This window comes from Streptomyces sp. SP18BB07, assembly GCF_036322545.1.
Classification (GTDB): Bacteria; Actinomycetota; Actinomycetes; order Streptomycetales; family Streptomycetaceae; genus Streptomyces; species Streptomyces deccanensis.
Genome location: NZ_JAQYWT010000295.1, coordinates 57,672 through 173,014 on the forward strand (window position 1 = coordinate 57,672; position 115,343 = coordinate 173,014).

Annotated in this window: 88 protein-coding genes, 2 pseudogenes and 1 riboswitch (2 of these 91 cut by a window edge); of the genes and pseudogenes, 64 read left to right on the forward strand and 26 right to left on the reverse strand. The window is 71.0% G+C overall.

All coding sequences use genetic code 11. The annotated features are described in order from the left end of the window. Positions 1 to 3,211, reverse strand: partial view of an actin cross-linking domain-containing toxin gene (locus PUR53_RS16655; RefSeq protein WP_329908725.1) — the beginning only. The gene continues 8,843 nt to the left of window position 1, outside the view; the window shows 3,211 of its 12,054 coding nt (coding positions 1–3,211); its start codon is at positions 3,209 to 3,211; the stop codon falls past the left edge of the window. 250 nt (positions 3,212 to 3,461) lie between these two features. Between PUR53_RS16655 and PUR53_RS16660 the strand changes: the two genes are divergently transcribed. The 7 genes from PUR53_RS16660 to PUR53_RS16690 all read left to right on the forward strand — a co-directional run bounded on the left by PUR53_RS16660 (position 3,462) and on the right by PUR53_RS16690 (position 15,488). Next, positions 3,462 to 5,705: a hypothetical protein gene (locus PUR53_RS16660; protein WP_329908726.1), complete on the forward strand. Its 2,244-nt coding sequence runs from the start codon at positions 3,462 to 3,464 to the stop codon at positions 5,703 to 5,705. 89 nt (positions 5,706 to 5,794) lie between these two features. Beyond that, a complete protein-coding gene (locus PUR53_RS16665) occupies positions 5,795 to 6,094 on the forward strand; it encodes a hypothetical protein (RefSeq protein ID WP_086748184.1) in 300 nt (99 codons plus the stop codon). A 402-nt stretch (positions 6,095 to 6,496) separates the two neighbouring features. Continuing rightward, a complete protein-coding gene (locus PUR53_RS16670; RefSeq protein ID WP_329900181.1) occupies positions 6,497 to 7,048 on the forward strand; it encodes a sigma-70 family RNA polymerase sigma factor in 552 nt (183 codons plus the stop codon). After that, entirely contained in the window at positions 7,045 to 8,328 is a 1,284-nt protein-coding gene (locus tag PUR53_RS16675) for a hypothetical protein (protein ID WP_329900182.1), read from the forward strand. The genes PUR53_RS16670 and PUR53_RS16675 overlap by 4 nt, the downstream gene beginning before the upstream one ends. A gap of 94 nt (positions 8,329 to 8,422) precedes the next feature. Beyond that, positions 8,423 to 13,063 carry an FtsK/SpoIIIE domain-containing protein gene (locus PUR53_RS16680; protein ID WP_329908728.1) on the forward strand — a complete coding sequence of 1,547 codons (4,641 nt, stop codon included), beginning with the start codon at positions 8,423 to 8,425 and terminating at the stop codon, positions 13,061 to 13,063. A gap of 53 nt (positions 13,064 to 13,116) precedes the next feature. Then, complete coding sequence (gene miaB, locus PUR53_RS16685; RefSeq protein ID WP_329900184.1) at positions 13,117 to 14,643, forward strand: tRNA (N6-isopentenyl adenosine(37)-C2)-methylthiotransferase MiaB; 1,527 nt, start codon at positions 13,117 to 13,119, stop codon at positions 14,641 to 14,643. A gap of 143 nt (positions 14,644 to 14,786) precedes the next feature. Further along, entirely contained in the window at positions 14,787 to 15,488 is a 702-nt protein-coding gene (locus tag PUR53_RS16690) for a class III extradiol dioxygenase subunit B-like domain-containing protein (protein WP_329908729.1), read from the forward strand. 65 nt (positions 15,489 to 15,553) lie between these two features. Here the strand turns inward: PUR53_RS16690 and PUR53_RS16695 are convergent, their stop codons facing one another. Together PUR53_RS16695 and PUR53_RS16700 are read right to left on the reverse strand one after the other, a co-directional pair. Next, positions 15,554 to 15,823: an antitoxin gene (locus PUR53_RS16695; RefSeq protein WP_329908730.1), complete on the reverse strand. Its 270-nt coding sequence runs from the start codon at positions 15,821 to 15,823 to the stop codon at positions 15,554 to 15,556. A gap of 23 nt (positions 15,824 to 15,846) precedes the next feature. Beyond that, on the reverse strand, positions 15,847 to 16,140 hold the full coding sequence (locus PUR53_RS16700; RefSeq protein WP_329908731.1) for a hypothetical protein: 294 nt from the start codon (positions 16,138 to 16,140) through the stop codon (positions 15,847 to 15,849). Positions 16,141 to 16,321: 181 nt separating this feature from the next. Here PUR53_RS16700 and miaA point away from each other — a divergent pair, with 181 nt between their 5' ends. From miaA to hflX, 6 genes are all read left to right on the forward strand, one after another. After that, positions 16,322 to 17,260, forward strand: a complete 939-nt coding sequence (miaA, locus tag PUR53_RS16705; protein ID WP_329900188.1) for a tRNA (adenosine(37)-N6)-dimethylallyltransferase MiaA — start codon at positions 16,322 to 16,324, stop codon at positions 17,258 to 17,260. Between the two features lie 108 nt (positions 17,261 to 17,368). Then, positions 17,369 to 17,893 carry a hypothetical protein gene (locus tag PUR53_RS16710; protein ID WP_329908733.1) on the forward strand — a complete coding sequence of 175 codons (525 nt, stop codon included), beginning with the start codon at positions 17,369 to 17,371 and terminating at the stop codon, positions 17,891 to 17,893. A gap of 132 nt (positions 17,894 to 18,025) precedes the next feature. Further along, entirely contained in the window at positions 18,026 to 18,895 is an 870-nt protein-coding gene (gene dapF, locus PUR53_RS16715; RefSeq protein WP_329908735.1) for a diaminopimelate epimerase, read from the forward strand. 297 nt (positions 18,896 to 19,192) lie between these two features. After that, complete coding sequence (locus tag PUR53_RS16720; protein ID WP_329908737.1) at positions 19,193 to 21,367, forward strand: RelA/SpoT family protein; 2,175 nt, start codon at positions 19,193 to 19,195, stop codon at positions 21,365 to 21,367. Between the two features lie 168 nt (positions 21,368 to 21,535). Then, the gene (locus PUR53_RS16725) at positions 21,536 to 23,017 is read left to right on the forward strand and encodes a M1 family metallopeptidase (protein WP_329908739.1); all 1,482 of its coding nucleotides are present in this window, start codon (positions 21,536 to 21,538) and stop codon (positions 23,015 to 23,017) included. A 202-nt stretch (positions 23,018 to 23,219) separates the two neighbouring features. Continuing rightward, on the forward strand, positions 23,220 to 24,719 hold the full coding sequence (gene hflX / locus PUR53_RS16730; protein ID WP_329900193.1) for a GTPase HflX: 1,500 nt from the start codon (positions 23,220 to 23,222) through the stop codon (positions 24,717 to 24,719). Positions 24,720 to 25,103: 384 nt separating this feature from the next. On the opposite strand, the gene PUR53_RS16735 is transcribed toward hflX, so the two are convergent. Then, positions 25,104 to 26,336, reverse strand: coding sequence for a trypsin-like serine peptidase (locus PUR53_RS16735; protein ID WP_329900194.1), 1,233 nt, complete (start codon positions 26,334 to 26,336; stop codon positions 25,104 to 25,106). Between the two features lie 535 nt (positions 26,337 to 26,871). Between PUR53_RS16735 and PUR53_RS16740 the strand changes: the two are divergent. Then, positions 26,872 to 27,294, forward strand: a pseudogene (locus PUR53_RS16740) (SAM-dependent methyltransferase); the annotation flags it as partial. A 120-nt stretch (positions 27,295 to 27,414) separates the two neighbouring features. Further along, positions 27,415 to 28,668 (forward strand): annotated as a pseudogene (locus PUR53_RS16745) (IS256 family transposase). 192 nt (positions 28,669 to 28,860) lie between these two features. Here the strand turns inward: PUR53_RS16745 and PUR53_RS16750 are convergent. After that, positions 28,861 to 29,754 (reverse strand): SDR family oxidoreductase, encoded by an 894-nt coding sequence (locus PUR53_RS16750; RefSeq protein WP_329908740.1) that lies wholly within the window; start codon positions 29,752 to 29,754, stop codon positions 28,861 to 28,863. A gap of 45 nt (positions 29,755 to 29,799) precedes the next feature. Between PUR53_RS16750 and PUR53_RS16755 the strand changes: the two genes are divergently transcribed. The 6 genes from PUR53_RS16755 (at position 29,800) to PUR53_RS16780 (ending at position 38,278) form a co-directional block, all read left to right on the forward strand. Then, positions 29,800 to 30,174 carry a MerR family transcriptional regulator gene (locus PUR53_RS16755; protein ID WP_329900196.1) on the forward strand — a complete coding sequence of 125 codons (375 nt, stop codon included), beginning with the start codon at positions 29,800 to 29,802 and terminating at the stop codon, positions 30,172 to 30,174. 192 nt (positions 30,175 to 30,366) lie between these two features. Next, positions 30,367 to 30,717, forward strand: a complete 351-nt coding sequence (locus tag PUR53_RS16760) for an SAM-dependent methyltransferase (protein WP_329908817.1) — start codon at positions 30,367 to 30,369, stop codon at positions 30,715 to 30,717. 278 nt (positions 30,718 to 30,995) lie between these two features. Further along, entirely contained in the window at positions 30,996 to 32,498 is a 1,503-nt protein-coding gene (locus PUR53_RS16765) for a diaminobutyrate--2-oxoglutarate transaminase family protein (RefSeq protein ID WP_443080312.1), read from the forward strand. Between the two features lie 484 nt (positions 32,499 to 32,982). Further along, positions 32,983 to 35,151: an IucA/IucC family protein gene (locus PUR53_RS16770; RefSeq protein ID WP_443080316.1), complete on the forward strand. Its 2,169-nt coding sequence runs from the start codon at positions 32,983 to 32,985 to the stop codon at positions 35,149 to 35,151. 107 nt (positions 35,152 to 35,258) lie between these two features. After that, positions 35,259 to 35,996, forward strand: coding sequence for a GNAT family N-acetyltransferase (locus tag PUR53_RS16775; protein WP_329908743.1), 738 nt, complete (start codon positions 35,259 to 35,261; stop codon positions 35,994 to 35,996). A gap of 272 nt (positions 35,997 to 36,268) precedes the next feature. Continuing rightward, positions 36,269 to 38,278: an ATP-dependent DNA helicase gene (locus tag PUR53_RS16780; protein ID WP_329908745.1), complete on the forward strand. Its 2,010-nt coding sequence runs from the start codon at positions 36,269 to 36,271 to the stop codon at positions 38,276 to 38,278. A gap of 189 nt (positions 38,279 to 38,467) precedes the next feature. Here the strand turns inward: PUR53_RS16780 and lexA are convergent, their stop codons facing one another. Beyond that, positions 38,468 to 39,244 carry a transcriptional repressor LexA gene (gene lexA / locus PUR53_RS16785; RefSeq protein WP_045561107.1) on the reverse strand — a complete coding sequence of 259 codons (777 nt, stop codon included), beginning with the start codon at positions 39,242 to 39,244 and terminating at the stop codon, positions 38,468 to 38,470. 538 nt (positions 39,245 to 39,782) lie between these two features. On the opposite strand from lexA, the gene nrdR reads away from it, so the two are divergent. Together nrdR and PUR53_RS16795 are read left to right on the forward strand one after the other, a co-directional pair. After that, positions 39,783 to 40,346, forward strand: coding sequence for a transcriptional regulator NrdR (nrdR, locus tag PUR53_RS16790; protein WP_329908746.1), 564 nt, complete (start codon positions 39,783 to 39,785; stop codon positions 40,344 to 40,346). Between the two features lie 159 nt (positions 40,347 to 40,505). Further along, positions 40,506 to 43,397, forward strand: a complete 2,892-nt coding sequence (locus PUR53_RS16795) for a vitamin B12-dependent ribonucleotide reductase (protein WP_329900201.1) — start codon at positions 40,506 to 40,508, stop codon at positions 43,395 to 43,397. Between the two features lie 90 nt (positions 43,398 to 43,487). On the opposite strand, the gene PUR53_RS16800 is transcribed toward PUR53_RS16795, so the two are convergent. Next, positions 43,488 to 44,021, reverse strand: a complete 534-nt coding sequence (locus tag PUR53_RS16800) for a TerD family protein (RefSeq protein ID WP_239757643.1) — start codon at positions 44,019 to 44,021, stop codon at positions 43,488 to 43,490. Positions 44,022 to 44,174: 153 nt separating this feature from the next. Here PUR53_RS16800 and PUR53_RS16805 point away from each other — a divergent pair, with 153 nt between their 5' ends. The 4 genes from PUR53_RS16805 to PUR53_RS16820 all read left to right on the forward strand — a co-directional run bounded on the left by PUR53_RS16805 (position 44,175) and on the right by PUR53_RS16820 (position 48,459). Then, positions 44,175 to 44,780 carry a YdbC family protein gene (locus PUR53_RS16805; protein ID WP_329900202.1) on the forward strand — a complete coding sequence of 202 codons (606 nt, stop codon included), beginning with the start codon at positions 44,175 to 44,177 and terminating at the stop codon, positions 44,778 to 44,780. Between the two features lie 124 nt (positions 44,781 to 44,904). Next, entirely contained in the window at positions 44,905 to 45,564 is a 660-nt protein-coding gene (locus PUR53_RS16810; RefSeq protein ID WP_329900203.1) for a histidine phosphatase family protein, read from the forward strand. Between the two features lie 12 nt (positions 45,565 to 45,576). Next, complete coding sequence (locus PUR53_RS16815) at positions 45,577 to 46,479, forward strand: ADP-ribosylglycohydrolase family protein (protein ID WP_329900204.1); 903 nt, start codon at positions 45,577 to 45,579, stop codon at positions 46,477 to 46,479. A gap of 261 nt (positions 46,480 to 46,740) precedes the next feature. Then, complete coding sequence (locus PUR53_RS16820) at positions 46,741 to 48,459, forward strand: DUF4153 domain-containing protein (RefSeq protein ID WP_443080314.1); 1,719 nt, start codon at positions 46,741 to 46,743, stop codon at positions 48,457 to 48,459. Positions 48,460 to 48,555: 96 nt separating this feature from the next. Here PUR53_RS16820 and PUR53_RS16825 read toward each other — a convergent pair whose 3' ends face one another. Beyond that, a complete protein-coding gene (locus PUR53_RS16825; RefSeq protein ID WP_329900205.1) occupies positions 48,556 to 50,106 on the reverse strand; it encodes an MFS transporter in 1,551 nt (516 codons plus the stop codon). A 170-nt stretch (positions 50,107 to 50,276) separates the two neighbouring features. Here PUR53_RS16825 and PUR53_RS16830 point away from each other — a divergent pair, with 170 nt between their 5' ends. From PUR53_RS16830 to PUR53_RS16840, 3 genes are all read left to right on the forward strand, one after another. Next, complete coding sequence (locus PUR53_RS16830) at positions 50,277 to 50,891, forward strand: TetR/AcrR family transcriptional regulator (RefSeq protein WP_329900206.1); 615 nt, start codon at positions 50,277 to 50,279, stop codon at positions 50,889 to 50,891. Between the two features lie 91 nt (positions 50,892 to 50,982). Further along, positions 50,983 to 51,684, forward strand: a complete 702-nt coding sequence (locus PUR53_RS16835; RefSeq protein ID WP_239757652.1) for a ribonuclease HII — start codon at positions 50,983 to 50,985, stop codon at positions 51,682 to 51,684. Between the two features lie 68 nt (positions 51,685 to 51,752). After that, a complete protein-coding gene (locus PUR53_RS16840; protein ID WP_329908747.1) occupies positions 51,753 to 52,358 on the forward strand; it encodes a hypothetical protein in 606 nt (201 codons plus the stop codon). A gap of 463 nt (positions 52,359 to 52,821) precedes the next feature. On the opposite strand, the gene PUR53_RS16845 is transcribed toward PUR53_RS16840, so the two are convergent. After that, a complete protein-coding gene (locus tag PUR53_RS16845; protein ID WP_329908748.1) occupies positions 52,822 to 53,448 on the reverse strand; it encodes a hypothetical protein in 627 nt (208 codons plus the stop codon). 257 nt (positions 53,449 to 53,705) lie between these two features. Further along, a complete protein-coding gene (locus tag PUR53_RS16850; protein ID WP_329900209.1) occupies positions 53,706 to 55,886 on the reverse strand; it encodes a RecQ family ATP-dependent DNA helicase in 2,181 nt (726 codons plus the stop codon). A 133-nt stretch (positions 55,887 to 56,019) separates the two neighbouring features. On the opposite strand from PUR53_RS16850, the gene PUR53_RS16855 reads away from it, so the two are divergent. The 7 genes from PUR53_RS16855 (at position 56,020) to PUR53_RS16885 (ending at position 67,268) form a co-directional block, all read left to right on the forward strand. Next, the gene (locus PUR53_RS16855) at positions 56,020 to 57,621 is read left to right on the forward strand and encodes a DUF4192 domain-containing protein (protein WP_329908749.1); all 1,602 of its coding nucleotides are present in this window, start codon (positions 56,020 to 56,022) and stop codon (positions 57,619 to 57,621) included. A gap of 452 nt (positions 57,622 to 58,073) precedes the next feature. Continuing rightward, the gene (locus PUR53_RS16860) at positions 58,074 to 60,122 is read left to right on the forward strand and encodes a glycogen debranching N-terminal domain-containing protein (RefSeq protein WP_329900375.1); all 2,049 of its coding nucleotides are present in this window, start codon (positions 58,074 to 58,076) and stop codon (positions 60,120 to 60,122) included. Positions 60,123 to 60,273: 151 nt separating this feature from the next. After that, positions 60,274 to 61,032, forward strand: coding sequence for an NUDIX hydrolase (locus PUR53_RS16865; RefSeq protein ID WP_329900211.1), 759 nt, complete (start codon positions 60,274 to 60,276; stop codon positions 61,030 to 61,032). Positions 61,033 to 61,136: 104 nt separating this feature from the next. Beyond that, on the forward strand, positions 61,137 to 63,095 hold the full coding sequence (locus tag PUR53_RS16870) for an ABC transporter ATP-binding protein (RefSeq protein WP_329908751.1): 1,959 nt from the start codon (positions 61,137 to 61,139) through the stop codon (positions 63,093 to 63,095). A 182-nt stretch (positions 63,096 to 63,277) separates the two neighbouring features. Next, the gene (locus PUR53_RS16875; protein ID WP_329900213.1) at positions 63,278 to 64,165 is read left to right on the forward strand and encodes a FadR/GntR family transcriptional regulator; all 888 of its coding nucleotides are present in this window, start codon (positions 63,278 to 63,280) and stop codon (positions 64,163 to 64,165) included. 598 nt (positions 64,166 to 64,763) lie between these two features. Further along, entirely contained in the window at positions 64,764 to 66,308 is a 1,545-nt protein-coding gene (locus PUR53_RS16880) for an RNA polymerase sigma factor (protein ID WP_275593188.1), read from the forward strand. A gap of 144 nt (positions 66,309 to 66,452) precedes the next feature. Then, on the forward strand, positions 66,453 to 67,268 hold the full coding sequence (locus tag PUR53_RS16885; RefSeq protein ID WP_329900214.1) for a S1 family peptidase: 816 nt from the start codon (positions 66,453 to 66,455) through the stop codon (positions 67,266 to 67,268). Between the two features lie 138 nt (positions 67,269 to 67,406). Here the strand turns inward: PUR53_RS16885 and PUR53_RS16890 are convergent, their stop codons facing one another. Continuing rightward, positions 67,407 to 67,637: a DUF7455 domain-containing protein gene (locus tag PUR53_RS16890; protein ID WP_013000244.1), complete on the reverse strand. Its 231-nt coding sequence runs from the start codon at positions 67,635 to 67,637 to the stop codon at positions 67,407 to 67,409. Between the two features lie 478 nt (positions 67,638 to 68,115). Between PUR53_RS16890 and PUR53_RS16895 the strand changes: the two genes are divergently transcribed. The 3 genes from PUR53_RS16895 to PUR53_RS16905 all read left to right on the forward strand — a co-directional run bounded on the left by PUR53_RS16895 (position 68,116) and on the right by PUR53_RS16905 (position 72,560). Continuing rightward, positions 68,116 to 70,236, forward strand: a complete 2,121-nt coding sequence (locus PUR53_RS16895) for a DNA gyrase/topoisomerase IV subunit B (RefSeq protein ID WP_329900215.1) — start codon at positions 68,116 to 68,118, stop codon at positions 70,234 to 70,236. A gap of 195 nt (positions 70,237 to 70,431) precedes the next feature. Further along, a complete protein-coding gene (locus PUR53_RS16900; RefSeq protein ID WP_329900216.1) occupies positions 70,432 to 70,971 on the forward strand; it encodes a DUF485 domain-containing protein in 540 nt (179 codons plus the stop codon). Next, positions 70,968 to 72,560: a solute symporter family protein gene (locus PUR53_RS16905; protein ID WP_329908753.1), complete on the forward strand. Its 1,593-nt coding sequence runs from the start codon at positions 70,968 to 70,970 to the stop codon at positions 72,558 to 72,560. Before PUR53_RS16900 ends, PUR53_RS16905 begins: the two co-directional genes overlap by 4 nt. Before the next feature lie 76 nt (positions 72,561 to 72,636). On the opposite strand, the gene PUR53_RS16910 is transcribed toward PUR53_RS16905, so the two are convergent. The 5 genes from PUR53_RS16910 to PUR53_RS16930 form a co-directional block, all read right to left on the reverse strand. Then, positions 72,637 to 73,317, reverse strand: coding sequence for a response regulator (locus PUR53_RS16910; RefSeq protein ID WP_239757671.1), 681 nt, complete (start codon positions 73,315 to 73,317; stop codon positions 72,637 to 72,639). Further along, positions 73,314 to 74,981 carry a sensor histidine kinase gene (locus tag PUR53_RS16915; protein ID WP_329900218.1) on the reverse strand — a complete coding sequence of 556 codons (1,668 nt, stop codon included), beginning with the start codon at positions 74,979 to 74,981 and terminating at the stop codon, positions 73,314 to 73,316. Before PUR53_RS16915 ends, PUR53_RS16910 begins: the two co-directional genes overlap by 4 nt. 102 nt (positions 74,982 to 75,083) lie before the next feature. Beyond that, positions 75,084 to 76,019, reverse strand: coding sequence for a sucrase ferredoxin (locus PUR53_RS16920; RefSeq protein ID WP_329908755.1), 936 nt, complete (start codon positions 76,017 to 76,019; stop codon positions 75,084 to 75,086). A gap of 147 nt (positions 76,020 to 76,166) precedes the next feature. Beyond that, positions 76,167 to 76,403, reverse strand: a complete 237-nt coding sequence (locus PUR53_RS16925) for a hypothetical protein (RefSeq protein WP_033525166.1) — start codon at positions 76,401 to 76,403, stop codon at positions 76,167 to 76,169. A gap of 152 nt (positions 76,404 to 76,555) precedes the next feature. Next, positions 76,556 to 77,104, reverse strand: a complete 549-nt coding sequence (locus PUR53_RS16930; protein ID WP_329900220.1) for a DUF6082 family protein — start codon at positions 77,102 to 77,104, stop codon at positions 76,556 to 76,558. A 295-nt stretch (positions 77,105 to 77,399) separates the two neighbouring features. Between PUR53_RS16930 and PUR53_RS16935 the strand changes: the two genes are divergently transcribed. Next, on the forward strand, positions 77,400 to 78,536 hold the full coding sequence (locus PUR53_RS16935) for a CobW family GTP-binding protein (protein WP_443080317.1): 1,137 nt from the start codon (positions 77,400 to 77,402) through the stop codon (positions 78,534 to 78,536). Between the two features lie 10 nt (positions 78,537 to 78,546). Here the strand turns inward: PUR53_RS16935 and PUR53_RS16940 are convergent, their stop codons facing one another. Continuing rightward, positions 78,547 to 81,003 carry a DNA gyrase/topoisomerase IV subunit A gene (locus PUR53_RS16940; RefSeq protein WP_329900222.1) on the reverse strand — a complete coding sequence of 819 codons (2,457 nt, stop codon included), beginning with the start codon at positions 81,001 to 81,003 and terminating at the stop codon, positions 78,547 to 78,549. A 381-nt stretch (positions 81,004 to 81,384) separates the two neighbouring features. Here PUR53_RS16940 and PUR53_RS16945 point away from each other — a divergent pair, with 381 nt between their 5' ends. From PUR53_RS16945 to PUR53_RS16960, 4 genes are all read left to right on the forward strand, one after another. Next, positions 81,385 to 82,773 (forward strand): M16 family metallopeptidase, encoded by a 1,389-nt coding sequence (locus PUR53_RS16945; RefSeq protein ID WP_329900223.1) that lies wholly within the window; start codon positions 81,385 to 81,387, stop codon positions 82,771 to 82,773. Further along, entirely contained in the window at positions 82,770 to 84,158 is a 1,389-nt protein-coding gene (locus PUR53_RS16950) for a M16 family metallopeptidase (protein WP_329900224.1), read from the forward strand. The genes PUR53_RS16945 and PUR53_RS16950 overlap by 4 nt, the downstream gene beginning before the upstream one ends. 204 nt (positions 84,159 to 84,362) lie before the next feature. Next, positions 84,363 to 84,534, forward strand: a riboswitch (cyclic di-AMP (ydaO/yuaA leader). 13 nt (positions 84,535 to 84,547) lie between these two features. Further along, positions 84,548 to 85,336 carry a M23 family metallopeptidase gene (locus PUR53_RS16955; protein ID WP_329900225.1) on the forward strand — a complete coding sequence of 263 codons (789 nt, stop codon included), beginning with the start codon at positions 84,548 to 84,550 and terminating at the stop codon, positions 85,334 to 85,336. A 201-nt stretch (positions 85,337 to 85,537) separates the two neighbouring features. Then, positions 85,538 to 86,242 (forward strand): GntR family transcriptional regulator, encoded by a 705-nt coding sequence (locus PUR53_RS16960; RefSeq protein WP_329908759.1) that lies wholly within the window; start codon positions 85,538 to 85,540, stop codon positions 86,240 to 86,242. Positions 86,243 to 86,412: 170 nt separating this feature from the next. Here the strand turns inward: PUR53_RS16960 and PUR53_RS16965 are convergent, their stop codons facing one another. Next, positions 86,413 to 86,694: an HPr family phosphocarrier protein gene (locus PUR53_RS16965; protein ID WP_037700813.1), complete on the reverse strand. Its 282-nt coding sequence runs from the start codon at positions 86,692 to 86,694 to the stop codon at positions 86,413 to 86,415. A 201-nt stretch (positions 86,695 to 86,895) separates the two neighbouring features. Between PUR53_RS16965 and PUR53_RS16970 the strand changes: the two genes are divergently transcribed. The 4 genes from PUR53_RS16970 (at position 86,896) to PUR53_RS16985 (ending at position 92,463) form a co-directional block, all read left to right on the forward strand. Beyond that, positions 86,896 to 89,826 (forward strand): bifunctional acetate--CoA ligase family protein/GNAT family N-acetyltransferase, encoded by a 2,931-nt coding sequence (locus PUR53_RS16970; protein WP_329900228.1) that lies wholly within the window; start codon positions 86,896 to 86,898, stop codon positions 89,824 to 89,826. Between the two features lie 141 nt (positions 89,827 to 89,967). Beyond that, positions 89,968 to 90,555, forward strand: coding sequence for a DUF5998 family protein (locus PUR53_RS16975; protein WP_329908760.1), 588 nt, complete (start codon positions 89,968 to 89,970; stop codon positions 90,553 to 90,555). Further along, positions 90,555 to 91,742 carry an alkaline phosphatase family protein gene (locus PUR53_RS16980; RefSeq protein WP_329908761.1) on the forward strand — a complete coding sequence of 396 codons (1,188 nt, stop codon included), beginning with the start codon at positions 90,555 to 90,557 and terminating at the stop codon, positions 91,740 to 91,742. Before PUR53_RS16975 ends, PUR53_RS16980 begins: the two co-directional genes overlap by 1 nt. A gap of 73 nt (positions 91,743 to 91,815) precedes the next feature. Beyond that, on the forward strand, positions 91,816 to 92,463 hold the full coding sequence (locus PUR53_RS16985) for a thymidine kinase (protein ID WP_045561074.1): 648 nt from the start codon (positions 91,816 to 91,818) through the stop codon (positions 92,461 to 92,463). 67 nt (positions 92,464 to 92,530) lie between these two features. Here the strand turns inward: PUR53_RS16985 and PUR53_RS16990 are convergent, their stop codons facing one another. Next, the gene (locus PUR53_RS16990) at positions 92,531 to 93,358 is read right to left on the reverse strand and encodes a VOC family protein (protein ID WP_329900230.1); all 828 of its coding nucleotides are present in this window, start codon (positions 93,356 to 93,358) and stop codon (positions 92,531 to 92,533) included. 320 nt (positions 93,359 to 93,678) lie between these two features. Here PUR53_RS16990 and PUR53_RS16995 point away from each other — a divergent pair, with 320 nt between their 5' ends. Beyond that, the gene (locus tag PUR53_RS16995; protein ID WP_329908762.1) at positions 93,679 to 94,506 is read left to right on the forward strand and encodes a sulfurtransferase; all 828 of its coding nucleotides are present in this window, start codon (positions 93,679 to 93,681) and stop codon (positions 94,504 to 94,506) included. A 149-nt stretch (positions 94,507 to 94,655) separates the two neighbouring features. Here PUR53_RS16995 and sepH read toward each other — a convergent pair whose 3' ends face one another. The 3 genes from sepH to PUR53_RS17010 form a co-directional block, all read right to left on the reverse strand. Continuing rightward, positions 94,656 to 95,690 (reverse strand): septation protein SepH, encoded by a 1,035-nt coding sequence (gene sepH / locus PUR53_RS17000; protein WP_239757685.1) that lies wholly within the window; start codon positions 95,688 to 95,690, stop codon positions 94,656 to 94,658. Positions 95,691 to 96,091: 401 nt separating this feature from the next. After that, on the reverse strand, positions 96,092 to 97,411 hold the full coding sequence (locus tag PUR53_RS17005; protein ID WP_329900232.1) for a D-arabinono-1,4-lactone oxidase: 1,320 nt from the start codon (positions 97,409 to 97,411) through the stop codon (positions 96,092 to 96,094). Next, the gene (locus tag PUR53_RS17010) at positions 97,371 to 98,612 is read right to left on the reverse strand and encodes an MFS transporter (RefSeq protein ID WP_329908763.1); all 1,242 of its coding nucleotides are present in this window, start codon (positions 98,610 to 98,612) and stop codon (positions 97,371 to 97,373) included. The genes PUR53_RS17005 and PUR53_RS17010 overlap by 41 nt, the downstream gene beginning before the upstream one ends. Before the next feature lie 149 nt (positions 98,613 to 98,761). Between PUR53_RS17010 and PUR53_RS17015 the strand changes: the two genes are divergently transcribed. Together PUR53_RS17015 and PUR53_RS17020 are read left to right on the forward strand one after the other, a co-directional pair. Further along, positions 98,762 to 99,892 carry a ferrochelatase gene (locus tag PUR53_RS17015; RefSeq protein ID WP_329908764.1) on the forward strand — a complete coding sequence of 377 codons (1,131 nt, stop codon included), beginning with the start codon at positions 98,762 to 98,764 and terminating at the stop codon, positions 99,890 to 99,892. 8 nt (positions 99,893 to 99,900) lie between these two features. Next, a complete protein-coding gene (locus tag PUR53_RS17020; protein WP_329908765.1) occupies positions 99,901 to 100,719 on the forward strand; it encodes an inositol monophosphatase family protein in 819 nt (272 codons plus the stop codon). Positions 100,720 to 100,950: 231 nt separating this feature from the next. Here PUR53_RS17020 and PUR53_RS17025 read toward each other — a convergent pair whose 3' ends face one another. Beyond that, positions 100,951 to 101,124, reverse strand: a complete 174-nt coding sequence (locus PUR53_RS17025) for a hypothetical protein (protein WP_192829560.1) — start codon at positions 101,122 to 101,124, stop codon at positions 100,951 to 100,953. Between the two features lie 414 nt (positions 101,125 to 101,538). Here PUR53_RS17025 and PUR53_RS17030 point away from each other — a divergent pair, with 414 nt between their 5' ends. From PUR53_RS17030 to PUR53_RS17045, 4 genes are all read left to right on the forward strand, one after another. Next, positions 101,539 to 102,192: a response regulator transcription factor gene (locus PUR53_RS17030; RefSeq protein ID WP_046917975.1), complete on the forward strand. Its 654-nt coding sequence runs from the start codon at positions 101,539 to 101,541 to the stop codon at positions 102,190 to 102,192. Between the two features lie 6 nt (positions 102,193 to 102,198). After that, the gene (locus PUR53_RS17035) at positions 102,199 to 103,455 is read left to right on the forward strand and encodes a sensor histidine kinase (protein ID WP_329900236.1); all 1,257 of its coding nucleotides are present in this window, start codon (positions 102,199 to 102,201) and stop codon (positions 103,453 to 103,455) included. A 403-nt stretch (positions 103,456 to 103,858) separates the two neighbouring features. Continuing rightward, the gene (locus PUR53_RS17040) at positions 103,859 to 104,155 is read left to right on the forward strand and encodes a DUF4193 domain-containing protein (RefSeq protein WP_005481602.1); all 297 of its coding nucleotides are present in this window, start codon (positions 103,859 to 103,861) and stop codon (positions 104,153 to 104,155) included. 13 nt (positions 104,156 to 104,168) lie between these two features. Beyond that, complete coding sequence (locus PUR53_RS17045; RefSeq protein ID WP_329908766.1) at positions 104,169 to 105,143, forward strand: hypothetical protein; 975 nt, start codon at positions 104,169 to 104,171, stop codon at positions 105,141 to 105,143. Positions 105,144 to 105,488: 345 nt separating this feature from the next. On the opposite strand, the gene PUR53_RS17050 is transcribed toward PUR53_RS17045, so the two are convergent. Next, positions 105,489 to 105,953 carry a DUF3093 domain-containing protein gene (locus PUR53_RS17050; RefSeq protein WP_329900238.1) on the reverse strand — a complete coding sequence of 155 codons (465 nt, stop codon included), beginning with the start codon at positions 105,951 to 105,953 and terminating at the stop codon, positions 105,489 to 105,491. A gap of 112 nt (positions 105,954 to 106,065) precedes the next feature. Between PUR53_RS17050 and PUR53_RS17055 the strand changes: the two genes are divergently transcribed. From PUR53_RS17055 to PUR53_RS17085, 7 genes are all read left to right on the forward strand, one after another. Next, entirely contained in the window at positions 106,066 to 106,650 is a 585-nt protein-coding gene (locus PUR53_RS17055) for a PaaI family thioesterase (protein ID WP_239757696.1), read from the forward strand. Next, positions 106,647 to 107,195: a dUTP diphosphatase gene (gene dut / locus PUR53_RS17060; RefSeq protein ID WP_329900239.1), complete on the forward strand. Its 549-nt coding sequence runs from the start codon at positions 106,647 to 106,649 to the stop codon at positions 107,193 to 107,195. The genes PUR53_RS17055 and dut overlap by 4 nt, the downstream gene beginning before the upstream one ends. 1 nt (position 107,196) lies before the next feature. Beyond that, on the forward strand, positions 107,197 to 107,973 hold the full coding sequence (locus PUR53_RS17065; protein WP_329900240.1) for a DUF3710 domain-containing protein: 777 nt from the start codon (positions 107,197 to 107,199) through the stop codon (positions 107,971 to 107,973). A 194-nt stretch (positions 107,974 to 108,167) separates the two neighbouring features. Beyond that, positions 108,168 to 110,807, forward strand: coding sequence for a sensor histidine kinase (locus PUR53_RS17070; protein WP_329908767.1), 2,640 nt, complete (start codon positions 108,168 to 108,170; stop codon positions 110,805 to 110,807). Positions 110,808 to 110,817: 10 nt separating this feature from the next. After that, entirely contained in the window at positions 110,818 to 111,501 is a 684-nt protein-coding gene (locus PUR53_RS17075) for a response regulator (RefSeq protein WP_329900242.1), read from the forward strand. 71 nt (positions 111,502 to 111,572) lie between these two features. Next, entirely contained in the window at positions 111,573 to 111,971 is a 399-nt protein-coding gene (locus PUR53_RS17080; protein WP_239757701.1) for an OB-fold nucleic acid binding domain-containing protein, read from the forward strand. Positions 111,972 to 111,974: 3 nt separating this feature from the next. After that, a complete protein-coding gene (locus tag PUR53_RS17085) occupies positions 111,975 to 112,733 on the forward strand; it encodes a DUF3159 domain-containing protein (protein WP_329900243.1) in 759 nt (252 codons plus the stop codon). A gap of 179 nt (positions 112,734 to 112,912) precedes the next feature. On the opposite strand, the gene PUR53_RS17090 is transcribed toward PUR53_RS17085, so the two are convergent. Further along, a complete protein-coding gene (locus PUR53_RS17090; protein WP_033525196.1) occupies positions 112,913 to 113,590 on the reverse strand; it encodes a potassium channel family protein in 678 nt (225 codons plus the stop codon). Continuing rightward, positions 113,590 to 114,261, reverse strand: coding sequence for a potassium channel family protein (locus PUR53_RS17095; protein WP_045561056.1), 672 nt, complete (start codon positions 114,259 to 114,261; stop codon positions 113,590 to 113,592). Before PUR53_RS17095 ends, PUR53_RS17090 begins: the two co-directional genes overlap by 1 nt. Positions 114,262 to 114,770: 509 nt before the next feature. On the opposite strand from PUR53_RS17095, the gene PUR53_RS17100 reads away from it, so the two are divergent. After that, a protein-coding gene (locus tag PUR53_RS17100) for an APC family permease (protein ID WP_329900244.1) crosses the window boundary here: on the forward strand, positions 114,771 to 115,343 show its start. Its footprint extends 1,479 nt past the window's final position; only the first 573 of its 2,052 coding nucleotides appear in the window; it begins with the start codon at positions 114,771 to 114,773; its stop codon lies beyond the right edge, outside the window.

The window sequence follows — 115,343 nt, forward strand, 5'->3', positions numbered from 1 at the left end:
GGAAGTCGAGCGCGCTGAGGCCCGGCGTGGCTCCGCCGGTGAGACCCGAGGTGCCCTCGCCGGGCACCCGCAGATCCGGCGCCAGCGCCGGCAGGGGGTCGCTGCCCCGGAAGTTGGGGTTGGGGATCCACTCCAGCAGGTTCTGCTGGGCGTCCATCCGGTACGCGCCCCGGATGAAGTCGGAGGCGATACCGCCGGGGAAGGCGATCTCGTTCTCCGACGCCCAGCCCGAGGCCCGCCAGGCGTCGGGGCCCATGGAGCGCTCGAAGGTCCGCCCGACGTCGATACCGCCGGACGCCTCGATCTCGAACTTGTAGATCCCGTCCCAGACGAGGTTCCGGTCGGTCGTGGTGCTGACGAACGCGGACGGTTGGCCGGTCCTGACCATGACGTCGAGGTTGGTCTCCAGCGGATCGCGGACGGTGAATCCCTCACGGAAGATCTGGTCGAGGGGCCGCCTGCCGCCGATGCGCCACAGCGTCTCGTCGGTCGCACGCCAGACCGGGGCCGGGGCGATGGCCTGGATGTCGACGGACCGGTCGGCGGCGAAGGCCAGCCGGTCCGGCCGTCCGTCGGCGCCGAACCGGGTGACGCCCTCGGGTCCGGTGACCGTGAAGGTCCCGTCGACCATCCGCACCTCGACGCCGGGGACGATCCCGGCGTCCGTCCTGAGCACCCACGTGACGTTCCGCCCGGGCTCCATGGTGATCCACCGACCGGTGGGCAGCCCGAGGTCGTCCAGCAGCCGCAGCTCACCCGTGGGCAGGACGGCGGCGAGGCCGTCGACCCGGGCCGTCATCACCACGACGTCCCGGCGGACCGTGTCCAGGTTCATCCCGAGTCGGTCGAACGTGATCCGCGCCTGGTTGAGGTCGAGTCGCGCCGCGCTCAGGTCCAGCTCGGCCCGCGCGCGGCTCAGTGGCGGCACGTCGGTCAGCCCGTCGAGTTCGCTGAGCCTGCGCCCAGCGGTGTCCAGCTGCAGTTGGGCGGACTGGGCGCGCAGCCAGGTCTGGAAGCGCTCCGTGGCGAGCCTGCCGGTGGCGCCGCCGGTGACGATGTCCCGCAGGGTCAGCGCGGTGAAGGGCTTGGTGGCCGGGGGCGCGGCGACGTCCGTGCGGACGGGGCCCAGGCCGAGCAGGTCGCGGGCGGTGCGGGAGCCGTCGCCGGTGTCGGGGAGCAGTCGGGTGAGGTCGTCGAGCCTGATGCCGAGGTCGTCGAGGCCCTCGGCGCCCTTCGTGGCGTTCCAGGTGGGGACGCGGGGGTCGGCCGGTCCGAGGGCCTCGATCGTCACCCCGTCCTTCAGACCCACCCGGACGTCGATCGGATCGGTCTTCCCGATGCGCAGGACCACCCCGTCGGGGGTGACCCGCACCAGGTCGATCTCGCCGTCCAGGACCTGCCGCACCTGGGACTCGGTCAGTCCGCCCAGCCTGCCGTCGAGGCTCAGGTCGGCCAGGTCGTCGAGGGGCCTGAGCAGACCGGTCGGGGTGCGCTCCACCCCGGTCAGGGCGTCGAGGTCCCGCAGTTCGTCGAGCGCGGTCGGCGGTGGCAGCAGATCGTCGCCGACGCGGCCGGTCATGGGGTCGAGGAGACGGAGACGCCCGTTCACGGGGGTGAGCAGGCCGAGGCGCTGCCCACCGGGGACCGTGCCGACGGGCAGGCCCACCGTGTCGAGGTTGTCGAGCGCGCCGAGCCGTACGCCCAGGTCGTCGAGGCGGCCCGGCATCCGGACGGGGCTCGGGCCCGGCAGCGAGCTGACCCCGGGGGTGCGGGGGGCGGTCACCGGGGTCACCGAGATGTCGGCCAGCTCGTCGAGGGTGTCGTCGAACTCGGGGGTGCCGGGAACGGCGAGTCTGTCGGAGCCGGTGCCGTCGAACGGGCGCAGGGTGCCGCCCCGGTCGAGGTTCCTGCCCGGCAGGTCCAGCAGGTCGCCGGTCAGGGAACCCGTCCTGGTGAGGAGGCCGGAGCCTTTCGGGGCGAAGTGCAGACCCCGGTTGATGAAACCCATCCGGGCCGCGCCCCGGTATCCGAAGCGTGCGATCTCGGAGTACCTCATCGGCAGCAGAGCCGTGGCCGTGAGCCGGCCGAGGCCCATGACCGTGAAGACGCCCAGCTTGGTCGCCATGTTGCCGGTGACGAACGCGGTCGACTGGTAGAAGTCGCGGCTCAGCGCGGACCAGCCCTGCCGGAACGTGCCGCGGGCGAAGCCGCCCATGAACCTGAGGGCCGACCCCAGCATCGCGGGCGTCTTCGACAGCACCCGGGGCAGCGCCATCAGCCCGCTGCCGGTCCGGCTCGCCAGCGTTCCGCCGAACCTGACCAGCCCCTGCCCCGCCAGCGACAGCAGGCGGCCGGGGGAGGACATCAGCGCCCTGCCGCCGCGGAACAGCAGCCGCCCGCTCGCGGAGAGGGCGCCGCCGAGGGCCTTCGCACCCGAGGAGCCCAGCCGGAACAGGCCGCCGAGGGTGGTCAGGCCCTTCGTCGACGGGAACAGGATGCCCAGGAACGCGAGTCCGAGGCTCAGGGCGTTGCCGTTGCCCGTGGCGTAGTCGACGAGGGCCTTGGCGAAGAGCACCGCGCCCAGGCCGAAGGCCACCAGACCCAGCGGGCCGCCGATGACGGCCGCGACGAGGGTGATGACCAGCGCGACGATCTCCAGCACCTTGAAGAACGTCGACACGAACCGCTTCCAGAAGCTCTTCTTCGGCTTCTTCACGGGCCGCGACACCAGCCGGGACGCCTCGTGCAGGGCGTCCTCCAGGATCTTCGCCTCGGCCTGGACGGCGTCCCGTTCCGCGTCGACCTCACCGCGGGCGCGCGTCATCTCCGGATCGTTGTCGGCCAGTGGCTGACCGCCGACCCGCTCCAGCGCGGCGACGGTGTCCGCGGCGTTCTCCGCCCGGTCCTGGGCGTCCCCGAGGGCACGGGCGTAGCGGGCGGTGGCGTCGGCGGCCATCTCGAACGAGCGGTTGATGTTCGCCATGTACGTCTTCAGCTCGTCCTTGACGTACGTCCGCAGCGCGTCCGCGGTGCGCCCCTCGAAGCCGCCGTCCTCGGCCTTCGTCAGCAGGGTGTCGAGGCCGCCGCTGACCCGCCCGGCCAGATCGCCGAGGTCGCGCAGCTCCTTGGTGACGGCCTCCAGGACACCCGGATTCCCGCTCACCGGATTGCCGGTGAAACCGACTCTGCTCCACTCGTCGGAGGTGGCCAACGAATCCTCCACGCGGTCCGGGACTTGGGGTACCGAAAGCAGACGTACGGGAGCGGCTTGAGAGTTCAAGAAAGTGGCGCACGCCACATTTCCGCCGGTCAGCGCGGTGCGTCCGAAAGTTTTTTGAACCATCCGGCCCCGGCTCCTCGTCTACAGGGCGGCTCGGCACCGAACTCCGGCGCGAGCCGCGGGACCGGCCCCCGCGCCCGATCGCCCGGCACACGACCGCTTCGAGGAAAGGACGGCGGACATGGTGCGCGTCTCCTACGACTACGACCTGATGACCGTCCTCGCGCGCCATCTGTGGCACCTCCGCGACGAGCTGGACGTCACCTCGCAGACGGACAAGACGTTCACCCCCGGGGACATCGGCCCCCGCAGGGAGACGGCCGAGGCCCTGGAGGACTTCTACGGGGCCTGGAAGAAGTCCTTCCAGGAGGGCTGGCAGGTCATGACCGACCTCGGCAACCTCCTCGACAGGGCGGGCAAGGCCTTCTACGACCAGGACGCCGCCCATGCCGCCGGCGCCGCCCAGCAGGTCACCTCCCAGGTCCGCGACGAGGCGACCCGGCAGAACGAGGTGCGCAAGCAGACGCTGGACGGCAAGCGGCGCGAGGCGTTGGCCCGACGTCTGGAGGCCGGCTACAAGACGCAACAGGCCCGCCTGAAGAAGGAACAGGACGCCCTCGTCGAGAAGCGGAGAAAACTCGACGAGCAGGTCGCGGCCCAGGAGAAGCGGCAGCAGGAGCTCAACAGGGAGCAGGAGGCACTCGCCGCGAAGCGGGAGCCCCTGCTGAAGCAGCAGGACGAACTCCAGGCCAGGCAGCAGCAGCTGTGGCAGGAGGAGAAGGAACTGCTCGCGCGGCGCGAGGAGAAGCTCCAGGCGAGGCGCGACGAACTGCAGAAGGACTACGAGGCCCTTCGTGCGGAGCAGGAACCCCTGATCAAGCGGCAGGAGGAGCTCCAGCGCAAGCAGCAGCAGCTCTGGGAGGACGAGAAGGCCCTCCGCGCCGAGCAGGACGCGGCGATGGAGAAGAAGGTCACCGCCCTCGAACAGGAGCAGAAGGCCTACGACGCCGAACAGGACGCCCTCCAGCAGAGGCAGGAAGCCCTCTGGAGCAAGCGGGAGGCCCTGCTGGCAAAGGACGGCGTCACCCAGGCCGATCTCGACGCCTGGCAGCGCGAGCAGGACGCCCTGGACAAGGAGCGGGACGCCCTGTGGGAGTCCGAGGGCAAGGGCCTGGAGGCGCGCTGGGACGCCCTGGAGCAGGAGCAGCGCGACCAGCAGAAGACGTTCGCCCCGCTGGACGAGCGGCAGAAGGAGATCGACGCCGAGCGCGACGCGCTGGCCGCCGACCAGAAGCCCCTCGCCGAGTGGCAGGACGCGCTGCAGGCCAAGCAGAAGGAGCTCTGGGCCCTGGAGAAGTCGACCCAGCAGGAGGTCGAGGACGCCATGAAGGGGAAGCGGGACGACCTCGACGCCGACCGCGCCGACCTCCAGTCACGACTCGACCCCCTGGACCAGGAGTCGAACGACCTCCAGAGGCGCCAGAAGGAGCTGTGGGACGACCAGGCGGACACCGAGGACGCGCAGACCGCGCTGACCGAGGAGGAGAAGCCCCTCCAGCAGCGGCAGCAGGACCTTCAGGACGGCTTCGGCGAGAAGCTCGACGAGATCCGCGACCGGGACTTCGACAAGGACGAGGACCTCGGCCAGCTCCGGGGCATGCGCGGCGAGCTGGACGATCTGCCGCCCGAGGCCTTCGTGCCCAAGGGCTACACGATGGAGGATGGGAACAGCACCACCACGGTGTCGTTCCAGCTCGACGAGAACGGTGAGATCAAGGTCGACAAGAACGGTGACCCCGTCGAGACGACCACCACCGTCACCAACAAGAACACGGGCCTGTCGTACTCGGAGACGTACCACCCGCTCTCCGGCGAGGGCGACTCCGTGACGACGATCCGCAGCTCCGACGGCACGGTCACCAAGGTCTACACGGATGTCGACGCCGACGGGTCCGCGACGCGTTATGTCACCGACGCGACCGGCCGCGACACCCAGCAGATCTGGAGCAAGTCGGCCGACGGCGACTGGGTGCTGCGGATGGACAAGGAGACCTACCTCGACTCCGAGGCCGGCAAGCAGGACGCCCAGCAGTTCCTGGACAGGCCTCCCGCCTACCTGACCGTGGAGAACCCGGTCGTCGACGCCGACGGCCGCCCGTCCGGGAACTCCTCCGCCCCGGGGGCGACGACCCAGGTGCAGGACGGTGTCACGCGGACCAACTACACGGAGCCGGACGGCTCCGTCCTGAAGGTCGTCACCAACGAGAACACGGGACAGCGCTTCGTGGCCGGAGAGAACAACGAGATCCAGGAGATCTGGCAGCGGCGCGAGGACGGGACCTGGTACCTGAGGGAATCCGTCACCCAGCACGAGCGCTACGGCGACGAACCTCCCCTGGGGACGCTCGGCGAGAACTGGCGCTGACCCCCCGTGGGCGCCGCGGCGCCCGCCCCGAAGCTCCCCGCGCGCTCTTCCCGCGCCGCCGGGTCCATCAACAGAGAACGAGGTGCACCATGCCGAAGAACGTCATCGACGACGAGGAAATCGAGAGCACTGCCAAGAAGCTCGACTCCGCCGTCAGCGACACGCTGGTCCCGCAGCTGTCCTCGCTGCAGGCCGACGTCGAGAACCTGCTCCAGGGCGGTCTCCTGCTGACGGCCACCAGCCCGAAGATGCAGACCTCCTACGCCAACTTCAACAAGTCGTTGACGGAGGCAGTGAACAACATCACGCAGTTCTCCAAGCAGTTCCGTGACATCTGCAACGCGGTGAACAACCTCGACTCGCAGATCGCGGGCGGCATCCCCAGCTGAGCCACCCCGAAGCGGGGTGCCGGCCCCTCAACTCCCCCTCCGGCGGCACCCTTTGGACAGGGGCGCGGGTCCTTCCCCCGGGACCGGCGCCCCTGTCTGTTTTGCACGCCTTGTTCGACGGCTCGAACCCCACGAGCGCTGGCTTCTCCGGATCATCTGCAAGGAAGGTTTCGTTCTCGTCAGTAACCTCAGGTTCTTCTCAGGAACTCTTGAAACATCCGCAAGCGCTCATAGACTCCCAGCGGAACCTCACCTTCCACCCATGAACCGTGAGGTCACCCGGGTATCCGTGCTCAGCCCCTTGCCCAGCCAACGCCGCCGCGGCGGCGCCCGACCGGACCGGCCCAGAGACCCACGCCGGCCCTGGGGGAATCCATGAGAACGCCCAGACCCAGTACCGCCATGTCCCAAAGCGCCCCGGACACCGGCGAGGCCACGCCCTCCTCCCACGACGGTTCCGTCCGCAAACTCTACGAAGAGCACCACGGCCCCCTGCTGCGCTATGTGTCGAGCCTCATCCGGGGGGACCGCCAGCGGGCCGAGGACTTCGTCCAGGAGACCCTGGTCCGCGCCTGGTTGAGCACCGCGAACCAGCCCCCGGGCTGGTCACCGTCCCGGGCCTGGCTGATGAGGGTGGCGCACAACCTGGTGATCGACTGGTCCCGCCGCGAGCGGGTGCACACCGACATCCAGCACGAACACACGCTGGACAGGCACCTCGAACCGGTGGACCCGATGAGCCAGGCCGTCCAGCGCCGCTTCATGGTCCACGCCCTCTCCCGGCTCTCGCACCCCCACCGCGAGGTCCTCTTCTACGTCTACGTCCTCGGCTGCACCGGCACCGACGCCGCGGACGCCCTGGGCATCCCCCCGGGCACCGTCAAGTCCCGCACCCACCACGCGATACGGGAACTGCGCCGCCGGCACCCCGAACACGCCCTGGCGGCGGCATGACCGGGCCCGTCGTGACCGGCGCCGACCCGGCCGCGCACAACATACTGATCGCGATCGGCAGGCCCGGCGACTCGGTGCTCACCGTCGTCATCGTCGCCGCGGTCGTGCTGATCCTGCTCGTCCTGCTGCTGCGCCACCTGATCCGCAAGCGGGGTGGCTGGCGCCGGTTCCGGCGGAGCGTCGGCCGGGAACTGACCCTCACCCGACGTGCCTTCGGCGAACCGCTGCGCGCCTACCGTCGCCACCGCCGAGGCGTCCGTGCCCTCGCCCGGCAGCTCTCCGACCCCCGGGGCGGACTCCTCGTACGACGGCTGTTCGACGTGGCGGCGACCGCCCTCGCCGACGTTCCCGGCGCCGTGGCGCACGCCGTGCGTCTCGAACCCGGCTGGGTCTGTGTGCAGATCGCAGCCCGCCGGCTGCCGGAACCGCCCGCGCCCTGGGAGGCCGCCGCCGAGCCCGGCCCGCAGGGCTGGGAGCTGCCGTTGGACGAGGCGGACGCGTTGCCGGCGGGCCGCACCCGCGCCGGTGCGGTCAGGCCGCTGCCGGTCGCCGTCGGCATGGCGGACGACGCCTGTGTCCACGTCGACCTGGCCGCAGGACCGCGGCTGATCACCGTCGAGGGCGACACCGCCGCCCGCGCCCTGCTGTTCCAGGCACTCGCCGCCCAGCTGGACCGGCCCGGCAGCGGGGCCTCGGTGGTTGTCGCGGACGGGGTCCATCCGCAGCACCGGGGGCGACGGCTCGACACGCTCCTGACAGAACTGGAGACGGCTCCCGCCCCGGGCGCCGCCGAGGACGCCGGAATTCAGGAGCCCGACGAGATCGGGGAGCCGGGGCGTGCCGCCACCACCGTGGTCGTCTGCGCCGCCCCCACCCCGGACCAGGCCCGAAGGCTCGGCGCCCTCGCCGCCTCCGGCGCCGTCGTCGGCCTGGTCGACGGCCGGGTCGCGGGCCACGCGTGGACCCTCCGGGTGGACGGCCGCGGCCGGGTGACCGCGCCGGAGCTGGACCTGGACGCCGACTCGGGCCCCCTGGGCCGCGCCGTCGTGGCCGCCGTACGCGCCGACCGGCGCCGCCTGCGCCGCGAGCCGCCGCCGGCCCGCCCGCGCCCGAGCCGCCCCGAGGAGCCCCGCCCCCACCTCCTGGACGAGATCACCCCCCTCCAGGAACGCCCGGCGGAACCCGCCCTCCCCACCACCACCGGCACCGACCTCCTCGCGGAACCGGCCACCGCCGGCGAACGCCCGACCGCGGCCTCCTCCACCACCAGGGACGACTGACCGACGGGTCCACTCCCGCACCACGGGTCCACTCCCGCACCACGGGTCCACTCCCGCACCACCCCCCGCCCCCGAACCACCCGCAAGGGGAGAAGTGAAACTCCTCATCACCACAGTCGACGGCGCCGACTCCCGCGGCAGCCAGGACGTTCTGCTCACCGCGTCCGGCAGCACCCCCGTCGAGGACGTCGCCGCGCACCTGGCCCGGCTGCGCGCCGGGGACGCGGACGAGACCGACGGCTCGCTGCCCGGGCCCGGCCCCGCCCCCGCCTGCTTCCTGGGCGACGAGCCCCTCGCGCCGGGCACCCCGCTGTCCGGCACACGGCTCATGGACGGCAGTGTCGTCGCCCTGGGCCGCCCCCAGGCCCCGGCCGTCACCGCGTACGGCCCCGAGCGCGACGCGATGCCGCAGCCGCACCGGCTCGACCACGCGCCCGTGGTCGAACTCCAGGTGGTGGGCGGCCCCGACGCCGGACGCGTGTACCCCCTCGGCCTCGGCACCCACGGCATCGGCCCCCTGGAGGACGCCGCCGTGCCCCTCGAAGGCCGCGGTCTGCCGAGCGAGGGCATCCGGGTGACCGTACGCCCGGACGGCTCGGCCGTCGTGGAGCTCCGCGAGGGCGGGCCCGCCCGGCTGTCCGTGCCGGAACCGCCGGAGCACCGGGGCCGGCCCAACACCCCGTTGCTGCCCCTCGCCGAACAGGACGAGGAGGACGAGGACCAGGACGGGAGCCCCGAGGAGGACGTTGAGGACGCGGCCCTCCCCGACGGCTGGCAGCCGTGGGCCGTCGGAGCGGAGCTGTCGGTCGGCGAGTATCTGCTGCGGCTGACCGAGCCGACCCCCAGGGACGCCGCCGTGGTGCCGTCCGAGGGCGGCGGCGGCCTCGACTACAACCGGCCGCCGCGCATCCTGCCCCACCTGGCACCCGAGCGCTTTCGGCTGCCCGGCCCGCCCGACCCCCCGGCCCGCAGACCGATCCCGCTGATGGTCTCGCTCGCCCCGATGGTCTTCGGCGTGGCCATGATGCTGTTCTGGAACTCGTACTTCTATCTGATCTTCATGTTCCTCTCGCCGGTGCTGATGGCGGCGAACTACGTCAGCGGACGGCGCCAGGCCCGCAAGGACTACGAGGAGCGGTCCCGCGTCTACCGGCAGCGCCGGGCCTCCCTGGAGGAGGACATCCGCGAGAAGGTCGCCACCGAGCGGCGCCTGCGCACCGAGAGCGCGCCCGACCCGGCGGTCGCCGGGCTCTGGGCGGTCGGCCCCGGCCGACGGCTCTGGGAGCGCCGGCGCGGCGACCCGGACCACCTCGCCCTGCGTATCGGCACCGCCCCGCAGCCGTCGCTGCTCGGCATCGACGACACGGCCCGCGAGGACAACCACACCGCCGTCCACTGGACGATCCCGGACGCTCCCGTCAGCGTCGGTCTGGTCGACAGCGGCGTGGTCGGACTGGCCGGAGCGCCCGGCCCCGTGCAGGCGCTGGCCCGCTGGATGACGGCCCAGGCCGCCATCCTGCACACCCCGCGCGACCTGCGGATCGTCGTCCTCACCGACAAGGGATCCGAGGACTCCTGGAACTGGGCCCGCTGGCTGCCCCACTCCCGCGACGGCCTGCCCGGCACCCGCGGCGGCGCCGTCACCCTCATCGGCAACGACCCCGAGACGGTCGCCAACCGAGTCGCCGAACTGGTCTCCACCCTGCGCACCCGCCAGCGGGCCGCCGAGTCCACCATGAGCAAGGCGCTGCTGAGCGAGCCGGACGTCCTGGTGGTGATGGACGGGGCCCGTCGGCTGCGTGACGTACCGGGCGTGGTCGCGATCCTCAAGGAGGGCCCCGGCGTCCGGATCTTCCCGCTCTGCCTGGACCAGGAGGAACGGCTCCTGCCGGAGGAGTGCACCGCCGTCGTCCGCCACGAGAACCACCGGCTGACCCTGCGCCGCACCGGGCTGCCCGACATCCCCGACATCCGCCCCGACCTGGTCGAGCCCGACTGGTGCGAGCGCGCCGCCCGGGGCATCGCCCCGATCCGGGACGTCACCCCGGACGCCTCCGAGGGTCTGCCCACCGAGGTGGGGCTCCTGGACCTCCTCGGACTGCCGCAGCCCAGCGCCGAACTGATCACCGCCCGCTGGTCGCAGCGCCCGGCCTCCACCGGCGTCCTGCTGGGCGCCGGCTACGACGGACCGGTCGCCTTCGACCTGGTCAAGGACGGGCCGCACGGACTCGTCGCCGGCACCACCGGCTCGGGCAAGTCCGAACTGCTGCAGACCTTCGTGGCCTCCCTCGCGGCGATGAACCGGCCCGACGAACTCACCTTCGTCCTCGTCGACTACAAGGGCGGCAGCGCCTTCAAGGACTGCGTCGACCTGCCCCACACCCTCGGCATGGTCACCGACCTCGACAGCCACCTCGTGCAGCGCGCGCTCACCTCGCTGTCCGCCGAACTGACCCGCCGCGAGCACCTCCTGGCCGAGGCCGGTGCCAAGGACCTGCCCGAGTACCAGGGCATGCGCCGCCGGACCCCCGAACTGGCGCCCGTGCCCCGACTGGTGATCGTCATCGACGAGTTCGCCACCCTCTACCGGGAGATCCCCGACTTCATCCCGGGCCTGGTCAGCATCGCCCAGCGCGGCCGCTCCCTCGGCATCCACCTGATCCTGGCCACCCAGCGCCCCGCCGGAGTCGTCAACTCCGACATCCGCGCCAACACCAACCTGCGCATCGCGCTGCGGGTCACCGACTCCTCGGAGAGCATGGACGTCATCGACACCAAGGACGCCGTCAGCATCTCCCCGGCGACCCCCGGCCGCGCCCTGGCCCGGCTCGGCCACGGCACCGTCGTCCCCTTCCAGACCGCGTACGCCGGCACTCCCCGGCCCGTCGCGAAGCCGTCCCCCGAGGCGCGGGCCCGCCAGGAGCGGCAGGCGGCCGAGGAGGCCCGGATCTGGGGCACCGCGCTCCACTGGCAGCGCCTCGGCCGAGCCGTCGCCCGGCCCGGAGCCCCCGACGGCCGACCGGACACGGACCCGGCGGACCTGATGGCCGAGGAGGCGCCCACCGACCTCAACGCCCTGGTGGAGGCCCTGTCCGAGGCCGCACGGCTCGCCGACTGCGTACCGCAGCCCAGCCCCTGGCTGCCCGCGCTCGGCCAGCACGTCCTGATCGACGACCTGCCCCAGCCGGACGCGTCCGGCGGCGCCCGGCTGGCCCCCGTCTCCTGGGCCCTGTCGGACATCCCCGAGGCCCAGGCGCAGCTGCCGGTCCGGCTGGACCTCGCCGAGTTCGGACACCTGTACGTCGTCGGTGTCCCGCGCTCCGGCCGCTCCCAGGTGCTGCGCACCATGGCCGGAGCACTGGCCCGCGCCCATTCCAGCGCCGACGTCCACCTCTACGGCATCGACTTCGCGGGCGGCGCGCTCACCGCGCTGGGCGTGCTCCCGAACACCGGAGCCGTGGTCCCGCGCGGTGACATCGAGCGCCTGGAGCGGCTGTTCGCCAGGCTCGACACGGATCTGGAGCGCCGCCAGGAACTGCTCACCCGCCACCACGCCGGCAACCTCACCGAACTGCGCGAACTGGTCGCCGCCGGGGACCGCCCGGCCCACATCATGCTGTTCATCGACGGCTGGGACGCCCTGATCGAGGCCGTCGCCGACCACAACGGCGGACGCCTGGTCGAACAGGTCAACCGCCTTCTGCGGGAAGGAGCCGCGGCGGGCATCCACCTCGTCGCCACCTCCGAACGCGCCCTGCTCTCCGGCCGGGCCACCGCCCTCAACGACAACAAACTGCTGCTGCGCCTGAACGACCGCACCGACTACCACGCCGTCGGCAAACGAGCCCGCGACATCCCCGACCTCGTCCTCCCCGGCCGCGGCTTCACCTCCGACGGCGGCACCGAGATCCAGGTCGCCCTGCTCGCCCCCGGCGCCACCGGCCAGGAGCAGGCCGAGGCACTGCGCCGGATCGGTGCCGAGGCCACCCGCCGCGACGCCGGACTCCCGGCCGACCGCCGCCCCACCCGCATCGGCACCCTGCCGGTGAAGGTCACGTTCACCGACGCCTACGAGAAGGTGGGGGAGGAGTTCCGGCGGCCGATGTGGGGTCTGCTGGGCCTCGGCGGCGACGACGTCTCCCCGGTCGGCGTCGACTTCGCGGAGACCTCGCCCACCTTCTCGGTCGTCGGCCCGCCCGGCTCCGGCCGCAGCACCACCCTCGCCGCCCTCGCCGTCTCCCTGCTGGCCTCCGGCACCCGCCTGGTGGTCCTCGCCCCGCGCGAGTCGCCGCTGCGCACCCTGGGGAGCCACCCCGGCGTACGGCTGATCACCGCGACCGAGCCCACGGTCGAGGAGTTCACCGAGGCCCTGGAGACCGGCGACGGACCCCGGGTGGTCGTGGTGGACGACGCCGACCTGTTCGTCCTGCCGGACATCGACCAGAACCTGCGCTCCCTGGCCCAGTCCGGCCGGGACCACGGCATCGGCATCGTCATCGCGGCCACCGCCGAGACCATGACGGGCGCGATGGGCTGGCTCAGCGCCCTGAAACGGCACCGCAAGGGCGTGCTCCTCGGCCCGCAGAGCATCCTGGAGGGCGACAACATCGGTGCCCGCCTCGCCCACGCCCACCTGCGCGGCCGCAAGCCCGGCCGGGGCCTCACCGTCGACCCGCGCACCGGCGAACTGATCAACGTGCAGATCCCGGAGACCGTGCTCGACACGGACCACTGAGACCGCAGCGCCTGGGGACGAGGGCTCCCCGGGCGCTGCCTTAGGCTTACGGAGTGACCAACAGCAGCGACCGGAGTCAGGCAGTGGGCGTCAAGACATACGAAGTGCGTACTTATGGATGTCAGATGAACGTCCATGACTCCGAACGTCTGTCCGGTCTCCTGGAGGACGCCGGATACGTCCGCGCGCCCGCGGACGCCGGCGAGGGCAACGCCGACGTCGTCGTCTTCAACACCTGCGCCGTACGGGAGAACGCCGACAACCGCCTCTACGGCAACCTGGGCCGCCTCGCCCCGATGAAGACCGCCCGCCCCGGCATGCAGATCGCCGTCGGCGGCTGTCTGGCGCAGAAGGACCGGGACACCATTGTCAAGAAGGCGCCCTGGGTCGACGTCGTCTTCGGCACGCACAACATCGGCAAGCTGCCCGTCCTGCTGGAGCGCGCCCGCGTCCAGGACGAGGCCCAGGTCGAGATCGCCGAGTCCCTGGAGGCTTTCCCCTCCACGCTGCCGACCCGCCGCGAGAGCGCCTACGCCGCCTGGGTCTCGATCTCCGTCGGCTGCAACAACACCTGCACGTTCTGCATCGTCCCGGCCCTGCGCGGCAAGGAGAAGGACCGCCGGACCGGCGACATCCTCGCCGAGATCGAGGCCCTGGTCGGCGAGGGCGTCTCCGAGATCACCCTGCTCGGCCAGAACGTCAACGCCTACGGCTCCGACATCGGCGACCGCGAGGCGTTCAGCAAGCTGCTGCGGGCCTGTGGGCAGATCGAGGGCCTGGAACGCGTTCGCTTCACCTCGCCCCACCCCCGCGACTTCACCGACGACGTGATCGCCGCCATGGCCGAGACGCCGAACGTGATGCCGCAGCTGCACATGCCGCTCCAGTCCGGCTCGGACACGGTCCTGAAGGCCATGCGCCGCTCGTACCGCCAGGAGCGCTACCTCGGGATCATCGAGAAGGTCCGCGCGTCCATCCCGCACGCGGCCATCACCACCGACATCATCGTGGGGTTCCCCGGCGAGACCGAGGAGGACTTCGAGCAGACCATGCACGTGGTCCGCGAGGCCCGCTTCACCCAGGCGTTCACCTTCCAGTACTCCAAGCGGCCCGGCACACCCGCCGCGACCATGGAGGACCAGATCCCCAAGGCGGTCGTGCAGAAGCGCTACGAGCGCCTGGTCGCCCTGCAGGAGGAGATCTCCTGGGAGGAGAACAAGAAGCAGGTCGGCCGCACCCTGGAGCTGATGGTCGCCGAGGGCGAGGGCCGCAAGGACGGCGCCACGCACCGGCTCTCCGGCCGCGCCCCCGACAACCGCCTCGTCCACTTCACCAAGCCGGACCAGGAGGTCCGCCCCGGCGACGTGGTGACCGTCGAGATCACCTACGCCGCGCCGCACCACCTGCTGGCGGAGGGCGCGGTCCTGGACGTACGGCGGACGCGGGCGGGCGACGCCTGGGAGAAGCGGAATGCCGCGCCCGCGGAGAAGGCGGCCGGGGTGATGCTGGGGCTGCCGAAGATCGGGGCTCCGGAGCCGATGCCGGCGGCCACCACGGGTGGGTGCGGGGTTCTTCAGTAGGGGTACTTCGGCGGGGTCTTCGGTGGCGGGTTCCGCTCCGTCTTGGCGGTTGTTCGCGGGCTGCCGGTGCGTGGGGGTTGTTCGCGCAGTTCCCCGCGCCCCTGAAGGGGCCGCCCCTGGGCTGGGAAGTTACCCTGCGCCTCATGCTTGTCGCCGCCGCCGTCTGTCCCTGTCCGCCGCTGCTCGTGCCCGAGGTCGCCGCCGGGGCCGCGCCCGAGCTGGATCCGGCGCGGGACGCGTGCGCGGACGCGCTCGGGGTGCTCGCCGCCGCGCGGCCGGACCGGCTGCTGGTCGTCGGCCCCGCGGCGGAGGACGCGTCGTATCCGGAAGGCTCGAGGGGCTCGTTCCGGGGCTTCGGCGTGGACCTCGACGTCCGCCTGGGACACAGGGACGGCACGGGGGCCCGGCTGCCCGCCTCCCTCGCCGTCGCCGCCTGGCTGCTCGACCGCACGGGCTGGGCCGACGCCCCGATGGAAGGGCTCGGGGTGGCGGAACCGATCACCGTCGAGCGGTGTATTCACATCGGGAGGGAAGTCGCCGGGTCGGCCGGGCGGGTGGCTCTGCTGGTGATGGGCGACGCCAGCGCGTGCCGCACGCTGAAGGCCCCGGGGTACCTGGACGACCGCGCGGCCGGTTTCGACGCGCGGGTCGCGCGGGCGCTCGCCGACGCCGACACCGAGGCTCTGCGGGCGCTGGACACCGGGCTCGCCCGCGAGCTGCAGGCCTCCGGTCGCGCCCCCTGGCAGGTCCTCGCGGGCGCCGCGGAGGGCGCGGGCCTGGACGGCAGCCTGCTCTACGACGACGCGCCGTACGGCGTGGGCTACCTGGTGGCCGCCTGGTCGTAGACCTGGAACGGTGCGGCGGACGGCCGGGAGCGAGAGGCTCCGCGGCCGTCCGGCGATGCGCGTGTTCAGGAAGCCGGAGGCGGAGGCGTGGCGCCGCCGCCCGGAGGCGGCGGTGTGGGACCGCCGTCGTGGTGGGCGAGTCGGTCCATGGCGTGCTTCGCCCTGCCCGTGCCCGACTGGATCCTGTCGCTGTACTTGCCCTTGGTCTTCCTGTCGACCGTCTGCGCGGCCTTGTCGAGACCGTGCTGGATCTTGTCCTCGTGCTTCTGCGCGAGGTGCGAGACCTTGTCCTTGGCCGGGGAGAGTTTGGATTTCACATTATCCAGCAGGCCCATGATTCACCTTCCCGCGAGGGTGGTCACTTGCGGGCGTTCTCACTGGACTCGTTGTCCGCCGCCTGATCGGCCGTCTGCTGCTTCGGGATCTCCACGTCGTCCGCCGCGTCGACGGTCTCCGCCGCCGGCTCGGCCGCGTCGCCCTCCGCCTCGGCCTCGGCCTCGGACGTGCTCCCGGCCTCCGGCTGGGCGGACTCGGTGGCTCCCTTCGCCTCGTCCGGCTTCTCCGCCTCCGTCTCGGCGCCCGGCTCGGGCGCCGTCACGGCGGCCTCGTCCGCGTCCTTCGCCTTACGGCGGAACAGTGAGAAAACGCCCATATCAACCTCAATGCTAATCATGCGGGTTAATTCCCGCCCTCTCCCGGAGCGTCCGATTGCGTCATCCGGGTCGCCGGTACTCGAGACCGGCGCTGCGAACACGCAACACGCAACGACCCCGGCTCCCCCGCGTCACGCAGCTCGTTCGAGAACAGGCCCTGACATTTGCGAGACTGGGCCGGTGAGTAACGCAGTTCCCCCTCCACGGGTCATCGCCGTCGTCGGACCGACCGCGGCCGGAAAGTCCGATCTGGGTGTCTTTCTGGCGCAGCGCCTGGGAGGCGAGGTCGTCAACGCCGACTCCATGCAGCTCTACCGGGGGATGGACATCGGCACCGCCAAGCTGACCCCCGAGGAGCGCGACGGAGTCCCGCACCACCTCCTGGACATCTGGGACGTCACCGCCGCCGCCAGCGTCGCCGAGTACCAGCGGCTCGCCCGCGCCCGCATCGACGCCCTGCTCGCCGACGGCCGCTGGCCGATCCTGGTGGGCGGCTCCGGGCTGTACGTCCGGGGAGCCGTCGACAACCTGGAGTTTCCCGGGACCGACCCCGAGATCCGCGCCCGTCTGGAGGAGGAGCTGACCCTGCGCGGCTCCGGCGCGCTGCATGCCCGGCTCGCCGCCGCCGACCCCGAGGCCGCCCACGCGATCCTGCCCAGCAACGGCCGCCGCATCGTCCGCGCCCTCGAAGTGATCGAGATCACCGGAAAGCCGTTCACGGCGAACCTGCCGGGCCATGACGCGGTCTACGACACCGTCCAGATCGGCGTCGACGTGGCACGGCCCGAACTCGACGAGCGCATCGCCCGCCGCGTCGACCGCATGTGGGACGCCGGACTGGTCGAAGAAGTGCGCGCACTCGAGGCGCAGGGGTTGCGCGAGGGGCGTACGGCGTCGCGTGCGCTCGGCTACCAGCAGGTCCTCGCGGCGCTCGCCGGGCAGTGCACCATGGACGAGGCGCGGGCCGAGACCGTGCGTGCCACCAAGCGCTTCGCGCGCCGTCAGGATTCATGGTTCAGGCGGGACCCACGGGTGCATTGGCTCAAGGGGGGGCTCGCCGACCTGACGGAACTCCCGCAGCTCGCACTGGCGTTGATCGAACGACCGGTCACAGCCTGATCACGTCATGGCATCGGGTCGCCCCGGCGGTCATCCGGGCTCGCGGGGGCGTGCCATCATCGAGCTTCGATCGACCAAGTGGAGTCCGAGTTGGGAGGGCGCGTGGCGATGGAGGCCGGCCCTCGCGACACCGCACAAAGCACGGAGCAGGGCACCGCGGAGGACGTGGACCAGCTGGTTACCGAGGGGTACGCACTGGATTCCGAAGGTGATCCGCTGAGCCCGGACGGACCGGAGGACCAGACCCCCGACGGCGTCAGCGACGACGGACCGGAACCGGACGAGATGTCCGGGCCGGAGGTCGAGGTCGAGCTGCGCCCCCAGCGCAGGCTGCGGCTCTGGCAGCTCGCCCCGATCGTGGGCCTCGGCGCGGTCGGCTCCCTGATGTTCGCCTTCCCGCTCGCCTTCGAGTTCGGGGACGGCGGCGCCGTGGTCGCCATGCTCGGCCTGCTGATCTGCGCCACCGCGGCCGGCTGGGGCATGATGGCCGCCCGCCGCGTCGGTTACACGTGGCCCGGCCTGCCCGCCCGCGGCTCCGGCCGCCGCCCGGACTGGCGCATCGTCCTCGCCTACGCCCTCATCGTGGCGGCGGTGGCCTTCCTGGCCGTCTGGCGAGTGGCACGGCTCCGTTAGAGCGCCCCGCACGAAGCGCCCCGTAAGGGGCGCGGGGAACTGCGCGACCAGCCCCAAAACACCCGCAGCTGACCCTCAAACCGCAAGCCCTCCCACGGCTCACCCAGCGGAGCGCTCCCGTACGATCGAGGAATGAGCACGCGGATCGCCTTCCTCAAGGGGCACGGGACCGAGAACGACTTCGTGATCGTCCCGGACCCCGAGAACGCCATCGACCTCCCCCCGGCCGCCGTCGCCGCCCTGTGCGACCGCCGCGCGGGCATCGGCGGTGACGGAGTGCTCCACGTCGTCCGGTCCGCCGCGCACCCCGAGGCGAAGGCGCTGGCCGCCGAGGCGGAGTGGTTCATGGACTACCGCAACGGCGACGGCTCGATCGCGGAGATGTGCGGAAACGGCGTCCGGGTCTTCGCGCGCTACCTCCTGCACGCCGGACACGTCACCGCGGGCGACCTGACCGTCGCCACGCGCGGAGGCGTGAAGAAGGTCCACATCGACAAGGACGGTGACGTCACCGTCGGCATGGGCGCCGCCCGGCTCCCCGAGGGTGACGTGACGGTGAGCGTCGGCGAGCACAGCTGGCCCGCGCGCAACGTGAACATGGGCAACCCGCACGCGGTGGCGTTCGTCGACGACCTCACGCACGCCGGTGATCTCCTCTCCGCGCCCCCCTTCAGCCCCGCCTCCGCCTACCCGCAGGGCGTCAACGTCGAGTTCGTGGTCGACCGGGGCCCCCGCCACGTGGCGATGCGCGTCCACGAGCGCGGCTCCGGCGAGACCCGCTCCTGCGGCACCGGCGCGTGCGCCGTCGCCGTGGCCACCGCCCGGCGCGACGGCGCCGACCCGGCGGTCACGGGCACCCCGGCGACCTACACCGTCGACGTGCCCGGCGGCACGCTGGTCATCACCGAACGACCCGACGGCGAGATCGAGATGACCGGCCCCGCGGTGATCGTCGCCGAGGGCGAGATCGACGCCAAGTGGCTGGAAAACGCGGTGCGTTGAGATGTGATAGGGCTTCAGATCGAGGAGTCCGTGGCGCGGACGTCGTAGAGATCCAAGCCCATCATGCGTTCAGGGGTGTGAATCCATGGCGCCCGCAAGTGGGGTGGCCGGAAACCGTAAACCTCGGAACCTTCGCTCGAATGGGTGATCCGTTTCACGCTCGGCGAGAGGCGGTCGGGCGGGCGTGATGGGCTCGGTAGCATCAAGCACCGGCACGGACGGGGGAACGACACGATCCCATGAGCCGCCGCACGCCCTGGGGCACCCGTCCGCCGGTCCACGCAGCCGGAGGTGCCCATGAGCGCGGAGGCCACGAACCCCGCCGTATCGCCCGCCCCTGCGCCGCAACCAGCGCACCGCAGGAAGGGCCGACCTCGTATCGACCTGCGCCGTCTGGGCCGCGCCGCACTCCTGGGCCCGACGACCCGCGACCGGTTGCCCGACGCGATCAGCCATGTCGCCGAGGCGCACCGCGCCCACCATCCCGACGCCGACCTGGAGCCGTTGCGCCGGGCGTACGTCCTCGCCGAGTCCTCGCACCGTGGTCAGATGCGCAAGAGCGGTGAGCCGTACATCACCCACCCGCTCGCCGTCACGCTGATCCTCGCCGAACTCGGCGCGGAGACCACGACCCTGACGGCCTCTCTGCTCCACGACACCGTCGAGGACACCGATGTGACCCTCGATCAGGTACGCGAGGAGTTCGGCGAGGAGGTGTGCTTCATCGTCGACGGCGTCACCAAGCTGGAGAAGGTCGACTACGGAGCCGCCGCCGAACCCGAGACCTTCCGCAAGATGCTCGTCGCCACCGGCAACGACGTCCGCGTGATGTCCATCAAACTCGCCGACCGGCTGCACAACATGCGCACCCTCGGCGTCATGCGTCCCGAGAAGCAGGAACGCATCGCCAAGGTCACCCGGGACGTCCTGATCCCGCTCGCCGAACGACTCGGCGTACAGGCGCTCAAGACGGAGCTGGAAGACCTCGTCTTCGCGATCCTGCACCCCGAGGAGTACGCCCACACCCGCGACCTCATCGCGGACAACGCCGCACAGGACGGCGACCCGCTCGCCGAGATCGCCGACGAGGTGCGCGGCGTCCTGCGCGAGGCGGGCATCCAGGCCGAAGTCCTCATCCGGCCACGCCACTTCGTCTCCCTGCACCGCGTCTCCCGGAAACGCGGACGGCTGCGCGGCACCGACTTCGGCCGGATCCTGGTCCTCGTCGGCGAGGACGCCGACTGCTACGCCGTCCTCGGCGAGCTGCACACCTGCCTCACGCCGGTGGTCTCGGAGTTCAAGGACTTCATCGCCGTACCGAAGTTCAACCTGTACCAGTCGCTGCACACCGCCGTCGCGCGCGGCGACGGCCAGGTCGCCGAAGTCCTCATCCGCACCCACCGGATGCACAAGGCCGCCGAGGCCGGCGTGGTCGCGCTCGGCAATCCGTACGCCACACCCGCGGAGGAACAGACCGACGGACGGCGGACCGACGCCGAGGGCGAGCGCATCGACCCCACCCGCCCCGGCTGGCTCTCCCGGCTCCTCGACTGGCAGGAGGCCGCCCCGGACGCCGACATGTTCTGGTCGACCCTGCGCGAGGACCTCGCCCAGGACCGGGAGATCACCGTGTTCCGGCCCGACGGGGGCACGCTGGGGCTCCCCGAGGGCGCCAGTTGCGTGGACGCGGCGTACGCGCAGTACGGCGAGGACGCCCACGCCTGTATCGGCGCCCGCGTCAACGGCCGACTGGCGACGCTCAGCACGGTCCTCAAGGACGGCGACACCGTCCAGCTCCTGATGGGCCAGGACCCGGCCTCCGAGCCCTCCAGAGAGTGGCTGGAGCACGCCCACACGCCCGCCGCGCGCATCGCCATCCAGCGCTGGCTCGCCACCCACCCCTCGCCCGCCGCCGATGCGCAGGACGAGCGCGACGGCGGTCCCAAGGACGAGACGCCCACCCTCCGCCCCGCCCTCGACGAGCCCGCCGCCGCCTCCGACACCGTGGGTGCCGTCGGCGCCGTGGTCGTCGTCGACAGACCCGAGGCGACCGTCCGGCTCGCCGGCTGCTGCACGCCCGTACCGCCCGACGAGGTCACCGGTTTCGCCGTGCGCGGGGGAGTGGTGACCGTGCACCGCGTCGAGTGCGCCGCCGTGACACGGATGAAGGGCCTCGGGCGCCCGGAGATCGACGTGCGCTGGGGCGACACCACCGAGTTCCGGGTCACCCTCGTCGCCGAGTCCTTCCAGCGCCCCCACCTGCTGGCCGACCTCACCGAGGCCATCGCCCTCGAAGGCGTCGACATCGTCACCGCCACCGTCGAACCCCCGACCCAGCAGCGCGTCCGCCACACCTACACCCTGCAACTCCCGGACGCCGCCCACCTCCCGGCCCTGATGCGCGCCATGCGGAACGTACCGGGCGTGTACGACGTGGGCCGGGCCCAGCACCAGACGGTGGCCGCCCACTGAGCGATCTGGGCGGGCGGGGGCGGCTCGAAGGACGGGCGGGTCGAAGGATGGGCGGTCTGCGCGGGCGGCTCGGCTGACGGGCGGCTCGGCGGACCGTGAGCCGCTCGTTCGAGTGGGCCCGCTGCGCGTCGGCGGCACCGGGCGGGGGCGCGCTGGTAGCGGTGGTCCATGCCGCTCACCCCACGCTCCAGGAGCCGCCGCGTCCAGGCCGCGCTGCTCGCCTCCGCCGTCTCCGTCTGCCTGATCGCCGCGAGCGCCCCGTCCCCCGCCGTCCCACTGGGCGTCGGCGACCGGCTCTTCCCGCACCTCGGCAACCCGGGGTACGACGTGCGGTCGTACGACCTCGACTTCACCTACCCCGGCAGCAACCGCGAGCCGCTCACCGCCGTGACCACCATCGACGCCCGGACGACCGCCCCACTGGAGCGGATCAACCTCGACTTCGCCCACGGCGAGGTCGACTCCGTCGAGGTCGACGGGGCGCCCGCCGCCTTCACCGGCGTGGGGGAGGACCTGGTGATCACACCCCGGGCGCCGCTTACCGAGGGAAGCGGGACGCGTATCACCGTGCGCCACACCAGTGACCCGGTCTACACGGGCGAGGTGGAGGGCGGCTGGGTACGGACCGCCGACGGGCTCGCGATGGCCAACCAGGCGGACGCGGCGCACGTCGTGTTCCCCTGCAACGACCACCCCTCCGACAAGGCCATGTTCACCGTCCGCGTCACCGTCCCCGACGGCTACACAGCCGTCTCCAACGGCCTGGCCACCGGCACCGACCGCGCCGCCGGCACCACCACCTGGACGTACCGCACCCAGCACCCCATGGCCACCGAACTGGCCCAGATCTCCATCGGCCGCTCCGCCGTCGTGCACCGGACCGGACCGCACCGCCTGCCCGTACGCGACGTGGTCCCCGCCAAGGACCGCGCGAAGCTCGAACCGTGGCTCGCGAAGACCCCCGCTCAGATCGAGTGGATGGAGAAGAAGGTCGGCCGCTACCCGTTCGAGACGTACGGCGTGCTGATCGCCGAGGCGCAGACCGGGTTCGAGCTGGAGACACAGACGCTCTCGCTCTTCGAGAGGGCGCTGTTCGTCCGGCCCGAGTACCCCAAGTGGTACGTCGAGTCGATCATGGTCCATGAGTTGGCCCACCAGTGGTTCGGCAACAGCGTCAGCCCCCGCACCTGGTCCGACCTGTGGCTGAACGAGGGACACGCCACCTGGTACGAGGCCCTGTACGCCGAGGAGACCGCCGGCCGGTCGATGGCCGCGCGCATGAAGGCCGCATACGGAGCCTCCGACCGCTGGCGCGCCGCCGGAGGACCGCCGGCGGCGCCCAAGAAGCCCAAGAACGGCCAGAAGATCGGCATCTTCCGGGCGAACGTCTACGACGGCGCCGCCCTCTTCCTCTACGCCCTGCGCCAGGAGATCGGCGCCTCCGCCTTCGCCCTGCTGCAGCGGGCCTGGGTCACCGTCCACCGGGACGGTGTCGCGTCCACCGCCGACTTCCGGGACCTCGCCTCCCGGATCGCCGGACGCGACCTGGGCGACTTCTTCCACGCCTGGCTGTACGAGCTGAGGACGCCACCGATGCCGGGGCACCCGGACTGGAAGTCGGCGCCGGTGGAGGCCGCGGCCCGGCGATGACCGGGACCCCGCACGGGTGTGACCCCCGCGCGGACGGGAAATAACCCGGGTGACGAGACGGGGCGTGCCGTGCGACCATCTTCGGGTCGACGACGGCAGGCCCCGGGAATCCCCGGGAAGCCCCGGACGTTGTCACCGGTGACGGATCGGGATCCGTGAAGATCCGTCGACCTTCGGTATCCCCAATCGACGTAAGGACCCAATGACCTCCTCTTCTTCCCCTTCCCAGGCCGCACAGAGCGCCTTCGCGCAGAACACCCCCGAAGGTCTTCGGGCCGATGCCCTGATGGAAGAGGACGTCGCCTGGAGCTTCGAGATCGACGGAGAGCGGGACGGCGACCAGTTCGACCGCTCCGACCGCGCGGCCCTGCGCCGTGTCGCGGGCCTCTCCACCGAGCTCGAGGACGTCACCGAGGTCGAGTACCGACAGCTCCGCCTGGAGCGTGTCGTGCTCGTCGGTGTCTGGACCACGGGAACCTCGCGGGACGCGGAGAACTCGCTGGCCGAGCTGGCCGCCCTCGCGGAGACCGCGGGCGCGCTCGTGCTCGACGGCGTGATCCAGCGCCGCGACAAGCCGGACGCGGCCACCTACATCGGCTCCGGCAAGGCCAACGAGCTGCGGGACATCGTCCTCGACTCGGGCGCGGACACCGTCATCTGCGACGGTGAGCTGAGCCCGGGGCAGCTCATCCACCTCGAAGACGTCGTCAAGGTCAAGGTCATCGACCGTACGGCCCTGATCCTCGACATCTTCGCCCAGCACGCCAAGTCCCGAGAGGGCAAGGCGCAGGTCGCGCTCGCGCAGATGCAGTACATGCTGCCGAGGCTGCGAGGCTGGGGTCAGTCGCTGTCCCGCCAGATGGGCGGCGGCAAGGGCGGCGGCCTCGCCACCCGTGGTCCCGGTGAGACCAAGATCGAGACGGACCGGCGGCGGATCCGCGAGAAGATGGCGAAGATGCGCCGGGAGATCGCGGAGATGAAGACCGGCCGCGAGATCAAGCGCCAGGAGCGCCGCAGGAACAAGGTGCCCTCGGTCGCCATCGCCGGTTACACCAACGCCGGCAAGTCCTCCCTGCTCAACCGGCTCACCGGCGCGGGCGTCCTGGTCGAGAACGCGCTGTTCGCGACCCTCGACCCGACCGTGCGCCGGGCCGAGACCCCGAGCGGGCGGCTGTACACGCTGGCGGACACCGTCGGCTTCGTACGCCATCTGCCGCACCACCTGGTCGAGGCGTTCCGCTCCACGATGGAGGAGGTCGGCGACTCCGACCTGATCCTGCACGTGGTCGACGGTTCGCACCCCGACCCGGAGGAGCAGCTGGCCGCCGTGCGCGAGGTCATCCGTGACGTGGGCGCCACCAACGTCCCCGAGATCGTGGTGATCAACAAGGCGGACGCGGCCGACCCGCTGACGCTGCAGCGGCTGCTGCGGATCGAGAAGCGCTCCATCGCGGTCTCGGCCCGCTCCGGCCAGGGCATCGAGGAACTGCTCGCACTGATCGACGACGAACTGCCGCGCCCCTCGGTGGAGATCGAGGCGCTCGTGCCGTACACCCACGGCAAGCTCGTCGCCCGCGCCCACACCGAGGGCGAGGTGATCTCCGAGGAGCACACCCCGGAGGGCACCCTGCTCAAGGCCCGGGTCCACGAGGAACTGGCGGCCGACCTGACGCCGTACGTTCCGACGGCCACGACGGCCTGAATCGTCCGGCCGGGCCCGACGGTCCGGCCGCGTCGACCGCCCAGGTGTACCCGAAGGCCCGCCCTCTCCGCCGAGGGGCGGGCCTTCGGCATGCTCTCGCCCGATGCACAGGTGGTCGCGATCAGCGCCAGAGCCGCGACGAGTCCGGTGACGGTCAGCAGGTGGTACCGCCGATGTGGGAAACGCATGGTTCTCGACCCCCGTCGGAACAATCCGTGTGTTTCTCGCCCACTATGCGGGGGCGCTGGGGGACGGACGGAGGGCGCGCGACCGGAATCTCCGCGCGCCACCCCACCACCTCCGCCCCTCCCGGGGCGGCACCACCTGATCAGCCGGGCGTCGGTCGGCCGGGCGTCGGCCGGCGTGCTGCCGGCCGGCCCGATGTCACTGCGACGCGAACTTGTCGCTCACCGCCTGGTACACGCCCTCGGCCTCCTTGCCCAACCGTGGCCCGGCCAGCCAACCGGCGCTCACCGGCCCGATGGAGGTGTTGGACACCAACGCGGGCTCACCGTCCGAGCCGGTGGCCACCCAGCCGCCGCCGGACGAGCCGCCGGTCATCGAGCAGCCGATGCGGTACATCGTCGGGTCGGACTCGACGAGCGAGAGCCGCCCGGGCTTGTCCGTGCACTGGTACATCGTCTCGCCGTCGTACGGAGTCCCGGCGGGGTAGCCCGTCGCGGTGATGCTCTCCACCTGCGGCACGGAAGGCGCGTCGAAGTCCACAGGCAACGCCGAACCGACCGTCTCCTCCAGCGACTTGCCCCCGCTGCCCTCCTCCGGCGTCACATGGATCACCGCGAAGTCGTACGGCGCCCCGTCACCGCCCGTCTGACCGCCCTGCTCGATCCACTGGTCCGAGGTCTGCGCCCAGTCACCCCACCAGACGCCGTACGGAGCGACCTCCTCCTTCGTGGCCGTCTTCAATTCCGACGTCGGCCTGGCGCTGTCGTTGTACGAGGGCACGAAGGCGATGTTCCGGTACCAGCCGCCCGACTTCCCGGCGTGCACACAGTGACCGGCCGTCCACACGAGGTTGGACTTGCCCGGGTTGGCCGGGTCCTGCACCACCGTCGCCGAGCAGACCATCGTGCCCTCGGGCGCGTCGAAGAACACCTTGCCCGCCTCCGGCACGTTCGCGTGGTACTGCGCCGCCACCGCCTTCGCGTCGATGGACTGGGGCGTCGGGTCGGTCACACCCTGGTCACCGGTCAGGTCTCCCTCGTCGACCTCCTTCTCCGGCTCCTCGGCGTCCCGCATCCGGTCCGGGTCCCACAGGTCCTTGATGATCGGGTTGACGTAGTCCTCGGCCTCGCGCAGCCAGTCGTCCTTGTCCCAGTTCTTCCAGGCCCCGCCCCGCCACTTGTCGAGGTCGATCCCGTGTTCCTTGAGCTTGTCCTTGATGTCGTCCGGGATCCGGATCTTGCCGTCGCCCGCGCTGCCGCTGTCCTGCGCGGACGCCGACGCCTCGGCGTTCGCCGTCGTGTCACCCGAGCCGCACGCCGTGGCGGTCAACGACAGAGCCGTGGCGAGGCCGACCGCGGCCAGAACGGGGGAGGTCCTGCGGCGCGTACTCCTCCCACGACGAGCGGCGAAGAGCGGTCGTATGGGTCGCATGGTCTGAACTCCCCCTGGGGCGTAAGAGAAATCTGTGGTGCCGAAACGGACAGCGTGCGACACCTCCGCACGCCGGCCGCCTCCTTGTACGTAGCCGACACGGCATTCGCGCGGCTCCGCACATCTGTTTCTGCATACGTAGTGCCTACGTAGTCGTCGTCCGCGCGGCTTGGTGCCATCCACCCAGCCGCTTCCTTCGGAACGGCACCACACACTATGCGGTCGTTGTGGGGGACATCCGATGGAACGGCAACGGTTTCGCTACGAGCCGACCGGCAGGGCAATCGCCCCCTTCCACCCCCATTTGACGTGCCGTCGTGTCGTCGTACCCGGTCCTGCCCGACGCCGCCGGCGACATCAGTTGCTGTTCGGGGGTCGTTTCCGGCAACGGCAGCACACGGGCGAGGAACGGCAGGCGCAGATCACTCCCCACGTCCCCGAGACGTTCAAATGCCCTTTCCAGTGCGGTAGTTGAGCGATTGAGCCTAAGTTGGGGATGAAAGTCACCGCTCACGTTTCGAAGGAGCCGCACCGCATGTCCGACCACTTCCCCCGGGACGATGGTGTCGCGCGCGCCAACCAGATCCGGACGAACGTCTCTCATTCCGCGCGGATCTGGAACTACTGGCTGGGAGGCAAGGACCACTACGAGGTCGACGAGGAGGTCGGCGACCAGATCCTCGGCTTCGTGCCCGAACTTCCCCGCTCCGCCGTGGCCGACCGCCGCTTCCTGGCCCGCACCGTCCGCTATGTGGCCGAGGAGGCGGGCATCCGACAGTTCCTGGACATCGGAACCGGCCTGCCCACCGCGGACAACACCCACGAGGTCGCCCAACGTGTAGACCCCTCCTGCAGGATCGTCTACGTCGACAACGACCCCATCGTTCTCGCGCACGCACACGCCCTGCTCAACAGCACACCCGAAGGCGCCACCGACTACATAGACGCGGAGAGCCATGCTCAGGACTTGTGGATCGGCTCTCCTGGGAGGGCGCACGAGGGGCGTACCTTCCCGAGTGAGTGATCAGCAAGTCACCGAGTAGGCCCGCGTTGCAGCGCGGGTCGGGAAGGCACGCCCGTGCTCAGAGTAGTCACCGACGACGGCACCACCGAGACCGGCTCCTTGATGGACGACATCGTCCGCGAGGGCGCGAGGCGGATGCTCGCCGCCGCCCTGGAGGCCGAAGTCAACCAGTACATATCCGAGTTGGCCGAGCAATGCGACGAGGAAGGTCGCCGTCTGGTGGTTCGCAACGGCCACCACCGCGAACGGACTGTGACCACGGCTGCCGGCCCGATCCCGGTGCGAGCGCCCCGGGTGAACGACAAGCGCGTCGATGCCGCCACGGGCGAGCGCAAGCGGATCTCGTCGAAGATCCTGGCGCCCTGGTGCCGGAAGTCCCCGAAGATCAGCGAGGTGCTGCCCCTGCTGTACCTGCACGGACTGTCGTCGGGGGACTTCGTGCCGGCGATGGAGCAGTTCCTCGGCTCGGCGGCTGGTCTCTCGCCGGCGACGGTGACCCGGCTGACCAGGCAGTGGACCGACGACCACGCCGCATTCCAGGCCCGCGACTTGTCCGAATCCGACTACGTGTACGTGTGGGCCGACGGCGTGCACCCCAAGGTCCGCCTCGGCCAGGCGCACTCCTGCGTCCTGGTCCTCATGGGCGTGCGTCTGGACGGCACCAAGGAGCTGATTGCGCTCGCCGAGGGCCTGCGGGAGTCGACCGAGTCGTGGGCGGATCTGCTGCGCGACTGCCGCCGGCGCGGCATGCGCGATCCCGAACTCGTCGTCGGCGACGGCGCGATGGGCCTGTGGCGGGCCCTGGCCGAGGTGTTTCCGCAGGCCAAGCAGCAAAGGTGCTAGGTTCACAAAGCCCGCAATGTGGTCAACTCGCTGCCGAAGTCCGCACACCCTGGAGCGAAGAAGGCGCTGCAGGAGATCTACAACGCTGAAGACCGCGACCACGCGATGAAGGCGGTCAAGGACTTCGAGTGCGCGTACGGCGCGAAGTGGCCCAAGGCCGTGAAGAAGGTCACCGATGACGTCGATGAACTTCTCGCCTTCTACGCCTTCCCGGCCGAGCATTGGGTGCATCTCCGGACCACGAATCCGATCGAGTCGACCTTCAGCACCGTCAAGCTCCGCACCAAGGTCACCCGCGGCGCCGGCAGCGCGGCCGCGGCCCTGGCCATGGTCTTCAAACTCGCCGAGTCCGCTCAGGTTCGCTGGCGCGCGATCACCGCACCCCAGCTCGTCGCTCTCGTCCGCACGGGAGCCCGCTTCGAAAACGGTCGCCTCGTCGAGCGAGCGGAGGTCACCGCAGCCTGAACACCCTTCTGATCCACAACTTGGCTATGACTCTCGCCGATTTTCCGGGTTGACGCTGATGGCCACCAGGGCGCGGTCCAGGGCGTGGACTTCCGTCTCGGTGGTGAGTTCGTCGAACTGCTTGGCCGCGTTGGCTGTCAAGGCGAACTGGTCCCGACGGGGCCATGTTTGCCGACACCGAGGGCGAGAAGGTCAATCTGGAGCGCGCTCGAACTCAACCGCGTGGTCGCTGGCCCATCTCGCGAAGGTGCCGGCCGGTCGGCCGGCCAGGCGCTCCACATGATCGGTGGTGCGGTGCGACGGCGGTCGGCGCTCCGAGGCAGCGATCAGCGCCTCTACCAGTTGCGGGGGACGACCGTCTGCGAGCATGCGCGAGCGCGCGAGCTCGGCAGGCAGTGCTTCGAAGCGCAGACGGCGCCCGAGTGCGGCACTGAGGCTGGCGACCTGGTCGGCACGGCTGAGCACCTCAGGTCCTGTCAGCAGGTACGGGCCGTGATCCGGATGGCCATGGTGCGCGAGCAATGCACCTGCGGCCGCGTCGGCGACATCGCGCTCGTCGACGACCGCGGTGCGCGCCATGTCCGGGCCTGCCACCACGTCGCCCGCCCGCAGCTGTGCCGCCCAGCCACGGGCGTTCGAAGCCAAGGTGTCGCTGCGCAGCACCACGGGTCGCAGACCGGCCTCGTGGAGCAGGGCTTCCATGTCCGCGTGCACCTGAACGATCGGATCACTCTGGCGAGCGGCTGCGTCGTCGATGGCCGTCGAGGACAGATAGACGACACGGGGCGCCGCTGCGCTGAGTTCCGTAACCAGGTCATGCGCCGGGGCGGAAGCGAGCAGTGGCCACAGGAGAAAGACGGCGTCGATACCCACCAGCGCCGCACGGACGGCGGTGGGGTCTGTCAGGTCGCCGACCACCGACTCGGCCCCGGGGTGCGGGCCGGTCCGGCGGCGCACGAGGCATCGCACGCGCGCGCCGTGTGCATGGAGGCGGTCGACGACCTCACGGCCGAGGTTGCCGGTTGCGCCGGTGACCAGGATCGATGGGCGGTGGCGGGTGCCCGCGGAGCGAGGGATATCAGGCATGATCGAGACGTTAAGGGTTCAGGTCGACATGAAGGCAAGGCGCGTGTGGTGAAGGCGATCGGAGAAGCCGCTGCAGAACTCGGAATCGAAGCTCACGTGCTGCGGCACTGGGAGCAGGTGGGGGCACTCACCGTCCGTCGCGACGGCAACGGCTACCGCATCTATGACGACAACGCTCTGGAGCAGGCGCGAACCGTGCTGAAATTGCGGCACGTCGGGCTCTCGTTGCCGGAAGTCATTGCCGCCATGGCGCCGAAGAAGTCGGCGGCCCAGACGGTTGTAAGGGAAAAGATCGCTGCCCTCGAACGTGAGGTCACCCAAAGGCTGCAGGCCATCACCTTCCTGCAGCACACCGTCGAATGCCGGCACCGTTATGTCGACGACTGCCCGGACTGCGCACACTTCACCCGCGAAGACTGATCCGCCCCCGAGCCCTCATCTCGTCGCGCTCGTCCACGCCGGCGCCCGCTTCGAACGCGGCAAGCTCATCGGACGCCCCCACGACCAACCGACCGCTGTAGCCGCCTAAAGATCTTTACCCACAGGTCTTGACGATAGCTCACGCGGAACGTCCACGACCCCGACACGATCCTGAGGGGCGCCGCGGTCACCCTGGACTTCGATCAGCCGATCGCGATCACCATGATGGGCGTCCTGAACTTCGTCATGGACACCGACGAAGCGGAGGCCATCGTGCGGCGGCTGGTGAATGCCGTACCGCCCGGCAGTCACCTCGTCATCTCCCATCCCACCACCGAGGTCGACGGCGAAGCGATGACGCAGGCGGTCAACTACTGGAACGAACAGGGCTCTGCGCCGATGACCCTGCGCAGCCATGCCGACCTCGTACGCCTCTTCGGCGACGTCGAAGTCCTGTCCCCGGGCATAGCTCCTGCTCCCGCTGGCGCCCGGGAGCCGACGACGAGGACATTGACGTCACTCACTTCGGCGGTGTCGGGCTGAAACGGTGACGCACTGAGCGTGCCCACTTCGCTGACCCACTGCACCAACCCGCTGCACGACAACCCGCTGCCGCGGCAGGGCCGTGGGTGCACGGCCTGTGGCTGGGTCGGTGGGACGGCAGTGGATCGAACCGGACCGACAGCGCTCTCGCACGGCAAGGATTTTTTTCTTACCCGCTTCCCCGTACCGGTCGCGTCGTTGGTACGTGCGGGGGACCCGCCGGTGTTCGGTGCCCCCTGCCGACTTGCCTCTGATGAGCCGTGGGAGGAAGTGCAGTAGTGGCGGTGACCGAGTCTGCGGTGGCGTCGGTCGGGCGTGAGCCCGAGCGAGCGCGTTCGGGATCGGAGAGCGAACGGGCCCGACCACGACGGGAGCACGACGGGGCGGGTGCGGTGAGGTCGGGGCACGGGGCGCTCCTGCGGCCGCAGGCCGCCCGCGACACGGCGGCACGCACCTACGCCCGCTCCCTGCCTGTCGTGCCCGTACGCGCACGCGGGCTGACCATCGAGGACGCCGACGGCCGCCGCTACCTCGACTGTCTTTCCGGCGCGGGCACCCTCGCCCTCGGCCACAACCACCCGGTCGTCCTCGAAGCGATCCGCAAGGCGCTCGACTCGGGCGCTCCCCTGCACGTCCTCGACCTCACCACCCCGGCCAAGGACGCCTTCACCACCGAACTGCTCCGCACCCTGCCGCCAGAGCTCGCCGCCCGCGCCCGTGTCCGGTTCTGCGGCCCCTCCAGCGCGGACGCGGTCGAGGCCGCCTGCAAACTGGTCCGGGCCGCGACCGGACACTCCGGCATGCTCGCCTTCACCGGCGCCCACACCGGCCCGACCATCGGAACCCGCGAAACGCCCACAGGCGCCCGCGATCTTCAGGTGGCCCACCTGCCCTACCCGCAGGACTACCGCTGCCCGTTCGGTATCGGCGGCGAACGTGGCGCCGAACTCGCCGCCCGCTGGGCCGAGTCCGCCCTCGACGACACCGAGCCCGGAGCGCCGCTGCCCGCCGGCATGATCCTCGAACCCGTCCAGGGCGAGGGCGGTGTCCTCCCCGCCCCCGACGGCTGGCTGCGCCGTATGCGGGCCATCACCGCCGCACGCTCGATCCCACTGATCGCCGACGAGGTCCGCACGGGCGTCGGCCGCACCGGACGCTTCTGGGCGGTCGAGCACAGCGGCGTCGTCCCCGATGTCATGGTCCTGTCCCAGGCCATCGGCGGCAGCCTGCCCCTGGCCGTCGTGGTCCACCGCGACGACCTCGACGTGTGGCGGCCCGGCACCCACGCGGGCCCCTTCCGCGGCAACCGGCTCGCCATGGCCGCGGGCGCCGCCACCCTCGCCCACGTCCGCGAAAACGGCCTCGCCGAACGTGCCGACACCTTGGGCGCCCGCATCCTCGCCCAGCTCCGCCCCCTCACCGAGCGCTTCGCCTGCGTCGGTGACGTACGAGGGCGAGGGCTGATGATCGGCATCGAAATGGTCACCCCGGACGCGCCTCCTGGATCCGACGGCATCGGCCCCCCTCCACCCGCACCCTCCCTCGCCACGGCGGTGCAGCGCGAGTGCCTCCGCCGAGGTCTGATCGTCGACCTCGGTGGCCGCAACGGCGGCGTCGTACGCCTCCTCCCACCCCTCACGATCACCGATGAACAGACGAACGCCGTGCTCGACCGTCTGACGGACGCGATTGCCTCGGTGGCGGCCACCGCACGGGCGCGATTCCCGGCGCACCCGGGCCGCGTGCGAGCCGGAGGCTCCGCACACACGCCGGGCGGATGAACACCACCCCCACCCCAGCAGCCGCCCGCCAAGCCACGCCCGCACCAGCCATCCACCCACGGCACCGCCCCACCGCCCGGACCGCCCTCCCGACACCGCACTCCACAGCCCCGCCCCCTTTCCACACAAGCCCCACCCCCGCTCGCCCGCAACAACCCGCGCTTTCCCCCTCACACGAGCAACCCCAGGAACCGCCGTGAACCCGCCGCCCGCCCCCGGGGCCCGCACCCACCACCACACCCGGGAAGCCCACGCCCTCCCCACCCCGGGCCAGCTGAGTGCCGAACGACCGCCTGGCCAGGCGAGTGCCGAACCACTGCCTAGCCGACCTGAACCATTGCTGGGCAAGCTCGAGCCGGGGCAACTGCGGTCCCGCCAAGCCGAGTCGGGGCAGCAGTCGTCGGGCCAGGTCGAGCCGCCGGGGCAGGCTGAGTCCAGTCAGGTCGAGCGGGGGTCCTGCCGGCTGGGGTCGGGGTTCAGCCTGGTGGCGCCCTGGCAGCACCAAGCGGGCCCTGGACCCGGCACGCCCGCGCAGGCCCCGCCCCCCACCCAGCCAGTCCCTCGCCAATCCGCACCCCCTCAGCTTCCGACTGAGCCAAGCCATGAGCGCGGTCGGCCGGCCCCTCGCCGAGCCACCGACGGCATCCGGGCGCCCGAACCCCCGCCCCACCTCGACGCCGACCTTCTTCACCACCCCGACCCGCACACCGCTGCCCAGGCCGCAGCGGTCGAGAACCTCTTGCGCTGCTGGGTACGCGAACACGACCTCACCCCTCCCCAAGACCACGGTGGCCTCCTCCACATCCCTCTCCCTGCCACCGGCACGACCCTCATCGCCCCGGTGCGCTACTGGTCCCCGACCGGCTGGCACCGATTCGGGCTCCCCCGTCTCGCCGGGGCCCCCGACACCGCACCCCCTCTCGACGCGATCACGGTTGCGGCGCTACTAGCCCGCGAAGCGACCGCACGACACACACCGGGCACAGCCACCAAGCCCCGACCCACGGCCGCGCCCACCCCACACACCCATCCCACCCGGCGCGAGCAGCTCACCCAGCGCGCGCACAACGCCCGCGGCGAGCGGCCTGACCAACCCCCCTGTCTCGGCCACGACAGCCCCCTCGTCCAGCGTGACCAACTGGACCTGGTCGGCAGGGTTGCCGACTCCGCCCGCCGTGTCGCCGTGTTCATCAGCGAGCGCCGAGCTCAACCCGCCGACGGCCCCGACCGTTTCCTGGCCGCAGAGCAGGCGCTTCTCCTCGGCCACCCTCTGCACCCCACCCCGAAGAGCAGGGAAGGGCTCTCCGAGGCCGAAGATCAGCTGTACTCACCCGAGTTGCGTGGCTCCTTCCCCCTGCACTGGCTGGCGATCGCGCCCTCCGTCCTGTCGACCGACTCGGCGTGGACCGAGCGCGGCCGTCTCGTCCCGGCCGACCGGCTGACCGCGCGGCTGGCCGGCCCGGCACTGCCACTGCCCGACGGCTTCACCGCTCTGCCCCTCCACCCCTGGCAGCTCCGCGAGGTCCGCCACCGCCCGGCCGTCGCCGCTCTGCTCGACGCCGGTCTGGTGCGCGACCTGGGTCCGCACGGTGCCCCATGGCACGCCACCTCCTCCGTCCGCACCGTTCACCGCACCGGTGCCCCCGCGATGCTGAAACTCTCCCTGGGCCTGCGCATCACCAACTCCCGTCGTGAGAACCTCCGCAAGGAACTCCACCGCGGTGTCGAGGTGCACCGCCTGCTGCGCACCGGCCTGGCCGAGCGGTGGCAGGCGGCCCACCCCGGATTCGACATCGTCCGCGACCCGGCCTGGCTGGCGGTCACCGCACCGGACGGCGACCCCCTGGCGGGCCTGGACGTGGTCATCCGGCACAACCCGTTCGGCCCGGGGGACGACGCGTCCTGCGTCGCCGGCCTCGTGTCACCCGTGCCGTACCCCCATGGCGAACACTGCCCCGACGACCGCCATCTCAACGACCGCCATCCCAATGACGGTCATTCCGACGACCGTCGTCCCGACGAGCGCCTGCTCATGCGGTCGCGGCTCGAAGAGGTCGTCACCCGTCTCGCCGGGCGCACCGGGCGTCCCCGGGGCGCCGTGGCCGTCGAGTGGTTCCTGCGCTATCTCGAGCACGTCGTGCGGCCCGTGCTGTGGCTCGACGGTGAGGCCGGGATCGCCCTCGAAGCACATCAGCAGAACACGCTCGTCCTCCTGGGCCCCGACGGCTGGCCCATCGGCGGTCGGTACCGCGACAACCAGGGCTACTACTTCCGCGAATCCCGCCGTGCGGAGCTCCGATCCCGGCTGCCCGGCATCGGGGAGCGCAGCGACACGTTCGTCTCCGACGAGGTCGCCGACGAGCGGTTTGCCTACTACCTCGGCATCAACAATGTGCTCGGCCTGATCGGCGCGTTCGGCTCCCAGCATCTCGCCCACGAGCGAGTTCTTCTCGCCGCCTTCCGCCGCTTCCTCACGGATGTGGCGACCGGTCCCGCCCGGCTGAACACCACCCTGCCGGCCCGACTGCTCGACTCACCGCTCCTGCGCTGCAAGGCCAACCTCCTGACCCGTCTCCACGGCCTCGACGAACTCGTCGGCCCGGTCGACACCCAGTCCGTCTACGTCACCATCGCCAACCCCCTCCACGCATGACCGACTGCTCCACCTCCTATAGCTGTCCAACCCACTCGTCCGCGTACGCCGCCTCCCTTCAGCCCTGAGGAACATGACCCACCCGATCTCCTGAGAGGAGCGTCGCCGTGTCTCCCACCGACGCGAGCACCGACGCCGGCACTGCCTCGGCCCCCAGCAACGAGGACACACTCGAACTGCGCCTGACCGACGACTTCCTCGCGCTCCTGTCCGAGGACCCCGACCCCTACGGTGGCAGTACCGAGGCGGGGCAGCGGGGACTCCGGGCCAGTGGCGAGCTGCTCGACCACCTCGCGGACTGGGGGCCGGTCGTCACCCCGGCAGGCACCCTGCAGCTCGTCCCGGTGCGCCTCCAACGGGACCTCCCGCTGATCTCCCGCTGGATGAACGACTCGGCCGTGGACTCCTACTGGAAGCTCGGCGGAGCCGAGGACGTGACCGCGAACCACCTACGGACCCAGCTCGGCGGAGACGGCCGCAGCATTCCTTGCCTCGGACTACTGAACGGCTCCCCAGTGAGCTATTGGGAGATCTACCGGGCAGACCTCGACCCTCTCGCCCGCCACTACCCGGCCCGCCCGCACGACACCGGGATCCATCTGCTCATCGGCCCCGTGGCCGATCGGGGGCGTGGTCTCGGCTCCACCCTGCTCCGTGCCGTCGCCGATCTCGTCCTCGACAGACGACCTTCCTGTGCCCGCGTCGTCGCGGAACCCGACCTTCGCAACTTCCCCTCCGTCTCCGCTTTCCTCAGCGCCGGCTTCCGGTACTCCGCAGAGGTCGACCTGCCCGACAAGCGGGCCGCCCTCATGTGCAGAGATCGGCTGCTGCGCGATCTGATGTAGATCCGATGTGGATCTGCTGTGACGCCGTCATATCTGGTACACCGCCCGATCCGATCCGGTTCCCGGTCGAGCCGACGCAATTTCCGGGCCCTGCGACCATCCCGTCCCGTCACGTCATGCCCCGTGGCCATGCGTCCCGTGTCCACCCCGCCCCGTCGAAGAGAACACGTCTTGATCCCGCCCCACAGGCCCCACGCGACCCCGCCTCCCAGACCCCACACGTCCGCCGCGATCACCCGTTTGTCAGTGGTGACCCGTAGGGTGGTCGCGCTATGACGAAGCCCTCACTCCACGAACTCCTGCATGCCGCCGTCACCGCTGTCGGCGGCACGGAGCGCCCCGGCCAGGTGACCATGGCCGAAGCCGTCGCGGAGGCGATCGACGACGGCTCCCATCTGCTGGTCCAGGCAGGCACCGGCACCGGAAAGTCACTCGGTTACCTGGTGCCCGCGCTCGCCCAGGGAGAGCGTGTCGTCGTCGCCACGGCGACCCTCGCCCTCCAGCGGCAGCTCGTGGAGCGGGACCTGCCGAGAACGGTCGACGCGCTGCACCCCCTGCTGCGCCGCCGCCCGGAGTTCGCGATGCTCAAGGGCCGGTCGAACTACATGTGCCTGCACCGGCTGAACGAGGGCGTGCCGCAGGACGAGGAGGAGGGCCTCTTCGACCAGTTCGAGGCGGCCGCGCCCAGCAGCAAGCTGGGCCAGGACCTACTGCGGCTGCGGGACTGGTCGCAGGAGACCGAGACCGGCGACCGGGACGACCTCACCCCAGGTGTGTCCGACCGTGCCTGGGCGCAGATCTCCGTGTCCTCCAGGGAATGCCTGGGCGCCACGAAGTGCGCGTACGGCGCCGAGTGCTTCGCCGAGATGGCCAGGGAGCGGGCCAAGCTCGCCGAGGTCGTCGTCACCAACCACGCACTGCTCGCGATCGACGCCATCGAAGGCGCTCCGGTGCTCCCGCAGCACGAGGTCCTGATCGTGGACGAGGCGCACGAACTCGTCTCCCGGGTGACCGGTGTGGCGACCGGCGAGCTCACCCCGGGCCAGGTCAACCGCGCGGTGAAGCGGGCGGCGAAGCTCGTGAACGAGAAGGTGGCGGACCAGCTGCAGACCGCCGCCGAGGGCTTCGAGCGGGTCATGGAGCTGGCTCTGCCGGGCCGGCTGGAGGAGATCCCCGAGGACCTGGCGTACGTCCTGATGGCGCTGCGCGACGCCGCTCGCGCCGTGATCTCGGCGATCGGCAGCACCCGTGACAAGTCCGTCCAGGACGAGGACGCCGTCCGCAAGCAGGCCCTGGCGGCTGTGGAGAGCGTGCACGACGTGGCGGAGCGAATCAGCAACGGCTCCGAGTGGGACGTCGTCTGGTACGAACGCCATGACCGATTCGGTGCGTCCCTGCGCGTAGCACCCATGTCCGTCTCGGGTCTTCTCCGGGAGAAGCTCTTCGCGGACCGCTCCGTCACCCTGACCTCGGCCACGCTCAAGCTGGGCGGCGACTTCAACGGCGTAGGGGCGTCACTGGGACTGGCCCCCGAGGGCACCCAGGGCGACGACCTGCCGCAGTGGAAGGGCGTGGATGTCGGATCGCCGTTCGACTACCCGCGGCAGGGCATCCTCTATGTCGCCAAACATCTGTCACGTCCCGCGCGGGACGGCGACCGCGCGGACATGCTGGACGAGCTCACGGAGCTGATCCAGGCGGCCGGCGGTCGGACGCTCGGGCTGTTCTCGTCGATGCGGGCCGCCCAGCTGGCGGCGGAGGAGCTGCGGGTCCGCATCCCCGAGAACCCGATCCTGCTGCAGGGCGAGGAGACGCTCGGAGAGCTGATCAAGGGCTTCGCGGCCGACCCGAAGACCTGTCTCTTCGGCACCCTCTCGCTCTGGCAGGGCGTGGACGTGCCAGGTCCCAGCTGTCAGCTGGTCGTGATGGACAAGATCCCGTTTCCCCGGCCCGACGACCCGCTGATGAGCGCGCGCCAGAAGGCCGTCGAGGAGGCGGGCGGCAATGGCTTTATGGCCGTCGCCGCCACGCACGCTGCCCTGCTGATGGCACAGGGCGCCGGCCGTCTCGTCCGGGCGCAAGGGGATCGCGGTGTGGTCGCCGTACTGGACCAGCGACTCGCGACCGCGCGGTACGGCAGCTATCTGAAGGCCTCACTGCCCGACTTCTGGTACACGACGGACCGTAACCAGGTCCGTAGGTCCCTTGCTGCGATCGACAGTGCCGCCACCGCGAGGGAAGAGGCGGAGAAGCAGGAACAGGTGGCCGAAGCGGAGGCATGACGAACGGCAGGTGGCCTGTCCCCAGGAACCACGGGGACAGGCCACCTGCCGTGATGCGCACGGGCTCGGCTTCGGACCGCGAGGCTTCGGCGGACCCTGGGCAGCCCAGGGCCCCGGAACCGGCGCAGTGGATTCCGGGGCCCGGATCAGGGGCGGGGACGGGCACGGGCAACCGTCCGCCGCTGGGTGTCAGACGCGGCGCAGGACGGCCACCACCTTGCCGAGGATGGTCGCGTCGTCACCCGGGATGGGCTCGTAGGCGGCGTTGTGCGGGAGCAGCCAGACATGGCCGTCCTCGCGCTTGAAGCGCTTGACCGTGGCCTCGCCGTCCAGCATGGCGGCCACGATGTCGCCGTTCTCGGCGACGGGCTGACGGCGGACCGTCACCCAGTCTCCGTCACAGATGGCGGCCTCGATCATGGAGTCGCCGACGACTTTCAGGACGAAGAGTTCGCCGTCGCCCACCAGCTGGCGGGGGAGCGGGAACACGTCCTCGACGGACTCCTCGGCGAGGATCGGGCCACCGGCGGCGATCCGGCCGACGAGCGGCACGTAGGACGCGGCCGGCTTGCCCGCCGTGTCCGTCGGCTGGGCCGAGGCCTGGTCGGAGCCGCGGACCTCGTATGCACGCGGACGGTGCGGGTCGCGGCGCAGGAAGCCCTTGCGCTCCAGTGCCATCAGCTGGTGCGCCACGGAGGATGTGCTGGACAGGCCGACCGCCTGGCCGATCTCCCGCATCGACGGCGGGTATCCGCGCCGCTGCACCGAGTCCCTGATCACCTCGATGACCCGGCGTTGCCGGTCGGTGAGCCCGGAGCTGTCCGCCCTGATGCCTGGAGGTCGGCCGGGCAGGGCGCGCTTGGGCCCTTCATGGTTCGTGGCTTCGTTCATCGCATGCACCGGCTCGAGTCGGCTCTGGGAGCGGTCCTGGGCAGTGATGGTGGCACTGTCAGCGGTGGTGGTCACGTCGGCCCCTCTCGATGGTCTCCCGTGCAGCACAACGGTAGTTGCTTTCGAAAGGTTGCGCCAAACACACGTTCGAGTGAAAAACCGTGGATTGTCTGACGTGACCATGCGTCGGGGTGTAGGGCGGCAACTTCGGCGGACAAAAGCATTGATTCCTGTACTCTTCACCGCCGAGGCGAAGGGCCTTGTGGGCCGCTGTCGTCGCGTGGCCCAGTCTGCCATCCGGTACTCCGTCGATCGGGTACCGACCCCGTTCTCGTGGCGCCCCCGCCGCGTCCGCGTCCGCTCCGCGACGGTTCGGACGCGCTCCGCGACCGACTCTCCGTCTGGCACATGCCGATACGTGCGCGACACGCGCGCCGTGGGGGGATTTACGTGCCAAGCCCTACATCTAGTGCTTGGATTGCCGCAACGGCCCAGAAGTTGTGGTCCCCCGGGTCCTCGGGCTCAAGGTCATCCCCTATGCTTGGGGCTGCTTCCGCGGGGCCCAAGTGGCTCGTGGGGCTTATTGAGTCGTGCTGTGAGGAGGGTTGGAGTTATGCACTGTCCCTTCTGCAGGCACCCCGACAGCCGCGTCGTCGACAGTCGTACGACGGACGACGGCACGTCGATCCGCAGGCGCCGCCAGTGTCCCGACTGCTCCCGTCGTTTCACGACGGTGGAGACGTGCTCGCTGATGGTGGTCAAGAGGTCCGGCGTGACCGAGCCCTTCAGTCGTACCAAGGTCATCAATGGCGTCCGCAAGGCATGCCAGGGCAGGCCTGTCACCGAGGACGCGCTCGCCCAGCTCGGCCAACGGGTCGAGGAGGCGGTGCGCGCGACCGGAAGCGCCGAGCTGACCACCCACGACGTGGGGCTGGCCATACTCGGCCCGTTGCAGGAACTCGACCTCGTCGCCTACCTGCGGTTCGCGAGCGTCTACCGGGCGTTCGACTCGCTGGAGGACTTCGAGGCCGCGATCGCGGAACTCAGGGAAGAGCAGGGGAAGCGCCCCGACGCGAACGACGAGGACGTCGAGAGCACGGTCGAGGGGCGCGTGGAGGGCGACCGCGGGTCCGGAGGGGCCGCGCAGGTCCCGGTGCCCGCCAACGCCGCCAACTGACGGCGGGCCGCACCGCCGGACCAGTGGGTCCGGGCGACGGGCGGCGATCCAGACCTGTCGCGAACGGCTGTGTCAGCCGGGTCGCGACACAAGACAGAACACCGTGTCACGGGAACATCGTGGCACTTCAGGGCGTTTTCGCCCGTACAGGGAGGCGGCATGACAGAGACGGCGAGCGGTCCGGCACGGAGTTCCCGCGCCAAGGGCACCAAGGCGAGCAAGGGCCTGCGTATCGAGCGCATCCACACCACCCCGGGCGTGCACCCGTACGACGAGGTGGTCTGGGAGCGGCGTGACGTCGTCATGACCAACTGGCGCGACGGCTCGGTCAACTTCGAGCAGCGCGGCGTCGAGTTCCCCGACTTCTGGTCGGTGAACGCGGTCAACATCGTCACCAGCAAGTACTTCCGCGGTGCCGTGGGCACCCCGCAGCGCGAGACCGGCCTCAAGCAGCTGATCGACCGCATCGTGAAGACGTACACGAAGGCCGGTGAGGACAACAAGTACTTCGCCTCGCCCGCCGACGCCGAGATCTTCGAGCACGAACTGGCGTACGCCCTCCTGCACCAGATCTTCAGCTTCAACAGCCCCGTGTGGTTCAACGTGGGCACCCCGCAGCCCCAGCAGGTCTCGGCCTGTTTCATCCTGGCCGTCGACGACTCCATGGAGTCGATCCTCGACTGGTACAAGGAAGAGGGCATGATCTTCAAGGGCGGCTCGGGCGCCGGCCTGAACCTGTCCCGCATCCGTTCCTCCAAGGAGCTGCTCTCCTCCGGCGGCAACGCCTCCGGTCCCGTCTCCTTCATGCGGGGCGCCGACGCCTCCGCAGGAACGATCAAGTCGGGCGGCGCCACCCGCCGTGCCGCCAAGATGGTCGTCCTGGACGTGGACCACCCGGACGTCGAGGACTTCATCGCCACCAAGGTGAAGGAGGAGGAGAAGATCCGCGCCCTGCGCGACGCGGGCTTCGACATGGACCTGGGCGGCGACGACATCACGTCCGTCCAGTACCAGAACGCCAACAACTCGGTCCGCGTGAACGACGAGTTCATGACGGCCGTGGAGAACGGCACCGAGTTCGGCCTGCGCGCCCGGATGACCGGCGAGGTCATCGAGAAGGTCGACGCCAAGGCGCTGTTCCGCAAGCTCGCCGAGGCCGCGTGGGCTTGCGCCGACCCGGGCATCCAGTACGACGGTGTGATCAACAACTGGCACACCTGCCCCGAGTCCGGCCGTATCACCGCGTCCAACCCGTGCAGCGAGTACATGCACCTGGACAACACGTCCTGCAACCTCGCCTCGCTGAACCTGATGAAGTTCCTCAAGGACGACGGCCTCGGCCACCAGTCCTTCGAGGTCGAGCGCTTCGCCAAGGTCGTCGAGCTGGTCATCACCGCGATGGACATCTCCATCTGCTTCGCCGACTTCCCGACCCAGAAGATCGGTGAGAACACCCGCGCCTTCCGCCAGCTCGGCATCGGCTACGCCAACCTCGGCGCCCTGCTGATGGCGACCGGTCACGCGTACGACTCCGACGGCGGCCGCGCCCTCGCCGGTGCCATCACCTCGCTGATGACCGGTACGGCGTACAAGCGCTCCGCCGAACTGGCCGCGGTCGTCGGCCCGTACGACGGCTACGCCCGCAACGCGGACGCCCACAACCGCGTGATGAAGCAGCACTCCGACGCCAACGGCACGGCCGTCCGCATGGACGACCTGGACACCCCGGTGTGGGCGGCCGCCACCGAGGCCTGGCAGGACGTTCTCCGCCTCGGCGAGAAGAACGGCTTCCGCAACTCGCAGGCGTCCGTGCTCGCGCCGACCGGCACGATCGGCCTGGCCATGTCCTGCGACACCACCGGTGTCGAGCCCGACCTGGCGCTGGTCAAGTTCAAGAAGCTGGTCGGCGGCGGCTCGATGCAGATCGTCAACGGCACGGTCCCGCAGGCCCTGCGCCGCCTGGGCTACCAGGAGGAGCAGATCGAGGCGATCGTCGCCCACATCGCCGACCACGGCAATGTGATCGACGCCCCGGGCCTCAAGCAGGAGCACTACGAGGTCTTCGACTGCGCCATGGGCGAGCGCGCCATCTCCCCGATGGGCCACGTCCGCATGATGGCCGCGATCCAGCCGTGGATCTCCGGTGCCATCTCCAAGACGGTCAACATGCCGGAGACGGCGACCGTCGAGGAGGTCGAGGAGATCTACTTCGAGGCCTGGAAGCTGGGCGTCAAGGCGCTCGCGATCTACCGCGACAACTGCAAGGTCGGCCAGCCGCTCTCCGCCAAGACCAAGGAGAAGGAGAAGACGGAGATCACCGAGAAGGCCGAGGAGACGATCCGGGCCACGGTCGAGAAGGTCGTCGAGTACCGCCCGGTCCGCAAGCGCCTCCCGAAGGGCCGTCCCGGCATCACCACCTCCTTCACCGTCGGCGGCGCCGAGGGTTACATGATCGCCAACTCCTACCCGGACGACGGTCTCGGCGAGGTCTTCCTGAAGATGTCCAAGCAGGGCTCGACCCTCGCGGGCATGATGGACGCCTTCTCGATCGCCGTCTCGGTGGGTCTGCAGTACGGCGTGCCGCTGGAGACGTACGTCTCGAAGTTCACGAACATGCGCTTCGAGCCGGCCGGTATGACGGACGACCCGGACGTGCGGATGGCGGCGTCGATCGTCGACTACATCTTCCGTCGCCTGGCGCTCGACTTCCTGCCCTTCGAGACCCGCTCCGCGCTCGGCATCCACTCCGCCGAGGAGCGTCAGCGTCACCTGGAGACCGGGTCGTACGAGCCGATCGAGGAGGAGGTCGACGTCGAGGGGCTCGCCCAGTCGGCGCCGCGCCAGTCCCTGAAGGCGGTCTCCGCTCCCAAGGCCGACGAGGAGGGCGCCAAGCCCGCTCCGAAGCAGGCCCACACCAGCGCCGAGCTGGTGGAGATGCAGTTGGGCATCCAGGCGGACGCCCCGCTGTGCTTCTCCTGCGGGACGAAGATGCAGCGGGCCGGCTCCTGCTACATCTGCGAGGGCTGCGGCTCGACGAGCGGCTGCAGCTGATCTGAGCGCCCCCGGGCGCGAACCGGCGTGACAGGGCGGTGGAGCCGAAGCAAGGCTCCACCGCCCTCGGTCTGTTGTTCGGGGGGTGCGTCAGGCCCGGGGTGGGCCGCCCATGACACGGGCGAAGGTCGCCGGGTCCTCGTCGAAGCCGGTGATGCCGGGGTGGAACGTCCATTCGCCGGTGGTGTCGCGGACGAACTCGGCGACGGTCGCGGCCGTCGACCCGAGGACACCGCCGAAGTCGTCCTCCGCCAGGACGGTGTAGTCCTCACGGATGCGCAGGGCGGGCTTGGTGACGTTGACGAAGGTCCTCGTGCCCGATCCCTGCTGTATGGCGACACCGATCACGACCCGGCCGTACCGGCTGTCGAGACGGTTCAGCTCGACGGTCATGACCTCGTCCCAGCCGAAGCCCTGCCCGGTCTTGCTGTCGCGGTTGAGGGTGATGGTGCCGTCGGGCGAGCGGCTGTCGAAGTGAACGACATAGGCGGGGGCGCCGCTCGGATCGGCCGCCGAGTAGGTCGCCGCGACGATGTCGAGATCCGTCGGCGGCTGTCCGGCCGGGCTCGGGTCCCACTTCAGCGACACCTCGACCTTGCGGATGCCCTTGTTGAGGCCGTTCAACAGAACTCCCTCCCCGTTCTTCTGTGCGTGCGGGCCGAACTGCCTGGCGGTCCAGGCCAGTTGTCCATCCTCGCATGCGCGCCGGGGCGCTCGCCCGGGTGCAACCGGCCGGAGAGTGACCGCCGCCACGTTCCGTGGCCTTACCATGGCGCGGTGCTGGTCAAGTGGATTCGCTGCACCGTGGTGGACCGCCGCGGTTTCGAGCGGGGGCAGCGAAAGTGGGCGGGGCTACTGGGGGAGCCGGGATTCCGTGGACAGGGTGGGGGTTGGAGCCGGGGGCGGGCCGGTGTGGCGCACATCTTCTCGTTCTGGGAGAGCCGTGCCTTCTACGACTCCTTCATGGCGCGCTCCCATGACCGGCTCGCCGCGTCGCAGTCGGGCACCTTCAAGGACATGCAGGTCAAGCTTTTCGATCACCGGTTCGACGTGAAGACCGGTTTCGAGCCGCGCTTCACGGACGCCGATCTGGTGCGGGTCGCGCACTGCCGTGTCCATGAGGAGCGGGCCGAGCACTTCGCGCTGATGCAGGAGAAGGTCTGGAACCCCGCGATGGCGGGCTCTCCGGGCATGGTGCGGGGCCTCTTCGGCGAGGCGCCCGCTCACGAGTTCATGATCCTTTCCATGTGGCAGTCGGCCGCGGAGCACGGCAAGTACCGCGTCGAACGCATCGAACGCCTGGCCCTGAGAGCCCAGATCGAGGCCGATGTCGCGGCAATGACCGGCGACATCGTGGAGCTGGAACCGAGCTGGACGGTGTGAGGGCCCGACTCGGGTGAGTTTGCGTCCCGAACCTCAGGGGCGGGTGTGCGGGACTTGTGTGACCTACGCCGTATGGCAGCCGGACGAGTGCTCGATCCGCCCTCGTGCCCTTTAGGGTCTTGGCATGGCACGACCACGGCGCATCATCCTTGTCCGACACGGCGAGTCAACGGGCAATGTTGATGACACCGTGTACGAGCGCGAGCCCGACCACGCCCTAGCCCTCACCGATCTCGGCTGGGAGCAGGCTGAGGAGACCGGCAAACGCATCCGCGAGGTCCTCGGCCGCGAGCGCGTCAGCGTCTATGTCTCCCCCTATCGCCGGACGCACGAGACGTTCCAGGCGTTTCACCTGAACCCCGAGCTGGTGCGCGTGCGCGAGGAGCCACGGCTGCGCGAGCAGGACTGGGGCAACTGGCAGGACCCGGACGACGTACGCCTGCAGAAGGCCTACCGGGACGCGTACGGCCACTTCTTCTACCGCTTTGCGCAGGGCGAGTCCGGCGCCGACGTCTACGACCGGGTCGGCGGCTTCCTGGAGAGCCTCTTCCGCAGCTTCGAGGACCCCGACCACCCGCCGAACGTTCTGCTGGTCACCCATGGGCTCGCCATGCGGCTGTTCTGCATGCGCTGGTTCCACTGGACGGTCGCCGAGTTCGAGTCGCTGTCGAACCCCGGGAACGCGGAGATGCGGATGCTCGTTCTCGGGGAGGACGGCAAGTACACGCTCGACCGGCCGTTCGACCGCTGGCGGGACCCTGAGTCGTACGGGGCCACCAGCTAGAGTGGCAGGGCGATGACCGCTGACTCCTCTCCTCATGGCCCCCTCGAACGGGCCCTTTCCAGCCTGCGCGGACTCGCGGTGGGGGACGCGCTGGGCTCGCAGTACTTCGTGCCCGTGAACTACCCGCTGCTCAAGAACCGCGAGACCCCGTCCGGCCCCTGGCAGTGGACCGACGACACCGAGATGGCCTGCTCGGTCGTGGCCGTCCTCGCGGCCCACGGGCGGATCGACCAGGACGAACTCGCCCGCTCCTTCGCGGTGCACCACGACTTCGACCGTGGCTACGGGCCCGCGGTCAACCGTCTGCTGCGTCTGGTCCGCGAAGGCGGCGACTGGCGTGAGCTGGCCTCCGCGCTCTTCAACGGCCAGGGATCCTGGGGCAACGGCGCCGCCATGCGGATCGCCCCGTTGGGCGCCTGGTACGCGGACGACCCCGAGCAGGCCACCCACCAGGCGGAGATCTCGGCCTACCCCACGCACCAGCACCGCGAGGCCGTCGTCGGTGCCATGGCGGTCGCCGCGGCCGCCGCCCTCGCGGCCGACCCCGCCGGACCGCCGAGCGCCGGAGCCTTGCTCGACGGAGTCATCGCCCTTGTCCCGAAGAGCGCCGTCGGCGCGGGTCTGCGGCGCGCTCGGGACATGCTCGACTACGCCGACGCGGACACCGTCGCCGCCGTGCTGGGCTGTGGACGGCGTACGACGGCGCACGACACCGTGCCGTTCGCGCTCTGGTCGGCGGCACGCGCCCTCGGTGACTACGAGCGGGGCTTCTGGACGACGGCCCAGGTGGGCGGTGACGTCGACACGACCTGCGCCATCGTCGGCGGAGTGGTCGCCTCCGGTAAGGCCGGGGCGCCTCCCGAGGCATGGACGCGGCAGACCGAGGCGTTCCCGGACTGGCTCCAGGTGGGATGACCCGCCGGGGCCGGAGAAGGCGTCCGGGCGAAAGAGGACGTGCTTCCCCGGGCCCACCCGCCCCAAGCGCCTCAACTGTCACAGGAATGCCACAGTGCACTCCTCGGTCGGCCCCGTGTCCTCACCCGCGACATACCCTGTCCGCCACGCCGCCTGTTGATCATGACCAGACGCGGCGACGAGGTACCGGCCACGAACCTTCTGCCGCAGCCGCCGTGCTGCGTACGGTGGGCGGCGAGGGCCGGTCGGGGGAGGGGGCCCATGTCCGAAACACCGTCAGCACCAGGTACACCGGAAACACCGTCAGTACCAGCCACACCGGAATCCGAAGACCCGTTGCCGAGGGCTCGCGCGGGGGCGGACAAGGACCGGTCCCGGCCGACGGCACCTGCCGACGCCACAGCGGCGGGCAAGGCGGGCGGACCCGGACCCATACCGGGCGGACCCGCACCCATACCTGCTAAACCCGCACCCGTACCGGGCGGACCGTCGCCCGCCCGGCCTGGACTGATCGATTTCGCGCCCGGCGATCCCGCGCCGATCCGTACCGCGACCCTGTGGGCCGCCCTGGCCGCCGGCCTGCTCAGCATGTTCCTGCTGGGCGACGGGCTGGCGGTCAACCTGGTCTTCGTCGCCGTGCCCGCCACGCTCGCCGTGTACTTCGCGGGTCGCCGGGCGGGCCGGCGTCCTCGCCCGTGGGCCCTCGTCTGGGGCGCGGGCGGGCTGGCTCTGCTGACCGTGCCTGCGCTGCGAGCCGCCGAGTGGCCCTCGTTCCTGGCCGTCGTTACCGCCTTCGCGGTGGGTTCGCTCGCCCTGCACGGCGGCCGCACCTGGCCGGCCGTTCTGCTCGGACCCGTCGGTGTCTTCACCTCGCTGGTCACCGGCGCGGCCTGGGCGTGGCAGGGCCTGCGCGAGCGGATGGGAGGCGACCGGAGCCGTCTTGCGCCTCTGCTGAGGGCGCTTCTCGTGGCCGCGGGCCTCCTCGTCGTCTTCGGCGCGCTGTTCGCCGGGGCCGACGCGGCCTTCGCCGATCTGCTCGGCGCTCTGGTGCCCGACGTCTCCGTGAACGACGGACCCTGGAGGATCCTGCTGCTCGCACTGGGTCTGTTCGGAACCCTCGCGGCGGCCCGTACAGCGGCCGCACCCGCCCGGTGGGACCGCGTCCAGGTGCCGGCGGGGCGTGCCCGCGGCCGCGTCGAGTGGGCGCTGCCCCTGGTCGGACTCGTCGGGCTCTTCGCAGTCTTCAACGCGGTTCAACTCGCCGTGCTCTTCGGTGGCTACGACGCGGTCCTGAAGGAGACCGGCCAGACCTACGCCCAGTACGCGCGCCAGGGTTTCTGGCAGCTGCTCATGGCCACGCTGCTCACCCTGCTGGTCATCGTGGTCGCCCTGCGCTGGGCGCCACGCACCCGATCGAGTGACCGGACGCTCGTGCGCGGGGTGCTGGGCACGCTGTGCGCGCTGGCGCTCGTCGTCGTGGCGTCAGCGGTGCGGCGTATGGACATGTACGTGGAGGCCTACGGGCTGACGCGCCTGAGGATCTCGGTGCTGACCATGGAGCTCTGGCTCGGCCTGGTCATCGTGCTCATCATGGCCGCCGGTGTGTGGGGCGCCCGATGGCTGCCGCGCGCCGTCGCGGCCAGTGCGGCCGCCGTGGTGCTCGCGTTCGGGCTGGTGTCGCCGGACGGGCTGATCGCCGAGCGCAACGTCGAGCGGTACGAGACCACGGGCCGCTTCGACCTGCCCTACGCGCGAGGGTTGTCCGCCGACGCGGTGCCCGCCCTGGACCGGCTGGCGGAGCCCATGCGGTCGTGCGCGCTGTGGGACATCAAGGAGGAGTTGGACGAGCGGCAGCACGTCCCCTGGTACGCCACGAGCTGGGGCGAGGCCGAGGCCAGGCGCATTTTGGACGAGCGTCCGCCGGTGGGGGACGCGAGCGGACCGGCGTGCGGTGAGCCGGGTCCGGAGTTCTACCGCTGAGAGTCGTCGCGGCCCACGCACGGCCGGATCACGCCCTGGACTTCGTGGACCAGGGCGTGATCCGGCCGATGTGCGGCCACTCCCATGACCGTTCCGTCAGCCTCCGGCGGTGGGTCCTGCCGTGCCGGAGAGGGCTTCCAGGTCGCTCCTGCGGACCCTGATCACCAGGACGGCGGTGGCCAGGGCGAGTACGGCCATCGCGACAGCCGGTATGAAAGCCGTCGAGATGCCCTGGGAGAGCACTTCATGGCTCCAAGGAGCCGGCAACTGCTGGGTCTTGGCGAACTCGGCCTTCTGTGCGTCCGTGGCCTGGGCCATGAAGAGCTGGACCTGCTTCTCCGCCTCGTCACGGCTCGCCGTACCGAAGACCGTCGTGAGGATGGACAGGCCGAGCGAGCCGCCCACCTGCTGCGTGACGTTGAGCAGACCGGACGCCGCGCCCGCCTCGTGCGGTGCGACCCCCGACACGGCGGTCAGGGTGAGGGTCACGAAGTTCAGGCCCATGCCGAAGGCGAAGATCACCATCGGACCGAGCACACCACCGACGTAGGAACTGTCGGGGCTGATGAAGGTCTGCCAGGTCAGGCCGAGCACCACGAGCGTGGAGCCGACCACCATGAACGGCTTGGGGCCGAGCACCGGCAGGAACCGTTGCGACAGACCGGCGCCGGTGACGATGGCGACGGTCACCGGGAGGAAGGACAGACCGGCCTCGATCGGGGTGTAGCGCAGCACGTTCTGCACGAACAGCACGATGAAGAAGAACATCCCGAACATCGCCGCCGCGAGACTCAGCATGATCACGTACGTGCCCGAGCGGTTGCGGTCGGTGAACATCCGCAGCGGGGTGATGGGCTCCCTCGCACGCCTCTCGATGAGGCCGAACGCCAGCAGCAGAACCACCGCTGCCGTGAAGGAACCGATGGTCAGGCCGTCGCGCCAGCCGTTCTCCGCCGCGCGGATGAACCCGTAGACCAGCGAGGCCATACCGGCGGTCGAGGTGAGCGCGCCCGCGATGTCGAACCGTCCCGGGTGCCGCTCGGACTCGCTGATGTACATCGGGGTGAGGACGGCGATCAGCACACCGATGGGCACGTTGACGAACAGCACCCACCTCCAGTCGAGCCACTCGGTGAGCATGCCGCCCGCGAGCAGACCGATGGCGCCGCCACCGGCGGAGACGGCGGCGAAGACGCCGAACGCGCGGTTCCGCTCGGGTCCCTCCGGGAACGTCGTCGTGATGAGCGCCAGCGAGGTCGGCGACGCGATCGCTCCACCGACGCCCTGCAGGGCGCGGGCCGCGAGCAGTTGCCAGGGTTCCTGGGCGAGCCCGCCGAGCAGCGAGGCGAGCGTGAAGACCAGGATTCCGGTCATGAACACCCGGCGGCGGCCGAGGATGTCACCGGCCCGGCCGCCCAGGAGCAGCAGACCGCCGAAGGTCAGCGTGTAGGCGCTGACCACCCATGTCAGGTCGGTGGTGCTGAACTTGAGCGCGTCTTGAATGTGCGGGAGGGCGATGTTCACAATCGTCGCGTCGAGTACCACCATGAGTTGGCAGGCCGCGATGACGGTGAGTGCGATGCCGGGGCGCCCCTCCCGGCGGGCAGCTCCCGGCTTCTGATCCTTAATCAACGGAGAGGTTGTCACTATGGGTCCCCCACAAGTGCCTTAGTGAACGCTCGCGTTCACTGACGCGTCCACGGTAGTGAGTCCCCCTTAGTGAACGCAAGCGTTCATTGAGTCGCCGCCGCGGTCCGCGTCGTCCGTCCGCTTCCGCTTTCGGCACCCCCGCCCCCTGGCTCAACGGAGAAACACAGATGGTCACTTCGCGCTGGACGACCGCTCCCGCCCCGACGGTCTCCCCGCGTCGGCGCGGCGCCGTGCTCGAGCGTGCGATCCTCGACGCCGCGCTGGAGCAGCTCAGCACGGTCGGCTGGAGCGGCCTCACCATGGAGGGAGTCGCCGCGGGCGCCCAGACGGGCAAGGCGGCGGTCTATCGACGCTGGCCCTCCAAGGAGGACCTGGTCGCCGACGCCCTGCAGGCCGGGCTGCCGCGTTTCGAAGAGGCGCCCGACCTCGGGAGCGTGCGCGAGGATCTGCTGGCGCTGTGCCGTCAGGCACGTGAGGCGATGTTCTCCCGCCCCGGGTTCGCTCTGCGGTCGGTGATTCACGAATGCGACACCATCCAGGCCGAGCGCTTCCATGGCGTGATCATCGAGGGGGTCGTGCAGCCGACGGTCAAGCTGCTGCGCGAGGTCGTCGAGCGTGGAATTCGGCGGGGTGAGGTGCGGCCCGACGCGGCCAACGGCTATGTCTTCGACGCGATTCCGGCCATGATGATGTACCGCTCGAAGATGTGCGGGAGCGAATGGAGCGAGCGGGAGATCGAGGAGATGATCGACCGGTTGATGGTTCCGTTGCTGCGCCGGTGAGGTGCCTGAGCGCAGTCGGTGAGAGGGGCGCGGTTGCCCCGGGAAACCTGGGTGTCGCGCGGGGACGCGGGCGGCGTAGGCTAAGGGCGCCATGCCGTACGAACCACCTACTCACACCGTCGAGCGCTCGCTGCGCGCCACGACCGGAGCGAAGGTCATTGCCGGTGTCGACGAGGTGGGGCGCGGAGCGTGGGCCGGCCCCGTCACCGTCTGCGCGGCGATCACCGGACTGCGCCGACCGCCCGAGGGCCTCACCGACTCCAAGCTCCTGACGATCAAGCGACGCGAGTCGCTCGCCGCGGAACTGCTGACGTGGGTCACCTCGCACGCCCTCGGTCACGCCTCTCCGGAGGAGATCGACGACCTGGGCATGACGGCCGCGCTGCGGCTGGCCGCCGTGCGGGCTCTGGAGGCCCTTCCGATACGGCCCGACGCGGTCATCCTCGACGGCAAGCACGACTACCTGGGGTCACCCTGGCGCGTCCGTACGGTGATCAAGGGCGATCAGTCCTGTGTCGCCGTCGCGGCCGCCTCGGTGATCGCCAAGGTTCAGCGCGACAAAATGATGGCCGAACTGGGTGTCGACCATGCAGACTTCGGTTTCGCGGCCAATGCCGGGTATCCGTCGCCTGTCCACAAGGCCGCGCTGGCGGAGCGGGGCCCCACCCCGTACCACCGGTTGTCGTGGGCGTATCTTGATGCGCTGCCCCAGTGGCGGCACCTCAAGAAGGCCCGCAACTGGGCGGACGGAAGCGTTCCGGAGATCGAGGGTCAGCTCGGCTTCGATTTCTGACGGATTCGTTCGCACTCATGTGCCACCCGCCGACGCGTGTCGCACCGACGTTTGATAAACATCAGCTCATGCCTCTCATTCCCGAGGAGCCTCAGATTCACGAGAGTGCCCAGGGCCCGCGTGCCACTCCGGCCAGCGGCCGGGTCGCGCCGACCCCCCGTCCCGTACCCGGTCCCCGTCCCGCGGCTCCGCCGCGTCCCGGTCGTCCGGGTCCTGCCCGGCCGGTGCCGGCCCAGCGCGCGGCTCACGCCGCGGCCAAGCCCGGGCCGTCCGCTCCTGCCGCAACCCCGCAGATCCAGCTGATCCCGGCCTCGGCCGAGGGTGCGCTGGACGCCGCCGAGGAAGCCGTCGACCTGTTGTTGGAGTCGGGCCGTGCTCCCGGTGACGTGCTGGTGATCACCACCGGCGAGTCGCATCCGTGGGCCGACCACGAGCTCTCCTTCGGCGAGGCCGCCTACTGGGCGCAGCACGACGCGGGCGACGACGTCTTCTACGCCGATGCCTCGGCCACCGACCGGGCCGCGCCGCGTCCCGTCGTCGTGGTCGCCGTCAACGGCGGAACCGATGCCGTCACCGCTCAGGCGCTGCCCAAGGCCCTCGGCCGGGCCCGGACCCTGCTGATCGTGTGCGGCGACCCGCAGACGATCAACTCGGTGCTGGGCGCCGGAGTCTGAGCGACTGCGGACCCCGCCCCCGGTCGGCCCGCGAGGGCCCGCCGGGGAGCCGTGTGTGCCCGGGGGCGACCTGGGTGGCACTGCGGCCACACCCCGTGATGGGGCGCTTCGGCGTGCCTGCGGGGTGTTTCGGCGTTGTGGGGGAGTGAATCGCCAGGCGCGTGGTGGGCGTTACTGCGCTGCCGTGCCGCGGCTCAGCAACGCTCAGCTTGTGGGTGCGGTGCGGTGCGGTGCGGTCGGATGCCGTGGACGTGTGGCGGGGGTGCGGAGCCATGTCGCCCCGTGCTCGGCGTGTGGCTGCATCCCGCGGACTCTGGCGGGGGGTGGTTGCGGGCGTGTGGGTGCCCGGGACGGGCATTCGCTGGGTCTGGGCAGGCATTCGCTTGGCCTGGGCGGGCATTCCCTTGGTCCGGGCCGGGCGCCGAAGCGGCTCGGAGCGGATGAGGCTCGGAGCGCCTGCGGCTCAGCGCGCCGCGGCTCGGCGCAGTACCTCCGACGCGACGCCACCGGTGCGTGGCATGGGCGGCGGCGCGACAGCCGTGGCGAAGGGCTCGGCCGGTGAGTCCGCGTGGGGACGGCGACCCCCTCGGCCCTCGCCGAGGACCTGCCAGCCGTCACGTGTCAGTGTGATGTACGCCCCGCAGCGCAGCCCGTGCAGTGTGCAGGCGTCCCGCAGCCCCCACATCCACGCCCCGTCCTCCTCCGTCCAACGCGCGTCGCCGTCACGGCAGTAGAGCAGCACGGCTGTACGCACCGGGGTGCGCCGGCGCAGATCGTGCGGAATGACCCGGCGCAGCTGGGCGAGGAGAGCGTTGCGGAACATCCAGCCGTCGGCCGGGGCCGGACGCCGGACGAACGAGGCGCTCGCCCTCAACCGCTCGTCCGGATCCAGCACGGCGATGACCGCCGTCGCGGGCCGGGGCTGATGGCGCGCGTGCAGTCCGCTGACGACCTCCCGGGGATTGCGCAGCAGCGGAATCCCTGCGGCGGCCCATTCCGCGGGCTCGAGCAACCGGTTGGCGGAAGTGGCGGAGAGGTCGGCAGAGGTCGACACGGAAGCCGCCGAGGACGGAGCGAATCCGAAGGTCACGATCCTCCCTTCGGCTACGCGCCCACACAGCGGGCGAGGGTCGGACTTGGGGGAGCGCACGCCGCAGCAGAAGCCCTACCGATTCACGAGTGGGCCGTGCGGGGAGCGGACCCCAATTCTTCCTGGCGAACTTGGTTGCGGCAACGAGCAATTGGGGCCACTGGCAGTTTTGTGGTGATCCACCGCTTATATCCCTGCGCATGGGACGCGCCCGCAACGCCCAAGCGGCACGGAACTCACGCGTGGTTGACGGTCGGTCACCCCCGGACGGCGAGCACGAGCGGCAACACCCCCTGTGCGCCCGCGCGCCGGAGCACGCGCGTGGCGACCGCGAGGGTCCAGCCGGTCTCCGTGGCGTCGTCGATCAGCAGAACGGGCCCGTCCGCTTCCTCGAGCGCGGCGGCCAGTTCGGGTGGCACGGTCAGCGCCCCGTCGAGCGCCTTGAGCCGTTGTGCGCTGTTGCTGCGGGTGACCTGCGTAACCGCGCCGGTGTACGCCACCGAACCCAGCAGCGGCAGACGCCCGATCTCGGCGATCCGCGCGCCCAGGGAACCGATCAACTGCGGCCGGGTACGGGAGGCCATGGTGACGACACCCACTGGTCGGGGTTGTGCGTCGGTCTGCCCGGAGGCCCAGCCGCCGGGGCCCTTCGCCCAGTCGGCCAGTACGGCCACCACCGCCTTCGCCACGTCGTCCGGAACCGGCCCGTCCGGGGCTTGCGGCGCGAGCATCGGCCGCAGTCGGTTGCCCCAGCCGATGTCCGACAGCCGCCCCAACGCTCGCCCTGGAGCCGCCTGTTCACCGGCCGGAATACGTCCTTTCAGATTGACGCCGACCGCCGGCAGCCCGGTCGGCCACATCTTGCGGGGCTCCACCTCGACCCCTGCCCGGCCCAACTCGCCGCGCGCCGCGTCCAGCGCCGCCGAGGAGACGGATTCCGCGAACCTGGGCTTGGTGCAGGTGTCGCACCGCCCGCAGGGCGCGGCCTCCTCGTCGTCCAGCTGCCGTCGCAGGAACTCCATCCGGCAGCCCGGCGTCGTGACGTAGTCGCGCATGGCCTGCTGCTCGGCCGCGCGCTGCTTGGCGACCCAGGCGTAGCGCTCGGTGTCGTACGTCCAAGGAACGCCGGTGGAGACCCAGCCTCCCTGGACGCGGCGGACCGCGCCGTCCACGTCGAGGACCTTCAGCATCGTCTCCAACCGGGAACGACGCAGTTCCACCAGCGGTTCGAGGGCGGGCAGGGACAGCGGTCGCTCGGCGTGTGCCAGGACGTCCAGGGTCCGGCGCACCTGCTCCTCCGGAGGGAAGGCGACCGAGGCGAAGTACTCCCAGATCGCCTGGTCCTCCTTGCCGGGCAGCAGCAGCACCTCGGCGTGCTCGACTCCGCGACCCGCGCGGCCCACCTGCTGGTAGTAGGCGATGGGGGAGGACGGCGAGCCCAGGTGCACCACGAACCCCAGGTCGGGCTTGTCGAAGCCCATCCCCAGAGCAGAGGTGGCGACCAGGGCCTTGACCCGGTTGGCGAGGAGGTCCTCCTCGGCCTGCTGCCGGTCGGCGTTCTCCGTCTTGCCGGTGTACGACGTCACGGTGTGCCCGCACTGGCGGAGGAACGCGGTCACCTCCTCGGCGGCGGCCACGGTGAGCGTGTAGATGATCCCGGAGCCCGGCAACTCGTCCAGGTGGTCGGCGAGCCAGGCCATCCGGTGGGCGGCGTCCGGCAGCTCGAGCACACCGAGGCTCAGGCTCTCGCGGTCCAGCGGCCCGCGCAGGACCAGGGCGTCCGTGCCGCCGCCGGTGCCGAGCTGCTCCGCCACGTCGGCCGTCACGCGCGCGTTGGCTGTCGCGGTCGTGGCGAGCACCGGCACTCCCGGCGGCAGGTCGGCCAGCATGGTGCGCAGTCGGCGGTAGTCGGGGCGGAAGTCATGACCCCAGTCCGAGATGCAGTGCGCCTCGTCGACCACGAGCAGCCCGGTCGCGGCCGCCAACTCGGGCAGGACCTGGTCACGGAAGTCGGGGTTGTTGAGCCGCTCCGGGCTGACCAGGAGCACGTCGACCGTGCCCGCGGTGACCTCCTGGCGGATGGTGTCCCACTCCTCGGTGTTCGACGAGTTGATCGTCCGCGCGTGGATGCCGGCGCGGGCGGCCGCATCCACCTGGTTGCGCATGAGGGCGAGAAGCGGGGAGACGATGACGGTGGGGCCAGCGCCCCGCTCGCGCAGCAGCGCGGTCGCGACGAAGTACACCGCGGACTTGCCCCAGCCCGTGCGCTGCACCACCAGGGCTCTGCGCTGATCCGCGACCAGCGCCTCGATGGCGTGCCACTGGTCCTCGCGCAGTCGCGCGGCGCCCGCCGACGCGCCGACGAGTCGGGCGAGCACGGTGTCGGCGGCCGTACGCAGCTCTTGGCGGTCCGTGGGGGGCAGGTCTTCGTCGCTCATGGCCCCATGCAACCCGATGCCTCGGACATCGCGCGAACGAGAGGAGCGAACTGTGGACAGGTTCTGACGTGGTCATGGTCGGACTTATCCACAGGGCAAAGCGGAATCTCGAGATCCGCGAGATGGTCGCCGCATGACGAATCACAGCGAAGCGGCCGGGACCTCCGGCAACAGTGACATCAGCGGGCAGAACGGATGCGGGGGAAGGGACGAGCCCTCCGCCTACCTGGGGCACGGAGCGACCGCCGGACCTCCCGACGGCCAGCAGGTGACTCTCCGCACCCCTGCCGAGCTGGCCGACGCCCTGCCCTACCTGCTCGGATATCGCCCCGAGGACAGCATCGTCCTCGTCGCACTGCATGACCAGGACGCCCGAGGTCGGTTCGGCGGCCGCGCACGTCTGGGCATCCCTGCCCAGACGGACGACTGGCCGTCCGTGGCCCAACAACTGGCCCACGGGCTGGTGACCGGAAGCGAGCGTCGAGGAGCCAGGCCGGAGAGCATGGTCGCCTTCCTCTGCCAGGACCCGGCGAGCGGTGAATCGCCACGCGACGTCATGGAACGCCTGCGACCCCTCGCCCAACTGCTGCGCAGGGCCTGCGGCACCCTGGACGTGCCGGTCGTCGAGGCCCTGTGCATCTCCGACGGTCGGTTCTGGTCCTACTGCTGTCCCGGCAACGGATGTTGTTCCGCCGACGGAGAGCCCATGGGCCTACCGGGTACCTCCGTGCTGGCCGCCGCCGCGACCTACGCGGGCCTCCAGGTGCGCGGCACGCTCAAGGAGATGAGGGCCAGGCTGTTGCCCTGGGAGACCGCAGCCGCGCTGCAGCAGGAAGCCGCCCTCGACGCCGCGCAGTCCGCGCTCGTCCCACGCATTCTGCACGCGGAGAGCCGCGCGGACGTGGCCGAGGAGACCCTCGCCGTGGCGCAGCGCGTCATCGAGCGCCTGGCCGCCGCTCCGGCCGTCCACGGCACACTGGACGCGGACCTGCACGACGACGAACTCGTCGGGCACGAGGACGCGGCCACACTGATCCTCGGACTCCAGGACCGCGCCACCCGCGACCGCGCCGCCGAATGGATGGAGGGCGACGACGCCGGCCCGGCCCTCCGGCTCTGGCGGGCCCTCGCCCGCCGCTGCGTCGGTCCCTACGGCGAGCATGCCGCCGCCCCGCTCACGCTGGTGGGCTGGGTCGCCTGGTCCTCGGGGGACGAACTGGAGGCCCGTGAGGCCCTGGCCATGGCTCTCGCCGCGGACCCCGACTACCTCTTCGCCCGTCTCCTGCACCAGGCCTGCAACGAAGGCCTCGACCCCGAATCCATTCGCCGCTGCCTGCGCGCCGAGCGCAGGGGACGCGGCTTGACGTCGACCTCCGGTGCCGGCGCCGGCACCGGCACCAGGGGCAGTGAGGGTGCCGCCGGGGCCGCGGTCAGTGAGGGTGCCGGTGCCGACGGCGGGGAGAGCCCTTCCGGCCAGCGTCCGGTCACGCAGTCGACCTCGGCCGAGCCCTGCGCCGCTACGGGCCCCCGGCGCCGGCGCAGGGCACACCCGGACGGGAGCGCCGACACCCGCACCGTCCGGCGATCACCCGGCGCCGCTCACCCCCGCCGATCGCGCTCCATTGCCGCCAAGGCACCTGCCGGCCGACGACCGGGGAGCACGGCCGACGGCGCGAGCGCCCGGGCGCGGGCCCGCCGCGGTGGCGGTGGCCAGACCACCGAGGGGGAGACGTGAGCGCGCCGAAGCGGCGCGGGGCGTGGAGGGGGGTGCTGTTCTGGATCGGGGCGTGGCTGAGCGCGCGGTTCCCCTACAAGCCCGTCGCAGCCACCTCGCTCAGTCTCTGGACACTCGGCTTCCTGGGCCCGGGGCGTGACCCGGAGCGGAGCCGCTCCGTTCACCTGAGTGGCGGTACCCGTGGCCTGGCCTCGTTGCCGTCGCACCCCGTCCCTCTCCGGCTCCCCACCTGGTGCCGAGCGCACCCCACGCGCGCCGAAGACAGAAGAAGCCACTCCATGCCCCTGCCCTCCATGTCCGATGCCGACAACGTCCCGTCCTTCCTCAGGTCGGCCCTCCCCGCCGCCCGGGGCGGCGGGGAGGGAACCGGCGCTCCACGCACGGCCATCCGCAGTCCAGCGCCCCGCAGCTCGGGCTCACGCCCACCGGTGCGGAGCGGCCCGGTGCCCGCGATGCCAGCCGTGCCCGCCGCGCGCGGCTCGACCGGGGTGCCGCATCCGGCCACCGGAAGCCCTTCGCCCCCGCAGACGTCGCCCTCCGTTCCCCGCCGCCCAGCGGAGCTGCCACCGGCCCACACGACGCTGATCTGTGTCGCCCTGCCGGGCCTCGCGATCTCGACGGAGCAGGGCCAACTGAACGGCCGGGGACTGGAGGGCTTCTACCGTGCCGGACGGCGCATGCTCTCCCGCTGCCAGGTGAGGGTGGCCGGACGGGAACCGCTCGCCGTGCAGGCGCGGATGGTCTCGGCCGACCGAGCCCGGTTCATGGCGACGCTGCGGATGTCCACCGAGGCGGGGCCGGACCCGGACGTCATGGTCGAACGCACACGGTATGCCGACGGCACCGAGCGGATCACTCTGCACAGCACGGCCCGCCGTCCAATGCGCCTGCCCGTCGAGGTGTCCCTGGGGACGGATCTCGCGGAATTGGGCGCCGTCGCCTCCGGCAGCGCCGGTCCGGAACTGCCGGCGAGTGTGCACGACTCCGGCCTCCGCTGGTCCAGTCCGCACGGGCACTCCACGGTGACAGCCCATCCGCCGCCCGCCGACGCCCTGGCCTCCGCGGGGCTGCTGCGCTGGGAGTTGGAGCTGCCGCCCGGCGGCACCCGCAGCGTGGAGCTACGGGTGCGACCGGCCGGCGCGGGTCCCATCAGACCGGTGGGACGGGGGGCCACGAGCCCCCTCTCCCAGGCCGGGGCGGCGGGCGACGACCCGACGGCACAGTCGTTGCTGCACACGTGCCTGGAGGACCTCGAAGCCCTCCTGCTGCGCGACCCGAAGAACCCGTCCGACACCCACCTCGCGGCCGGCGCGCCCTGGCGCTGCGGCATGGCCCCGGCCGACGCACTGGCCGCTGCCCGGATGACGCTGCCGCTGGGCACCCGCCTCGCCGCCGGCACCCTGCGCACCCTCGCCCGCACCCAACGCGTGGGCCGGGAAGCACAGTCCGGCATGATCCCGGGCCCTCGACGGGACGCGGGCCCGCATCTGCCGCCGGGCTGCACCGGCACCGAGGCGTCCCTCCTGTTCCCCGTGCTCCTCGCGGAGGCCAGGAGGTGGGGACTCCCCGAGCAGGAGACCGAGGAACTGCTGCCCGCCGCCGAGCGCTGCCTGCGGTGGCTGCGGGGCGCTGTCGGAAGCGGTCCCTATCTGCCCGACCCGCGCCCAGGGGGCCCGCTGCGCTGCGAGACACAGGCGCACGCCCACCGGGCAGCGCTGCTGGGCGCGGACCTCCTCGACGCGTACGGCCGACCGGGCGGGGCCGAGCTACGGGACTGGGCGAGAGAACTGCGGGCCCGCTTCGCGGTGGACTTCTGGGTCGAGGACCGGGGTGGCGGCAGACCCGCGGCCGCCCGTACCCCGGACGGACGTGTCGTGCCGCATCTGGGTGCCGGTGCCGCCCACCTTCTCGACACCGGGTTGCTGGGTGCCGGGGAGCAGGCCCCCGGACTTCTCGACAAGGTGCGGACCGAGCAGCTGGCGCGGCTGCTCGGAGGGCCGGCCATGGACTCAGGGTGGGGATTGCGGAGCCTGGGGGCGAAAGAAACGGGCTACAACCCCTTCGGCCATCGCAGCGGCGCCGTCCGCGTGCAGGAGACGGCGATCGCGGTGGCGGGGCTGGCGGCCGCCGGGTACGAGAAGGAGGCGAGCGCGCTTCTGCGAGGGGTGCTGGCGGCGGCGGAGAGCTTCGACCGTCGGCTGCCCGAGATGTACGCGGGCGAGCAGCGGACGGCGGGAAGCGCCCCGCTGCCCCACCCCGCGTCCTGCAGACCGGCCGCGACGGCCGCGGCCGCGGGGGTGCTGCTGCTCACCACCCTCGTCGGAATCCGGCCCGACGCCCCCGCAGGGACGGTGACGCTGCGGCCGGTGCGCAGCGCGCCGCTCGGAGAGATCGGGATGACGGGACTGCGTGTCGCGGGCGCTCCGTTCGCCGTACGAGTCAGCAGGCTCGGGCTCGCGATGGTCGAGGAGGCGGCCGATGGACTGCAGTTGGGAGTGTGACCTCCCGTGACGTGCGAGGGAACAGCAGACGGCGCATGGTGCACGAGGTTGGCGGTCGGTCCGCGGGACCGGTACCGGACAGAAGTGGATCAAGTGGGGAAGCGACCCTGAAGGGAGTGTTTATCGTCAGGCAGACGACTATGATCGCGGCATGCCCTACGACCCGTCGGACTATCCGCCCTTCGCCGTCACCGTGGACCTGGTCGTACTGACCGTCCGTCGCCATGCGCTCTGTGCGCTGACGGTGCGACGGGGCGAGCAGCCGTTCCAGGGGCGGTGGGCGTTGCCCGGTGGTTTCGTCCGGCCGGACGAGGATCTGTCGCAGGCGGCGGCGAGGGAGCTGGCGGAGGAGACCGGGCTCACCGCCCACGAACCGTCCGAGCCCGCGCAGGACAACGGCGCACACCTGGAGCAGTTGGCGACCTACGGCGACCCGAAGCGCGACCCGCGGATGAGGGTCGTCAGCGTCGCCCATCTCGCCCTCGCCCCGGACCTGCCCGCACCCCGGCCGGGCGGGGACGCCAACAGCGCACGCTGGGCACCCGTAGAGGAACTGCTGGCGCAGGGCGGTTACGGCCGTGACGGCGAGCCGATGGCGCCGCTGGCCTTCGATCACGCGCAGATCCTCGCGGACGGGGTGGAGCGCGCCCGTTCCAAGATCGAGTACTCCTCGCTGGCCACGGCTTTCTGCCCGCCGGAGTTCACGGTCGGCGAGCTGCGGCGTGTCTACGAGGCCGTGTGGGGGGTGGCCCTCGATCCACGCAACTTCCATCGCAAGGTGACGGGTACGCCGGGCTTCCTGGTGCCCACCGGCGGCACCACCACGCGGCAGGGCGGCCGTCCCGCCCAGCTCTTCCGCGCCGGCGGCGCCACCCTCCTCAACCCGCCGATGCTGCGCCCGGAGGTCTGACGCACGCGCGGCCCGGGCCCTCTCCACCGCGTTCGGCTGTCTTGGCCGTGCGGTGAGCCTCAAGGTGCCCGAAAAAACGGACATACCGCGCTATCTTGCCTAGGGTGATCCAGGCCATCGGATTGACCAGCAACCCTCGCAAGGAGTTTCCGCCCGCCGTCGACGATGTGTCCTTCGAGGCGCACTCCGGTCGCGTCACCGCACTCCTCGGGGCCCCCGGGGCGGGTAAGTCGACAGCGCTGAAACTCCTGCTCGAACTTCAACAGGGCCGTGGCGTCGCCTACTTCAGAGGGCGACCCCTGCACCGCATCGCCCACCCCTCGCGCGAGGTGGGCGTGCTCCTCGGCGAAGTGCCCGGCCATCCGGCCCGCACCGTCCGAGGCCATCTGCGCATGCTGTGCGCGGCCGCGGGGGTGCCCACGCGGAGGGCCGACGAAGTCCTGGAGGTCGTGGGCCTGGTCAGTCTGCGCGACGCGCGGCTGAGCACGCTCTCGCGGGGCATGGACCGCCGCCTCGGTCTGGCCTGTGCGCTGCTGTCCGACCCGCACACCCTCGTGCTGGACGAGCCGGCCGACGGGCTGGCCGTCCGTGAAGGCCGGTGGCTCCACGGAATCGTGCGGGCGCACGCGGACCAGGGCGGCACGGTCCTGTTCACCACCGCCGACCCCAAGGAGGCCGCGCGCACCGCCGACCGGGTCCTCACCCTCGAACAGGGCAGGCTGGTCGCCGATCAGGAGGTCGCCGACTTCTCCCGGACCCGGCTGCGACCCAGGGTCGCCGTCCGCACCCCGTACGCGGCCCGGCTGGAGGCGCTGCTCACCAAGGAGGCCCGGACCGCACGGCGTTCCGTGGAGATCGTGCCGGAGGGAGGCAACCGGCTGTCGGTGTACGGCAGTACGTGTGCGGAGATCGGGGAGGTCGCGTTCCGGCACGGCATCCTGGTGCACCAACTCGCGGACGAGATCGGTGACATGGGTCCCGTTCCGCAGATGCCGCCGGTGGCGGTCGAGGACGATCCGGAGTGGGGTCAGGGCGCGCCCGACCCGGTCCGAGGGGAGCGGGGGCCGCTCGAGACGCACCGGGCGGCCGCCGAGGAGCCTCGGGCGTGCACGTTCGCGAGCGAGCCGCAGACCCTGGAGTCGGCCTATGGCGAAGCGGGGGGCGACGACGAGCCCCGAACCGCCCTCGCGGCCGATGTCGACACCGCGCCGCCCGACGCGCGTCCGTCCGAGACGGGCACGTTGCCCCCCTCGCCGGCGCTGCTCCCGCCGCCCATCACCGTGCGGTCGGCGCCGAGCCCGCTGCGTCCGTTGCGATACGAGTTGCGGCGGGCGGGCGGGGTCGGCACCGCGTATGTCACTGCCGTGGCCGTGCTCGTCACGTCCGCCCTCATGGCGGTGGTCCTGGCCCGGATCGGGCACACCCCGCAGCCGCGACTGCTGGCCGCGTGGCCGCGGGAGCTGCCGCTGCCGCCCGCCGCCATCGGCTCGGGGCTGCTCGGGGCCATGGCCTTCGGTGACGAGTTCCGCCACCCCGCCCTGGCCGCGGACCGTGGCACCGTGCCGCGTCGCCTGGGCCTACTGGTCGCGAAGCTCCTCGTCGCGGCGGCCACCGCGGTGCTCCTGGCGGTCCTCGCCGTGGGCTGCGACCTCGAAGTGCTCTACCTCGTCTACGGGCCGGAGCTCATCTCCGTCCCCGCCGACTGGCTGTCGCTCGGCGCGAGTTGGGTCGGGCTCGTCGTGGGGTGCGCCTGGGCGGGGGTGCTCGCGGCGGGGGTCTTCCGCTCCACGTCCGCGGGGCTCGCCGCCGTGGTCGCCGTGCCCCTCCTTGTCGTACCCCTGGTGCAGAAGGCGCTGGAGGGATCGTCCGTGCGCAGCGCGATCGGGTTTCCGATGCGGCTGCGCGAGCTCGTGCTGGTGCAGTGGCCGTTCGGGGGAGAGCGCTATCTGGAAGCGGTGGCGCGGGCGATCGCCCAACCCGTCGGCGGGGCGCTGCTGTTGTCGTTGACCGCGCTGCTGGGGGCCTACGTCGTCACGAACCTGCGCGGCCGGGTCCGCGGATGACCGCCGCCATCCTTTCGTGCTCACCGTCCGTGCTCTTCCGCCGACGCAATGCGCACAACTCCTCGTAGAACGCCCATTTCTTTCCGATAAGGCGTCAATTGCGACGGGGTGAGCGATCACCCTTTCGTGTGCTTTTCACCAAAGACCTCAAGGGAGTTGAGAACGCAGCCGACAAAGGATGCGTGAGTACCCTTGCGCACACCATGATGACCGCCGCCCGCTCCGCCGACTCCGGCCTCGCAGGACCGGGCGAACTCGACCGCTACCCCTTCGCCGAGCACCCCGGCGTCGACCGCGTGGGCCTCCCCGCGTGGGACGGTGCCGACCCCGAGCTGGGGCGCGTGGGCCGACGTGCCGCCGGGAGCCGCGGCCGCGGCCTGCACGGCCAACTCGTCCAGCAGCTCGGCCAGATGATCGTCTCCGGGGACCTGGGCGCGGATCGCCCCCTCGTGCCCGAGGAGATCGGCCAGCGGTTCGAGGTCTCCCGCACCGTCGTCCGTGAATCCCTGCGCGTCCTCGAGGCCAAGGGCCTGGTCAGTGCCCGGCCGAACGTCGGCACGCGCGTCCGCCCCGTCAGCGACTGGAACCTGCTCGACCCGGACATCATCGAGTGGCGGGCCTTCGGCCCGCAGCGTGACGACCAGCGGCGCGAGCTCAGCGAACTGCGCTGGACGATCGAGCCGCTCGCCGCCCGCCTCGCCGCCGGACACGGTCGTGACGACGTCCAGCAGCGTATCGGCGACATGGTCGAGCTCATGGGCCACGCCATGGCCCAGGGCGACCCGCTGACGTTCTCACGCGCGGACGCCGAGTTTCACTCGCTGTTGATCCAGGTCGCGGGCAACCGCATGCTGGAGCACCTCTCCGGCATCGTCTCCGCGGCCCTCCAGGTCTCCGGCGGACCGGTCACCGGATGTGACCGGCCGACCGAGTCGGCGCTGGGCCATCACGCCCGGATCGTCGACGCCCTCGCCGCGGGCGACGGAGGGGCGGCCGAGGCTGCCATGCGGCAACTTCTCACCGTCCACCCCGAGGTGGAACGTGTGGTGCCCGCGCCGCGCGAGCACTGAGGGCGCTCGGAGCGGGACAGGGCAGCGCGGCCGGGGTGCCGGCCCCTTCCGTGGCGTCGCTCGACCGGCGGACCCGTGCCGCCGGGCCCCATCGGATCCTCCTGGGATTCGGCGGGGTCCGGCGGCACGACACCGGAGCGAGGGGGCGACCCGTGCTGCCGGGACGCCCCGTCCCGTCCCGGTCGGCCCGGTGGGCCTGCCGGGAGCGGTGTGTCCCGGCGCGACGCTCGTGCCCGAAGAGGGTGCCGGATCCTGCCGAGGGCGGTGATCCACACCGAGGAGTTCATTCGGGGATCGATCGGGTACTCACTTGAAGAGAACCGGTTGTGGCCTTGATCGATTACCTCTGGCAGTATCTGACCGCTTTTGAGTGCTTACGGGGTGTGACTCGGGCCACGCAGATTGGGCGTAACGCTCGTGGGGACAGCGCGATGACCTAAGAGGTGACAGCCGCGGAGGGAATACGGACGCCGTTCACGGCGCTGTGCCTCTTCCCGGCCCCCGCCCGCACCGTCGGCCCACTCCCAAGCCGGTGGTCGGCTCCTGTCCGCAGTGGACGGGGCCGGAAGCCGTTTTCCAACGTTCCGAGAGGTTGTTCGTGTCGGCCAGCACATCCCGTACGCTCCCGCCGGAGATCGCCGAGTCCGTCTCTGTCATGGCGCTCATTGAGCGGGGAAAGGCTGAGGGGCAGATCGCCGGCGACGATGTGCGTCGGGCCTTCGAAGCTGACCAGATTCCGGCCACTCAGTGGAAGAACGTACTGCGCAGCCTCAACCAGATCCTCGAGGAAGAGGGTGTGACGCTGATGGTCAGTGCCGCGGAGCCCAAGCGCACCCGAAAGAGCGTCGCAGCGAAGAGTCCGGCCAAGCGCACCGCCACCAAGACGGTCGCGGCGAAGACGGTGACCACCAAGAAGGCCACCGCCACAGCCGCCCCCGCGGTGCCCGCGGCCGACGCCTCCGCCGAGGACGCCGCACCCGCCAAGAAGGCCGCCGCCAAGAAGGCGGTCGCCAAGAAGGCGGCCCCCGCCAAGAAGACCGTCGCCGCCAAGAAGACGGCGGCCAAGAAGACGACGGCCAAGAAGGACGACGTCGAGCTGATCGAGGAAGAGGTCCTCGAGGAGACCCCGGGCGGCAAGCCCGGCGAGGAGCCCGAGGGCACCGAGAGCGCCGGCTTCGTGCTGTCCGACGAGGACGAGGACGACGCGCCCGCCCAGCAGGTCGCGGCCGCCGGCGCCACCGCCGACCCGGTCAAGGACTACCTCAAGCAGATCGGCAAGGTCCCCCTGCTCAACGCCGAGCAGGAGGTCGAGCTCGCCAAGCGCATCGAGGCCGGTCTGTTCGCCGAGGACAAGCTGGCCAACGCGGACAAGCTCGCCCCCAAGCTCAAGCGCGAGCTGGAGATCATCGCCGAGGACGGCCGCCGCGCCAAGAACCACCTCCTGGAGGCCAACCTCCGTCTGGTGGTCTCCCTGGCCAAGCGCTACACCGGCCGCGGCATGCTCTTCCTGGACCTGATCCAGGAGGGCAACCTCGGTCTGATCCGCGCGGTCGAGAAGTTCGACTACACCAAGGGCTACAAGTTCTCCACGTACGCCACCTGGTGGATCCGTCAGGCGATCACCCGCGCCATGGCCGACCAGGCCCGCACCATCCGTATCCCGGTGCACATGGTCGAGGTCATCAACAAGCTGGCGCGTGTGCAGCGTCAGATGCTCCAGGACCTGGGCCGCGAGCCCACCCCGGAGGAGCTGGCCAAGGAACTCGACATGACCCCCGAGAAGGTCATCGAGGTCCAGAAGTACGGCCGCGAGCCCATCTCCCTGCACACCCCGCTGGGCGAGGACGGCGACAGCGAGTTCGGTGACCTCATCGAGGACTCCGAGGCCGTCGTCCCGGCCGACGCGGTCAGCTTCACGCTCCTTCAGGAGCAGCTGCACTCCGTGCTCGACACGCTCTCCGAGCGCGAGGCGGGCGTCGTCTCCATGCGCTTCGGTCTCACCGACGGTCAGCCGAAGACCCTCGACGAGATCGGCAAGGTGTACGGCGTCACGCGTGAGCGCATCCGCCAGATCGAGTCCAAGACGATGTCGAAGCTGCGTCACCCGTCCCGCTCGCAGGTCCTGCGCGACTACCTCGACTAGGCAGCACGCCACCGGCGCGCGTGGTCGGTCCGAAGGCCCGGTTCCCTCGAAGGAGCCGGGCCTTCGGCGTGTGTGCGGCATGCGAAAGCCGATCCGGTGGATCACTCTGGGTGTGCCATCCAAGACCCGGAGTGAGGAGCGCGCATGCGTCGATCGTTCGCCCGACTGCTGGCCGTCGCGGCCACCGCGGCCGTCATACCGCTGGTGTCACCGCCACCGGCGACGGCCGAGGTCGTCATCGGGGGTCATCCGGTCGACATCTCCCAGGCGCCCTGGACGGTGGCGCTGGCCAGTCGTGACCGGTTCGGAGGTACGCGGGCCGGTCAGTTCTGCGGCGGTGTCGTGGTCGGCCCCACGACGGTGCTGACGGCCGCCCACTGCCTCAGCGAAGGCGTGCTGGGCGGTCCGCCGGAACGGGTCCCCGATCTGCGGGTCATCGCCGGTCGCGCCGAGCTGCAGTCGGCCGAGGGCGAGGAGGTCCCGGTGAGCGGCGCCTGGGTCAACCCCGAGTACGACCCCTATACGAACGCGGGGGACTTCGCGGTGGTCACCCTCGCCGCACCGCTGCCCGAGAACTCCGTCATCGCGCTGGCGGGCGCCGGCGACGCGGCGTACGTGCCGGGCACGCCGGCCGCGGTCTACGGCTGGGGGGACACCACGGGTGCCGGGGACTACTCACAGGGCCTGCGGGCCGCCTCGGTGGAGGTACTGGCCGACACCGTCTGCGAGCGGGCCTACCCGGGCAGCACGGAAGGCCGGTACCAGTCCGGCTCGATGGTGTGCGCCGGGGAGCAGAACGGCGGCCGGGACGCCTGCCAGGGGGACAGCGGAGGACCGCTGGTCGCCCGGGGGAAGCTGATCGGCCTCGTGTCGTGGGGCAGCGGCTGTGGGCTCGCCGGGAATCCCGGCGTCTACACCAGGGGCTCGTACGTGGCCCGGGTGCTGGCAGAGAGCCGCTGAAGCGGCGCTGAGGCGCCTTACGCGGCGGCGCGCCGTTGCGGGTGCGGAACGAGAGCGGGCGGCCACCCCGTGTGTGCGGGAGTGGCCGCCCGGTCACCGGCCTCGAGCCGGTGGCGGCTCGTCGTCAGGTGCGAAGCGTCAGCGCTCGTCCTCTTCTGCGGTCGCGGGAGCGGCCGTGAGCCGCTCCGTCTCGTCCTGTATCTCCGCGGCGATCTTCTTGAGCTCGGGCTCGAACTTGCGGCCGTGGTGGGCGCAGAACAGCAGCTCTCCACCGCTCAGCAGGACGACGCGCAGATAGGCCTGGGCGCCGCAGCGGTCGCATCGGTCAGCGGCCGTCAGCGGGGTCGCGGGGGTCAGAACAGTAGTCACGTCGCCTCTTCTCTAGCTCGACGAGCTGTCGTACCAGGGTCAACATCCAACCAGGCCGAAAACGTTCCCGCTCGCGGCTTTAACTCGAAAAAATCTTTCCGGGCCGGCTGTCTGCTGCCGGTTGGCGGCGAATGGGCCGTAGTGCGTGTCTTCGTGTCGTACGGGTTCGCGCTGTCTGTCGATGGTTCTTCGGTGGTTCTGGTGGTTGTTCTTTCGGTTGTACGGTCCTCCCGGCTGGGTTGCCGGTTGTTCATGAGGACGTGCCCGGAGCCTAAATGGTTCATGCCTCGAAGGGAACGTGATATGTACTTCACCCCATCGAGGGATCGAACGTGTATGCGACTCTGGACTACTCTGAGTTTCGGACGAGGGTGGCGTTACAACGGCTCTACCAGGCCTCGGTACCCTCGGACCGGCAACAGAGCCCGGCCCCTTACCCAAATGGGCCTCACCTGAAATTCAGCGAGGAGCGAACCGCGTGACCGCCGATACGTCCGTGCCGTCCACAGCGCTGCTGACCGGAGCAGACCGGGACGGTTCCAACTACACCGCGCGGCACCTGCTCGTCCTCGAGGGGCTCGAGGCCGTGCGGAAGCGCCCCGGCATGTACATCGGCTCGACCGACAGTCGAGGCCTGATGCACTGCCTGTGGGAGATCATCGACAACTCCGTGGACGAGGCCCTCGGGGGGTACTGCGACCACATCGAGGTGATCCTCCACGACGACGCCTCCGTGGAGGTGCGGGACAACGGCCGCGGCATCCCGGTCGACGTCGAGCCCAAGACCGGCCTGTCGGGCGTCGAGGTCGTCATGACCAAGCTGCACGCCGGCGGCAAGTTCGGCGGCGGCTCGTACGCGGCCTCCGGTGGTCTGCACGGCGTGGGCGCCTCCGTGGTGAACGCGCTCTCGGCCCGCCTGGACGTCGAGGTCGACCGCAGCGGCAGCACCCACGCCATCAGCTTCCGGCGCGGCGTGCCCGGCGCCTTCTCGGGCAACGGCCCGGAGGCCAAGTTCGAGACCGGCGGTCTGCGGAAAGGCAAGCGGATCCCCAAGACGCGCACCGGCACGCGCGTGCGCTACTGGGCCGACCGCCAGATCTTCCTGAAGGACGCCAAGCTCTCCCTGGAGAACCTGCACCAGCGGGCCCGCCAGACCGCGTTTCTCGTGCCCGGTCTGACGATCGTCGTCCGGGACGAGTTCGGCCTCGGTGAGGGCGGCAGCAAGGGCGAGGAGTCGTTCCGCTTCGACGGCGGCATCAGCGAGTTCTGCGAGTACCTGGCCTCCGACAAGCCGGTCTGCGACGTCCTCCGCTTCTCCGGGCAGGGCACCTTCAGGGAGACCGTGCCCGTCCTGGACGAGCACGGTCAGATGACGCCCACGCAGGTCACCCGCGAGCTCGGCGTCGATGTCGCCATGCGCTGGGGCACCGGCTACGACACCACGCTCAAGTCGTTCGTGAACATCATCGCCACCCCCAAGGGCGGCACCCACGTCGCGGGCTTCGAACAGGCCGTGGCCACCACGATGAACGAGGTGCTGCGCGCCAAGAAGATGCTGCGTGTGGCCGAGGACGACGTCGTCAAGGACGACGCCCTCGAAGGCCTCACCGCCGTCGTCACCGTGCGGCTCGCCGAGCCGCAGTTCGAGGGCCAGACCAAGGAGGTCCTCGGCACCTCGGCGGCCCGGCGCATCGTGGCACAGGTGATCGCCAAGGAGCTCAAGGCGTTCCTGACCTCCACCAAGCGGGACGCCGCGGCCCAGGCACGGGTCGTCATGGAGAAGGCCGTCGCCGCCGCTCGTACGCGTATCGCCGCACGTCAGCACAAGGACGCGCAGCGTCGTAAGACGGCGCTGGAGTCGTCGTCGCTGCCGGCCAAGCTCGCCGACTGCCGTAGCGACGACGTGGAGCGCAGCGAACTGTTCATCGTCGAGGGGGACTCGGCGCTCGGTACGGCGAAGCTCGCCCGGAACTCCGAGTTCCAGGCGCTGCTGCCGATCCGGGGCAAGATCCTCAACGTCCAGAAGTCGTCCGTGACCGACATGCTCAAGAACGCCGAGTGCGGCGCGATCATCCAGGTCATAGGGGCGGGCTCGGGGCGCACCTTCGACATCGACGCGGCCCGCTACGGCAAGATCATCATGATGACCGACGCCGATGTCGACGGGTCGCACATCCGGTGTCTGCTGTTGACGCTCTTCCAGCGATACATGCGGCCGATGGTCGAGGCGGGACGCGTCTTCGCGGCGGTGCCCCCGCTGCACCGGATCGAGCTGGTCCAGCCCAAGAAGGGGCAGGACAAGTACGTCTACACGTACTCGGACCGGGAGCTGCGCGACAAGCTGCTGGAGTTCCAGAGCAAGGGCGTCCGGTACAAGGACTCCATCCAGCGCTACAAGGGCCTCGGCGAGATGGACGCGGACCAGCTGGCGGAGACCACGATGGACCCGCGTCACCGCACGCTGAGGCGGATCAACCTGTCGGACCTGGAGGCGGCGGAGCAGGTCTTCGACCTGCTGATGGGGAACGACGTCGCACCGCGCAAGGAGTTCATCTCCAGCTCCGCGGCCACGCTGGACCGGTCGCGCATCGACGCGTAGCCCCGTTCGCCGGGCCGGATGCGGGTGCCTTCGGCCCGGCGGGGTGGGCTCGGGGCCCGCTCCTCCGGCCCTTGTGCGGATGCCGGTGGGTCTTCGCTGCCGCACGTGCGGGAGGCTGGCCGGGGTTTCACCTGATGGGGTGAACAATCGTGAAGAGGTGCGCCAGGGGTCTTTCCGTTCTGTCCATGCTTGGGCATGCAGTCAAGCACCGGCCGCCCCCGTCGACGCGGGGGTGGTTCTGAGAGCCCGGTTGAGCAGCACGAGGGGCACGGCCTCGCCAGCGCGGACGTGCGGTTCGACGATCCCTGGTACGACGCGCTGGCCTCCGGCTGGGGGGAGTTGGACGGCACCGGCGGGCCGGCCCCGGTCGCGGCCGACGCGCGGGAGAGCCGGAGCGAGGGCGCGGCGGACGTCTATCTGGAGGTCCAGCGGAGCGCGGCCTTCCAGGAGGTGCGCAGCCGCTACCGCAGGTTCGTGATCCCGGGCGTCGCCGTCTTCTTCACCTGGTACGTGGCCTACGTCGTGACGGCGACCACCGCCCCGGGCCTGATGGCACGGCCGGTGGCGGGCGCGGTGAACGTGGCGATGCTGGCGGGGCTCGGGCAGTTCCTCACGACGTTCCTGTTCACCTGGGCGTATGCGCGCCACGCGAGGCTGCGCCGGGACCGGGCGGCGCTCGATCTGCGCTGGGACACCCAGGAGTTGACGCGCAGCCTCAGAGGGGGTGCGCGGTGACCGCCGACCATCAGACGCTGGCGCTGGTGCTGTTCAGCGCGTTCGTGGCGGTCACGTTGGGCATCACGACGTGGGTGAGCCGCAACCGCCATGGCTCCGCCGAGGAGTTCTACGCCGGCGGGCGGCTGTTCTCGCCGATGGAGAATGGTTTTGCCATCGCGGGCGACTACATGTCCGCCGCCTCCTTCCTCGGCATCTCCGGGCTCATCGCGCTCTTCGGGTACGACGGACTGCTCTACTCCGTGGGCTTCCTGGTCGCCTGGCTCGTGGTGTTGTTCCTGGTGGCCGAACTGGTGCGCAACTGCGGGCGGTTCACGCTCGCCGACGTCGTCGCGGCGCGGATGAGCGAACGGCCGGTGCGGATCGCGGCGGGAACTTCCTCGGTGACGGTGTCCGTTCTGTATCTGGTGGCGCAGATGGTGGGAGCGGGCACCCTCGTCGCGCTCCTGCTCGGAGGAGAGAGCGAGGCGGCGCAGACCTGGACGGTCATCGGGGTCGGCGCCCTCATGGTCGTCTATGTGTCGCTGGGAGGGATGCGGGCCACCACCTGGATCCAGATCGTGAAAGCGGTCCTGCTGATGGGCGGGGCGATCGCCCTGACCGTGCTCGTCCTGGTCCGGTTCCACGGCGACTTCGACCAGTTGCTGCGGACGGCGGCCGCGCGCAGTGGACACGGCGACGCGTTCCTCGCGCCCGGGCTGCGGTACGGCGGGGACTGGATCGCGCGGTTCGACTTCATCAGCCTCGGGCTCGCCCTGGTGCTGGGCACGGCCGGGCTGCCGCACATCCTGTCGCGCTTCTACACCGTGCCCACCGCGCGGGCCGCACGCCGTTCGGTCGTCTGGTCGATCGGTCTCATCGGCGGCTTCTACCTGATGACGATCGTGCTGGGCTTCGGTGCCGCCGCCATCGTCGGCCCGGAGGCCGTGCGGGGCTCCAACGCGGCCGGGAACACCGCGGTGCCGCTGTTGGCCCTGGACCTGGGCGGCGGAGCCGACTCCACCGGCGGAACGGTTCTGTTCGCGATCGTCGCGGCCATCGCCTTCGCCACGATCCTCGCGGTCGTCGCCGGGATCACGCTCGCGTCGTCGGCGTCCGTCGCCCATGACCTCTACGCGTCGCTGCGGCGCAGGCGTTCGAAGCCGCACAGCGAGGTCGCGGTGGCGCGCACGGCCGCCGTCGGTATCGGCGTGGTCGCGATCGCGCTCGGGCTGCTGGCCAAGGACCTCAACGTGGCCTTCCTCGTCGGCCTGGCCTTCGCGGTAGCCGCCTCTGCCAACCTGCCCGTCCTGCTGTACTCGCTGTTCTGGCGGGGGTTCACCACCCGAGGGGCGGTGTGGTCCGTGTACGGCGGACTGATCCCCTCCGTGGTCCTCGTGCTGCTGTCACCGGTGGTCTCGGGGAGCGCCGACTCGCTGTTCCCCGGCGTGGACTTCCAGTACTTCCCGTTGCAGAACCCCGGCCTCGTCTCCATCCCGTTGGGCTTCCTCGCCGGCTGGCTCGGTACGGTCACCTCGGCCGAGCCGCCGGACGAGGCGAAGCACGCGGAGACCGAGGTGCGGTCGCTGACCGGAGCGGGAGCGGTGTGATCGCTGGGGGTGTCCGACAGGCGCAGCACGCCTTGCGGCTTTGAGGCTTGTCAGAGAAGCGCGTGCTGAAGGTCCCTCAGGAGCGCGTCGCCCACTCGTAGCGGTGCTCCGGGCGGCCCGCGTCGCCGTACTTGAGGGTCAGCCGGGCCCGTCCCGTGCGTTCCAGGAGCTTCAGATAGCGCTGGGCGGTCTGACGGCTCAGGCCCGTCCGCTCGGCGATCTCCTGGGCGGACAGCGCGCCCTCGGCGGTCATCAGGGCACGGCGCACGAGTTCGGTGGTGGTGGGGGAGTGCCCCTTGGGCAGGTCCGGTTCGCCGCCCGCCGAGAGTGCGCCGAAGATCCGGTCGACCTCGGCCTGTTCGGCCTCACCGCCGCCGTCCAGGGTGCGCCGCAGCTCCGCGTAGGCCTCCAGCTTCGCCCGCAGCCCGGCGAACGCGAACGGCTTCACCAGGTACTGGAGCGCGCCCTGGCGCATCGCGGCCTGGACGGTCGAGACGTCGCGGGCGGCCGTCACCATGATGACGTCGGTCTCATGACCCCGCCGGCGCATCTCCTGGACGACCACGAGGCCCGTCTCGTCCGGCAGGTAGTGGTCCAGGAGGACCAGGTCCACGTGGGGCGACGTCTCCAACAGGTGCAGCGCCTCCGCCGCGTTGTGGGCCACACCGGCGACGTGGAAACCGGCGACCTTCTCCACATAGGCGGCGTTGACGCGGGCGACTCTGACGTCGTCGTCCACGATCAGGACCTCGATCATCGCGACTCCTTGTCGGCGACAGTGACGGCGGCTTCGGTTTCCCGCTGCGGGCCCGGTTCGGCGAGTGCGTCGGGCAGGACGACGGTGAACTCCGCGCCCCCGCCCGCCGCCTCACCGACCCGGGCGCTGCCTCCCTGCCGCTCGGCGAGCCGGCGCACCAGGGAGAGCCCGATGCCGCGTTCGCGGTGGGCCGGGCGCGTCTTGGTGGACCAGCCGTCCGTGAAGATCAGCTCCCGTTTGTCGGGCGGGACTCCGGGGCCCGTGTCCCGTACCCGGAGGATCGCCGTACGGCCCTCGGCGCGCAGCTCGACCTCCACGCGCGCGTGCGGGGTGCCCGCGACGGCGTCCAGGGCGTTGTCGACGAGGTTGCCGACGACGGTGACCAGGCCCCGGGGGTCGATCAGCCGGTCCGGCAGCAGTGTGCCGCCCGCGAGCGAAAGGGCCACTCCGCGCTCGGCAGCGACGGTCGCCTTGCCGACCAGCACCGCGGCGAGCAGGGGATCGTGGATCTTCTCGGTGACCTGCTCGGCGGTCGCCCGGTGGTCGCCGACCACCTCGCCGACGAACTCCACGGCCTCGTCGTACATCTCCAGTTCGAGCAGGCCGAGGAGGGTGTGCATCCGGTTGGCGTGCTCGTGGTCCTGGGCGCGCAGGGCGTCCGTCAGGCCGCGCGTGGAGTCCAGTTCACGGCCCAGCTGTTCCAACTCGGTGCGGTCGCGGAGGGTGGCGACGGCGCCCCCGTCGTCCGTGGGCATGCGGTTGGCGACCAGCACGCGGTGGCCGCGCACGGTCAGCAGGTCGGTGCCCGTGACGCGGCCGGCCAGTACATCGGTCGTACGGCCGGGGCCGAGCGCGTCGTCGAGCGACCTGCCGAGCGCCTCGTCACCGATGCCGAGCAGACGCCGTGCCTCGTCGTTGAGGAGGCGCACGCGCCCGGCGCGGTCCAGCGCGACCACGCCCTCGCGGATGCCGTGCAGCATGGCCTCGCGCTCCGCCAACAGCCCCGCGATGTCGGAGAAGGCCAGGTCACGCGTCTGGCGATGAACCCGCCGGGAGATCAGATACGCGGCGAGCGCCCCGACCGCCATGGCCCCACCGGCGTACGCCAGGAGCCCGGGGATCGCGTGGATCAACCGGGCGCGCACATTGTCGTACTCGATCCCCACCGAGACCGCGCCGACGATCGTCCCGTCGGTGTCGCGCAGCGGCACCTTGCCCCGGGCCGAGCGTCCGAGGGTCCCCGAGTCGATCTCCATGACCTCGTCGCCGGCGAGGGCGCGGCGTGGGTCGGTGGAGACGAGCCCGCCGATCTCCGCCGGGTCGGGGTGCGACCAGCGCACCCCCTCGCGGTCCATCACGACCACGTACTCGGCCCCGCTGGCCTTCCGGATCCGCTCCGCCTCGACCTGCACGGGGCCGTCCAGCGACGGTTTCGTGGAGACCAGGTCCTCCGCGATCTGCGGCTGGGCCGCCGTGGTCTGCGCTATGGCGAGGGCCCGGCGCATCGCCTGGTCGTCCAGTTGTTCGCTGAGCGGTGCGAGGAACAGCCCGGTCGCGAGGACGGCGACACCGGCGGCGATCGCCACCTGCATCAGCAGGACCTGCGAGAACACCCGCCGCGGCATACCGAGACGCAGGCGGCGTGCGGGGGGAGTGGGGCTCATACCCATGACGGTACGTGGACGGGGTGGTCCAGCCGTAGTGGGGTGTGGCGCGCATCTCACCCACCGGGTGTTTGCGCGACGGCGGCGGGATCGCGTGGTCGGCTACATGACGCTCGCGGGTGTCAGTTCGCGTACGGCCAGTACGTCCATCCTCGTGGGGGAGCCCAGCGGGGAGCCGCAGCTTTCCTGGCGGGGTGGCCCGGCGGTGCCCTGGGCGACGGTGACGGTCCAGCGGCGGCCGTCGGTGTGGGCGACGACGACGTCCCAGTGGGGAGCCGTGCCGTCCGTGCGGACGACCGTCAGGGCGCCGACGGTGTCCTCGCCGTACTCCGTGCGCACCGCCAGCTCGGCGGCCTGCCCGGGGCGTTCCCAGGCGGAGTTTCCGCGGCATCCCTCGGTGACGACCCTGCCCTCCCGGACGCCTTGGAGGACCTCCTTGACGTGATGGGCCTCGGCGCGGCCGTACACGTAGCCGAAGGGCAGCACGAGCAGGGTCGGGGAGAAGCGGTGACCACCCAGATGGGTGACTTCCCAGGTGCCCTCTACCCCGGAGGCGGCGAGCTCGGCGGCGAGCGGGCGGCCGAGCAGCGCGCAGCAGCGGTCGCGCTTGCCGTTGGTGCAGACGAGTGCGAGAGGGTCACCGGTGTGGGGCCGCCCGCCCAGCACGGTCCCGAAGGTGTGGTGATCGCCCCTGCCGAGCGCGGCGAGATCGAGGTCGAGCAGCCGCTCGGGGTCGGACGTCGTGGCGCTGTGCAGCCAGACGTTCCCGGGAGCGGTGTGGGCCACGTACACCTGGCGCTCGTGGACCTCGCGGCAGTCCGCGTGGCGGCCGGGGCGCCGGATGAGCGCCACGCGTACGCCGGTGCCCTCCGTCGCGGCTTCGAGGGCGCGGCCGAGCGCGGGGTCGAGATGGCTCGAGGTGAGCGCCTTGACGCCCCAGGGGCCCGGCTGTTCCAGCAGCAGCCATGTCCTCGCCGTGGCGGCGGTCCCCGCGAGAGGCTCGTCGAGGTGTCGGGACGCGGATGTGCACGTACTCACAGAGGTGAGCCTAACCTGACTTCCCCGCGACCGGACTCCGGCTGGGCCGAAGGAGGGGTGGGAGCGCGGCTCGGTGACGCGGTGCGGCGGTGCGGGACGGCGACGCGAGGGGCCCGCGCTGTAGTGCAGGCGAGCCCCCGTTCAGGATCAGGCGTCGGGGATGTCCGACTTTGCCCGGATGAGAGTCTCGCGGCTGATGACCACGATCCTCTCGTAGTCAGCGCGCGAGGCGTCGGCAGGAAGCTCGGGGTCGAGTTTCTCTGTCCGATCTGTCCCGATCACTGCGAAGTTGCCGTCTTGCAGTTCGAAGATGTCTGGGCACGTCTGCCCCGCGGCGCTGCCCCTCTCGCGGGGCGAGGCACCGATGCGGCGCACGATTTTCAACGGGTTCGATCCTTGGGTCATGAGTAGTGATACGAGCGGGCTAATTTTGCCCCATGAGCCCGGTTGATGCGCATGCATCGAAGGCGCGATGGAGTGAAGCGTGGGGCAGGGGTCGCGCCGTACGAGTCGAGCGCCGTGCGGGGTGAAGGGCTTCACTCGGCGGGAGGTTCGCCCACGACCCACCACTCGTCCGTGCTCGCTTCCTCGAGGTCGTTGATCAGGGTGTCGACCATCCTGCCGATCTCCGACTCCTCCGAACCCTCCTTCAGGCTCGACCGGTGGTGGCGCGTGGCGGCCCAGTAGTCGCGCATCAGCGTGCTCTGAAAGATGCCGCGGAGGTGCCCGTACAACTCGGCCCGGCTGAAGACGCCGACCCGGTAACCCTGAAGGACGTGGGTGTAGAGGAGGTTGGCGAAGAGGTACTGCCGTTGCCGGTCCGTGGACAGGTCCTCCTCGTAGGCGTTCAGGACGGGCAGCAGGGTCGGGTCCGCGGCCGCCTTCATGACCAGCTCGAAGTTGTGCCGCTGGTAGGCGATCAGTGCCGCGCGCTGTTCCGTCTCGCGTTCCAGCCGTTCCAGGCGCCGAAGCAGGGTGCTGATGCGCCGCTCCACGGCGAACGCGCCCAGCGCCCCCACCGCGAAGGCGAGACCCGCTGCCGCGGCGGGGCCGAGTCCCCGCGCCCCATGATTCTGTGTGGCCATGTCAATCCCCGATTCAGGCGGCCGTCCGCCGGTCGTCGGGTGTGGGTCGACAGGTTGGGGACCGGCGAGCGGTGGGCGGCGCTTGCCGTCTCCCAGTGTCCCGAGAGGCGCTCGTCCACCGGGAGGCGGAGAGGAGGCGCACGGAAGGATGCGTGGGTCGCGCGACCCGGCGCCATGCCCATCGTGTGCCCCACGGGCGCCGCTGACAATCTCTCGGGGGGTGTGCGGCACCACTCGTATCCTGGTGCGGCATGCGAGCGGCACATGAGAGCAACGGTCTGGGAGAGGGCGCGTGTTGAGCCAGTCGTCGAGCCGGGGTCCGGGGTCGAGTCCGCGGCAGGTGCCGCCGATCCCCGTCGTAGTCCTCGCCGGGTTCCTCGGATCCGGCAAGACGACCCTGCTGAACCACCTGCTCCACCGCAGTGGCGGCAGCCGGATCGGCGCCGTGGTCAACGACTTCGGCGCGATCGAGATCGACGCCATGGCCGTGGCCGGCGCGCTCGGGGACTCCACCGTGTCGCTGGGCAACGGGTGTCTGTGCTGTGCCGTCGACGTCGAGGAGCTGGACCGCTATCTGGAGCGGCTCGCCGATCCCGCCGCCGGGATCGACGTCATCGTCATCGAGGCGAGCGGGCTCGCCGAGCCGCAGGAACTCGTGCGGATGGTGCTCGCCAGCGAGAACCCCAGGGTGGTGTACGGCGGGCTGGTCGAGGTCGTCGACGCGGCCGAGTTCGATCGGACCCGGCAGCTGCATCCCGAGATCGACCGCCATCTCGCCATCGCCGACCTGGTGGTCGTCAACAAGCTCGACCGGGCCGAGGACGGGGCGGGAGTCCTGTCGCTCGTCCGCTCGCTCAGCGACCGCGCGGCGGTCGTGCCCGCCACCTACGGGCGGATCGACCCCGACTTCCTGTTCGACTGCAGGCCCTCCGAGGAGCGCGTCGGCCAGCTCTCCTTCGACGACCTCCACCGCCACGACGAGCCCGGGGAGGAGTACACGGATCATGCCGGGCATCTGCACACCGGCTACGACAGCGTCTCCTTCGTCTCCGACGTGCCGATGGATCCCCGGCGGCTGATGGAGTTCCTGGACGGGAGGGCCGAGGGGCTCTACCGCATCAAGGGGTACGTCGACTTCGGGCCGTACGACCCCCGCAACCGCTACGCCGTGCACGCCGTCGGCCGCTTTCTGCGGTTCTGCCCCGAGCCCTGGCCGCCCGGCGAAGCCGCCCGCCTCACCCAGCTCGTCCTCATCGGGTCGGGCATCGACGTCCCGGCCCTGACCAAGGAGCTGGACGCGTGCAGGAGCGAGAAGGACGCCCCGCACGCCGACGAGCACGGCATGTGGGGCGTCCTGCGCTATGTCCGGCAGACCGAGGCCGACGAACCCGAGGTCTCCTACGACTACGACTACGACGCCGACCGCGTCTGAAGGCCGGGGCTCACACCGGCCCCGCCACCGACGACACCGTCTTGCCCAGGGACACACCCGAGCCGTCGCGGCGCGGGTCCATCTCCGGGAGGTCCGCCGGGGCGCCGTTCTTCTGCGCGGCGCGGGCCGGGGCGGGTCCCGCCCAGGCGACGGACAGGCAGTCCTCGCCCTTGAGGAACCGCTGGCAGCGCACACCGCCCGTGGCGCGGCCCTTGCGGGGGTACTGGTCGAACGGGGTCAGCTTGGCCGTGGTCTGGACGGAGTCGTCCAGGGTGCCCCGGGAACCGGCGACGGTGAACACCACCGCGTCCACGGCCGGGTCGACGGCCGTGAAGGAGATGACCTTCGCGCCCTCGGTGAGCTTGATGCCCGCCATACCCCCGGCCGGGCGGCCCTGCGGGCGGACCTGGGCGGCCTGGTAGCGCAGCAACTGCGCGTCGTCCGTGATGAAGACCAGGTCCTCCTCGCCGGTGCGCAGCTCGACCGCGCCGACGATCCGGTCGCCCTCCTTGAGCGTGATGACCTCCAACTCCCCCTTGTTGGACGGGTAGTCGGGGACCACTCGCTTGACGACACCCTGCTCGGTGCCGATGGCCAGCCCCGGCGACGACTCGTCGAGCGTCATCAGACAGATGACCGTCTCGCCGTCCTCGAGGGAGAGGAACTCCGCGAGCGGGGCGCCGCCCGAGAGGTTGGGGGCCGCCGCCGTGTCCGGCAGCTGCGGCAGATCGACCACGTTCAGGCGGAGCAGGCGGCCGGTCGAGGTCACCGCGCCCACCTCGCCCCGCGCCGTCGCGGGGACCGCGGAGACGATGACGTCGTGCTTGACGCGCTTGGCGTCCTCGTCCGCCGTGAAGGGCTCGCCGTTGGCCGTACGGGCCAGCAGCCCCGTCGACGACAGCAGCACCCGGCACGGGTCGTCCGCGACCTGGAGCGGCACCGCGGCCACCGCGGTGCCGGAGGACTCCATCAGCACCGTACGGCGCTCGGTGCCGAACTTCTTCGCCACCGAGGCCAGTTCACCGGAGACCAGCTTGCGCAGCTCCGCGTCCGACTCCAGGATCCGGGTCAGCTCGGCGATCTCGGCGTTGAGCCTGTCCTTCTCGGACTCCAGCTCGATGCGGTCGAACCGGGTGAGGCGGCGCAGCGGCGTGTCGAGGATGTACTGCGTCTGGACGTCCGACAGCGAGAAGCGCTCCATCAGGCGCTCCTTCGCCTGCGCGGAGTTGTCGCTGGAGCGGATCAGACGGATGACCTCGTCGATGTCCACCAGCGCGGTGAGCAGACCCTCGACCAGGTGGAGCCGGTCGCGCTTCTTGCCACGACGGAACTCCGAGCGGCGCCGGACGACCTCGAAACGGTGGTCGAGGTAGACCTCCAGCAGCTCCTTCAGGCCCAGGGTGAGGGGCTGGCCGTCGACCAGGGCCACGTTGTTGATGCCGAAGGACTCCTCCATCGGCGTGAGCTTGTACAACTGCTCCAGGACGGCCTCCGGCACGAAGCCGTTCTTGATCTCGATGACCAGGCGCAGGCCGTGGGCGCGGTCGGTGAGGTCCTTGACGTCGGCGATGCCCTGCAGCTTCTTCGCGCCGACCAGGTCCTTGATCTTGGCGATCACCTTCTCCGGGCCGACGGTGAACGGCAGTTCGGTGACGATCAGGCCCTTGCGGCGGGCCGTCACGTTGTCCACCGTCACCGTGGCGCGGATCTTGAAGGTGCCGCGGCCCGTCGCGTACGCGTCCCTGATGCCGGTGAGACCGACGATCCGGCCGCCCGTCGGCAGGTCGGGGCCCGGGACGTGCTTCATCAGCGTGTCCAGGTCGGCGTTGGGATACCTGATCAGGTGGCGGGCGGCCGCGATGACCTCGCCCAGGTTGTGCGGCGGCATGTTGGTCGCCATTCCGACGGCGATGCCGGACGCGCCGTTGACCAGCAGGTTCGGGAAGGCGGCGGGCAGCGCCACCGGCTCCTGCTCCTGGCCGTCGTAGTTCGGCGCGAAGTCGACCGTGTTCTCGTCGATCGACTCCGTCATCAGGCTCGTCGCGTCGGCCATCCGGCACTCGGTGTACCGCATGGCGGCCGGCGGGTCGTCGTTGCCCAGGGAGCCGAAGTTGCCGTGGCCGTCGACCAGGGGGAGCCGCATGGAGAAGGGCTGGGCGAGGCGCACCAGGGCGTCGTAGATCGACGAGTCGCCGTGCGGGTGCAACTTACCCATGACCTCGCCGACGACGCGGGCGCACTTCACATAGCCGCGGTCGGGGCGCAGGCCCATCTCGTTCATCTGGTAGACGATCCGGCGGTGCACGGGCTTCAGGCCGTCGCGGGCGTCGGGCAGGGCTCGGGAGTAGATGACCGAGTACGCGTACTCCAGGAAGGAGCCCTGCATCTCGTCGACGACGTCGATGTCGAGGATCCGCTCCTCGAACGCGTCGTCGGGCGGCGGGGTCTTCGTGCTGCGGCGGGCCATCGCTGCCGGCTCCTCTTTTTCTGGTCGCTCACCTACGGGGCGCTCACGTCTCCAGCTCACTCCCACCGGGAGGTGAACGGGATCTGACGCGCACCATTGTGGACTGCCGCACTGACAAGCCCGACACGACCCGGCGCCGACCGCCGGGCACGCCCTCCCGGGCCGCCGCGTCAACAGCGTGCGCCGACTTTAACCAGTGACCGTCGGCGGCAACCCCCGTCTCGCTCTCGGCGTACGAGCCCCGGGAACTTCTCCAGGCGTCCGCGCGCTTGCATACAGTGGCAGGACCGGCAGGAAAACAGCGGTTTCCACGACGGTTCCACGACGGACGGACCACGGATTCCGCGACCACAGCACAGCGATCGAAGGGACGTACCGCCCATGGGTCACACGGCCACAGCCGAGGCCGGCTCCGAAGGCCTGACAGTGAGGGAGCACCGCCTGGCCAACGGCCTGCGCGTGGTGCTCTCCGAGGACCACCTGACCCCGGTCGCGGCGGTGTGCCTCTGGTACGACGTCGGTTCGCGCCACGAGGTCGAGGGCCGCACGGGCCTCGCCCACCTCTTCGAGCACCTGATGTTCCAGGGCTCGGGCCAGGTCAAGGACAACGGCCACTTCGAGCTGGTCCAGGGCGCGGGCGGTTCGCTGAACGGCACCACCAGCTGGGAGCGCACCAACTACTTCGAGACCATGCCCACCCACCAGCTGGAGCTCGCGCTGTGGCTGGAGGCCGACCGCATGGGCAGCCTGCTGCTCGCGCTCGACCAGAAGAACCTGGACAACCAGCGGGCCGTCGTCAAGAACGAGCGCCGCCAGCGGTACGACAACGTGCCCTACGGCACCGCCTTCGAGAAGATCTTCCGCCTGGCCTACCCGGTGGGCCACCCCTACCGGCACACGCCGATCGGCTCGATGGACGACCTGGAGGCGGCCAGCCTGGAGGACGCCCAGCAGTTCTTCAGGACGTACTACGCGCCCAACAACGCCGTCCTGTCGATCGTCGGCGACATCGACCCGGAGCAGACCCTCGCCTGGGTCGAGAAGTACTTCGGCTCCATCCCCTCCTACGACGGCAAGCCCGCGCCCCGCGACGGCGCACTGCCCGACGTCATGGGCGCGCAGATGCGCGAGGTCGTCGAGGAGAACGTGCCCGCCCGCGCGTTGATGGCCGCCTACCGGCTGCCGGAGGACGGCACGCGCGCGTGCGACGCGGCCGACCTGGCGCTGACCATCCTCGGCGGCGGCGAGTCCTCCCGCCTCTACAACCGGCTCGTCCGCCGCGACCGTACGGCCGTGACGGCGGGCTTCGGCCTGCTGCGGCTGGCCGGCGCGCCCTCCATGGCGTGGCTGGACGTGAAGACCTCCGGCGACGTCGAGGTGCCCGTCATCGAGGCCGCCGTCGACGAGGAGCTCGCCCGGTTCGCCGCCGAGGGCCCCACGGCCGAGGAGATGGAGCGCGCCCAGGCCCAGTTGGAGCGTGAGTGGCTGGACCGGCTCGGCACGGTCGCGGGCCGCGCCGACGAACTGTGCCGGTACGCGGTCCTGTTCGGTGACCCCAAGCTCGCCCTGACGGCCGTCGACCGGGTCCTGGAGGTGACGGCCGACGAGGTCCAGGAGATCGCCAAGGCGCGCCTGAGGCCCGACAACCGCGCGGTGCTCGTCTACGAGCCCGTCGCCGGCGAGGAGGACGCCGAAGAGGGCGCCCAAGAGGAGACCGCCGCGGCCGAGGCCGCCGGAACCACCGACGAGACCGAGGAGTCGGCGAAGTGACCGAGCTCGCGACCATGGAATTCCACCCGCAGCCCCAGGCCGGCGAGGCCAGGCCCTGGGCGTTCCCGGCGCCCGAGCGCGGCACCCTGGACAACGGCATGACCGTGCTGCGCTGCCACCGCCCCGGCCAGCAGGTCGTCGCCGTCGAGGTGCTCCTCGACGCGCCCCTGGACGCCGAGCCCGCCGGCATCGAGGGTGTCGCCACCATCATGACCAGGGCCTTCTCCGAGGGCACCGACAAGCACACGGCCGAGGAGTTCGCCGCCGAGCTGGAGCGGTGCGGCGCCACCCTCGACTCGCACGCCGACCACCCCGGCGTACGCCTGTCCCTCGAAGTGCCGGTGTCGCGGCTGGAGAAGGCCCTCGGTCTGCTCGCCGACGCCCTGCGGGCCCCCGCGTTCGAGGACGGCGAGATCGAGCGGCTGGTGGCCAACCGGCTCGACGAGATCCCGCACGAGACCGCCAACCCGGGCCGCCGGGCCGCCAAGGAGCTCTCCAAGCAGCTGTTCCCGGCCACCTCCCGGATGTCGCGGCCCCGCCAGGGCACCGAGGAGACCGTCGAGGGCATCGACTCCGCGGCCGTGCGCGCCTTCTACGAGCGGCACGTACGCCCCGCGACGGCCACCGCCGTGGTCGTGGGCGACCTCACGGGGGTCGACCTCGACGCGCTGCTCGGCGACACCCTGGGCGCCTGGACCGGCTCCCCGGCTGCCCCGCGGCCCGTGCCGTCGGTGAGCGCCGACGACACCGGGCGCGTGATCATCGTGGACCGTCCCGGTTCCGTGCAGACCCAGTTGCTCATCGGCCGCGTGGGCGCCGACCGGCACGACCGGGTGTGGCCGGCCCAGGTGCTCGGCACCTACTGCCTCGGCGGCACCCTCACCTCCCGTCTGGACCGCGTCCTGCGCGAGGAGAAGGGCTACACCTACGGCGTGCGGGCGTTCGGCCAGGTGCTGCGGGCCGCGCCCGACGGTTCGGGCGTCGCGATGCTCGCCATCAGCGGCTCCGTCGACACCCCCAACACCGGGCCGGCGCTGGACGATCTGTGGACGGTGCTGCGCACCCTCGCCGCCGAGGGCCTGACCGACGCCGAGCGTGATGTCGCCGTGCAGAACCTCGTCGGGGTCGCCCCGCTCAAGTTCGAGACGGCCGCGGCCGTGGCGAGCACGCTGGCCGACCAGGTCGAGCAGTACCTGCCGGACGACTACCAGTCGACGCTGTACCGCCAACTCGCCGCCACCGGCACCGTGGAGGCCACCGCGGCGGCCGTGAGCGCCTTCCCGGTGGACCGTCTGGTGACCGTCCTCGTCGGGGACGCCGCGCAGATCGAGGAGCCGGTCAGGGCCCTCGGGATCGGCGAAGTGACCGTCGTCCCGGCCGAGTAGGGGAACGACCGTACGGACGCGTGTCAGTGGGGCCCTGGTGACGGAAGAGTCACCAGGGCCCATGTTTGTCCGTATTGGTGGCGGAGGTTGCGTGTCTGACCTGTGGCGTAGTTAACAAATCCTGTGATCCGTTTGTTATTTCGAAGACGGCCCACTTAGCGTCAGTCCGGCTGTTCGTCAGAAGTTCGCCGCATCCGCGGCACCGGACAGTCATCGCCGAGTCCCCATGGCGCGAGCCAGGGGAGCCGGGGACCCACCGAAGTCCCTGGGGTGAATCGGGTGCCCTTCGCGGAGCGACGCGAAACGAGGGGTAGCCGTAGGAGACCTTCCTGCTCCGAACCCGTCAGCTAACCCGGTAGGCGAGAAGGAAGGAAAGGATCAGCCACTTCATGGCGTTCACCCGCGCCCCCGGCAAGCACCGCCGTCCCGGCCGTGTGCAGCGCACGACCACGAGGAACGTGGGCGTAGCCGCTCTCACCACCACCGGTGTCCTCGGCACCCTCGCCGGCCCCGCGCTCGCCGCGGAGGAGCCCGCCGTCGAGCAGACCGGCCTGAACCAGATCATCACTCTCGGCGACACGGTCGCCGACCAGGTCGACGCCCAGGCCGTGGCCCAGCAGCAGGCTGCCGAGGTGGCCGCTGTCAAGAAGAAGGCGCAGGAGGAGGCCAGGAAGGCCGCCGCCGAGAAGGCCGAGCAGGAACGTGCCGCCGCCAAGGAGCGCGAGGAGATCAAGGCCCGTGCCGCCCGCGCGGCCGAGCGCGAGCGCCTCAACGCCTACGTCGCCCCCATCAGCGGCTCCTACATCTCCACCGGCTACAAGGCCGGCGGTGCGGTCTGGTCCTCCGGCAGCCACACCGGTGTCGACTTCCACGCCGCGTCCGGCACGGCCGTCCACGCGGTCGGCTCCGGCACGGTCGTCGAGGCGGGCTGGGGCGGTGCCTACGGCAACAACATCGTCATCAAGATGAACGACGGCACGTACACCCAGTACGGCCACCTGTCGTCCATCGGCGTCTCCGTCGGCCAGACGGTCACCCCCGGCCAGCAGATAGGCCTCTCCGGGGCCACCGGCAACGTCACCGGGGCCCATCTGCACTTCGAGGCCCGGACGACGGCCGAGTACGGCTCGGACATCGACCCCGCCGCGTACCTGCGCTCGCACGGCGTGAACGTCTGACGCGCACCCACGCTTCCAGGAGGCCCCGGCTCACCGAGCCGGGGCTTTCCTCGTTCTACGAACCACCTTGTGACGTACCTCCTGTCCAAAAAATATCCCTGGATTCCGGTCCGCCATCGGAAATTCCGCTCCGCTGCAATAGAGTCGCTGGAACACACGTCAATCATCGACGTTTCACGGGGATTAAGGCGGAGGTCGGTCATGCGTATTCCGGCGCACTCGGTATGCACGGCGATCCGTGATGACATCGTCGCGGGTGTCTACGAGCGCGGCAGCCGGCTCACCGAGGAACTGCTCGCCCGCCGCTACGGCGTCAGCCGGGTGCCCGTGCGCGAGGCGCTGCGCACGCTGGAGGCCGAGGGCTTCGTGGTGACCCGCCGGCACGCGGGCGCGTGCGTCGCCGAGCCGACCGAGCAGGAGGCCGCCGACCTGCTGGAGATGCGCATGCTGCTGGAGCCCCTGGGCGCCGCCCGGGCCGCGCAGCGCCGTACGGAGGCGCACCTCAAGGTGTTGCGGGGTCTGGTCAGGCTGGGCCAGGAGCGGGCCAGGAGGGGCAACAGCGAGGATCTGCGCTCCCTGGGCGGCTGGTTCCACGAGACGCTCGCACAGGCCTCCGGCAGCCCCGCCCTGACCTCGACACTCGCCCAGCTGCGGCACAAGATCGCCTGGATGTACGCGGTCGAGGCGCCCTCCGACCCCGGGGAGTCCTGGGCGGAGCACGGCGGCATCGTGGACGCGGTCGCGCGCGGCGACAGCGACCGGGCCCGGGCGATCACGTCCCTGCACACCGAGCGCGCCACGGCCGCGCACCGGCTCCGATTTCCGGCCGGGTCCGGCGGTGCGGAGCGCCCCGACCGTGTGAGGACTTCGCAACACCCCGTAAACATGCCGAGCCTGCGGCATTAACACGGGCGCCGTATACAAAGAGGGAAGAATTCCGAGGGGCATTTTTCCTGCTGCCCGCGGAACGGAAACCGGACGTAAATACGAAGGGCCCGCCCGATAAATCGGACGAGCCCTTCGGTGTGTGCGCGGGGCGGCTTTTTCAGGCCTTTCCGCTGCGGTTACCCGGTCGCTCAGACCGTCTCGGGGAGTTCTTCGAGCCCCTCGGCGACGAGCTTCGCCAGACGGTCGAGCGCGACGTCCGCGCCCTCGGCGTCGGAGGCGAGCACGATCTCCTCGCCGCCCTGGGCGCCGAGGCCCAGGACCGCGAGCATGGAGGCCGCGTTGACGGGGTTGCCGTCGGCCTTGGCGATCGTCACGGGGATACCGGAGGCCGTGGTGGCCCGGACGAAGATGGATGCGGGTCGGGCGTGGAGGCCCTCGGCCCAGCCGACGTTGACGCGGCGCTCAGCCATGTGATGCTGCCCTTCAGGTGTCTCGGGTGCTGCAGAGAGGTCTAGACCGGGTTGTCTAGACCAGTTTCCCATATGGGGCGACCGACCGGAACGGGCCCACGGCCTGACCACGAACCGGCTGTCGCGCTTGTGTTGTGCTGCTGTCGTGCCTCCCCAGACTGCCCCGCGCCGTTGTCGGACGCGAGCCGTACTCTGGGGCCCATGCAGACCTCGTCGGACCGGCACGAGTACCCCGCCCACTGGGAGGCCGACGTGGTGCTGCGCGACGGCGGCACCGCACGCATCAGGCCCATCACCGTTGATGACGCCGAGCGTCTCGTCAGCTTCTACGAGCAGGTCTCGGACGAGTCGAAGTACTACCGCTTCTTCGCGCCGTACCCTCGCCTGTCCGCCAAGGACGTCCACCGCTTCACGCACCACGACTTCGTGGACCGGGTGGGGCTCGCCGCCACCGTCGGCGGCGAGTTCATCGCCACCGTACGCTACGACCGCATCGGCGCCGACGGAATGCCCGCGTCCGCCCCCGCCGACGAGGCCGAGGTCGCCTTCCTCGTGCAGGACGCCCACCAGGGCCGCGGTGTCGCCTCCGCACTGCTCGAACACATCGCCGCCGTGGCCCGCGAGCGCGGCATCAGACGCTTCGCCGCCGAGGTGCTGCCGGCCAACAGTAAGATGATCAAGGTGTTCACCGACGCCGGGTACCAGCAGCAGCGCAGCTTCGAGGACGGCGTCGTCCGGCTGGAGTTCGACCTCGAACCGACCGACCGCTCCCTCGCCGTCCAGCGCGCCCGGGAGCAGCGCGCCGAGGCCCGGTCCGTCCAGCGGCTGCTCGCCCCCGGCTCGGTCGCGGTCGTCGGAGCCGGGCGCACACCGGGCGGAGTGGGCCGCAGCGTGCTCGCCAACCTCCGGGGCGCGGGCTTCACCGGTCGGCTGTACGCGGTGAACAAGGCGCTCGGGGAGGGCGAGAAGGAACTCGACGGGGTGCCCGCGCACCGGTCCGTCACCGACATCGAGGGCCCCGTCGACCTCGCGGTGATCGCCGTCCCCGCCGCCCACGTCCCCGAGGTCGTCGCCGAGTGCGGGGAACACGGTGTGCAGGGCCTCGTGGTCGTGTCCGCCGGATACGCCGAGAGCGGGCCCGACGGGCGCGAACGCCAGCGCGAACTGGTGCGCCAGGCCCGCACGTACGGCATGCGCATCATCGGGCCGAACGCCTTCGGCATCATCAACACCGCCCCCGACGTACGGCTCAATGCCTCGCTCGCCCCCGAGACCCCGCGTTCCGGGCGCATCGGTCTCTTCGCCCAGTCCGGCGCCATCGGGATCGCCCTGCTCTCCCGGCTGCACCGGCGCGGGGGAGGGGTCACCGGCGTCACGGGTGTCTCCACGTTCGTCTCGTCCGGCAACCGCGCGGACGTGTCCGGGAACGACGTCCTCCAGTACTGGTACGAGGACCCGGACACCGATGTCGTCCTGATGTACCTGGAGTCCATCGGCAACCCGCGCAAGTTCACCCGCCTCGCCCGGCGCACGGCGCTGGTCAAACCGCTCGTGGTGGTGCAGGGGGCGCGCCATGGTTCCGCGCCCCTGGGACACGCGGTGCGCGCCACCCGGCTGCCGCACACCACCGTCTCCGCGCTGCTGCGGCAGGCCGGGGTGATCCGGGTCGAGACGATCACGGAACTGGTCGACGCGGGGCTGCTGCTGGCCCGGCAGCCGCTGCCGGCGGGGCCGCGGGTGGCGATCCTGGGGAACTCCGAGTCGCTCGGGATGCTCACCTACGACGCGTGTCTCTCCGAGGGGCTGCGACCGCTGACGCCGCTGGACCTGTCGACCGGGGCCTCGGCGCGGGACTTCCACACGGCGTTGTCGCGGGCCCTCGCCGACGACTCGTGCGACGCGGTGGTGGTGACGGCCATACCCGCGCTGGGCGAGACGTCGCCGGGGGACGCGGCCCTGGCGGAGGCGCTGCGGTCGGCCGCCGCCGCGAACCCGTCGAAGCCGGTGCTGGTCGTCCACGTCGAACTGGGCGGCCTCGCGGAGGCGCTGTCGGCCGCGACGAGCACCGCACCGAGGGCCGCGGAGACGGCCCCCGACGCCGCCGACCCGGGTGCGCCGGGCGCCGGTGCGCCGGGCCGGGGTCTGCCGGGCACCCCCGTGGCAGGAGCAGGTTCGGAAGGCACCGGCGCGGCAGGCGTCGGTGTGCCGAGGGGGCCGGCCGTCGAGGGGGCGCAGCCTGTGCCGGCAGCTTCTTCGGAGGCGGCCGGATCCCGGCTCATCCCCGCCTACCCCGCCGCCGAGCGGGCCGTCCGCGCGCTCTCCGAAGCCGTGAACTACGCCCAGTGGCGGCGGGACGCGGCGGAGCCGGGACGGGTGCCCGAGTACGAGGACATCGACGAGAAGGGGGCAGCCGAGCAGATCGACGCGCTGCTGGCCAGGGGCGAGGGGCTCACCCTCGGGGCCGAGGAGACGGGCGCGCTGCTCGCGCGGTACGGCATCCACCTGCGGCAGGCCCGCCCCGCGCCGACGCCCGACGAGGCCGCGAAGGCGGCGCGGCTCATCGGCTATCCCGTCGCGCTCAAGACGACCGCCCCGCACCTGCGCCACCGGGCCGACCTGGGCGGCGTACGGCTCGACCTGGCGGACGAGGAGCAACTGCGGCGGGCGTACGCGGAGTTGACGGAGCTCTTCGGAGGGCCCGACGAACTGCGCCCGGTCGTGCAGGGCATGGCTCCGCGCGGGGTCGACACGATCGTGCGGACGGTGGTGGACCCGGCGGCCGGAGCGGTGCTCTCGTTCGGGCTCGCCGGCCCAGCGTCGCAGTTGCTCGGGGACATGGCGCACCGCCTCATTCCGGCCACCGAGCGGGACGCGGCCGCACTGGTCCGATCGATCCGGACGGCGCCCCTCCTCTTCGGCTGGAGGGGCTCGGCCCCCGTCGACACCGAGGCACTGGAGGAGCTGTTGCTGCGGGTCTCCCGACTGGTCGACGACCACCCCGAGGTCGTGGCGGTCTCCCTGGAGCCCGTCGTCGTCGCCCCGCAGGGCCTCAGTGTGCTCGGCGCAACCGTCCGGCTCGCGCGCCCGCCCGCCCGCGACGACCTCGGCCCCCGGACGCTCCCGGTGTACTGAGCGCACCGCTCCCGGCCCACCGGAGGCGGCGCGCGGCCACCGTACGGACGGCGCGCGAGCCCGCGCATTGATCCGTGCACGACAGAACAGAGACGGCAGAGCGGTCCCTCGCAGTCGGTGCGCCACCGTAGGATGGACGTCATGGCCAAGACCAGTACGACGACCCAGGGGCTGCGTGCGGCGATCGAGCGCAGCGGCTACTACCCGGCTCTCGTGGCCGAGGCGGTGGAGGCCGCTGTCGGCGGCGAGGCCATCAAGTCGTACCTGGTCCATCAGGAGACGACGTTCGACGCGAACGAGGTGCGGCGGCACGTCACCGTCCTCGTCCTCACGGGCAACCGCTTCATCGTGAGCCACACCGACGAGCAGGCCGCCGACAGCACGTCGCCCACGCCGTACGCCACGACGTCGACCGAGTCGGTGAAGATCGGCCGCATCTCGTCGGTCGTGCTCAGCCGGGTCGTCGCCAATCCCGAGTCGTACACCCCGGGCACCCTGCCCCGCGAGGTCGTCCTGACCATCGGCTGGGGAGCCGTCTCCCGCATCGACCTGGAGCCCGCCGCCTGCGGCGACCCCAACTGCGAGGCGGACCACGGGTACACGGGCAGCTCGACGGCGGACGACCTCAGCCTGCGCGTCAGCGAGGCCGGGGACGGCCCGGAGACCGTGCGTCAGGCCCTCGCCTTCGCGCAGTCCCTCTCCGAGGCGACCGCGGACACCACCCGCTGATGGCACTGCCCACCTGGGACCACCCGGAACCCCTGGCCCTCGGCTCCGCCCCCGTCCCCGAGTACGGCGTCGGCTCGCTCGCAGACCTCCTGCCCACCCTCGCGGCGGGCATGGGGGTCCCCGGCACGACCGCCTCGATACCGGAACTGACGGCGGCCGACCGGGCCTGTGTGTTCCTGGTCGACGGCCTGGGCTGGGAGCAGCTGAAGGCACACCCCGACGAGGCGCCCTACCTGACGGCGCTGCTCGCCTCCTCGCGCGGCGGCACCGGCCGCCCCATCACCGCCGGATACCCCGCCACCACCGCGACCTCCCTCGCCTCCGTGGGCACCGGCCTGCCCCCGGGCGCACACGGTCTGCCCGGCTACACGGTCCGCGACCCGCGGACCGGCGAGCTGATGAACCAGCTCCGCTGGCAGCCGTGGACGTCGCCGCAGGCGTGGCAGCCGTACCCCACGATCTTCCAGCTCGCCGACCGGGCGGGCGTACACACCGCCCAGGTCACCTCCCCGGCCTTCCAGAACACGCCCCTCACCCAGATCGCGCTGAGCGGCGGCACCTTCCACGGCCGCCTCTCCGGTGAGGACCGCATGGACCTGGCCGCCGAGCAACTGGCCGCCGGGGACCGCGCCCTGATCTACACCTACTACTCCGAGCTGGACGGCGCGGGGCACCGCTTCGGTGTCGACTCCGACGCCTGGCGCGGTCAGCTCATGCACGTCGACCGGCTGGTCCAGCGCCTGGCCGAGCAACTGCCGCCGCGCACCGCCCTGTACGTCACCGCCGACCACGGCATGATCGACATCCCGTTCGACGAGCAGCACCGCATCGACTTCGACGAGGACTGGGAGCTGCGCGCCGGGGTCGCCCTGCTGGGCGGCGAGGGCCGGGCCCGCCACGTGTACGCGGTGCAGGGCGCCGAGTCGGACGTCCTGACCTGCTGGCGCGAGGTGCTCGGCGAGCAGTTCTGGATCGCCTCGCGCGACGAGGCGGTCGCGGCGGGCTGGTTCGGCCCGCACATCGACGAACGCGTGTACGCGCGCATCGGGGACGTGGTCGCGGCAGCTCACGACGACGTCCTGATCGTCGCCTCCGAGCGGGAGCCCAAGGAGTCGGCGATGGTCGGCAACCACGGTTCGATGACCCCCGTCGAACAGCTGGTCCCGCTCCTCGAAGTACGCTCCTGAGAGGCCCCGCCGCCGCTCACCCCGCCTCCCGCCGGACCCGCCGCCCTCCTCGCCGAAAGGTGCTCAACTCGACATGCCCGAGCTGGTGTTCTTCTCCGGAACCATGGACTGCGGGAAGTCCACGCTGGCCCTCCAGATAGAGCACAACCGCTCGGCGCGCGGCCTGCAGGGCATGATCTTCACGCGTGACGACCGCGCCGGCGAGGGCAAGCTGTCGTCACGGCTCGGCCTGGTCACGGACGCCGTCGAGGTCGAGGACGGCCAGGACCTCTACGCCTACCTCGTCGACCACCTCTCCCAGGGCCGCCGCGCGGACTATGTGATCGCCGACGAGGCCCAGTTCCTCGCCCCGGGGCAGATCGACCAACTCGCCCGCGTCGTGGACGACCTGGGCCTGGACGTCTACGCCTTCGGCATCACGACCGACTTCCGTTCCAAGCTCTTCCCCGGCTCCCAGCGCCTCGTCGAACTGGCCGACCGCGTCGAGGTCCTCCAGGTCGAGGCCCTGTGCTGGTGCGGCGCCCGCGCCACCCACAACGCCCGCACCATAGGCGGTCAGATGGTCGTCGAGGGCGCCCAGGTCGTCGTCGGCGACGTCAACCAGCCCGACGACATCGGCTACGAGGTCCTCTGCCGCCGTCACCACCGCCGCCGGATGACGGCGGCCACGGCCCACGCGGGCGCCCTCTCCCCGGACGTCCTGCCGGTCGAGACGGTCTGACCTCGACACAGGCACCGATGCCGATGCCGATGGCGACGCCGGTCCCTACGCGGGTCCGCGCCCCCGTTCACTCGGCCGTGTGAACGCCTCCGTCGGCGGTCCGGTGTTCCGTGCGCACCACCGCGAACTTCGCGCCCTCCGGGTCGGCCAGGGTCGCCACCGGCCCGTGAGGGGTGTCATGGGCCGGTTCGAGGACATGGCCGCCGAGTTCGATGACGCGGTTGGCGGCCTCGTCGGGGTCCGTCACCTCGAAGTAGGTCAGCCAGTGGGGACCCCGGTCACGGGGGAGCGCGCCGCCGACGCCATGGATGCCGGCCACCGGGCGGCCCCCGACGCGCAGGGTCACGTAGTCGAGGTCGGCCGAGACCACCGGCTCCTCCTCGTAGCCGAACACCGTCTCGTAGAACTTGGCGACCAGTGAGCTGTCGACGGTGAGGAGTTCGTCCCAGGCGGGCGTGCCGGGGACACCGGTGATGTCCGCGCCGAGGTGCTCCGCCGCCTGCCAGATGCCGAAGACGGCGCCCGCGGGGTCGGAGGCGATCACCAGACGGCCCGCGTCACCGGCGTCCAACGGGCCCACGCCGACGGTGCCTCCACAGTGCCGCACGGTCTCCGCCGTGCGGTCCGCGTCGGGCGAGGCGAAGTAGGGCGTCCAGGCGATGGGGAGATGACGGTCCGGCGGCAGCTGGCCGATCCCCGCCACCTGGTGCCCGTCGAGCAGTGCCCGCACATACGGGCCGAGCTGCTGGGGACCGGGCTGGAACTCCCAGCCGAACAGGGCCCCGTAGAACTCCTGGGTCGTGGCCGTCCCGTGCACCATCAGGCTCACCCAGCAAGGTGTGCCCGGTGGATACACCGCGCCGTTCAGGCCGGTCGACCCCCGTGCCTCGGTCATCGTCACTCTCTCCTCGGCCCCTCGCGGTGGCCGTGTCCGTCGCCCTCGGTACGCGTGTACCGCGTCCACGCGCGATCACGCCCCGTGCCGATGCTCGCACCACCCGTAGTGCCACGGGCCCGCGCCGCACCGCCGTCGACGCGTACGTACGTGAGGATGCCCGGCTCGCCGGTCCCGGCTGTCGTCCGCGCCGCTGCCGTGTGGTGTCCATCGGTTGTACGGCTTGTGCCCGACCCCGTACACCCGGTGATCGGCACCGCCCGGCGGGCAGAGTAGCCGGAGCCGGGCCGGGCGGCCACCCCGTGCGCGAGGATGGGGGCATGAACGTCATCATCTCGGCCTCCGACCTCGGACACGAACTGGCGGGAGCCCGCCCGCCGGTGATCCTGGACGTCCGCTGGCAGTTGGGCGGTCCGAACCTGCGCCCCGAGTACGAGAAGGCCCACATCCCGGGAGCCGTCTTCGTCGACCTGGACACCGAACTCGCCGGTCCGGCGGGTTCCGGCGGCCGCCATCCACTGCCCGACCCCGACACCTTCGGCGCGGCGATGCGCGCGGCCGGCGTCTCGGCCGACCGGCCCGTCGTCGTGTACGACGGCGGGCTCAACTGGGCCGCCGCACGCGCGTGGTGGCTGCTCCGCTGGGCCGGCCACCCCTCCGTGCGCGTCCTGGACGGTGGTCTGGCGGCCTGGACCGGCGTGCTGACGGCCGAGATCCCGGAGCCCGCCCCCGGCACCTTCGAGCCCGTCCCCGGCACGCTGCCGCTGCTCGACGCGGACGGTGCCGCCGCGCTGGCCCGCACCGGACTGCTCCTGGACGCACGGGCCGCCGAACGCTACCGGGGCGACGTGGAACCCATCGACCCGGTCGGCGGGCACATCCCGGGCGCGGTGTCGGCCCCCACCACGGAGAACGTGGCCGAATCCGGCCGCTTCCGGACCGCCGCCGAACTGACCGACCGCTTCAAGGGACTCGGCGTGACCGCCGACTCCGAGGTCGGCGTGTACTGCGGCTCCGGCGTCTCCGGCGCCCACCAGGTGCTGGCGCTGGCCGTGGCGGGTATCCCGGCGGCCCTGTACGTGGGCTCGTGGTCGGAGTGGTCCCAGGACGGCGACCGCCCGGTGGCCACCGGGCCGGACCCCCAGTGACCCGGCGCTGACGGCACGCGCGAGGGCCCGCGTCTGAACGACGCGGGCCCCACACACGTATGAATGACCGATCCTGCACCCGAGAGAAACGGATCCGCTGGACGGAGTGGAACGAGTGACCGCTCCGACTCCCCACCGTCGTGGGGCCGTTACTCCTGCTTCTTGCGTCTCGTCCCGAACACGATCTCGTCCCAGCTCGGCACTGCCGCGCGCCGCCCCGGTCGGACACCGTCCGCCTCGGCCTGGCGGTCGGTGGCGCCGATGAGCCGGTCGCGGTGGCCGTTGACCGACCGAGGCATGAGGACGTCCGCGTAGGCGGAACCGGCCGAGGCCGCGGGGGCCGCGGACTCCTCCTCCGCCACTTCCTCGACGGAAGAGGACTCCTCCTGCGGTTCGGCGGAGGGCAGTTCGGGCACCACCAGGTCGCCCCGGTAGCTGGGGACGGCCTCCAGGATGCTGGTGAGCGAGTCGCGCTCGCTCACCATGTCCTCGTCGGCCTCGGGCGGCGCGGGCAGGACGGGACGTTCCGCCTGGCGGTCCAGGGGGCGGTCACGGGGGAGCCGCGCGATCCTCGGCACGAACGGGAAGCTCGGCTCGGGCGTCCCGAGGTCGTCGGACTCGCCGATCAGCGAGCGCGCCTCGTCGTCGACGGCCTGGACGAGCCGCCGGGGCGGGTCGTAGGTCCAGCTCGCCGAGTGCGGTTCACCCGCGACGCAGTACACCAACAGCACTTCCCAGGTGCCGTCGTCGCGGCGCCACGAGTCCCACTGGACGGTGTCCTTCTCGGCACCGCGCAGCAGCAGCCGCTCCTGGACGGCCTCGCCGAGCTGGGGCCCCGCGGCGTTCTCGCCGGGGCGGCGGACCGGGGTCTTGCGCGCCCGCTCGGCCATGAAGGCACGCTCGGCGAGGACGGGGCCCTCGAACCGGCGGACCCGGTCGACGGGGATGCCGGCGAGCTGCGCGACCTCCTCGGCCGTGGCACCCGCGCGTATGCGCGCCTGGATGTCACGGGGACGGAGATGGCTCTCCACCTCGATCTCGATCTGGCCGAGGCGGGGACGGTCGCCGCGCACGGCGGCACGCAGCCGTTCGTCGATCGGCAGCGTGTACTCCGTGGAATCGGCAGCCTTCAGCACCAGCCGTGTGCCGTCATTGGAGACGGCCACGACACGCAGTTCGGGCATGGGGACCTCCCGGGTGGTGCCTGCCGACGTCACGTGCGTCGCTGCTTCCGCTAGTCGAGTGTGGCCTGCCCGGGTGCAGCCTGCCACAACCTTGCCGAGTTGCCCGGCGTGTCGGGCGTGAGCCCGAGGCCGCCGTTATGGCACGGTTATCAATTCGCAACGCTAAGTGACGAACCTCATCACCCTGTGCAACGATCCCCCTCCCGGCGGTCCTCGAAGGCCCCGGACACCCTGGCGGGAGTCCGGACCCAGGGCTCGCAACAGTACTCCATTCGGGCCACTTGCGTGGATCGGCACGCCGCTCAACTTCTCATGAGGGACGCCGATCCGCTGCCGGAACAGACCTTTTCGTGACCCCGGGAGGGACGTGCTTCACATGATCAACAGAACCGCCCGACCGACTACGCCCCGAGCACCCGGCGCAAGTAGTCGTTCTGGAAACGCCGTTCGGGGTCGAGCCGGTCACGCAGCGCGGTGAACTCGCCGAAGCGGGGATAGACCTTGGCGAAGTAGTCCGTGTCCCGCGTGTGCACCTTGCCCCAGTGCGGCCGTCCCTCGTGCGCGGTGAAGATCCGCTCGGCGGCGGTGAAGTACGCCTGATAGGGCGTGCCCTTGAACATGTGCACGGCGACATAGGCGCTCTCGCGGCCGGAGGCGGTGGAGAGCGTGATGTCGTCGGCCGGCGCGGTGCGCACCTCCACGGGGAAGCTGACGCGCAGGTTCGAACGGTCGACCATCGCCTTGAGTTCACGCAGCGTGTCCACCACGGCCTCGCGCGGAACGGCGAACTCCATCTCCACGAACCGGACTCGGCGCGGAGAGGTGAAGACCTTGTAGGGGATGTCGGTGTAGGTCCGGGCGGACAGGGCGCGGCTGGATATCTGCGCGATCGTCGGGATGGTGGCGGGGACCGCCTGGCCCACCCAGTTGGCCACCTGGAAGACGCCGTTGGAGAGGAACTCGTCCTCGAACCAGCTGTTCAGCTGTGGCACCGGCTTCTCGGGGCCCGCGCTGCGGTTGTTGCGCTTGGTGTTGGTGTTGCCGGTGTGCGGGAACCAGTAGAACTCGAAGTGCTCGTTCTCGGCGTGCAGTTCGTCGAACTCGGCCAGCACCCTCTCGAACGGCATCGGTTCCTCGCGTGCCGTGAGCAGGAAGATCGGCTCCACGGCGAAGGTGATCGCGGTGACGATGCCGAGGGCGCCGATGCCGACGCGGGCGGCCGCGAAGACGTCGGGGTTCTCCGTCGCGGAACAGGTCAGCACCGACCCGTCGGCGGTGACCAGTTCGAGCCCCCGGATCTGGGCGGCGATCGAGGCCGAGTCGCGGCCGGTGCCGTGGGTGCCGGTGCTGGTCGCGCCCGAGACCGTCTGCTCCATGATGTCGCCCATGTTCGTGAGCGAGAGCCCCTCGCGCGCGAGAGCCAGGTTGAGCCGCTTCAGCGGGGTGCCGGCGGCGACCGTGACGGTCATGGCCTCACGGTCGATCTTGCGTATGCCCGTCAGCAGTTGAGGGCGGATCAGCACGCCGTCGGTCGCGGCGGCCGCGGTGAAGGAGTGGCCCGTCCCGACGGCCTTCACCCGGAGGTCGTCCTCGGCCGCCTGCCGTACCGCCGCGGCGAGTTCCTCGACGGTGGCCGGGGTGACCTCCCGTACGGGGCGGGCGGTGACGTTCCCCGCCCAGTTACGCCACGTGCCGCTCTTGCCGATCACTGTGGTGCTCATGGGGCCCTCCCCGCCTTGGAGCCGGCCTGCGCAGCCGGCGGTACCCGAGAAAACCGACCGCGACCGCGACGGCTCCGGAGGCCGCCGGAACCACGTACCCCGCCTTCGCCCCGGCCGCGTCGATCACCCAGCCGGAGACCGAGGACCCGAGCGCGACCCCGACCGCGAGCCCGGTGCCCACCCAGGTCATGCCCTCGGTCAGTTGCGTGCGTGGTACGTGCTCTTCGATGAGGGACATCGTCGTGATCATCGTGGGTGCGATGGACAGTCCCGCCACGAAGAGCGCCACGGCCAGGAACGGCAAGTTTCCGACCAGTAGGAGGGGGATCATACTCACGGCCATGCCGCACACGCCCAGCAGCCATCGACGTTCCGCCGCCCCGGAGAAGCACAGCAGCCCGAAGACGATGCCCGCGGCGCAGGAACCGGCCGCGTAGAGAGCCAGGACCACGCTCGCTGCGGCCTTGTGGCCCCGCTCCTCGGCGAAGGCCACGGTGACCACGTCGACGGCTCCGAAGATCGCTCCCGTGGCCACGAACGTCGCCACCAGGACCTGCAGTCCGGGCGAGCGCAGCGCCGAACGCCCCTTGACGTCCCGCTCGCGCGGGTGGGGCGCCGGTTCGGTGGCGCGTTGGGCCGTCAGCCAGAAGACCCCGGCCGCCAGGAAGCAGGCGGCGAGCAGCGGTCCGGCCTCCGGGAACCACGCCGTGGACAGCCCGATGGAGATGATCGGCCCGAAGATGAAGCACACCTCGTCGACGACGGACTCGAAGGAGTACGCGGTGTGCAGTTGCGGGGTGTCCCGGTAGAGCGCCGCCCAGCGCGCCCGGGTCATCGCCCCGAGGCTCGGCACACAGCCGATGCCGGCCGAGCAGAGGTACAGCACCCAGTCCGGCCAGCCGTAGTGCGCGGCGAGCAGGAGTCCCGCGGCGGCGGCCAGCGCCACGAGGGTCGCCGGGCGCAGCACCCGCCGCTGTCCGTACTGGTCCACCAGCCGGGAGATCTGCGGGCCGAGCACGGCGGCGGACAGCGCGATGGTCGCCGAGAGCGCTCCGGCCAGGCCGTACCGCCCGGTGAGCTGGGAGATCATCGTGACCACGCCGATGCCCATCATGGACAGCGGCATCCGGCCGAGGAGACCCGCGGCGGTGAAGCCCTTGGTGCCGGGCACGGCGAACAGGGCGGTGTAGGGGCTGGGCACGAGGGCTCCGGTCGTTCCGGGAAGCGGAGGGATGAGTTCCTCGTAAGGCGCGAACTCAGTCGATACAGCTTACGGGTGAGGTAACCCTAAGTCATTCTCGGGATGGGCCGAGATCCCGCCCGTCGGTGCCGGGTGGCAGGATCGGAGACATGCCACACGCGCACGACGCCACCCCCTACGACGCCCTGCTCCTGCTCTCCTTCGGCGGCCCGGAAGGCCCGGACGACGTGGTCCCGTTCCTGGAGAACGTGACGCGGGGTCGCGGCATCCCCAAGGAGCGCCTCAAGGAAGTCGGGCAGCACTACTTCCTGTTCGGCGGGGTCAGCCCCATCAACGACCAGAACCGCGCCCTGCTCGACGCCCTCCGCAAGGACTTCGCCGAGAACGGCCTGGACCTGCCGCTCTACTGGGGCAACCGCAACTGGGCGCCCTACCTGACCGACACCCTGCGTGAGATGGTCGCCGACGGCCGCCGCCGCATCCTGGTCCTCGCCACCAGTGCGTACGCCTCGTACTCGGGCTGCCGCCAGTACCGGGAGAACCTGGCCGACTCGCTCGCCGCCCTGGAGGCCGAGGGCCTGGAGCTGCCGAGGATCGACAAGATCCGGCACTACTTCAACCACCCCGGCTTCCTGGAGCCCATGATCGACGGCGTCCTGGAGTCGCTCGCCGACCTCCCCGACGACGTCCGCGACGGCGCCCACCTCGCCTTCTGCACGCACTCCATCCCCAACGCCTCGGCGGACACCTCCGGCCCGGTCGAGGAGCACGGGGACGGCGGCGCGTACGTCGCGGAGCACCTGGACGTCTCGCGGCTCATCGCCGACGCCGTGCGCGAGCGGACCGGCGTCGAGCACCCGTGGCAACTCGTCTACCAGTCGCGTTCCGGCGCCCCGCACATCCCGTGGCTGGAGCCGGACATCTGCGACCACCTGGAGGAGCGGCAGGCGGCCGGCGTCCCCGCCGTCGTGATGGCGCCCATCGGGTTCGTCTCGGACCACATGGAGGTCCTGTACGACCTCGACACCGAGGCCATGGCCAAGGGCGAGGAACTGGGCCTGCCCGTCCGCCGCTCCGCCACCGTGGGCGCCGATCCCCGGTTCGCCGCCGCGATCCGCGACCTGGTCCTGGAGCGGGCGGCGGTCGAGCGCGGCGAGGACGCGGTCACCCCCTGCGCCCTCGGCGCGCTCGGCGCGAGCCACAACCTGTGCCCGGTCGGCTGCTGCCCGGCCAGGACCCCGCAGCCCGCAGCCGCGGGCGTCGACAGCCCGTACGCGTGAGGAGCACCGTGACCGACCAGCCCGAGCGTCCGGACGGCCTGAAGACCGAACTGCTGGAGATCGCCCTGGACGCCGCCCGCCGCGCGGGCGACTTCCTGCGCGACGGCCGGCCCGCCGATCTGGGCGTCGCCGCCACCAAGTCCAGCGCGGTCGACGTCGTCACCGAGATGGACATCGCCTCCGAGAAGCTGATCACCGGCCTGCTGGCCGAGCGCAGGCCGCACGACGGCGTGCTCGGCGAGGAGGGCGCCAGCGTCACGGGCACCAGCGGCGTCCAATGGGTGATCGACCCCCTCGACGGCACCGTCAACTACCTCTACGGACTGCCCAGTTGGGCTGTCTCCATCGCCGCCCGGGTGGACGGCGAGACGGTCGTGGGCGTGGTCCACGCCCCGGTGCGCGGCGAGACCTTCCGGGCCGTCCTCGGCGAGGGCGCCTTCCTGAACGACCGCCCCGCGCGCGTGCGACCCGCTCCGGAGCCGGAGTTGGCCCTCGTCGGCACCGGCTTCGGCTACCTCGCCGAGCGCCGGGCCAGGCAGGCCGGCGTGTTGCGCGAGCTGATCCCCCACGTCCGGGACATCCGGCGCGGTGGGTCCGCCGCGATCGACCTCTGCGACGTGGCCGTGGGCCGCCTGGACGCGTACTACGAGCGCGGCCTGAACGCCTGGGACTACGCGGCGGGCGACGTCATCGCCCGGGAGGCGGGCGCCCTGACCGGTGGCCGCCCCGGAGAGCCCCTCTCACCCGACCTGACCATCGCGGCCCCACCGGGCCTCTTCGAGGCCCTCCAGACCCGCCTGGACGCCTTGGGCGCCTGGCACGACTAGGAACACCACAGCAGCGTCCCCCAGAGCCACAGCAGCAGTGGGCGCCCTACGGCGAGTGAGGCGAAGGGGCGCGCCTGTGTCGAGAGCCCGAGCGCGCGGAGGCCCGAAGGGTCGAGCACGGTCGGGCTCTCGACACAGGCTTCTGCGCCCCGGAGGCGAACCGAGCCCCAAAAAAAGCAGCAGCCCCCGGACTGGATCTGCCGGGGGCTGCTGTCATGCGTATGGGCTGGATCAGACGCTGTACGCGCCGACCTCCACACCGTGGTCGGCGGCGAGGCGGCGCAGGTCGTCGAGTTCTCCCTGCTCCACCTCGACGAGGAAGTCGTCGCCCTCGTCGCGAGCCCTGGTCAGGTCGGACTCGGTCGCCCTTATGCGCTGCAGAAGTCCTGCGGTGAATGCGTCCATGCTGCGCCCCCTCGTCCTGGGTCGTGGGTCGTTGGCACGGGGGTGTGCCGTTCGGAAGGGGCGATCACGTCTCCTGTGGATGCCCAGCGCCACCCTGGCCGGGCGGCGACGGTGCCGGACACCCACGCCCGCTCTGCGGAAAAGCGGACAGCCTGTACCGCATGGTGGTGCGGCACAAGCAGAGCGTGATCGCGGGGTGTAAAGCCGTCCTCCCCCCGGTCTTTCGTACGGAAACCTCAACCGGACGAAAAAGTCCCGCATTCCCGGTCGAGCATCCCGGTCCTTCCTGCGCGGGGTCGTCTTACAGCCGACTTACGGCCGAAAAAGGCAGGATGGAGGTCACACACCCACGAACACCCTGCCTGTGCGCGCCTGTGGCGCGCTACGCGGGTGGACAGAGGAAGGACAAGCGACGTGCGCGTACTCGTCGTCGAGGACGAGCAACTGCTCGCCGATGCGGTGGCCACCGGACTGCGCCGGGAGGCCATGGCCGTCGACGTCGTGTACGACGGTGCGGCCGCCCTGGAACGCATCGGCGTCAACGACTACGACGTGGTCGTTCTCGACCGCGACCTCCCCCTCGTCCACGGCGACGACGTCTGCCGCAAGGTGGTCGAGCTCGGCCTGCCCACGCGCGTGCTGATGCTCACCGCGTCCGGCGACGTCAGCGACCGCGTCGAGGGCCTGGAGATCGGCGCCGACGACTATCTGCCCAAGCCCTTCGCGTTCAGCGAGCTCATCGCACGCGTGCGTGCCCTCGGCCGGCGTACGAGCGTGCCGCTGCCGCCCGTCCTGGAGCGCGCCGGCATCAAGCTCGACCCCAACCGCCGCGAGGTCTTCCGCGACGGCAAGGAGGTCCAGCTCGCGCCGAAGGAGTTCGCGGTCCTGGAGGTGCTGATGCGCAGCGAGGGCGCGGTCGTCTCGGCGGAACAGCTCCTGGAGAAGGCCTGGGACGAGAACACCGACCCGTTCACCAACGTCGTACGCGTGACGGTCATGACACTGCGCCGCAAGCTCGGCGAACCGCCGGTCATCGTCACCGTGCCCGGTTCCGGCTACCGGATCTGATCCGCCATGGCCACCACCCCCGCGCCCCCGTTGGCGCCCCCGAAACCCACCTGGGACCCCAGGCGGCCCCAGAACCCGCTCCCGTGGCTGCGCCCGACCATCCGGATACGGCTCACGCTGCTGTACGGCGGCATGTTCCTGATCGCCGGGATCCTGCTGCTGTCGATCATCTATCTGCTGGCCGCCCAGGCCGTGAACACGGGCAACGCCCCGCTGTTCAAGATCGTGGGCGGCACGGACATCAGTGTCACCAGCGAGAAGTGCCCCGCGGTGGACGCCGGGTCGACCAATGTGCGGCTCTCGGACTTCAACGCCGCGATCTCCGCCTGCATCGACGCCCAGCGCCAGGTCGCCCTGGACACCCTGCTGAGCCGGTCGCTGCTGGCCCTGCTCGGGCTCGCCGTGATCGCCTTCGCCTTCGGGTACGCGATGGCGGGTCGGGTGCTCGCGCCGCTGGGCCGGATCACCCGCACCGCGCGCGCGGTGGCAGGCTCGGACCTGTCGCGCCGCATCGAACTGGACGGTCCGGACGACGAGCTGAAGGAGCTCGCGGACACCTTCGACGAGATGCTGGAGCGGCTCCAGCGGGCCTTCACGGCCCAGCAGCGCTTCGTGGGGAACGCCTCGCACGAGCTGAGGACCCCGCTCGCGATCAACCGCACGCTCCTCGAGGTGCACCTCTCCGACCCGAACGCGCCGACCGAACTGCAACAGCTGGGCAAGACGCTGCTGGCCACCAACGAGCGCAGCGAGCAGCTCGTCGAGGGTCTGCTGCTGCTCGCCCGCAGCGACAACCAGATCATCGAGCGCAAGCCGGTGGACCTCGCCGAGGTCGCCTCGCGGGCCATCGACCAGGTGCGCTCCGAGGCGGACGCCAAGAAGGTGGAGATCCGCGGCGAGCGGGCCCCCGCGGTCGTCCAGGGCAACGGTGTCCTGCTGGAGCGGATCGCCCTGAACCTCGTCCAGAACGCCGTCCGGTACAACGTGCAGGGCGCGGGTGGCTGGGTGGAGGTCACCACGGAACTCCAGCACGGTCACGCCCTGCTGGTGGTCACGAACACCGGGCCGGTGGTCCCGGCATACGAGATCGACAATCTTTTCGAGCCGTTCCGGCGGTTGCGTACGGAACGCACGGGCAGCGACAAGGGGGTGGGCCTCGGCCTGTCGATCGTCCGGTCCGTGGCCCGCGCTCATGGCGGTCACATCGCCGCCCGCCCACGCGAAGGAGGCGGGCTGGTGATGCGAGTGACCCTACCCGTCTGAGAAAATGACCCCCGGTTCCGGGACGTGTTCGCTTTGCGCGGAATTTCCCGGCGCCTGATCGAAACGGTCGTGCACGACCGATGTGTGATCGATCACAGGGGCGATTTTCCAGCCATCTACCGAGCGTGATCATGTAGCCGCCGTAAAGCCGGGAAAATCCGGGTTTTCGGGGGTTGAGATCACGGGAAGTACATGCTGAGGCGCCTTTGAAATGCAGCCTCAGGACCGTGTACGGTCCCGTTCGCCATCCAAGCCGATCACTCTTGAGGAGTCCGGTTGGGTGTCGATTGAGTAACAGACCTTGATGTGAGGCAAAATCTCCGCCTCAGGTCGGGCACAAGTCCGGCCTCTCACGCGTTACGTGCGCTGGAGACACCGCAGACACCCAGAGGGGGAGAGCGACATGGCAACGGATTACGACACCCCACGCAAGACCGACGACGACGTCGACTCGGACAGCCTTGAAGAGCTCAAGGCCCGCCGGAACGACAAGTCGACCTCCGCCGTGGACGTCGACGAGTTCGAGGCCGCTGAAGGCCTGGAACTGCCCGGGGCCGACCTCTCGAACGAGGAGCTGGCCGTCCGGGTGCTGCCCAAGCAGCAGGACGAGTTCACCTGCATGAGCTGCTTCCTGGTGCACCACCGCAGCCAGCTGGCCCGCGAGAAGAACGGTCAGCCGATCTGCCGCGACTGCGACTGAGGCGGGGTCGGCCGTGACTGGCTCGACCCCTCCTTGGAAGCGCCGCTCCCGCGAGGGAGCGGACCAGGGGCCGTACGACGGCTCCGACGGCGTGCGTGACGACGAGCGGGGCTCCTCCGAACAGGGAGCGGCCTCGCTCGAACGTGCGTCCGGCGCGGCGTCGGGGAGTGCCACGGACGAGCAGGGACGCCTGCCCGTTCCGGTGGAGAATCCGGCGCCGGTCGCCAGACGGCGGTCGGCCGCCGTCGCCGCAGTCCGGGACGGAGTGAAACAGGGCCTCAAGGTCGGGGCCCGCAAGAGCGGTGACCGGGCCAGAGCGGGGCTCGCGTACATCACCGACCGCGTCATCGAGATCGCCCCGCGGATCCCCGTACGCGATCTCGCCACCCTGCGCGCCCAGTTCCCGGGGCTGGGGCCCGAGCAGATCGCCGACAAGCTGGTGGCGGGGGCCGCCAACGCGTCCTCCACGGTGGGTGCGGGTGTGGGGGCCGCCGCGATGCTGCCGGCGCCGCCCGCCATGCCCGCGGAGCTGGCCGCCGAGATCACCGGCGTCGCCGCGATCGAGCTGAAGCTCATCGCCGAGCTGCACGAGGTGTACGGGGCGCGGCCGCCGGGGAATCTGCGGCAGCGCAGCACCGCGTATCTGGACTCCTGGTCCGGTGAGCGCGGGATCGACGTGATGAAACCGACGACGATCAACTCGGCGCTCGGTGGGCAGATGAAGCGGCAGCTGCGGCAGCAGATCATGAAGCGGATGGTGCGGAATCTGCCGAACCTGATGCCGTTTCTGGTGGGCGCCGCGGTCGGGGCGGTCATGAACCGCCGGGACACCAAGCACCTCGCCGAGCGGATCCGGAAGGACCTGCGGCGCATGCAGGTGCCGTGGGAGGCGTTGCCGGAACTGCCGCCGCTGGAGAAGCCGACGGATCCGGTGCCGGTGGGGGAGCTGCCGGAGGAACTCGGCGGGGGCGGCCGGGACGAGCCGTAGCGCCGCACGGCTGCTGGGCGGGCGTGAGTGGGTGGTGTGGGCGGGCACGCCCGACTTCGGCACCGCCGAAATGCGCCGCTGTGGCTGATCGCCGTCGCGGCGGGAGGAAGGGCTCGGCGGCGAGGAGCTGGGGCGTCGGCTCGGCAGCAGGGAGCCGGTGAGCGGTAAGAGTTCGGCTAGAGGTAGCCGGCCGCGTGCCGTGCCGTCGGGCGGGTGGGTTGTCCGCGTTGGCTCCGCCGCACCGGGGTCGCATCGGCCGCTGGGGCATCGGTGGTGTCCCGCGCGGCTGCGCGTTGTCGGTCGGAAGTCGCGCGTCGCGTCGGCGTGCGTGTCCGTCGGTCCGCGCTACGCCGTCGTCTGCTTCGCCGCTTCCAGTGCCGCTGCCAGGCGTTCCGGGGCTCGGGTCGACAGGTAGACGTACGGGGTCGGGTCCGTCGGGTCGGTGATCGGGATGCGCAGGGCCGTCGGGATGTAGGCGCGCAGGAGCATGAAGGCGTGCGGGTTGGCCTTGTGGGTGCGCCAGGCCTGGGCCTCCTCCCGGTCCAGGATCTCCGGTTCGCCGAGGGCGCTCACCGGGATCTTCGCCTCGCCCGCGATCAGGGAGTCGCCGACGACGCGGATACGGACCGAGCCGTACGAGCTGGTGACGACCGCCGCGACCGCGGTCCCGCCGGCGAGGCCGCCCAGCAGGGGGAGCGTGCCGAACGGCAGCAGGATGAGGGCCATCGAGACGCCGACCAGGAGGCAGACCAGCCACCACGTGCGGGGAGCGGTGAGGCGTTCTTCGTACGGCGGGACGGAATGCTGCATGGCGTCAAGCTTGGCATGCGGACCCTCCGGCCCCGAAGTAGGGGCGTCCGAGGGGAAACCCTGCCCGTAGGGGCGGTGGCCGGAGGCTGACGGACGGGTAAGGTCTGCGGCTGTGAGAGGTACTTCCGCGGCCCTGCGGCCCCCGGCGGACGCCACGGCGCCCGTACGCCATCCCGAGGCACCCGCCCCCGGAGAGCTGCTCGGCGCGCACTACGGGCAGTGTTTCGGCTGTGGTGGCGAGCAGCCCCACGGGCTGCACCTGGAGGCGAGGGCCGGCGAAGGCGTCACTCTCACCGCCGAGTTCACCGTACGGGCCGCCCATCAGGGGGCCCCGGGGCTCGCCCACGGCGGGGTCCTGGCCAGCGCCCTGGACGAGACCCTCGGCTCCCTCACCTGGCTGCTGCGCACCATCGCGGTGACCGGACGGCTGGAGACCGACTTCATGCGGCCCGTCCCCGTGGGCACCGTGCTGCACTTGAGTGCCGAGGTCACGGCCGTCGCCGGGCGGAAGATCTTCGCGACCGCCGAGGGACGCATCGGTGGCCCCGACGGACCGCTCGCCGTCCGCGCCGACGCGCTCTTCGTCGAGGTCAAGGTCGACCACTTCATCGACCACGGTCGCGAGGAGGAGATCCAGGCGGCCATGAACGACCCGGACCAGGTCCGGCGGGCCCGCGCCTTCGAGGTGAACCCGTGAGCGGCGGCCGTCCCCCTCTCGACGTCCTGATCCGGCGCGTCGACCCCGACGTGCCGCTGCCGGACTACGCGCGGCCCGGTGACGCGGGCGCCGATCTGCGCACCACGGAGAGCCGGGAGTTGAAGCCCGGAGAGCGGGCCGTGCTGCCCACGGGAGTGTCCATCGCGCTCCCCGAGGGGTACGCGGCCTTCGTCCACCCACGGTCCGGTCTGGCCGCCCGCTGCGGCGTCGCTCTGGTGAATGCCCCGGGGACGGTTGATGCCGGGTACCGTGGGGAGATCAAGGTGATCGTGGTGAATCTCGACCCGTATGAAGCCGTACGGTTCGAGCGCTTCGACCGGATTGCCCAACTGGTCGTCCAGCAGGTCGAGAAGGTGCGCTTCCGCGAGGTGGCGGAGCTTCCCGACTCGGCGCGGGCCGAGGGGGGCTTCGGGTCCACCGGTGGTCATGCCGCCGTGGACGGCGCGAGCGGCAACAGCAGCACAAGCGGCACAACGGGTGGGAATCGATACGCTTCGGTCGTATCCGACCGGGAAGGACAGTGACGTGTTCGGACGTCGCAAGAAGAAGGGTTCCGCCGAGGACGCGGCGGACGCGGCGAGCGAGGCCGAGCAGGTCGACGGCGTTGCCGGGGAAGCCGACGCTGAGGCGGACGTCGAGCGGGAGCGCGTGCGGCTCGAGCCCGAGCCCCGGCCGGACGGGCCGTGGGACAGCTCCGAGGTGCGCGACCCCAGCGAGGGCCGGGTGGACCTCGGCGGCATCTTCGTGCCCGGAGTCGACGGCATGGAGCTGCGGGTCGAGGTCGCGGGCGACGCGATCGTCGCCGCGACCGTCGTGCTGCGCGACAGCGCGGTCCAGCTGCAGGCCTTCGCCGCACCCAAGCGCGAGGGCATCTGGGGCGAGGTCCGCGAGGAGATCGCCTCCGGCATCACCCAGCAGGGCGGGGTCATCGACGAGGTCGAGGGCCCGCTGGGCTGGGAGCTGCGCGCGCAGGTGCCGGTGCAGCTGCCGGACGGCACGGGCGGCTTCCAGGTGGTCCGCTTCGTCGGCGTGGACGGGCCCCGCTGGTTCCTGCGCGGGGTGATCTCCGGGCGGGGCGCGGTGGAGCCGCAGACCGCCGGGCTGCTGGAGCAGATCTTCCGGGACACGGTCGTCGTCCGCGGCGAGGGCCCCATGGCTCCGCGCGACCCGATCGTCCTGAAGCTGCCGAACGACGCGCAGATGGTGCCCGAGGGTGTCCAGCAGGAGGAGCAGGCCGGGTCCCGCTTCTCCGGTGGTATGGGGCAGCTGCAGCGCGGGCCGGAGATCACCGAGGTCCGCTAGCGGTCCCGGCTGAGGCCGTCAGGGAACTGCGGGTCCGCGTGGCCGGTCGCGCAGTTCCCCAGGCCCCTGCGGGGGTGTCGGCGTCAGGGTTGTGTCAAAGAGGCGGCCTCCGGTCGCCTCTGCCCGTTTTGCCGTGATTATTGGCCGTAGGGTCGACGCTGCGTAGGCGGTGGTCACGGGAAGACAATGGGGACATGGGACGCGGGAAGCTTCGGATCTACCTCGGTGCGGCGCCGGGCGTCGGCAAGACGTACGCGATGCTGTCCGAAGCGCACCGCCGGATCGAACGCGGCACCGACTGCGTGGTGGCCGTCGTGGAGCACCACGGCCGTCCGCGCACCGAGGTGATGCTGCACGGACTGGAGCAGATGCCGCGTCGGTCGCTGGAGTACCGGGACGCGTTCTTCACCGAGATGGACGTGGACGCCGTCCTCGCCCGGCAACCTCGGGTGGCCCTCGTGGACGAGCTGGCCCACACCAACGTGCCCGGCTCCCGCAACGACAAGCGCTGGCAGGACGTCGAGGACCTGCTCGCCGCCGGCATCGACGTGATCTCTACCGTCAACATCCAGCACCTGGAGTCGCTCGGCGATGTCGTCGAGTCGATAACCGGCGTACGGCAGCGCGAGACCGTCCCCGACGAGGTGGTGCGGCGGGCGGACCAGATAGAGCTGGTCGACATGTCGCCACCGGCCCTGCGGCGGCGGATGGCGCACGGCAACGTCTACCAGCCGGACAAGGTCGACGCCGCGCTGTCGAACTACTTCCGCCCCGGGAACCTGACCGCGCTGCGGGAGCTCGCGCTGCTGTGGGTGGCGGACCGGGTCGACGAGTACCTCAACGCGTACCGCAGCGAGCACCAGGTGTCGCGGATCTGGGGCTCCCGCGAGCGGATCGTGGTCGGGCTGACCGGCGGCCCCGAGGGACGGACCCTCCTGAGAAGAGCCGCCCGGCTCGCCGAGAAGGGCGCCGGCGGCGAGGTCATGGCCGTCTACATCGCCCGCAGCGACGGGCTGACCTCCGCCTCGCCCAAGGAACTCGCCGTCCAGCGCACCCTCGTCGAGGATCTCGGCGGCACCTTCCACCACGTCGTCGGCGACGACATCCCCGCCGCGTTGCTGGCCTTCGCGCGCGGTGTCAACGCCACCCAGATAGTGCTGGGCGTCTCGCGCCGCAAGAGCTGGCAGTACGTCTTCGGGCCTGGCGTGGGCGCCACCGTCGCCCGGGACTCCGGACCCGACCTGGACGTCCACCTGATCACGCACGCCGAGGCGGGCAAGGGACGCGGACTGCCCGTCGCCCGGGGCGCGCGGCTCGGCCGGGCCCGGACGATCGGGGGCTGGGTGGTCGGGACGGTGGGGCCCATGCTGCTCGCGGCGCTGCTGGCCAACGTCGAGACCGATCTCGGTCTCGCCAACGACATGCTGCTCTTCCTGTCGCTGACGGTGGCCGCGGCCCTGCTCGGCGGTCTGCTGCCGGCCCTGGCCGCGGCCGTGCTGGGCTCGCTGCTGCTCAACTGGTTCTTCACCCCGCCGGTACACACGCTGACGGTCGACGACCCGACGAACATCGTCGCCATTGCGGTCTTCATAGGGGTGGCGGTGGCGGTGGCCTCCGTGGTGGACCTCGCGGCCCGGCGCACCCAGCAGGCCGCCCGGCTGCGCGCCGAGTCGGAGATCCTCTCCTTCCTCGCGGGCAGTGTGCTGCGCGGCGAGACCAGTCTGGAGGCCCTCCTCGAACGTGTGCGCGAGACCTTCGGGATGGAGTCCGTGGCCCTGCTGGAGCGCGAGAGCGATGTGGCCCCATGGACCTGCGCGGGCAGCGTGGGCCCCCGGCGGGTGGACCGTCCCGAGGCGGCGGACGTGGACATGCCGGTCGGGGACCATATGGCGCTGGCCCTGTCCGGCCGCGTCCTGCCCGCCGAGGACCGCCGGGTACTGGCCGCGTTCGCCGCCCAGGCCGCCGTCGTCCTGGACCGCCGGCGCCTCCAGCAGGAGGCCGACCGGGCCAAGGCGCTGGCCGACGGCAACCGCATCCGCACCGCGCTGCTCGCCGCCGTCAGCCACGATCTGCGCACCCCGCTCGCCGGTATCAAGGCCGCCGTGTCGTCCCTGCGCTCCGACGACGTGGCCTGGTCGCCGGAGGACGAGGCCGAACTGCTCGAAGGGATCGAGGACGGCGCCGACCGGCTCGACCACCTCGTGGGCAACCTCCTCGACATGTCCCGGCTGCAGACCGGCACCGTCACCACGCTGATCCGCGAGATCGACCTCGACGAGGTGGTGCCGATGGCGCTCGGCGGCGTCCCGGAGGGCAGCGTCGGGCTGGAGATCCCCGAGAGCCTGCCCATGGTCGCCGTCGACCCCGGGCTGCTGGAGCGCTCGGTCGCCAACATCGTCGAGAACGCCGTCAAGTACAGCCCGCCCGGCACGCCCGTCCAGGTCTCCGCGAGCGCCCTCGGCGGCCGTGTCGAGGTCCGGGTCACCGACCGCGGCCCCGGCGTCCCCGACGAGGCCAAGGACCGCATCTTCGCCCCCTTCCAGCGCCACGGCGACGCCCCGCGCGGGACCGGCGTCGGCCTCGGGCTCGCCGTCGCCCGGGGCTTCGCCGAGGCCATGGGCGGCACGCTGGACGCCGAGGACACCCCCGGCGGCGGACTCACCATGGTGCTCACCGTCCGGGCCGCACAGCACGGCTCCGGGCCCGATACGGCCTCGTCGGGCACCGATCCCGCCGCGGGCGCGTCTACGTCGGCGGACGCCGCCCCGTCGGCGGACCCGGCCGCCGACGCGGCGGTCGGCACGGCCACATCGGCAGAGAGGCGAATCGGATGAGGCGGTCCCCATGACGAGGGTGCTGGTGGTCGACGACGAGCCGCAGATCGTGCGCGCGCTCGTGATCAATCTGAAGGCCCGCAAGTACGAGGCCGACGCGGCCCACGACGGGGCGACCGCGCTCGCCCTCGCCGCCGCCCGGCACCCCGATGTCGTCGTGCTCGACCTCGGACTGCCCGACATGGACGGCGTCGAGGTGATCAAGGGGCTGCGCGGCTGGACCCGGGTGCCGATCATCGTGCTCTCCGCCCGGCACACCTCCGACGAGAAGGTCGAGGCCCTGGACGCGGGCGCCGACGACTACGTCACCAAGCCCTTCGGCATGGACGAGCTGCTCGCCCGGCTGCGCGCCGCCGTCCGTCGCGCGGAGCCCCTGGGCGGCGAGGAGGGCGACGTGATCGTGGAGACGGACGACTTCACCGTCGACCTGGCGGCGAAGAGGGTGAACCGGGACGGCAGGGACGTCCGGCTGACCCCCACCGAGTGGCACCTCCTGGAGGTGCTGGTCCGCAACACCGGGCGCCTGGTCGGCCAGAAGCAGCTGCTCCAGGAGGTGTGGGGGCCGTCCTACGGGACGGAGACCAACTACCTGCGGGTCTACATGGCCCAGCTGCGGCGCAAGCTGGAGCGCGACCCGTCGCGGCCCCGGCACTTCATCACCGAGGCGGGGATGGGGTACCGCTTCGAGAAGTGAGACGCCGAAGTGCGCACGGGTCCGCGTACGGGGGTGCTGGACTGTCGGCGGGCCCCGGTACGCTTTTTGTCATGAGTGCTGTTCCTCGTTCCGAGAAGCCGGCGGGCCGGTTCCGGCGCATGCTCGACCGGCTCTCCTCGTCCCAGACGGACCTGGAGTCGGAGGAGCTGCGCGAGGACGCGGAGACCGCGGGCTGCACGCGTATATGTGACTGTCACGACCGACAGATAGTGACCGTTACTGGTACCTTGCGCACGGTCACGCTGCGCCCCCGGGCCGGTGTCCCGGCCCTGGAGGCCGAGCTGTTCGACGGTTCGGCCGCCCTGGACGTCGTGTGGCTGGGCAGACGCTCCATCGTCGGGATAGAGCCGGGGCGCAAGCTGATCGCATCCGGCCGGATCTCGATGAGCCGGGGCCGTAGGGTGCTGTTCAATCCGAAGTACGAACTCAGACCGCTCGGACGGGAGTAGCCGGTGACGTCGCTCGACAAGCCGACGGAAGACGCCCAGCGCGGCGTCCAGGACGCCCAGGGCGGACAGGACGGCTCGCACGACTCCAGGGCGGTGACGGAGGCCGCGCTGTTCGAGGCGTTCGGTGGCGTGCGCGGCATGGTCGAGACCGTGCTCCCGGGCCTGCTCTTCGTCTCCATCTTCACGATCAACAAGGACCTGCACTCGGCGGCCCTCGCGGCCCTCGGCGTCTCCGTCCTGCTGGTCGTGGTGCGGCTGGTCATGAAGGACACCGTCAAGCACGCCTTCAGCGGTGTCTTCGGGGTCGCCTTCGGTGTCGTCTTCGCGATGATGACCGGCAACGCCAAGGACTTCTATCTGCCGGGCATGCTCTACACGCTGGGCCTCGGATGCGCGTACATCATCACGACGCTGGCCGGCGTGCCGCTGATCGGTCTGATGCTCGGCCCCGTCTTCAAGGAGAACCTGTCCTGGCGGACCCGGAACCCCGGACGCAAGAAGGCGTACGCGAAGGCGAGTTACGCCTGGGGCGCGATCCTGCTCGGCAAGTGCGCGATCCTCTTCCCGCTCTACTGGTGGGCCGACACCACACAGCTGGGCTGGGTCCTCATCGCCCTGAAGATCCCGCCGTTCCTGCTCGCGGTCTGGCTGACCTGGATCTTCCTGGCCAAGGCGCCGGCGCCGATCGACGTGTTCGCGGAGATGGAGGCGGAGGAGCGCGCGGCGGAGGAGCGGAAGGCTGCGGCTCGGGCGGGCGAGTAGGCACCCGGGGGTGGGTGCGGGCCTCACTGGGGGCTGCCGCCCCCAGGCCCCCGCTTTCGGACTGAACGGCCTCGTCCTCAAGCGCCGGACGGCTGGTTGTACCTGGACCGGCCTGAAGGCAGCCAGTACGAAGGGGCGCCCCGAATCGTCGGGGCGCCCCTTCGTCGTACCGTCCCGCGTCAGCTCGTCGCGTCCTCGCGCCGTACCGACAACAGGTCCTCCAACTGCTCCTCACGCGCCTGCGCGGCCACGAAGAGGAGTTCGTCGCCCGCCTCCAGGGAGTCGTCCGACGTCGGGGTGAGGACCCGGGTGCCGCGGATGATGGTGACCAGGGAGGTGTCCTCCGGCCACTCGACCTCACCGACCTGGGTGCCGGCCAGGGCCGACTCGGGCGGCAGGGTCAGCTCGACCAGGTTGGCGTCGCCGTGGCTGAAGCGCAGCAGCCGGACCAGGTCGCCGACGCTGACGGCCTCCTCGACCAGCGCCGACATCAGCCGGGGGGTCGACACGGCCACGTCCACGCCCCAGGACTCGTTGAACAGCCATTCGTTCTTGGGGTTGTTGACGCGCGCGACGACGCGCGGAACGCCGTACTCCGTCTTCGCCAGCAGCGAGACGACCAGGTTGACCTTGTCGTCACCGGTCGCGGCGATGACGACGTTGCAGCGCTGAAGTGCCGCCTCGTCGAGGGAGGTGATCTCGCAGGCGTCGGCCAGCAGCCATTCCGCCTGAGGGACGCGCTCGACCGAGATCGCGGTCGGCGCCTTGTCGATGAGAAGGACCTCGTGGCCGTTCTCCAGCAGTTCGCCCGCGATCGAGCGGCCGACCGCTCCGGCTCCGGCAATGGCGACCCTCATCAGTGACCGCCCTCCTCGTCGGGGCCCTCGGCGAAGGACGCCTCGACCTTCTCCACGTCGTCCGTCCGCATCATCACGTGCACGAGGTCGCCCTCCTGCAGCACCGTCTGGGAGGACGGCAGGATCGCCTCGCCCAGCCGGGTCAGGAAGGCCACGCGGACGCCGGTCTCCTCCTGCATCTTGCTGATCTTGTGGCCCACCCAGGCCGACGAGGCGTGCACCTCGGCGAGTTGGACGCCGCCGGTGGGGTCGCGCCACAGCGGCTCCGCCCCGGACGGCAGCAGCCGGCGGAGCATCTGGTCGGCGGTCCAGCGGACCGTGGCGACCGTCGGGATGCCCAGGCGCTGGTAGACCTCGGCGCGGCGGGGGTCGTAGATCCGGGCCGCCACGTTCTCGATGCCGAACATCTCTCGGGCCACGCGGGCGGCGATGATGTTCGAGTTGTCGCCGCTGGAGACGGCGGCGAACGCGCCCGCCTCCTCGATGCCCGCCTCACGCAGGGTGTCGCGGTCGAAGCCGATCCCGGTGACGCGCCGGCCGCCGAAACCCGAGCCCAGACGACGGAAGGCCGTGGGGTCCCGGTCGATCACGGCGACCGTGTGCCCCTGTTGCTCCAGGGTCTGGGCGAGGGTGGAACCCACTCGCCCGCAGCCCATGATGACGATGTGCACGACCGTCCTTCCGGTGTCAATAGCTACTGTTCAGCCGAAACGTCGAAAACAGGGTCTCAGACCGTCGCCCAAGCTACACACGCGCGGTCCGCCGGGGGCACCCCCGTGCACCCACGGGTCACATCGTGGGACGTCGGCGACTGATCCGGCGGACGCTGGTCCTCGTCAGGAAGCCGAGTCCGACGAGGGAGGCGAGAGCGCCGATCAGTTCAGCGGTCGCGGCCTGCATGGGGCCTCCAGGGAGTTGAGAGGGGGCGGGAACGTCACGGGTTCCGTCGGATGCCCGGCACACACACGGCACGTACACGGGATCGGGCACGTACACGGGATCGGGCACGTACACGGGATCGGCGGATTCGTCATATAGACGTGAGGACGCAGCTCATCAGACCGGAGGATGCGTGACGTGACGCACTTCGCAGTCGTCGGCGGACCGATTTCACCCCGGGGCCCGCCGGGATTTCACCCGGATGTGCCCAGAACCAGTCGGGGCGCTTACGATCCTCTGCGTGTCCAAACTGACCGACGTGCCCAAACGGATTCTGATCGGGCGCGCTCTGCGCAGCGACCGGCTGGGCGAGACGCTCCTGCCGAAGCGCATCGCACTCCCCGTCTTCGCCTCCGACCCGCTCTCGTCCGTGGCGTACGCACCCGGAGAGGTGCTGCTGGTCCTCTCCATCGCGGGCGTGTCGGCCTACCACTTCAGCCCCTGGATCGCCGTCGCGGTCGTCGTGCTGATGTTCACCGTGGTGGCGTCCTACCGGCAGAACGTGCACGCCTACCCGAGCGGCGGCGGCGACTACGAGGTGGCGAACACCAACCTCGGGCCCAGGGCCGGTCTCACCGTCGCCAGCGCGCTCCTCGTCGACTACGTGCTCACCGTCGCCGTGTCCATCTCCTCCGGCGTGGAGAACCTCGGCTCGGCCATCCCCTTCTTCGTCGAGCACAAGGTGCTGTGCGCGATCGGCATGATCGTGCTGCTGACGCTGATGAATCTGCGCGGGGTGAAGGAGTCCGGCAAGCTCTTCGCGATCCCGACGTACGTCTTCGTCGTCGGCGTCTACGCGATGATCGCCTGGGGT

Bases quoted from the DNA above. Each gene is read 5' to 3' on its own strand.
- PUR53_RS16660 (WP_329908726.1), top strand. From the start codon at position 3,462: ATGGTGCGCGTCTCCTACGACTACGACCTGATGACCGTCCTCGCGCGC.
- PUR53_RS16665 (WP_086748184.1), top strand. From the start codon at position 5,795: ATGCCGAAGAACGTCATCGACGACGAGGAAATCGAGAGCACTGCCAAG.
- PUR53_RS16670 (WP_329900181.1), top strand. From the start codon at position 6,497: ATGTCCCAAAGCGCCCCGGACACCGGCGAGGCCACGCCCTCCTCCCAC.
- PUR53_RS16675 (WP_329900182.1), top strand. From the start codon at position 7,045: ATGACCGGGCCCGTCGTGACCGGCGCCGACCCGGCCGCGCACAACATA.
- PUR53_RS16690 (WP_329908729.1), top strand. From the start codon at position 14,787: ATGCTTGTCGCCGCCGCCGTCTGTCCCTGTCCGCCGCTGCTCGTGCCC.
- PUR53_RS16695 (WP_329908730.1), bottom strand. From the start codon at position 15,823: ATGGGCCTGCTGGATAATGTGAAATCCAAACTCTCCCCGGCCAAGGAC.
- PUR53_RS16700 (WP_329908731.1), bottom strand. From the start codon at position 16,140: ATGGGCGTTTTCTCACTGTTCCGCCGTAAGGCGAAGGACGCGGACGAG.
- PUR53_RS16710 (WP_329908733.1), top strand. From the start codon at position 17,369: ATGGAGGCCGGCCCTCGCGACACCGCACAAAGCACGGAGCAGGGCACC.
- dapF (WP_329908735.1), top strand. From the start codon at position 18,026: ATGAGCACGCGGATCGCCTTCCTCAAGGGGCACGGGACCGAGAACGAC.
- PUR53_RS16720 (WP_329908737.1), top strand. From the start codon at position 19,193: ATGAGCGCGGAGGCCACGAACCCCGCCGTATCGCCCGCCCCTGCGCCG.
- PUR53_RS16725 (WP_329908739.1), top strand. From the start codon at position 21,536: ATGCCGCTCACCCCACGCTCCAGGAGCCGCCGCGTCCAGGCCGCGCTG.
- hflX (WP_329900193.1), top strand. From the start codon at position 23,220: ATGACCTCCTCTTCTTCCCCTTCCCAGGCCGCACAGAGCGCCTTCGCG.
- PUR53_RS16735 (WP_329900194.1), bottom strand. From the start codon at position 26,336: ATGCGACCCATACGACCGCTCTTCGCCGCTCGTCGTGGGAGGAGTACG.
- PUR53_RS16750 (WP_329908740.1), bottom strand. From the start codon at position 29,754: ATGCCTGATATCCCTCGCTCCGCGGGCACCCGCCACCGCCCATCGATC.
- PUR53_RS16780 (WP_329908745.1), top strand. From the start codon at position 36,269: ATGACGAAGCCCTCACTCCACGAACTCCTGCATGCCGCCGTCACCGCT.
- nrdR (WP_329908746.1), top strand. From the start codon at position 39,783: ATGCACTGTCCCTTCTGCAGGCACCCCGACAGCCGCGTCGTCGACAGT.
- PUR53_RS16795 (WP_329900201.1), top strand. From the start codon at position 40,506: ATGACAGAGACGGCGAGCGGTCCGGCACGGAGTTCCCGCGCCAAGGGC.
- PUR53_RS16810 (WP_329900203.1), top strand. From the start codon at position 44,905: ATGGCACGACCACGGCGCATCATCCTTGTCCGACACGGCGAGTCAACG.
- PUR53_RS16815 (WP_329900204.1), top strand. From the start codon at position 45,577: ATGACCGCTGACTCCTCTCCTCATGGCCCCCTCGAACGGGCCCTTTCC.
- PUR53_RS16820 (WP_443080314.1), top strand. From the start codon at position 46,741: ATGTCCGAAACACCGTCAGCACCAGGTACACCGGAAACACCGTCAGTA.
- PUR53_RS16830 (WP_329900206.1), top strand. From the start codon at position 50,277: ATGGTCACTTCGCGCTGGACGACCGCTCCCGCCCCGACGGTCTCCCCG.
- PUR53_RS16835 (WP_239757652.1), top strand. From the start codon at position 50,983: ATGCCGTACGAACCACCTACTCACACCGTCGAGCGCTCGCTGCGCGCC.
- PUR53_RS16840 (WP_329908747.1), top strand. From the start codon at position 51,753: ATGCCTCTCATTCCCGAGGAGCCTCAGATTCACGAGAGTGCCCAGGGC.
- PUR53_RS16850 (WP_329900209.1), bottom strand. From the start codon at position 55,886: ATGAGCGACGAAGACCTGCCCCCCACGGACCGCCAAGAGCTGCGTACG.
- PUR53_RS16855 (WP_329908749.1), top strand. From the start codon at position 56,020: ATGACGAATCACAGCGAAGCGGCCGGGACCTCCGGCAACAGTGACATC.
- PUR53_RS16860 (WP_329900375.1), top strand. From the start codon at position 58,074: ATGCCAGCCGTGCCCGCCGCGCGCGGCTCGACCGGGGTGCCGCATCCG.
- PUR53_RS16865 (WP_329900211.1), top strand. From the start codon at position 60,274: ATGCCCTACGACCCGTCGGACTATCCGCCCTTCGCCGTCACCGTGGAC.
- PUR53_RS16885 (WP_329900214.1), top strand. From the start codon at position 66,453: ATGCGTCGATCGTTCGCCCGACTGCTGGCCGTCGCGGCCACCGCGGCC.
- PUR53_RS16900 (WP_329900216.1), top strand. From the start codon at position 70,432: ATGCAGTCAAGCACCGGCCGCCCCCGTCGACGCGGGGGTGGTTCTGAG.
- PUR53_RS16910 (WP_239757671.1), bottom strand. From the start codon at position 73,317: ATGATCGAGGTCCTGATCGTGGACGACGACGTCAGAGTCGCCCGCGTC.
- PUR53_RS16915 (WP_329900218.1), bottom strand. From the start codon at position 74,981: ATGAGCCCCACTCCCCCCGCACGCCGCCTGCGTCTCGGTATGCCGCGG.
- PUR53_RS16930 (WP_329900220.1), bottom strand. From the start codon at position 77,104: ATGGCCACACAGAATCATGGGGCGCGGGGACTCGGCCCCGCCGCGGCA.
- PUR53_RS16940 (WP_329900222.1), bottom strand. From the start codon at position 81,003: ATGGCCCGCCGCAGCACGAAGACCCCGCCGCCCGACGACGCGTTCGAG.
- PUR53_RS16945 (WP_329900223.1), top strand. From the start codon at position 81,385: ATGGGTCACACGGCCACAGCCGAGGCCGGCTCCGAAGGCCTGACAGTG.
- PUR53_RS16955 (WP_329900225.1), top strand. From the start codon at position 84,548: ATGGCGTTCACCCGCGCCCCCGGCAAGCACCGCCGTCCCGGCCGTGTG.
- PUR53_RS16960 (WP_329908759.1), top strand. From the start codon at position 85,538: ATGCGTATTCCGGCGCACTCGGTATGCACGGCGATCCGTGATGACATC.
- PUR53_RS16965 (WP_037700813.1), bottom strand. From the start codon at position 86,694: ATGGCTGAGCGCCGCGTCAACGTCGGCTGGGCCGAGGGCCTCCACGCC.
- PUR53_RS16970 (WP_329900228.1), top strand. From the start codon at position 86,896: ATGCAGACCTCGTCGGACCGGCACGAGTACCCCGCCCACTGGGAGGCC.
- PUR53_RS16975 (WP_329908760.1), top strand. From the start codon at position 89,968: ATGGCCAAGACCAGTACGACGACCCAGGGGCTGCGTGCGGCGATCGAG.
- PUR53_RS16980 (WP_329908761.1), top strand. From the start codon at position 90,555: ATGGCACTGCCCACCTGGGACCACCCGGAACCCCTGGCCCTCGGCTCC.
- PUR53_RS16985 (WP_045561074.1), top strand. From the start codon at position 91,816: ATGCCCGAGCTGGTGTTCTTCTCCGGAACCATGGACTGCGGGAAGTCC.
- PUR53_RS16990 (WP_329900230.1), bottom strand. From the start codon at position 93,358: ATGACCGAGGCACGGGGGTCGACCGGCCTGAACGGCGCGGTGTATCCA.
- PUR53_RS16995 (WP_329908762.1), top strand. From the start codon at position 93,679: ATGAACGTCATCATCTCGGCCTCCGACCTCGGACACGAACTGGCGGGA.
- sepH (WP_239757685.1), bottom strand. From the start codon at position 95,690: ATGCCCGAACTGCGTGTCGTGGCCGTCTCCAATGACGGCACACGGCTG.
- PUR53_RS17005 (WP_329900232.1), bottom strand. From the start codon at position 97,411: ATGAGCACCACAGTGATCGGCAAGAGCGGCACGTGGCGTAACTGGGCG.
- PUR53_RS17015 (WP_329908764.1), top strand. From the start codon at position 98,762: ATGCCACACGCGCACGACGCCACCCCCTACGACGCCCTGCTCCTGCTC.
- PUR53_RS17025 (WP_192829560.1), bottom strand. From the start codon at position 101,124: ATGGACGCATTCACCGCAGGACTTCTGCAGCGCATAAGGGCGACCGAG.
- PUR53_RS17035 (WP_329900236.1), top strand. From the start codon at position 102,199: ATGGCCACCACCCCCGCGCCCCCGTTGGCGCCCCCGAAACCCACCTGG.
- PUR53_RS17040 (WP_005481602.1), top strand. From the start codon at position 103,859: ATGGCAACGGATTACGACACCCCACGCAAGACCGACGACGACGTCGAC.
- PUR53_RS17050 (WP_329900238.1), bottom strand. From the start codon at position 105,953: ATGCAGCATTCCGTCCCGCCGTACGAAGAACGCCTCACCGCTCCCCGC.
- PUR53_RS17070 (WP_329908767.1), top strand. From the start codon at position 108,168: ATGGGACGCGGGAAGCTTCGGATCTACCTCGGTGCGGCGCCGGGCGTC.
- PUR53_RS17075 (WP_329900242.1), top strand. From the start codon at position 110,818: ATGACGAGGGTGCTGGTGGTCGACGACGAGCCGCAGATCGTGCGCGCG.
- PUR53_RS17080 (WP_239757701.1), top strand. From the start codon at position 111,573: ATGAGTGCTGTTCCTCGTTCCGAGAAGCCGGCGGGCCGGTTCCGGCGC.
- PUR53_RS17090 (WP_033525196.1), bottom strand. From the start codon at position 113,590: ATGAGGGTCGCCATTGCCGGAGCCGGAGCGGTCGGCCGCTCGATCGCG.